Source organism: Acinetobacter sp. NIPH 1852 (assembly GCF_022549455.1).
Lineage (GTDB): Bacteria > Pseudomonadota > Gammaproteobacteria > Pseudomonadales > Moraxellaceae > Acinetobacter.
This window is the reverse complement of sequence record NZ_JAKZGG010000006.1, coordinates 1-115,343: the sequence shown is the minus strand read 5'-3', so window position 1 is coordinate 115,343 and position 115,343 is coordinate 1. Positions and strand designations below refer to the sequence as shown.

The 115,343-nt window shown below is 40.4% G+C and carries 114 protein-coding genes and 2 pseudogenes (1 of these 116 running past the window's edge); 29 read left to right on the top strand and 87 right to left on the bottom strand.

Annotated features, from left to right (window positions below; all coding sequences use genetic code 11):
* The 3 genes in view from MMO38_RS06840 to MMO38_RS06830 are tightly spaced (each overlapping or abutting the next) and all read left to right on the top strand, a layout consistent with a single transcriptional unit that may run on beyond the window.
* Window positions 1-67, top strand: the end of a protein-coding gene (locus tag MMO38_RS06840) for an RNA polymerase sigma factor (RefSeq protein ID WP_241323082.1). The gene continues 545 nt to the left of window position 1, outside the view; the window shows 67 of its 612 coding nt (coding positions 546-612); its start codon lies beyond the left edge, outside the window; the stop codon is at window positions 65-67.
* The gene (locus MMO38_RS06835; protein WP_241323041.1) at window positions 60-386 is read left to right on the top strand and encodes a hypothetical protein; all 327 of its coding nucleotides are present in this window, start codon (window positions 60-62) and stop codon (window positions 384-386) included. Before MMO38_RS06840 ends, MMO38_RS06835 begins: the two co-directional genes overlap by 8 nt.
* On the top strand, window positions 376-765 hold the full coding sequence (locus MMO38_RS06830; protein WP_241323040.1) for a DUF3106 domain-containing protein: 390 nt from the start codon (window positions 376-378) through the stop codon (window positions 763-765). The genes MMO38_RS06835 and MMO38_RS06830 overlap by 11 nt, the downstream gene beginning before the upstream one ends.
* An 81-nt stretch (window positions 766-846) precedes the next feature.
* On the opposite strand, the gene MMO38_RS06825 is transcribed toward MMO38_RS06830, so the two are convergent.
* The 4 genes from MMO38_RS06825 to cxpE form a co-directional block, all read right to left on the bottom strand.
* Window positions 847-3,357: a CSLREA domain-containing protein gene (locus MMO38_RS06825; RefSeq protein ID WP_241323039.1), complete on the bottom strand. Its 2,511-nt coding sequence runs from the start codon at window positions 3,355-3,357 to the stop codon at window positions 847-849.
* A gap of 14 nt (window positions 3,358-3,371) precedes the next feature.
* Complete coding sequence (gene rbtA / locus MMO38_RS06820) at window positions 3,372-5,252, bottom strand: rhombotarget A (RefSeq protein ID WP_241323038.1); 1,881 nt, start codon at window positions 5,250-5,252, stop codon at window positions 3,372-3,374.
* Between the two features lie 112 nt (window positions 5,253-5,364).
* A complete protein-coding gene (locus tag MMO38_RS06815) occupies window positions 5,365-6,063 on the bottom strand; it encodes a DnaA/Hda family protein (RefSeq protein ID WP_005195758.1) in 699 nt (232 codons plus the stop codon).
* 20 nt (window positions 6,064-6,083) lie between these two features.
* Window positions 6,084-7,280: a chloramphenicol efflux transporter CxpE gene (gene cxpE, locus MMO38_RS06810; protein ID WP_241323037.1), complete on the bottom strand. Its 1,197-nt coding sequence runs from the start codon at window positions 7,278-7,280 to the stop codon at window positions 6,084-6,086.
* 133 nt (window positions 7,281-7,413) lie between these two features.
* On the opposite strand from cxpE, the gene purM reads away from it, so the two are divergent.
* Both purM and purN read left to right on the top strand, forming a co-directional pair.
* A complete protein-coding gene (gene purM / locus MMO38_RS06805) occupies window positions 7,414-8,484 on the top strand; it encodes a phosphoribosylformylglycinamidine cyclo-ligase (RefSeq protein ID WP_241323036.1) in 1,071 nt (356 codons plus the stop codon).
* On the top strand, window positions 8,481-9,122 hold the full coding sequence (gene purN / locus MMO38_RS06800; protein WP_241323081.1) for a phosphoribosylglycinamide formyltransferase: 642 nt from the start codon (window positions 8,481-8,483) through the stop codon (window positions 9,120-9,122). The genes purM and purN overlap by 4 nt, the downstream gene beginning before the upstream one ends.
* Before the next feature lie 63 nt (window positions 9,123-9,185).
* On the opposite strand, the gene MMO38_RS06795 is transcribed toward purN, so the two are convergent.
* The gene (locus MMO38_RS06795) at window positions 9,186-9,974 is read right to left on the bottom strand and encodes an alpha/beta hydrolase (RefSeq protein WP_241323035.1); all 789 of its coding nucleotides are present in this window, start codon (window positions 9,972-9,974) and stop codon (window positions 9,186-9,188) included.
* A gap of 146 nt (window positions 9,975-10,120) precedes the next feature.
* Window positions 10,121-11,158 carry a signal peptide peptidase SppA gene (sppA, locus tag MMO38_RS06790; RefSeq protein ID WP_241323034.1) on the bottom strand — a complete coding sequence of 346 codons (1,038 nt, stop codon included), beginning with the start codon at window positions 11,156-11,158 and terminating at the stop codon, window positions 10,121-10,123.
* Between the two features lie 136 nt (window positions 11,159-11,294).
* Between sppA and MMO38_RS06785 the strand changes: the two genes are divergently transcribed.
* Complete coding sequence (locus MMO38_RS06785; protein WP_241323033.1) at window positions 11,295-12,248, top strand: lysophospholipid acyltransferase family protein; 954 nt, start codon at window positions 11,295-11,297, stop codon at window positions 12,246-12,248.
* 1 nt (window position 12,249) lies between these two features.
* Here MMO38_RS06785 and MMO38_RS06780 read toward each other — a convergent pair whose 3' ends face one another.
* From MMO38_RS06780 to MMO38_RS06770, 3 genes are all read right to left on the bottom strand, one after another.
* Entirely contained in the window at window positions 12,250-14,676 is a 2,427-nt protein-coding gene (locus tag MMO38_RS06780) for a DNA internalization-related competence protein ComEC/Rec2 (protein ID WP_241323032.1), read from the bottom strand.
* An 85-nt stretch (window positions 14,677-14,761) separates the two neighbouring features.
* Window positions 14,762-15,448, bottom strand: a complete 687-nt coding sequence (gene lolD, locus MMO38_RS06775; RefSeq protein ID WP_241323031.1) for a lipoprotein-releasing ABC transporter ATP-binding protein LolD — start codon at window positions 15,446-15,448, stop codon at window positions 14,762-14,764.
* Window positions 15,441-16,676 (bottom strand): lipoprotein-releasing ABC transporter permease subunit, encoded by a 1,236-nt coding sequence (locus tag MMO38_RS06770; protein WP_241323030.1) that lies wholly within the window; start codon window positions 16,674-16,676, stop codon window positions 15,441-15,443. Before MMO38_RS06770 ends, lolD begins: the two co-directional genes overlap by 8 nt.
* Before the next feature lie 25 nt (window positions 16,677-16,701).
* Here MMO38_RS06770 and MMO38_RS06765 point away from each other — a divergent pair, with 25 nt between their 5' ends.
* Window positions 16,702-17,289, top strand: a complete 588-nt coding sequence (locus MMO38_RS06765) for a PilZ domain-containing protein (RefSeq protein ID WP_241323029.1) — start codon at window positions 16,702-16,704, stop codon at window positions 17,287-17,289.
* A gap of 19 nt (window positions 17,290-17,308) precedes the next feature.
* Here MMO38_RS06765 and MMO38_RS06760 read toward each other — a convergent pair whose 3' ends face one another.
* Window positions 17,309-18,202 carry an EamA family transporter gene (locus MMO38_RS06760; protein WP_241323028.1) on the bottom strand — a complete coding sequence of 298 codons (894 nt, stop codon included), beginning with the start codon at window positions 18,200-18,202 and terminating at the stop codon, window positions 17,309-17,311.
* A gap of 7 nt (window positions 18,203-18,209) precedes the next feature.
* Entirely contained in the window at window positions 18,210-18,680 is a 471-nt protein-coding gene (locus MMO38_RS06755; RefSeq protein WP_004668948.1) for a YaiI/YqxD family protein, read from the bottom strand.
* A gap of 240 nt (window positions 18,681-18,920) precedes the next feature.
* On the opposite strand from MMO38_RS06755, the gene MMO38_RS06750 reads away from it, so the two are divergent.
* Window positions 18,921-19,862 (top strand): hypothetical protein, encoded by a 942-nt coding sequence (locus MMO38_RS06750; protein ID WP_241323027.1) that lies wholly within the window; start codon window positions 18,921-18,923, stop codon window positions 19,860-19,862.
* 549 nt (window positions 19,863-20,411) lie between these two features.
* Here MMO38_RS06750 and MMO38_RS06740 read toward each other — a convergent pair.
* From MMO38_RS06740 to MMO38_RS06580, 33 genes are all read right to left on the bottom strand, one after another.
* On the bottom strand, window positions 20,412-21,002 hold the full coding sequence (locus MMO38_RS06740; RefSeq protein WP_241323025.1) for an N-acetylmuramidase family protein: 591 nt from the start codon (window positions 21,000-21,002) through the stop codon (window positions 20,412-20,414).
* A complete protein-coding gene (locus MMO38_RS06735) occupies window positions 20,999-21,280 on the bottom strand; it encodes a phage holin family protein (RefSeq protein ID WP_160132106.1) in 282 nt (93 codons plus the stop codon). The genes MMO38_RS06740 and MMO38_RS06735 overlap by 4 nt, the downstream gene beginning before the upstream one ends.
* 76 nt (window positions 21,281-21,356) lie before the next feature.
* Window positions 21,357-21,839: a hypothetical protein gene (locus tag MMO38_RS06730; RefSeq protein ID WP_241323024.1), complete on the bottom strand. Its 483-nt coding sequence runs from the start codon at window positions 21,837-21,839 to the stop codon at window positions 21,357-21,359.
* Window positions 21,840-21,970: 131 nt separating this feature from the next.
* Window positions 21,971-24,481: an SGNH/GDSL hydrolase family protein gene (locus MMO38_RS06725; RefSeq protein ID WP_241323023.1), complete on the bottom strand. Its 2,511-nt coding sequence runs from the start codon at window positions 24,479-24,481 to the stop codon at window positions 21,971-21,973.
* Window positions 24,482-24,490: 9 nt separating this feature from the next.
* Window positions 24,491-26,179 (bottom strand): phage terminase large subunit, encoded by a 1,689-nt coding sequence (gene terL, locus MMO38_RS06720; protein ID WP_241323022.1) that lies wholly within the window; start codon window positions 26,177-26,179, stop codon window positions 24,491-24,493.
* The gene (locus tag MMO38_RS06715; protein WP_241323021.1) at window positions 26,179-26,487 is read right to left on the bottom strand and encodes a hypothetical protein; all 309 of its coding nucleotides are present in this window, start codon (window positions 26,485-26,487) and stop codon (window positions 26,179-26,181) included. The genes terL and MMO38_RS06715 overlap by 1 nt, the downstream gene beginning before the upstream one ends.
* 69 nt (window positions 26,488-26,556) lie before the next feature.
* Window positions 26,557-26,823 carry a hypothetical protein gene (locus MMO38_RS06710; protein ID WP_241323020.1) on the bottom strand — a complete coding sequence of 89 codons (267 nt, stop codon included), beginning with the start codon at window positions 26,821-26,823 and terminating at the stop codon, window positions 26,557-26,559.
* Window positions 26,823-29,348: a hypothetical protein gene (locus MMO38_RS06705; RefSeq protein ID WP_241323019.1), complete on the bottom strand. Its 2,526-nt coding sequence runs from the start codon at window positions 29,346-29,348 to the stop codon at window positions 26,823-26,825. Before MMO38_RS06705 ends, MMO38_RS06710 begins: the two co-directional genes overlap by 1 nt.
* Before the next feature lie 3 nt (window positions 29,349-29,351).
* Window positions 29,352-32,210: a lytic transglycosylase domain-containing protein gene (locus MMO38_RS06700; RefSeq protein WP_241323018.1), complete on the bottom strand. Its 2,859-nt coding sequence runs from the start codon at window positions 32,208-32,210 to the stop codon at window positions 29,352-29,354.
* Entirely contained in the window at window positions 32,207-34,249 is a 2,043-nt protein-coding gene (locus tag MMO38_RS06695; RefSeq protein WP_241323017.1) for a methyl-coenzyme M reductase, read from the bottom strand. The genes MMO38_RS06700 and MMO38_RS06695 overlap by 4 nt, the downstream gene beginning before the upstream one ends.
* Window positions 34,249-34,647, bottom strand: a complete 399-nt coding sequence (locus MMO38_RS06690; protein WP_241323016.1) for a hypothetical protein — start codon at window positions 34,645-34,647, stop codon at window positions 34,249-34,251. The genes MMO38_RS06695 and MMO38_RS06690 overlap by 1 nt, the downstream gene beginning before the upstream one ends.
* Before the next feature lie 2 nt (window positions 34,648-34,649).
* Complete coding sequence (locus MMO38_RS06685; protein WP_241323015.1) at window positions 34,650-35,102, bottom strand: GNAT family N-acetyltransferase; 453 nt, start codon at window positions 35,100-35,102, stop codon at window positions 34,650-34,652.
* Window position 35,103: 1 nt separating this feature from the next.
* Window positions 35,104-37,182: a carbohydrate-binding protein gene (locus tag MMO38_RS06680; protein WP_241323014.1), complete on the bottom strand. Its 2,079-nt coding sequence runs from the start codon at window positions 37,180-37,182 to the stop codon at window positions 35,104-35,106.
* Window positions 37,182-37,742: a hypothetical protein gene (locus MMO38_RS06675; RefSeq protein WP_241323013.1), complete on the bottom strand. Its 561-nt coding sequence runs from the start codon at window positions 37,740-37,742 to the stop codon at window positions 37,182-37,184. The genes MMO38_RS06680 and MMO38_RS06675 overlap by 1 nt, the downstream gene beginning before the upstream one ends.
* 61 nt (window positions 37,743-37,803) lie before the next feature.
* The gene (locus MMO38_RS06670) at window positions 37,804-38,169 is read right to left on the bottom strand and encodes a Gp49 family protein (RefSeq protein ID WP_241323012.1); all 366 of its coding nucleotides are present in this window, start codon (window positions 38,167-38,169) and stop codon (window positions 37,804-37,806) included.
* A 66-nt stretch (window positions 38,170-38,235) separates the two neighbouring features.
* Complete coding sequence (locus tag MMO38_RS06665; protein WP_241323011.1) at window positions 38,236-39,135, bottom strand: phage capsid protein; 900 nt, start codon at window positions 39,133-39,135, stop codon at window positions 38,236-38,238.
* A 13-nt stretch (window positions 39,136-39,148) separates the two neighbouring features.
* Window positions 39,149-39,763: a hypothetical protein gene (locus tag MMO38_RS06660; protein ID WP_241323010.1), complete on the bottom strand. Its 615-nt coding sequence runs from the start codon at window positions 39,761-39,763 to the stop codon at window positions 39,149-39,151.
* Window positions 39,756-40,244 carry a hypothetical protein gene (locus MMO38_RS06655; RefSeq protein WP_241323009.1) on the bottom strand — a complete coding sequence of 163 codons (489 nt, stop codon included), beginning with the start codon at window positions 40,242-40,244 and terminating at the stop codon, window positions 39,756-39,758. The genes MMO38_RS06660 and MMO38_RS06655 overlap by 8 nt, the downstream gene beginning before the upstream one ends.
* A complete protein-coding gene (locus MMO38_RS06650; protein ID WP_241323008.1) occupies window positions 40,241-41,884 on the bottom strand; it encodes a portal protein in 1,644 nt (547 codons plus the stop codon). Before MMO38_RS06650 ends, MMO38_RS06655 begins: the two co-directional genes overlap by 4 nt.
* Before the next feature lies 1 nt (window position 41,885).
* Window positions 41,886-42,116 (bottom strand): hypothetical protein, encoded by a 231-nt coding sequence (locus MMO38_RS06645; RefSeq protein WP_241323007.1) that lies wholly within the window; start codon window positions 42,114-42,116, stop codon window positions 41,886-41,888.
* The gene (locus tag MMO38_RS06640; RefSeq protein ID WP_241323006.1) at window positions 42,116-42,433 is read right to left on the bottom strand and encodes a hypothetical protein; all 318 of its coding nucleotides are present in this window, start codon (window positions 42,431-42,433) and stop codon (window positions 42,116-42,118) included. Before MMO38_RS06640 ends, MMO38_RS06645 begins: the two co-directional genes overlap by 1 nt.
* An 89-nt stretch (window positions 42,434-42,522) precedes the next feature.
* Window positions 42,523-42,789: a hypothetical protein gene (locus tag MMO38_RS06635; protein WP_241323005.1), complete on the bottom strand. Its 267-nt coding sequence runs from the start codon at window positions 42,787-42,789 to the stop codon at window positions 42,523-42,525.
* Entirely contained in the window at window positions 42,786-43,064 is a 279-nt protein-coding gene (locus tag MMO38_RS06630) for a hypothetical protein (RefSeq protein WP_241323004.1), read from the bottom strand. Before MMO38_RS06630 ends, MMO38_RS06635 begins: the two co-directional genes overlap by 4 nt.
* Window positions 43,064-43,255, bottom strand: coding sequence for a hypothetical protein (locus tag MMO38_RS06625; RefSeq protein ID WP_241323003.1), 192 nt, complete (start codon window positions 43,253-43,255; stop codon window positions 43,064-43,066). Before MMO38_RS06625 ends, MMO38_RS06630 begins: the two co-directional genes overlap by 1 nt.
* 4 nt (window positions 43,256-43,259) lie before the next feature.
* A complete protein-coding gene (locus MMO38_RS06620; RefSeq protein ID WP_241323002.1) occupies window positions 43,260-43,553 on the bottom strand; it encodes a hypothetical protein in 294 nt (97 codons plus the stop codon).
* Window positions 43,546-44,016: a YuiA family protein gene (locus MMO38_RS06615; protein ID WP_241323001.1), complete on the bottom strand. Its 471-nt coding sequence runs from the start codon at window positions 44,014-44,016 to the stop codon at window positions 43,546-43,548. Before MMO38_RS06615 ends, MMO38_RS06620 begins: the two co-directional genes overlap by 8 nt.
* Before the next feature lie 166 nt (window positions 44,017-44,182).
* Window positions 44,183-44,629: a hypothetical protein gene (locus tag MMO38_RS06610; protein ID WP_241323000.1), complete on the bottom strand. Its 447-nt coding sequence runs from the start codon at window positions 44,627-44,629 to the stop codon at window positions 44,183-44,185.
* Window positions 44,630-44,641: 12 nt separating this feature from the next.
* The gene (locus MMO38_RS06605) at window positions 44,642-45,148 is read right to left on the bottom strand and encodes a RusA family crossover junction endodeoxyribonuclease (protein WP_241322999.1); all 507 of its coding nucleotides are present in this window, start codon (window positions 45,146-45,148) and stop codon (window positions 44,642-44,644) included.
* Between the two features lie 4 nt (window positions 45,149-45,152).
* Entirely contained in the window at window positions 45,153-45,332 is a 180-nt protein-coding gene (locus tag MMO38_RS06600) for a hypothetical protein (protein WP_241322998.1), read from the bottom strand.
* Complete coding sequence (locus MMO38_RS06595) at window positions 45,329-45,931, bottom strand: restriction endonuclease (RefSeq protein WP_241322997.1); 603 nt, start codon at window positions 45,929-45,931, stop codon at window positions 45,329-45,331. Before MMO38_RS06595 ends, MMO38_RS06600 begins: the two co-directional genes overlap by 4 nt.
* On the bottom strand, window positions 45,928-46,812 hold the full coding sequence (locus MMO38_RS06590; protein ID WP_241322996.1) for a helix-turn-helix domain-containing protein: 885 nt from the start codon (window positions 46,810-46,812) through the stop codon (window positions 45,928-45,930). Before MMO38_RS06590 ends, MMO38_RS06595 begins: the two co-directional genes overlap by 4 nt.
* Before the next feature lie 51 nt (window positions 46,813-46,863).
* On the bottom strand, window positions 46,864-47,181 hold the full coding sequence (locus MMO38_RS06585) for a hypothetical protein (RefSeq protein ID WP_241322995.1): 318 nt from the start codon (window positions 47,179-47,181) through the stop codon (window positions 46,864-46,866).
* 8 nt (window positions 47,182-47,189) lie between these two features.
* Window positions 47,190-47,375, bottom strand: a complete 186-nt coding sequence (locus tag MMO38_RS06580) for a hypothetical protein (protein ID WP_161421586.1) — start codon at window positions 47,373-47,375, stop codon at window positions 47,190-47,192.
* A 103-nt stretch (window positions 47,376-47,478) separates the two neighbouring features.
* Between MMO38_RS06580 and MMO38_RS06575 the strand changes: the two genes are divergently transcribed.
* The 8 genes from MMO38_RS06575 to MMO38_RS06540 all read left to right on the top strand — a co-directional run bounded on the left by MMO38_RS06575 (window position 47,479) and on the right by MMO38_RS06540 (window position 53,541).
* Entirely contained in the window at window positions 47,479-48,168 is a 690-nt protein-coding gene (locus tag MMO38_RS06575; RefSeq protein WP_241322994.1) for a helix-turn-helix transcriptional regulator, read from the top strand.
* 4 nt (window positions 48,169-48,172) lie between these two features.
* Window positions 48,173-48,508: a hypothetical protein gene (locus MMO38_RS06570; RefSeq protein ID WP_241322993.1), complete on the top strand. Its 336-nt coding sequence runs from the start codon at window positions 48,173-48,175 to the stop codon at window positions 48,506-48,508.
* Between the two features lie 407 nt (window positions 48,509-48,915).
* Window positions 48,916-49,878: a hypothetical protein gene (locus MMO38_RS06565; protein WP_241322992.1), complete on the top strand. Its 963-nt coding sequence runs from the start codon at window positions 48,916-48,918 to the stop codon at window positions 49,876-49,878.
* A gap of 5 nt (window positions 49,879-49,883) precedes the next feature.
* On the top strand, window positions 49,884-50,810 hold the full coding sequence (locus MMO38_RS06560; protein WP_241322991.1) for a PD-(D/E)XK nuclease-like domain-containing protein: 927 nt from the start codon (window positions 49,884-49,886) through the stop codon (window positions 50,808-50,810).
* 18 nt (window positions 50,811-50,828) lie between these two features.
* Window positions 50,829-52,403: a recombinase RecT gene (locus MMO38_RS06555; RefSeq protein ID WP_241322990.1), complete on the top strand. Its 1,575-nt coding sequence runs from the start codon at window positions 50,829-50,831 to the stop codon at window positions 52,401-52,403.
* A 61-nt stretch (window positions 52,404-52,464) separates the two neighbouring features.
* Window positions 52,465-52,686: a helix-turn-helix domain-containing protein gene (locus MMO38_RS06550; protein WP_241322989.1), complete on the top strand. Its 222-nt coding sequence runs from the start codon at window positions 52,465-52,467 to the stop codon at window positions 52,684-52,686.
* A 91-nt stretch (window positions 52,687-52,777) separates the two neighbouring features.
* On the top strand, window positions 52,778-53,326 hold the full coding sequence (locus MMO38_RS06545) for a hypothetical protein (protein WP_241322988.1): 549 nt from the start codon (window positions 52,778-52,780) through the stop codon (window positions 53,324-53,326).
* Window positions 53,327-53,334: 8 nt separating this feature from the next.
* Window positions 53,335-53,541, top strand: coding sequence for a hypothetical protein (locus MMO38_RS06540; RefSeq protein ID WP_241322987.1), 207 nt, complete (start codon window positions 53,335-53,337; stop codon window positions 53,539-53,541).
* 5 nt (window positions 53,542-53,546) lie between these two features.
* On the opposite strand, the gene MMO38_RS06535 is transcribed toward MMO38_RS06540, so the two are convergent.
* On the bottom strand, window positions 53,547-54,755 hold the full coding sequence (locus tag MMO38_RS06535; protein ID WP_241322986.1) for an integrase family protein: 1,209 nt from the start codon (window positions 54,753-54,755) through the stop codon (window positions 53,547-53,549).
* Between the two features lie 270 nt (window positions 54,756-55,025).
* On the opposite strand from MMO38_RS06535, the gene MMO38_RS06530 reads away from it, so the two are divergent.
* On the top strand, window positions 55,026-55,169 hold the full coding sequence (locus MMO38_RS06530) for a hypothetical protein (protein WP_004668950.1): 144 nt from the start codon (window positions 55,026-55,028) through the stop codon (window positions 55,167-55,169).
* Between the two features lie 79 nt (window positions 55,170-55,248).
* Here the strand turns inward: MMO38_RS06530 and serC are convergent, their stop codons facing one another.
* Complete coding sequence (serC, locus tag MMO38_RS06525; protein WP_241322985.1) at window positions 55,249-56,328, bottom strand: 3-phosphoserine/phosphohydroxythreonine transaminase; 1,080 nt, start codon at window positions 56,326-56,328, stop codon at window positions 55,249-55,251.
* 346 nt (window positions 56,329-56,674) lie between these two features.
* Between serC and MMO38_RS06520 the strand changes: the two genes are divergently transcribed.
* The 4 genes from MMO38_RS06520 to MMO38_RS06505 are packed head-to-tail and all read left to right on the top strand — an operon-like array spanning window position 56,675 to window position 61,587.
* Complete coding sequence (locus MMO38_RS06520) at window positions 56,675-58,171, top strand: TolC family protein (RefSeq protein ID WP_034595382.1); 1,497 nt, start codon at window positions 56,675-56,677, stop codon at window positions 58,169-58,171.
* Between the two features lie 12 nt (window positions 58,172-58,183).
* Window positions 58,184-59,344 (top strand): efflux RND transporter periplasmic adaptor subunit, encoded by a 1,161-nt coding sequence (locus MMO38_RS06515; protein ID WP_241322984.1) that lies wholly within the window; start codon window positions 58,184-58,186, stop codon window positions 59,342-59,344.
* A gap of 3 nt (window positions 59,345-59,347) precedes the next feature.
* Window positions 59,348-60,478: an ABC transporter permease gene (locus tag MMO38_RS06510; protein ID WP_241322983.1), complete on the top strand. Its 1,131-nt coding sequence runs from the start codon at window positions 59,348-59,350 to the stop codon at window positions 60,476-60,478.
* A complete protein-coding gene (locus MMO38_RS06505; RefSeq protein ID WP_241322982.1) occupies window positions 60,475-61,587 on the top strand; it encodes an ABC transporter permease in 1,113 nt (370 codons plus the stop codon). Before MMO38_RS06510 ends, MMO38_RS06505 begins: the two co-directional genes overlap by 4 nt.
* A gap of 73 nt (window positions 61,588-61,660) precedes the next feature.
* On the opposite strand, the gene gyrA is transcribed toward MMO38_RS06505, so the two are convergent.
* The 6 genes from gyrA to xerA form a co-directional block, all read right to left on the bottom strand.
* Window positions 61,661-64,399, bottom strand: a complete 2,739-nt coding sequence (gene gyrA, locus MMO38_RS06500) for a DNA gyrase subunit A (protein WP_241322981.1) — start codon at window positions 64,397-64,399, stop codon at window positions 61,661-61,663.
* Window positions 64,400-64,874: 475 nt separating this feature from the next.
* Window positions 64,875-65,519 carry a hypothetical protein gene (locus tag MMO38_RS06495; protein WP_241322980.1) on the bottom strand — a complete coding sequence of 215 codons (645 nt, stop codon included), beginning with the start codon at window positions 65,517-65,519 and terminating at the stop codon, window positions 64,875-64,877.
* Between the two features lie 165 nt (window positions 65,520-65,684).
* Window positions 65,685-66,620, bottom strand: coding sequence for an FAD-binding protein (locus MMO38_RS06490; RefSeq protein ID WP_004668958.1), 936 nt, complete (start codon window positions 66,618-66,620; stop codon window positions 65,685-65,687).
* A 17-nt stretch (window positions 66,621-66,637) separates the two neighbouring features.
* Window positions 66,638-67,387: an electron transfer flavoprotein subunit beta/FixA family protein gene (locus MMO38_RS06485; protein WP_004668959.1), complete on the bottom strand. Its 750-nt coding sequence runs from the start codon at window positions 67,385-67,387 to the stop codon at window positions 66,638-66,640.
* Window positions 67,388-67,853: 466 nt separating this feature from the next.
* Window positions 67,854-68,435, bottom strand: coding sequence for an HD domain-containing protein (locus tag MMO38_RS06480; protein ID WP_241322979.1), 582 nt, complete (start codon window positions 68,433-68,435; stop codon window positions 67,854-67,856).
* A complete protein-coding gene (gene xerA, locus MMO38_RS06475) occupies window positions 68,425-69,318 on the bottom strand; it encodes a site-specific tyrosine recombinase/integron integrase (RefSeq protein WP_241323080.1) in 894 nt (297 codons plus the stop codon). Before xerA ends, MMO38_RS06480 begins: the two co-directional genes overlap by 11 nt.
* A 378-nt stretch (window positions 69,319-69,696) precedes the next feature.
* Between xerA and MMO38_RS06470 the strand changes: the two genes are divergently transcribed.
* Window positions 69,697-70,308 (top strand): LysE family translocator, encoded by a 612-nt coding sequence (locus MMO38_RS06470; RefSeq protein WP_241322978.1) that lies wholly within the window; start codon window positions 69,697-69,699, stop codon window positions 70,306-70,308.
* 2 nt (window positions 70,309-70,310) lie between these two features.
* Here MMO38_RS06470 and MMO38_RS06465 read toward each other — a convergent pair whose 3' ends face one another.
* The 5 genes from MMO38_RS06465 to MMO38_RS06445 all read right to left on the bottom strand — a co-directional run bounded on the left by MMO38_RS06465 (window position 70,311) and on the right by MMO38_RS06445 (window position 74,986).
* Window positions 70,311-70,916, bottom strand: a complete 606-nt coding sequence (locus MMO38_RS06465) for an alpha/beta hydrolase (protein ID WP_241322977.1) — start codon at window positions 70,914-70,916, stop codon at window positions 70,311-70,313.
* 57 nt (window positions 70,917-70,973) lie between these two features.
* Window positions 70,974-71,828, bottom strand: a complete 855-nt coding sequence (gene dapF / locus MMO38_RS06460; RefSeq protein WP_241322976.1) for a diaminopimelate epimerase — start codon at window positions 71,826-71,828, stop codon at window positions 70,974-70,976.
* Window positions 71,829-71,834: 6 nt separating this feature from the next.
* Complete coding sequence (lysA, locus tag MMO38_RS06455) at window positions 71,835-73,085, bottom strand: diaminopimelate decarboxylase (protein WP_004668965.1); 1,251 nt, start codon at window positions 73,083-73,085, stop codon at window positions 71,835-71,837.
* Window positions 73,086-73,107: 22 nt separating this feature from the next.
* Window positions 73,108-73,347, bottom strand: coding sequence for a lipoprotein (locus MMO38_RS06450; protein WP_241322975.1), 240 nt, complete (start codon window positions 73,345-73,347; stop codon window positions 73,108-73,110).
* Between the two features lie 130 nt (window positions 73,348-73,477).
* The gene (locus MMO38_RS06445) at window positions 73,478-74,986 is read right to left on the bottom strand and encodes an alanine/glycine:cation symporter family protein (protein WP_241322974.1); all 1,509 of its coding nucleotides are present in this window, start codon (window positions 74,984-74,986) and stop codon (window positions 73,478-73,480) included.
* Window positions 74,987-75,340: 354 nt separating this feature from the next.
* Between MMO38_RS06445 and radA the strand changes: the two genes are divergently transcribed.
* Together radA and MMO38_RS06435 are read left to right on the top strand one after the other, a co-directional pair.
* Complete coding sequence (gene radA / locus MMO38_RS06440) at window positions 75,341-76,732, top strand: DNA repair protein RadA (RefSeq protein ID WP_241322973.1); 1,392 nt, start codon at window positions 75,341-75,343, stop codon at window positions 76,730-76,732.
* Between the two features lie 81 nt (window positions 76,733-76,813).
* A complete protein-coding gene (locus MMO38_RS06435; RefSeq protein ID WP_005195708.1) occupies window positions 76,814-77,818 on the top strand; it encodes a Tim44-like domain-containing protein in 1,005 nt (334 codons plus the stop codon).
* Between the two features lie 122 nt (window positions 77,819-77,940).
* On the opposite strand, the gene MMO38_RS06430 is transcribed toward MMO38_RS06435, so the two are convergent.
* Window positions 77,941-78,435 (bottom strand): hypothetical protein, encoded by a 495-nt coding sequence (locus tag MMO38_RS06430; protein WP_241322972.1) that lies wholly within the window; start codon window positions 78,433-78,435, stop codon window positions 77,941-77,943.
* 310 nt (window positions 78,436-78,745) lie between these two features.
* The gene (locus tag MMO38_RS06425; protein WP_005195704.1) at window positions 78,746-80,374 is read right to left on the bottom strand and encodes an inorganic phosphate transporter; all 1,629 of its coding nucleotides are present in this window, start codon (window positions 80,372-80,374) and stop codon (window positions 78,746-78,748) included.
* Between the two features lie 436 nt (window positions 80,375-80,810).
* Between MMO38_RS06425 and metH the strand changes: the two genes are divergently transcribed.
* Window positions 80,811-84,497 carry a methionine synthase gene (gene metH, locus MMO38_RS06420; RefSeq protein ID WP_241322971.1) on the top strand — a complete coding sequence of 1,229 codons (3,687 nt, stop codon included), beginning with the start codon at window positions 80,811-80,813 and terminating at the stop codon, window positions 84,495-84,497.
* A 216-nt stretch (window positions 84,498-84,713) separates the two neighbouring features.
* A complete protein-coding gene (locus MMO38_RS06415) occupies window positions 84,714-85,295 on the top strand; it encodes a hypothetical protein (RefSeq protein WP_241322970.1) in 582 nt (193 codons plus the stop codon).
* A gap of 90 nt (window positions 85,296-85,385) precedes the next feature.
* On the opposite strand, the gene MMO38_RS06410 is transcribed toward MMO38_RS06415, so the two are convergent.
* From MMO38_RS06410 to MMO38_RS06385, 6 genes and pseudogenes are all read right to left on the bottom strand, one after another.
* Window positions 85,386-85,754, bottom strand: coding sequence for a hypothetical protein (locus MMO38_RS06410; protein ID WP_241322969.1), 369 nt, complete (start codon window positions 85,752-85,754; stop codon window positions 85,386-85,388).
* Window positions 85,755-85,976: 222 nt separating this feature from the next.
* Window positions 85,977-86,204, bottom strand: a pseudogene (locus MMO38_RS06405) (DUF559 domain-containing protein); the annotation flags it as partial.
* 15 nt (window positions 86,205-86,219) lie between these two features.
* On the bottom strand, window positions 86,220-86,726 hold the full coding sequence (locus tag MMO38_RS06400; protein WP_004668976.1) for a hypothetical protein: 507 nt from the start codon (window positions 86,724-86,726) through the stop codon (window positions 86,220-86,222).
* 172 nt (window positions 86,727-86,898) lie between these two features.
* A complete protein-coding gene (gene def / locus MMO38_RS06395) occupies window positions 86,899-87,384 on the bottom strand; it encodes a peptide deformylase (RefSeq protein WP_241322968.1) in 486 nt (161 codons plus the stop codon).
* Between the two features lie 136 nt (window positions 87,385-87,520).
* Window positions 87,521-88,012 carry a DUF2505 family protein gene (locus tag MMO38_RS06390; RefSeq protein ID WP_241322967.1) on the bottom strand — a complete coding sequence of 164 codons (492 nt, stop codon included), beginning with the start codon at window positions 88,010-88,012 and terminating at the stop codon, window positions 87,521-87,523.
* A 107-nt stretch (window positions 88,013-88,119) separates the two neighbouring features.
* The gene (locus MMO38_RS06385) at window positions 88,120-88,410 is read right to left on the bottom strand and encodes a hypothetical protein (protein WP_241322966.1); all 291 of its coding nucleotides are present in this window, start codon (window positions 88,408-88,410) and stop codon (window positions 88,120-88,122) included.
* 106 nt (window positions 88,411-88,516) lie between these two features.
* Here MMO38_RS06385 and MMO38_RS06380 point away from each other — a divergent pair, with 106 nt between their 5' ends.
* On the top strand, window positions 88,517-88,957 hold the full coding sequence (locus tag MMO38_RS06380) for a universal stress protein (protein ID WP_004668980.1): 441 nt from the start codon (window positions 88,517-88,519) through the stop codon (window positions 88,955-88,957).
* Window positions 88,958-89,015: 58 nt separating this feature from the next.
* On the opposite strand, the gene MMO38_RS06375 is transcribed toward MMO38_RS06380, so the two are convergent.
* From MMO38_RS06375 to tauA, 7 genes are all read right to left on the bottom strand, one after another.
* Window positions 89,016-90,179 carry an alanine racemase gene (locus tag MMO38_RS06375; RefSeq protein ID WP_241322965.1) on the bottom strand — a complete coding sequence of 388 codons (1,164 nt, stop codon included), beginning with the start codon at window positions 90,177-90,179 and terminating at the stop codon, window positions 89,016-89,018.
* A 76-nt stretch (window positions 90,180-90,255) separates the two neighbouring features.
* Window positions 90,256-91,536: a D-arabinono-1,4-lactone oxidase gene (locus tag MMO38_RS06370; RefSeq protein WP_241322964.1), complete on the bottom strand. Its 1,281-nt coding sequence runs from the start codon at window positions 91,534-91,536 to the stop codon at window positions 90,256-90,258.
* Window positions 91,533-93,281 (bottom strand): neutral/alkaline non-lysosomal ceramidase N-terminal domain-containing protein, encoded by a 1,749-nt coding sequence (locus MMO38_RS06365; RefSeq protein WP_241322963.1) that lies wholly within the window; start codon window positions 93,279-93,281, stop codon window positions 91,533-91,535. The genes MMO38_RS06370 and MMO38_RS06365 overlap by 4 nt, the downstream gene beginning before the upstream one ends.
* Window positions 93,282-93,519: 238 nt before the next feature.
* Window positions 93,520-94,383 carry a taurine dioxygenase gene (tauD, locus tag MMO38_RS06360; RefSeq protein ID WP_241323079.1) on the bottom strand — a complete coding sequence of 288 codons (864 nt, stop codon included), beginning with the start codon at window positions 94,381-94,383 and terminating at the stop codon, window positions 93,520-93,522.
* Window positions 94,383-95,261 carry a taurine ABC transporter permease TauC gene (tauC, locus tag MMO38_RS06355; RefSeq protein ID WP_241322962.1) on the bottom strand — a complete coding sequence of 293 codons (879 nt, stop codon included), beginning with the start codon at window positions 95,259-95,261 and terminating at the stop codon, window positions 94,383-94,385. The genes tauD and tauC overlap by 1 nt, the downstream gene beginning before the upstream one ends.
* Window positions 95,258-96,049 carry an ATP-binding cassette domain-containing protein gene (locus tag MMO38_RS06350; RefSeq protein ID WP_241322961.1) on the bottom strand — a complete coding sequence of 264 codons (792 nt, stop codon included), beginning with the start codon at window positions 96,047-96,049 and terminating at the stop codon, window positions 95,258-95,260. Before MMO38_RS06350 ends, tauC begins: the two co-directional genes overlap by 4 nt.
* 10 nt (window positions 96,050-96,059) lie before the next feature.
* Window positions 96,060-97,100: a taurine ABC transporter substrate-binding protein gene (gene tauA, locus MMO38_RS06345; protein ID WP_241322960.1), complete on the bottom strand. Its 1,041-nt coding sequence runs from the start codon at window positions 97,098-97,100 to the stop codon at window positions 96,060-96,062.
* A gap of 268 nt (window positions 97,101-97,368) precedes the next feature.
* On the opposite strand from tauA, the gene chrA reads away from it, so the two are divergent.
* Window positions 97,369-98,709: a chromate efflux transporter gene (gene chrA / locus MMO38_RS06340; protein ID WP_241322959.1), complete on the top strand. Its 1,341-nt coding sequence runs from the start codon at window positions 97,369-97,371 to the stop codon at window positions 98,707-98,709.
* Here chrA and MMO38_RS06335 read toward each other — a convergent pair.
* From MMO38_RS06335 to MMO38_RS06265, 15 genes and pseudogenes are all read right to left on the bottom strand, one after another.
* Window positions 98,704-99,324, bottom strand: a complete 621-nt coding sequence (locus tag MMO38_RS06335) for an ATP-binding cassette domain-containing protein (protein ID WP_241322958.1) — start codon at window positions 99,322-99,324, stop codon at window positions 98,704-98,706. The two genes, chrA and MMO38_RS06335, sit on opposite strands and share 6 nt — an antisense overlap.
* A complete protein-coding gene (gene modB, locus MMO38_RS06330; RefSeq protein ID WP_241322957.1) occupies window positions 99,321-100,010 on the bottom strand; it encodes a molybdate ABC transporter permease subunit in 690 nt (229 codons plus the stop codon). The genes MMO38_RS06335 and modB overlap by 4 nt, the downstream gene beginning before the upstream one ends.
* Window positions 100,007-100,774, bottom strand: a complete 768-nt coding sequence (modA, locus tag MMO38_RS06325; RefSeq protein WP_241322956.1) for a molybdate ABC transporter substrate-binding protein — start codon at window positions 100,772-100,774, stop codon at window positions 100,007-100,009. Before modA ends, modB begins: the two co-directional genes overlap by 4 nt.
* 128 nt (window positions 100,775-100,902) lie before the next feature.
* A complete protein-coding gene (locus MMO38_RS06320; protein ID WP_005195670.1) occupies window positions 100,903-101,166 on the bottom strand; it encodes a PAAR domain-containing protein in 264 nt (87 codons plus the stop codon).
* A gap of 33 nt (window positions 101,167-101,199) precedes the next feature.
* Entirely contained in the window at window positions 101,200-101,967 is a 768-nt protein-coding gene (locus MMO38_RS06315; RefSeq protein WP_241322955.1) for an OmpA family protein, read from the bottom strand.
* A gap of 2 nt (window positions 101,968-101,969) precedes the next feature.
* Window positions 101,970-102,929: a type VI secretion system-associated protein TagF gene (tagF, locus tag MMO38_RS06310; protein WP_005195668.1), complete on the bottom strand. Its 960-nt coding sequence runs from the start codon at window positions 102,927-102,929 to the stop codon at window positions 101,970-101,972.
* A gap of 37 nt (window positions 102,930-102,966) precedes the next feature.
* Window positions 102,967-106,782, bottom strand: a complete 3,816-nt coding sequence (gene tssM / locus MMO38_RS06305) for a type VI secretion system membrane subunit TssM (RefSeq protein ID WP_241322954.1) — start codon at window positions 106,780-106,782, stop codon at window positions 102,967-102,969.
* 27 nt (window positions 106,783-106,809) lie between these two features.
* A complete protein-coding gene (locus MMO38_RS06300) occupies window positions 106,810-108,231 on the bottom strand; it encodes a hypothetical protein (protein WP_241322953.1) in 1,422 nt (473 codons plus the stop codon).
* Complete coding sequence (gene tssG, locus MMO38_RS06295) at window positions 108,231-109,226, bottom strand: type VI secretion system baseplate subunit TssG (RefSeq protein WP_241322952.1); 996 nt, start codon at window positions 109,224-109,226, stop codon at window positions 108,231-108,233. Before tssG ends, MMO38_RS06300 begins: the two co-directional genes overlap by 1 nt.
* Complete coding sequence (gene tssF / locus MMO38_RS06290; protein ID WP_241322951.1) at window positions 109,190-111,001, bottom strand: type VI secretion system baseplate subunit TssF; 1,812 nt, start codon at window positions 110,999-111,001, stop codon at window positions 109,190-109,192. The genes tssG and tssF overlap by 37 nt, the downstream gene beginning before the upstream one ends.
* Window positions 111,002-111,013: 12 nt before the next feature.
* Entirely contained in the window at window positions 111,014-111,490 is a 477-nt protein-coding gene (gene tssE, locus MMO38_RS06285) for a type VI secretion system baseplate subunit TssE (RefSeq protein ID WP_005195659.1), read from the bottom strand.
* A 74-nt stretch (window positions 111,491-111,564) separates the two neighbouring features.
* A complete protein-coding gene (locus tag MMO38_RS06280; RefSeq protein WP_005195657.1) occupies window positions 111,565-112,068 on the bottom strand; it encodes a type VI secretion system tube protein Hcp in 504 nt (167 codons plus the stop codon).
* Window positions 112,069-112,205: 137 nt separating this feature from the next.
* On the bottom strand, window positions 112,206-113,687 hold the full coding sequence (gene tssC / locus MMO38_RS06275) for a type VI secretion system contractile sheath large subunit (RefSeq protein WP_005195655.1): 1,482 nt from the start codon (window positions 113,685-113,687) through the stop codon (window positions 112,206-112,208).
* Window positions 113,680-114,183, bottom strand: a complete 504-nt coding sequence (gene tssB, locus MMO38_RS06270; RefSeq protein WP_005195653.1) for a type VI secretion system contractile sheath small subunit — start codon at window positions 114,181-114,183, stop codon at window positions 113,680-113,682. Before tssB ends, tssC begins: the two co-directional genes overlap by 8 nt.
* 16 nt (window positions 114,184-114,199) lie before the next feature.
* Window positions 114,200-114,775: pseudogene (locus MMO38_RS06265) on the bottom strand (hypothetical protein); the annotation flags it as partial.
* A gap of 58 nt (window positions 114,776-114,833) precedes the next feature.
* Between MMO38_RS06265 and MMO38_RS06260 the strand changes: the two are divergent.
* Window positions 114,834-115,343, top strand: a 510-nt coding sequence (locus tag MMO38_RS06260; protein ID WP_241322950.1) for an IS5 family transposase, incomplete at its 3' end; no start/stop codon positions are given.

Sequence of the window (115,343 nt, the reverse complement as noted above, 5' to 3'; positions counted from 1 at the left end):
GATTCAAGGGCTTAAAGTTACGTTAGCGCATTTAAATCCACACACGGGAGGATCATCAGATGAATAATAAAGATGAGTTCACCAAACAAGTGACTTCCAAACTTGATCAGCTTGAGAAAGCACAACATCACAATAAAATATTAGTGATGAATCAGGTTTTGGATAAGGTTCAAAAAAAATCAACGTCCTACTATAGTATTTGGAAAATGGGTGGCTTTGCATTAGCCGCAGCCATTACGGGAATAGTGGTTTTACCTAACTCATTGCAATTGACAGACAAACCACAAAATCAAGTTGTTATCAATCCAAAACTTTCACCACAAATGGTAGAAGACATGGAAATGTTAATGGTCTTGGGTGAGGATAAGGTCAGACATGGCAGCTAAACGATTAGCACTTGTTGTGTGTACATTAAGTTTATTACAAACCAGTTTTGCTGGTTCGGAACGTTTTTGGCCATTTTCAAAGCCAATCAAAGCAACGACTGAAGAAGCGTGGGATGATTTATCCCCAGAAGAACAAAGAGTTCTTATTCAGCGCTATCAAACCTTAAAAGAAATTCCAACCGATCAAAGTTCGCAACTGCAACAACGGATGGAATGGTTTACACAATTGCCTGATGACGAAAAACAAAAAATGCGTGATGTATGGCAAAAGATGAGTACACAAGAGCGTAGTACATTACGTAAACGTATGCAAAACGCCAGCTTAGAAGAACGTGTTAACATCAGAGAAGAATATCTAGCCAAATACGCTGAATATTAATGAATATAGTGCCAATCAACAGAATATAAAATCAATTCCAAAAAATAGCGCCATCGATAGGCGCTATTTTTTGGTCTTAATTTATTTTCTTAAACGACGATAAGTGAGTAAACCCAACAAACCAAATAAAGAAAGGATACCTGTACTACCGCCTCCGCCATGACTAGCTTTACGCGAGTCATCCGTGGTAGTCGCTGTACTGATGACGTTCACAGTTCCAATATTTGAAATTGCTGGCGTCTTATCAGCATCATAAACTTGATAGTTAAATGAGAAGTTAAATGGGTTAAACGTATTGGCTTCTTTGATATAAATATTTCCACCATAACATGTTTCTTGTTGATCTGGCTCAGGACATTTGCCTTGACGGTCAGCGGTAATGATCAGATTACTCGACACATTGGATAAACGAATTGGCAACTCAACCCCTTCAGCATTACGCCAAAAAGATGGTTTATTTGGCACCAATTCAGGACCAAAACCATTTTTACCTGTATCGCCATCATCATTTGCAAAATCAAGCAAATTTAGTGTAGCAGTTTCATTTTTCTTATATCTTAATGTTACCGATGTATTTTTTACTACGGGTGCAATATTATCAAATGCCGCTTGTAGCAAGCCTGTTGAGGTAATTCTATGATCAGCTTTAGATGTAATGGTATATTTACAATAATACTTATCACCTGCTTGAGTTATTTCATCATCAGTACGATAAATCATAATCTGTTCTAGATCAGCATTCCACTTACAGACAAATTTATCATCTTCTGGAATCTTATTCTCATCAATCACATCATCAATCTGCCCTTTCCCTAATGCCTTAACATCAATATCATAATGTTCAGTACTAAAGAATTGTAACGCACGTGTTTTTCCATCAGATGTAACAATCTCTTCAGGTAATGGCAACTTGTGGCTGCGTAGGTCCACATAAATTGCTCGATACTTAAGGGCATTTTTTCTTGTTTTATCATCTGAAAAAACATCCAATACCTTTTTGTATTGCGCCAAACGAAACTTATAATAGGTTAAAAATTCTGCATTATTTGGTTTTTTAACCAAATCTTCAAATAAATCATAACTCCCTTGATAGTTATTTATCATACTGCTGAGTGAACTATTCGACAGATCTTTGATGTCACCTGCTGTTAATCGCATTAACTCCACAGAACCGATATCACAGGTATTCCTAGCCGCTGGATCAAAATGTAAAGCACCATCTGTAACTCGAGTTAAACCACGCTGATCAATCGTACTACAATCTGTAACCCCAGTATCAATGAGATCCTTGATTCTAGTCTCATTTTCTGGTTTATTTCTATTGTTATCAACTGGATAGTACAGCGGTAGAAATGCAGTATATGCTGAAGCAGGTACCAATCCAATTAAGTATGTGGTTATCGGCTGTCCAGTGACATCAATATTCGTTTCATTCTTATCGAAAACTTCTTCTGGCAAATCACAATAGTTTGTACCTGTTTTTTCTCCAACAAAGGCGTTATATCCAAAAAGCAGCCCCACATTTTTTTGCTCTTTAGCATCACCCAACAAATAACGGCAAGCATAAGTGCCAGTACCACCATTATAAGCTAACACATTAAAGGTGATGCGTTTAAGTCCGATTTTATCGTATAAAAATGTCGTAAATGCACTATTTTCAACAATGGTATTATTTTCTAAAGTCAATCGACTCAAACTACTTAAAACACTAGAACTATTACTTCCGACCGTTCCAGCTTCAGTATCACCCGTAAATTTAATTAGATTGCCACGCGTTGAGTCAGCTTTATTTTTAGCAATGGTATTTGACTCTAATACAACAGTTGGCTCCCCAACAAATTCAAACATACTCTTGGAGGTGGTTGAGCCATTTTCAACAAGACTACTCGATTTAATCGTAATATCACGCTTGGTATAACCCAAATCATTCTTATCATGCATCGCCAGCACACTTCCGATCGGTGCCTGATTGCCTTGAATAAGACTTTTAGAGATCGTTAAACCACTGGTACTCCCTGCAAGGTAAATCGCTCCACCCGCGATATCAGCATGTGAATTTAAAACTTGAGTACTATTTAGAGAGACATTTTCACCAGCATAAATAGCCCCACCACGATCAGTAGTGCGCCCACCTGTTAAAATAACATTGTTGAGTACTAACCCCTGTTTACCCAGCGTGGTATTAAAAATACGTGAATTCTCAGCTTTTATGGTGGTTCTCAATGGGAGTTGAGCTGGATATTGGTTGATTACATCATTGAGTAAAATATTTTTCTCGTCCCAATCAACAGGACTTTCACCAAAAATAGCAACACTGACTTGCGGCGTAAGCTCACTTTTTAGGGTATAAACTCCAGCCTCTAACTGAATGGTCTTTTGCGTACTAGATGCAGTATCTGTGACCTTACAACCACCATAAGAGGTACGTCGCTTGGCTGTTTCCAAGGCCTCGCGGAGTGAACATGCCTTGAGATTCTCGCCATCTTCATCTACAAAAGTGGTGACTTTAATTGGTCCATCATTTGTTGCAGCGATCAACGGCATTGAAGCCAATATTACAGTCGCTAAAAACGCTTTGTTATAATTTTTCATCTCATCATCCTTGATTATGACTTAAAACGGCGTAATCCAATTAAACCAACCAGCATCAGAATTGCTCCAAATCCGATACCACCACCACTCACCTTTACGGTTTTACTTTTAAAATTATTTTTTGGATCTTGCACAATGGTGGTCGGAATTTCAATGTAATTACTTGTCACATCATTAAAACGCGTCGTTGTCGTCATAATTCGCAGCTTGAATATATCTGCACCATGCCAATTACTATGAGGCACATAAGTTACATTTCCATCTTGATCCAAAGTCAGTGTTCCCTTTGATGGCGTTTGATTTTGGATGATTTGCAAGCAACCATATTGCCAGGCTTGTCCATCTGAACGCTTACCTAGTACTTTCTCACAAGTTGCTGGATCAAGTAGCTCTCCATCCACTAAACTTTCAGAAATATTAAATTTTGCAATTTCGTTAAAGAAAATATCCTGCCCAGCAATTGGAATATTACTACGATCAACCACCAGTTCAATCGCACCTAAATCACACAACTCATTATAACCAGTACGGTTAATTCCACGTTGATCTGATCTCTCACAACTCGCTAAACTGAAACTTGTACCATCACTATAGATACGTCCTTTATTCACAATAATTGAATCAGACAATTGATTATAAGAAGCCAATAAGCGCGGTTTAAAGAAACCTAACATTTGATCCTTAGGGATCTTATATGGACACAGTAATCCATCGGCAGGCGGCGCATCACAAATACCTTCGTCATCTGCTCCCGCAATCAGCTTATTATCCTCGATCATGAAGTTAGGTAACCGATCTGCTGGATTTTGATCACATTCAACTGTTGTTAAATTACTTTGCACAACAGTGGTATCATCTGACTTAACCCTGCAGTTTTCACTGCCATTTGCAGCAATGATACTATTGGAAATATAAGCACTTGGATATTCATCAACCTTTTCTTTAGTTTCCCCATTCTCAGTAGTCGTCGTCGTTACTTTCCGATTTAATGATTGTAAATACAATCCTGCAGCATTCTTAATCATCGTTAAGTTATTTAAAAACATACCTTCACGGATATTGGCGACAAACCCACCTTTATTATGAAAAATTGTACTATTTCTTATACCTGAATCTCGATTACCCAACGAGTTACCAATTGTTTCATCGCTAAATCCTGTTTGAACATACAGTAACGCCCCATCCGTACCTGCAACCCCTTGATTGTCACGAATGACTGAATGAGAAATTAAATATCGTGGCATTTCACTATAAATTACAGCACCTTGATCTGCTTTATTATTTTTCAATATACTACTAAAAATCGTTACTTTACCCGCAGTTTTTTGTGTATCAGAGAATATGCCAGCATTATAAATCGCTCCACCTTTATTCGCATTTCCATCTGTTAAACGCGAGTACTCGATTCTTAAATCTTCTCGATTCAGAATCAAACCACCATTATTATTGAGTCGTGTAGGAGAACCCTTTAAATTAAGCTCTTTGAAGTGAACAATGATCAAGGTATCTTCAACACTACCGTCATCAATTAAAAATAAACGATCTTGTCCGTTGATGCTAATCGTAGCGTTATTCAAGCCCAGTTTTTGATCATTAAATATATCACTTGCTTCACTTTTTATTGTCATTGGCGCTTTGATGCTAAGCGCTGAATTCAGCTTATATTCTTGATCGCGTTTTAAAAGAATAGTTGAGCTAGAATCCTTATTGCCACATCCTTTGTAGCCATTTTCATATTCTGGTTTAGTTCGATTATTTAAAAAAAATACAGCTTCACGCAATGAGCAAACGGCATTATCCTTGTCTTCATCAACTAATGTTGTAACTTGAATATCTGCAGCATATACATGTCCAGTAATCGCAAATAAAGCACAGGCAAGCGTCCGCTTGAACATACCGTTCTCCTTCTATTTTTCATTTTTCTTGATATTGCAAAATCCAAATTTCGCAATCACATCCTTTGTGCGTACTTTGTCATAGCTCTCGTAATTACTCAAGTAGTTTATGCTATTGGCGATATTCGTCTATTAATGCGTAAATCTGCTTGATGGTGGTATTAGAGAGTTTGGTTCTTTCGCCTTTTAACATTTTTTCAAGCTGCGCGAGCGTCTGTAACAAGATCGAAGCTTGATGTGGCCCATTTTGCAATAAGTAATCCACAATTTGTTGATCAAAATGAATTCCTCGTCGCGTCATCACCGATTGCAACAATGCTTGTCGATCTATAAATGAACTTCCGCTTGGAACTTTAACGCTGACAGCTTGAGTCAATCTAGATTGCAAGTCAGGGAGTTCCAACCGCAATTCTATCGGGGCTGATCGTGAAGAAAATACCAGTTGCCCTTCATGGTTATTCATCAAATGAAACACAGCTTTTTGCCAATGAGGAACACCACTGATCGCCTCAATATCATCTAATGCAACCAAATCATAAAACTCTAATGAGGTAATTGCCTCAATCGGTGCATCCAATAATTCTAACAAAGAGACTTTGATGGCTGGGCGGCCCAATTCTAAGTAAGAATCACAAATTGCAGATAATAAATGGCTCTTGCCTGTACCTGCTCCACCGTAAACATAAAATCGGTTAACTAAACCTGCATGTAATTGCCGCACTGCATCAACCATAGGTCCCCAACCTGGTCCCGAAAAATCACTGATTCGGGCATCAAGTTGTGGTTCAATATCCAATTGCAGTTGACGCATAGATTTAATCTTTTCCCCGCTTATTTGGAGCCATCATTAGGGTTTGAAGTCTCTGTATCTTGAGAGTTTTTTATTTCAATATCAAGTGCGACCTGCTCAGTTTCCACACTAATATGTTGAGCTCCCCCGTCTATAGCTACTATTTCAGTTGGCAAACCATACAAGCGACTTTTTATATAGTTATCTCGTGCATGTCTTAACAAAACAACAATTACCGCAGCCACAGGTAACGCAATCAACATTCCAAGAAAGCCTGCAAGTTGTGCCCCTGCGAGAACTGCGAATACAACAGCGACTGGAGATAAACCAATTTTATCACCCAATAGAAAGGGTTGTAGTACGTATCCTTCCACCATTTGACCAAACAAGAATACGCCACCCACCAAAAGTAGATGCACCCAATCCAAACCGAATTGAAATAACGATGCAATAACTGCAGCGATAATACCAACAGCAAATCCTAAATAAGGAATAATACTGGCCAAACCCGCAATCATGCCAATAATTAGACCGACTTCTAAACCAATTAACTGTAATCCAACTGCATAAATAATCCCTAACAACAACATAACCAAAAATTGCCCTTTCACAAAAGCGCCTAATACGCTGTGGCATTCACGAATAATGGTTAAAGTTGATGCTTCATAAGGACGTGGAATCAGACGACGGAAGCTTTGCAGCATTCTGTTCCAATCCAGTAAGAAGTAGAAAGAAATGACTGGAATTAGGACAATAAGCCCGCCCAATTGAATAAAGTTCAAACCAGATTGAGCGAGACGTAACGCAAATGTTTGAACACTATCCGAACTATAATTGGTTTGAACATATTCCATAACGACTTTAGAGATTTGGTCGGTATCAAGTTCCATTGGCACCAAATCAAAAGTTTCAGAAAGCCAAGGTAAAAAGATTGCATTAATCCAATGAATTCCCGCAGGAATACTATCCCGCGCATACATCAATTGCTTCCAAACAAGTGGAACAAGAAACCATAACACGACGGTTAAAGTCACACCGATACCGATAAACACAATACTAATCGCAAGCCAACGCGGCAATTTAATCTTAACTAAAACATCAACCAGCGGGCTAAATAGATATGCAATAAAAAAAGCAGCGACGAAAGGAATGACAATCGGTTTGAGTAAATAAATCACCCAAATCAATAATGCGAGCCCAGCGAGGATAAAGATACGGCGGAGAACCAGATCTTGCATAAAATTTAACCTTTGTTCATGTAATCGTTATAAATGGAAATAATTTTTAATAAAGATAGCATTTTCGAGCATAAATAACATAAGAGTTTCGTATATTCAGGTTATAATCTGCCGCCAATGCGGAGACTTCATTATGAGCAACTCAACCTCTACCTTAAACACAAGCTTAAGCTACAAAGATGCAGGCGTCGATATTGAAGCGGGCGACGCATTGGTCGATCGTATCAAATCTGTCGCTAAACGCACCACTCGCCCGGAAGTCATGGGTGGTCTAGGTGGTTTTGGCGCACTTTGCAAAATTCCAAAAGGTTATGAAGAACCTGTATTGGTTTCAGGAACTGACGGTGTAGGTACAAAATTACGTTTAGCACTCAACCTCAATCGCCACGATACAATTGGTCAAGATCTTGTCGCAATGTGTGTCAATGATCTACTAGTGTGTGGCGCTGAACCATTATTCTTCCTTGATTACTATGCAACAGGTCATTTGAATGTCGACGTTGCAGCAGATGTAGTGACGGGTATTGGTAAGGGTTGTGAACTGGCTGGTTGTGCGCTGGTTGGCGGTGAAACTGCTGAAATGCCAGGTATGTATGAAGGCGAAGATTACGATCTCGCTGGTTTTGCAGTGGGTGTAGTTGAGCACAGCAAAATTATTGATGGCACTAAAGTCAAAGCTGGTGATGTACTAATCGGTGTTGCATCAAGCGGCGCTCACTCAAACGGCTACTCATTATTGCGTAAAATCTTAGACGTGAAGAACGTTGATTTAACCCAAATCGTTGATGGTCGTCCACTTGCAGATGTTGCGATGGAACCTACACGTATTTACGTTAAACCAGTACTCGAACTTTGCAAACAAGTTGACGTTCATGCAATGGCGCATATTACAGGCGGTGGTTTACCAGGTAACTTACCTCGCGTACTACCAAATGGCGCTCAAGCCGTGATTAATGAATCAAGCTGGGAATGGTCTGAGTTATTCCAATTGCTACAACGTGAAGGCAATGTAGAACGCTTTGAAATGTATCGTACCTTTAACTGTGGCGTAGGTATGGTAATTGCAGTTGATGCGAGCGAAGCAGAAAAAACAATTCAAATCTTAAATGCTCAAGGCGAAAAAGCTTGGAAAATTGGTCATATCCAAGAAAATGCTGAATCAGTTGAAGGCGCAGACGAAAAAATTCGCGTGATCTTTGCATAATGAGAATTGCGGTACTTGTCTCCGGTAACGGTAGCAACTTACAAGCCCTGATTGATGCCCAAACTGGGCATCAATTTTCAGGAAAAATCATTGGTGTTCTGTCCAACAAAGCGGATGCTTATGCACTACATCGTGCAAAAGATGCCAATATCGCAACTGCTGTCATTTCTCACAAAGACTTTCCAAATCGAGAAGGCTTTGATGAAGCCATGCATCAACAACTGCTTGCATGGCAGGTGGATTTGGTCATTCTTGCAGGCTTTATGCGTATTTTAACGCCTAATTTTGTCAGCAAATGGCAAGGCAAGATGTTAAATATCCACCCTTCTCTGCTTCCTTTTTATAAAGGAATTAACACACATCAACGTGTGTTAAATACAGGTGATCGCTTACATGGGTGTACAGTTCACTTTGTAACAGCGGAACTTGATGCTGGACAGAGCATTGCTCAATCCGTCATTCAAGTCGGTTTAAATGATACAACAGAACGCTTAGCGCAACGTGTACATGAACTTGAGCATTTCATCTATCCTCAAGTCGTACAATGGTTGTGTAATGGTCAGCTCTCTTGGGAAAACGGTCAAGCTTATTTCAATCAAAAACCTTTAAAACAGCCAATTCAATTTGCTCAGTTTTGATACTAAAAAAACACATCTTCGGATGTGTTTTTTATCTTTGCTTGATTCAGCTTAAACTCATAATTAAATCAGACTTTTAATCTTTTCGACCGTTTCCAATGGATGCTCCAATGGGAACATATGCCCGCCATCAACCACAGAAAAAGGAATGCCTAATTTCTTTTGAGCCACTTGCGGGAATTTCTCTTTTAAGAAAACGCTATCACTTCCAACCACCAAGTGCACAGGAACAGGCGGTTTTGGCATAGGCAACCACCACATTGATGGTGTGGTTCTAAACAATGCCACTTCATCCGCTTTTGGAATCGTTAAAGTCACTCCACCGCGCTGAGGATCATTGCTTAATGCATGATCAATATAGGCTTGGAAACAATCAGCATTAAAATGCTGATAAAAACCTCTCGATCCCAACAGCTCTGCCGCTTGCTCACGAGACTCCCAATGATCACGACGACGTACCGACAAACCCGCAGGTGTAATCCGATCCACCAATTTAGGTTTAAAGATTTTAGCAAGATGAAAAACAAATGAAGCTTTACCAATGATCAATGGTGGATCCAGCATAATCACTTGTGAGAATAACTCTGGACGACGGTAAGCAGCCATCAAAGTCAGGACTGAACCCAAAGAGTGTCCTAAACCAATCACTTTCCGCCCTTGAGCTTGTTGTACAATGCTATCAATCACTTGATCAACCAAATGTGTCCAACCATGCGTGATTGGATAACGCTTGTCTGTTCCAATTTCAGCGACATAGATAATGTCATATTGATCTTTCAATTGATCAAACAGCTTTTGATAAACTTTAGATGGAACACCATTGGCATGGGCAAAATGAATAATAGGTTTCATGACAGTCTTTTAAGTTTATTAATCGATAAATTATCTTCCTCTCAAACCGTGTCGCAATACAAGAAGAAGAACTGAGGAGTAATTTTATAAAAAACTCAGGACTATAAACCCTTACAGCCCTGAATTTAAAGATTTTATGTCGATTGTTATTGTATTTTTGCGTTTTGACTGGTTTGCAACTGATCCACAAGTGAACTACTGATTCCCTCACCGATCTTTGCGCCCATACGGCCTAAAATAGATTCGAAAGGATTACGCTGTACCGTATAATCAACTTTTTGCTCTACCTTAAGATCACGCATCAATGTGGTTAAACTACCACTACGATCTGCAACACCCAGAGTAATTGCTTGTTCACCCGTCCAGAATAAACCCGAGAAAATGGCAGGATCATTTGATTTCAAACGCTTACCACGCCCTTCTTTTACTGCATTAATAAAGTGTCCATGCACATTATCCAACACAGATTGCACATGTTGCTTTTGTGCAGGATCAAGCGGTTTGGTCATACTGAGAATATCTTTGTTGCTACCCGAGGTCATGGTGCGGTCTTCGATCCCCAGTTTTTGGGTCAAACCACTTAAACCGTAATTCGGCATAATCACGCCAATCGAACCAACTAAGCTTGATGGATTGACAATAATTTCGTCCGCTGCAGAAGCAATATAATAAGCACCTGAAGCACCCATATCACCAATCACCGCATAGACTTTTTTATCAGGATGTTGCTTTTTCAGATAGCGAATTTCTTGCCAAATTTCATCTGACTGTACTGGAGAACCACCTGGAGAGTTAATATTCAAAGCAACAGCTTTACTACCACTCGCCTCAAATGCACGCTTAAGCGCTTTATTGGTATCATCACTGTTTACTGTAGATGAACCACTAGAGGAGTCAATCGTACCGATGATATCGACAACAGCCAAATGATCACTACTGATATTGGTGGTTGATTTTGTTGTTGAGGTGGTACAACTCTTACTCATTGCAATCAAGACAATTAACAAATAAGCGAAACCTAAACATTTAAAGAAAATACTCCAACGGCGACTACGGCGTTGTTCTTCGACAGAAGCCAAAACAGCTTTTTCTAAAATCTGCCATTCTTTGCCTGTCACATTGTTACTATTTGGAGAATTACTATTTGTAGATTCGTTTTGTGGTTTTGGTGGCCAATCGGACATAAGACTCCAATCCAATAATTTTAAAGTGACTTTATTATATACGCTGATTTACACAAAACTGTTTAATTAACTTGTTTTAACTTATAATTATTTTTTACCTTATACTTTTATCTTGTAATTTTTGAATCTGTGATACATGACTCAACCCAATTCATCCCATTCTCGTTATTATTTGCTCAAGCTGATTAGTCGCCAACCGATTCAATTAGGGCGTTTTTTTGCACGTTTGGTGGCAATGTTGGTCAATACTTTCCAACTCTCTAAGATCTCAAAAATCATAGAACTAAACTTAAAAATCGCGTTTCCTGACCTACCAGACACAGAAAGACAACAGCTCACCAAGCAAGCCATTCGGAATGAGATCACCTCTTACTTTGAATTTATCAGTATTTGGGGAGCATCTAATGCTAAAAATATTCAGCGTATTCACAACATACACGGTGAACATTATTTTCATGAAGCTTTAGCAGAAAAAAAGGGACTGGTTTTAGTCATCCCCCACTTTGGCACATGGGAAGTGATGAATTCTTGGTTATCAAAATACACTCAGATGACGATTTTATATAAACCCGTCAAAAACCCTGATGCTGATCGTTTTGTACGGGATGCGCGCAGCCGTGAACAAGCCAATCTCGTACCTACCGATGAAAGTGGTGTTCGACAGGTCTTTAAAGCCTTAAAGCAAGGCGGAACAACCGCAATTTTGCCTGATCATACCCCTGATCATGGCGGTGAAATGGTCAATTATTTTGGTATTCCCTTAGCATCAAGTAGTCTCAGCGCCAAACTTATTCAGAAGACCAAAGCGAAAGCCCTCTTCATTTATGCTGTGCGTAATGATCAAGATGGTTTTAATATGTATATTGAACCCATCAACCCTCAGATTTATGCAGGTCATGCCGAAGATGGCACACTCATTATTCATCAAACTTTAGAACAATTAATTAAACGTCATCCTGCGCATTATCATTGGAGCTATAAGCGTTTTAGTGCCAATAAAGCCTTGAAAAAAATATACGATATTGATGAGACGGAAGCTTTAACACGCGTCGCAGAAGTCCGATTGCAAACATCGCAAGAAAATGCTTAGGCTATTCTCGCTCTAACCATTTTACTTGCTGGCGCTGTTGTTTCAGTTGCACCATTCCATTGTCAAAAACAAAGCTGAGCGTTCCTGCTTGCGCAGTATTAAGCAATGGAATATTTAAGGCATGTAAACGCTTTAATACTTCTTGACTCGGATGACCATAGCGATTGTTTAACCCTGCTGAAGCAATCGCCAATTTTGGTTGAATGTGCGCTAAAAAATCATAAGCTGAACTATGCTTACTGCCATGATGACCTAGGACTAAAACATCCACCTTTAAATCGGGATATTGTTGTAAGAGCTTATATTCGGTTTCCCAGCCTGCATCCCCCATAAACAGAAAATTTTGATACGGCTGCGCATGGAGAAACTGCAGGTAGATCACACAGGAATATTCATTTTTTTGATGCTTGGCATAAACCAATTCCTCAGCATGAGGAAATAAAACCTCGATATTCAGATTTGGATATGTCCATTTTTGACCTTGATGGCATAAAGAAAAATTGTCATTAAAAGGGAGTTTATCCCCACGTTCATTTGACTGAACCTGCCCGATGGGAAATGCTTTTTGAATCGAGCCAAATGCACCACTATGATCCTGATCGAGATGCGACAAAATCACTTGATCAAGGTGACGTATGCCCTGCTGACGTAAAAATGGAATCACAACCCGCTCGCCTAAGCTGAATTTAGTTTCATCAAACGAACCACCCGTATCAATCATTAAAGTGTGTTGCGGATGCTGTAATAAAACCGCTTGTCCCTGTCCGACATCCAATATATTCAACACAATCGGTTGAGCCTTTACGCCAAGTAATATCGGTAAGAAACATAACAATGCCCAAACTTTTGGAATCGTGCCTCTTGGTAAAAACAAAATGAAAATACCGAAGATCAGACTTACGATGGCCCAAGGGGTATAACTGACGCCATATAAATCTGGGGAAATATGCTGTAAAGTATTCAATATCGACATCAAAAGTGACAAAAATAGATCATTGAGCTGAAATAATAATCCCCCCAATATTGGGATCAGCAACCAAAGACAAGCGGCGATAATATCTAAGGGCACAATGATGCCACTCAATAATGGAATGGCGATCAAATTGGTTAGTGGTGCAAGCCATGACACTTGCTGAAAGAAAATTAACACCAAAGGCAGTAAAGCGACAAAGATTTTCCATTGTGATTCGATTAGGACCTTGCCTGCCATACGCATTTTCTGCGTGGGAGTCGCTACTTGGTCTTTGGGTAATTGCACGATGCTTTGATAAATCCTCAGCAGGATAAAGCAAGCGCCATAAGACAGCCAAAATGCAGCAGAAAGAATACTAAATGGATCATAAATCAATAATAAACTGGCGCTATAAACCAATATCGCAAAGGGTTGAATCGATTGCCTGAATATAAGAAAAATACTGGCAATCGTCACCGTTAATAGTGTTCTCATGGCTGGTATTTCAAAACCAACAAAAGCCACATACAACAGAACACTCGACACAAAGGGCAACAGCAACAACAATTGCCGAGGCTGTTTGAGATATAAGTGTGGATAATAACGTTGCACTATTTTCCGTAACAACCAAGTCAACATCAGAGCAAAAATCAAAACATGCGGCCCTGAAATCGCCAATAAATGGGAAATTCCCAGTTGTTGAAACTGTTGTTTTAATGCATTTGATAAAAGACTTTCATCGCCAGTAAGTAAAGCCAAGAGCAAACCTTTGTGCTGTAAGTTCGAAGCTTGTAACATCTGCCGAAATGCTAGACGTTTCATTTCCACACGGAGTAAAAAGCGAGCTTGAATACCTTGTTGTTGCTTCAAATGTTGTGGGTAGCCTAAACGATAAACTTCATCCGTTGTAATCGGCTGAATCTGCTTGACTGAAAATGCAGACATCACATTTTGTTGTAAGAACCATTTTTCTTGATCAAATGCCCCTGCAACGGCATAACTATGGGCAGGTCGAATTTCGCCATATACGCGATAATAGTGTCCAAGTCTCAGCTCAGACTCAGCGTTGGGTGAGTCTTTATATTTCTTTAAGTAAAAGAACCAATCAACAGGCTGAGGATGCCGATTGAGCACTTCAGCAATTTGTTTCTGCCCATCATCACTCAGTTCATCAATCTTTTTAATATAAACAATCGCCTCAAATGACTGTTTTTCAAGTTCTCGAAACTTAAGTCGCTGCTCCAAAGCGGAATCAGCAAAATAGCCACCTGTACAAAATAATGCCCATGTCGCACTGATTAAAACCAAAGTCTTGTACAGTGGACGATGAAAATAGAGGTGTTTTTTATAAAAAACTAAGCTCAAAAAACTGAACGCAACGAGACACCAAATCCACCATATCGCAGTAATAAAAGGGAATGTTTTCCCCATGAATGCAATACCAGCAATCCACCCCAATAAAATAATTTTTAACATCAGTTTTTAATTAAGTTTTTGATTTTTCTAGAGGCAAAATTAAAGCCCTTTTTCAGGGCTTTAACAAGAGATTTAATAAAATAATTTACTGTTGCTCGATCCACAACCCATCTTGCATATGCAAAATACAATCCGCAGATTGTGCCAATTGCTCATCATGGGTCACGATCAGCATCGCCATATTCAGTTCTTTTTTCAAGTCAGTCAGCAACTCAAAAACACTCAGAGCAGTTTTACGGTCTAAGTTACCCGTAGGCTCATCTGCCAGCACCACAGCAGGTTTAGTGACGAGTGAGCGTGCCAATGCCACGCGTTGGCGTTCACCACCCGATAACTCACCTGGTTGATGGTCCATACGATGAGATAAACCCACTCGATCAAGTAAATATTCGGCCTGAGCTTTTGCTGATTTATATTGAACGTCTGAACGCAACATTAACGGCATTGCCACATTCTCTAAAGCAGAGAACTCAGGTAACAAATGATGGAACTGATAAACAAAACCCAAATACTGATTTCGTTTAAAACCACGCTCTGCTTCGCCCAAGTTATCAAAACGCTGTCCTTGTAAAAAAACTTGGCCTTGTGTCGGTTGTTCCAAACCACCTAACACATGCAACAGCGTACTTTTACCGGAACCACTCGAACCAACAATAGAGACGAACTCACCCGCCTTCACTTGTAACGACAAGCCCTTAATCACTTCGACTTTGCTTTTTCCATCATCAAAATGCTTATAAATATCGTTGGCTTCTAAGACAATCTTACTCATAACGTAACGCCTCAGCAGGTTGAACTTTAGCTGCACGTAATGCAGGGTAAATCGTTGCTAAGAAACTCAAGACCAATGACACAGTAACAATCACAGCCACATCTTGCCATCTGAGATAAGAAGGAAGGTAATGTACAAAATAGGCATCAAATAAGTTCAGACCGAGAACTATATTCAACCAAGAAATGATGTCACTAATGGTCAATGCTAAAGTCACACCTAAAATCGTACCTGCAATCGTTCCAATCACACCAATCACCGTCCCTTGCACCATAAAAATTTTGGTGATCATGGAAGGTGAAGCACCTAATGTTCGCAAAATCGCAATATCTGATTTCTTATCGGTAACCACCATGACTAACGATGACACAATGTTAAATGCAGCCACCACAATAATCAGAAATAGTAATAAGCCAACCAGCGTTTTTTCCATTTGAATGGCATTAAATAAATTGCCATGGGTATAGGTCCAGTTTGATGCATAAAAATTGCTTGGTAATTCACTCACAATTTCATCGGCCACTTTTGGTGCTGCAAAAATATTATCTAACTTTAAGCGAACACCCTGTGCCCCATCTGGCAAACGCAATAAAGTTGAAGCATCATTCAATGCGATATAACCGACCATTGAATCAACTTCTGCCCCAATACTAAAAATACCCACAATCTTAAATCGTTTAAAACGAGGTACAACCCCCGCAGGTGATGGCGTTGCTTCAGGTAAAACCAAGGTTACACTGTCATTTAAGCCTAGACCAAGCGCATCAGTCATGTCCTTACCTAGAACGATACCGAACTCACCCTTTTGTAAAGCGTTTAAATCCCCAGTGACCATATGATCTTGGATGATTGAAACCTTTTTCTCATATTCAGGTTCAATCCCCGTGACCATGATGCCTGCGACCTGCCCATGAGCAGTCAACATTCCCTGTAATTGGGTAAATGGTGCGACGCCTGTAACCTGTGGATGAGTCTCAACTTTTTTTACAAGCTCAGGCCAATCTGTTAAAATTTGAGTAGAAGAAACAGTGGCTTGTGGTACCATTCCAAGAACACGCGTTTTTAATTCGCGATCAAAACCATTCATCACAGACAACACTGTAATGAGGACAGCCACGCCTAGGGTTAAACCAATCATGGAAACCAAGGCAATAAAAGAAATAAAATGATTACTTCGCCGAGCGCGAGTGTATCTCAACCCTATATACAGCGAAATTGGCTTAAACATACCATTTAGTCCGAGGTGATTTATTATGGAAAATTCACAACATCATCTTATTGACGACAACGCAGAACGCCGCGTGATGTCTCGTATTGATGCCGTGTTGAGAATCAACTATCAAATCATTCCAGATGATGTCGCCCTGAATGACCCTTATGATTCTCATTTTGTACTGCCACGCTATTTTCTACTACTTGCTGAATTAGATCAATTTGATCATGCACTTCGCTACGAATTAGAACAATTAAATGAAAAAGATCAACAAATTGCTCGCATCTTATCCCTTTTTAATCAGAAATTAAATCTGATTACGGGATCTTTCTACGACAATATCGTGCAATCTCAGCTCCCTGTACCAGAACAAGTGAACTTTTCAGAGAATGGCTTGAGCTTCTTTAGCACCCAAGATATCAACGAAGGGACGTATATTCATATCACCTTAAGCCACCCTGAAAACTTCTTCCATATCGCTGCAACGGCTCAGGTTGCCTACAGTACAGCAGAAGAACAAGGTAAATTTCGTATCGGCGCTTACTTTATTACGCTGAACCCACAAGATCGAGCCAAACTCACAGCCAGTGTAAAACAAGCACAAAAACTGGAAGTCAATGAACGCTAAAACGAAGCAAAGATAAAATTTATATTTTTAAACGGCGATAGGCTTGTAGATCTTTAAAGAAATAAAGGAATAATCCAAATAAAATAATCGTTGCACCGGCAAATACCTGTACCGACAATTGTTCATTATTAAAATATGCACCGATCAAGATTGCTAACATCGGTGTCATCACCGTGGTCAATGACAATGTTGTCGCCTTTAAGTTTTGAACCAATTTAAAATAACAAAACATCGCAATTAACGATGCCACAACTACAGTGTAAGCCAGTGCCAATAATGATTTTGCCGAAGGAATTTGTGTCGGTGCGTACTGCCAAATCCAAGGTAACAGCAACAATGCACATAAAGTCGAAATGAGAATCGAACCAGTGGCTTGCGCCATCGGTTGTAGATCTGCATTGATCTTCTTTACCCAGAAAATTGACAATGAATAAGAAAACACGCTCAATAACATCAAGACAATACCGATCGGCTGCACATGTTTTTGATTGCCACTGAGACAAATCATGGCCAGTCCAACAATTGAGATTGCCATTCCCAACCATTGCCATGCAGCAAGTTTCTGTTGAAAAGCAAATCGTCCAATTAAACCCGCCATAATCGGGGCTAAACCAAACATCAATGCAATCAAACCAGAGCTTAAATAAGCTGTTGAAGCATAAGTAAAAATTTGTGAGCCAATCAGACTCAAAGCACCAGCGATATAACTCAATAGCGCAATTTTATCGGTTGGAAATTTAACTTTTAAAAATACTAAAACCGATATTGCTAACGGTAACGCGATTAAAAAACGTAATAGTAATGCCCACATTGGGTGTAAATCAGAAACACTCCAAACAATTGCTAAAGGCGTTGATGCCCAAATAAAGATCAGCAAACCGTAAGTAAGCATTAAATTAATACGTGAGGGCATATTCTGCTCAAGAAGTTGTTTTACGTTTTTGCTTGAAAATCGTTTGGTCTAATGCGCTAGAAAATTCTCGCTTATCTCTTTCCGAAATAGGTGGTGGTCCGCCCGTCTGAACTCCAGCACCACGTAAAGTGTCCATGAAATCACGTAAATGTAGCCGCGCTTTGACGTTGGCCGTGGTATAAACTTCGCCACGAGGATGGATTGCAATCCCTCCTTTTTCAATGACTTGTGCTGCAAGCGGAATGTCTTGTGTAATGACAATGTCATTTTCCCGCATTCGATCTACAATTTCTTGATCAGCTTGATCCGCCCCACTCATCACTTGAATCGAATTAATACGCATGGAGGGCGTAATTCCTACATTTTGGTTCGCAACAAAGGTCACCTCTAATTGATAGCGGTCCGATGCACGCAAAATAACTTCACGTAAAATTTTAGGTAAAGCATCTGCATCTACCCATAATTTAAATGGCAGCACGTTAGCGAAAGCTCATATAAATAAAAATATAGTGTAGCAGATTGGCTTAACGATAGAGTTAGCGGAAATAAACTTAAACCAGATCAATAGCCCCTAATTGATATTTAAAAATCGAGCCTATCATTTGCGCTTTACATCAAGAAAGTAAATTAAATTTATAGAATTACATATCCAGACTTGAAATATGACAGTTACCCTCGATTTAATAGAATAAGTTCAATCTTTTTGCATCGCGCTTTTATGAAAAATCAAAACAGTCCAGAAACGATTACAATTCAAGATCAAAATTTCGGCAACCATGTTGAACACTGGAACTTGTTGACCGACACACCTGAAACCGATGTTCCCAAGTGGTTAGGGCTGGCACTGGATGCACCTGTGATGCCAATGGGTCTCTGTGAAGATGAACAGGAGATGGATCAATCATTTTGGCTCATTCAAGGACCAAGTGGTGAAGCCGTTTCAATAAATCAAATTATTGCAGTTGAAGATCAAAAACCACGTGCTTTAAAAACGGCTTTTCCAAGTTTTGAAAGTCCATATAAATATGATGCAAAAATCGAGCGAATTACTCGTTGTGATTCTGCAACTCAAGCAGTATTACGTTTAAGTTTAAATACAAATACCGTTATTTATGCCTTTGATAATTTATTCAGTGTAAATCACTGCAAATATGATAAGAACCAAACTTATCAAGTCCAATTTAATGCTTGGGCTTATGAATTAGAAATCGTTGCTGATGGTGAGAAAATCATTGTTGATGACCCTGCTTCAATTAAACATCATCGTGCATTAAATGCGATTTTGACCGAACATAATGGAATTGCACCAGAAAACTTACAAGAACTTATTAATGACTGGCAACCAAAAACCCCTGAAGATCAAGAACCTGTAACTGTCGACTTTTCTAAAATGGTGGCCTATTTATTCGGGGAAACATTAGGCCAAGAAGATGAAGCTTGGTTCCAAGGAAATATCGTGGGTAAAACCACAATGCAGTTTATGCAAGATGAATATACGCTGTATGACGTGACTTTAGTTTTAGAAGATGATCTCCCTGCAATCGTCATTCGTATTGCAACTAAAAATGTTTTGTATAAAAACTTTAACATTGGCCAATATATTCGTGGCAATCTATGGATTCAGGCCAATATTTATGCTAAAAACACAAGTGTTAAGTAGTTTTATTATTTAATATCAGTAATTTAAACATATTAAATATGCATACAAATCCGAATATGTACACACTTATGTACACAGTAGATTAAAGCCCTGTCGGGCTTCTACTTTTTTGGAGTATATGAAATGCACCCATACTACATAAAGAAGAACGGACTTTACTTACACGTACAAACGACTGAGCATGAAGATTATCAAGACTCGTCAGATATTAATGCTATGTACACAATGCAGTATGTTTTTAAGAAAGAAAAAGACGGTGCAAAGACTTTCTATGATTCCACTGAAGCGAATGCTTATATAACTAAGCGAAGAATAAAAGGCGTGGAAGTTGTGAGGGATTGAGGTTTAGTTGACAAAACTCAATTTTAGCCATAAATCTTGGTTGACAAATCTTAGTTTTAGCCATAACTCCAATAATTCACCCCTGCACACACTGCAAGCAAACACTGATATTGACGTTTGTTTTAATTGAGTGAGCTGTGCAGCTTGATAGAAGCAAGCACAGCACTGTTATTAATGTTGCTAGTTTAGAGTGTTTGCAATGATAAATTACTTTTTTGATAAAATTTCCTTGTATGCATTACCAAGCTTTATGTCATAACTATTTTTTGCATACGCTGGACCGTTATACCGCAATGCAAAGTTCTTCCAGTCTTGGTTTCGTAAATGTTTATCATGACCATTTACTTTGATGAATCGGCACATTGCATCAAGCTGTGAAGCTTCATCCCGATACATTGCATTGATAAAAGCCTGTAATGTTACATAACCTAAGCTTTTCCAATGATAACCCATGACTTGCCCAATGCCCCACGATGCTGATTCTAATGCGGATGTGCGGTCATATTGTGCGGCTACTGTTAAACGCCCATGCTGTGCAGAATAAAGCCCATAACCTCCACTAGTACTATTGCAAATATCTGGGCGTTCACGCATGGCTTTATGTGCAATATCTAATTTTCCATTAGCAATCAAACGCTGGCGAAAAACATGACGCTCAAACAAGATTACAGGTGTATTATCTGTATTAAATCCATTGCCTTTACATTCAACTTGGATGACTGCACGTAAAGCTGCAACAGGTACATTGATTGATTTTGCTGCGTTTGTGATTTGTTCTAATGTTAGTTTTTTATTCACATCCCACCCCACTTATTCACGTTTTTCTTTAAATATTCTTCAATGAACGTACTACCCAAAATGCCCAGTGCACATGCGATTGCTACAAGTGCAACAGGGCTTAAATCAGGAAATTGAATTAATACGATGCCTGCGATTGTTGATGTTGCTGAACCAAGAATTGTGCGACCGATGATTAATCGAGCTGACAAGGGTTCGCTTGAAACTAGTAGCCTACTCATACCGATTAGCGCTCCTATAACAACTAAAGTGAAAAGTGTTTTTTCATGCTCTTGCATGATGCTCCCCTTAATTTTTGATAATAAAAAAGCCCTAGCTCATTTAATGCTAAGGCTTATGTGTTTTGGTTGGGTGTTAAATAGAAATATTCTTGAACTGCATGCGAATTTGAGACCGCTTATAAATATCTTCAAGTTCTGAAAGTGTTTTAGTACCAGTGAAAATCATGAACTCTGCACAATCAAACTGCATTTTTACTGTTGTGCCATTCGCTTGATTAAAGTAACCATTGCCCAGCCCAATTAAGCGATTAGAACCCAAGGCATTAGTACTAGTTTTTTGAACAGTTTGAATTCCGTTTTTAGCATCTGCAACCAAAGTATTTACTACAGACAGAGCATCAGCGGAGAATGAACACGCAATAAACTGCCAATCATCTAAATTGTTTAGTAATCTTGGTGCGGTACCAAATCCACCACCAGTCACATAAGGACCAACGCCTTTTGCATTTGTATGATCAAAGCCAACCATAGACGCACCTCTTGCTGACCCATCAACTGCACCCGCTAATTGAGTAATTGATGTTCCTGTGTACCCGTTTTTAAGCTTCGCAACCATACACATTGTATATGCTGCACCATGACATTACTGCTGCTTTCTGATCGGACATGCCGCCACCATTATTTTTGACATTAAAAAACCCTGATCTAATTAAAGATCAGGGTTAAAAAAGGTTTGCTGGGTGTTATTTATGAGTTAAGGATTCTACGACCAATAAAGTTGCCCAAAACCTTATTGCCGGTAGCGTTCATATGCGTTAAATCATATGAATAATTCGACCAGAATTTATGCGTAATCCCACTTTCATGAGTTGCATTAATAAACGGCAAAGAATAGTGCTTCGCAATTTCTTTAACAGCATTCACTACAGAATCCATTTCAGCAAAGTTACTGCCTTTCCGTGGACCTGAGATTAGGTAAATCTCGCATAACGGATTCTTCCAGCGAATCCATTCAATTACTAAAGCTAGATTTCCATAATATGTATTCGGGAATAAATCAAAATAGCCTGTAACCTCAGACCCAACATGATCAAAAACCGAATCAGTAGGAATGTCAGCAAGTGATCCTGTGATTCCTGATGTGCTGTCATTGGTTCCAATCATGATTGAAACACCAGCAAATTGCATGTAATCAATCTCTGGATAAGCAACTTTCGTGTTTGGATCACGAAATGCCGAGAGTCTGGTTGCAATATCTACCACCCGATAAACCCTTGCACCACTTGAGCCTTTGTTGGTGATTTCACAGCGCAGCACACCTTCTACATATTTGACGTAACCACCTTCCGTACCTTGGGTAATCGAATCCCCAAAGCAAAGAAATTTTTTGTTTGCAAAGCGTGATGTGACCGCAGACTGATCAATTGCATCAATGACTGTTCTGGCTGTTTCATCAATTAATGTTTTACCTTTAATTTTTGAAATACTTTCTTTCGCAACAAAATCTGTATTTCTCCAGCGGTGAATAACAAGTGAATTCTCAACATCAAATGCACCGGTTTTCAGCGTCAGGAATACAAATTTAATTCCAAGCCCCTTAGGAACTGTGAATTTTTTGATTGTATCTACAGAGGTTTGTTTGTATTCAATGATTGGTGGTAAGGCGCTTGAAAATAGCTCACTTGTTGCAAATACCGAACGCATTGATCCATTGAAAGAGCCTACCGTGTCAGTGATGTAGTAAGTTGCACCCTCAACAACTGGAAATAAAAGTGTCTTGAATCCAGCACCTGATATAACTGCGCCCCGGGAATTCACATAAGTATTTTGCAGGACGGATTTCGGCTGATTAAGGTTGCCTTCATTTTTAATAGTGGTATCCACATCAAGATCAAATACAATTTTATCATTTAAAGAAATTAGTGATTTTTTCCCTGCTTTATTTAAATCTAGGTAAGCACCTTTTTGAATGTTCCAGATAATATCCGTTGTAGACTTACTGTTTACAATTAAATATTTTGCACCAACGGGGACAGCACTGACCACATAAGTGGATTGATCATTAGTGCGGTTGATCACAGTAAAGTTTGCAATCTTATTCTCGGCCGTGGGTGGTAATGCACTGTGATATACGCCAATAGCCCCACCGGTATATGCCCCGCGGTCATTCAATAAACTGATAATAGAATTTTCAGTCACAGCAATAGCGATGGAGTTGAGGTTACTAGATGTTTGAAAAACACCTGTACTACCAAGGCCTTGGCCCGTGTAAGTGGCGACAGGATTAAGAGCTAAGTTTCCGGAAGAAACATCAGTTGTTCTCACTTGAGAATCAGTATAACTTTTTGCGGCATTTAAAGGATCGTAAGGTGATTTGGTTAAAGAGGTTGCATCTGCACTAGCCTTGTAATAACTTCCGCCATCTGTAGTGCTCAGCACGTCGACTTTCGTATTTAAAGCAATATTTGCAATGTCAGCATTTGCCAAGGCTAATGTTGGATATGCTTTAAAAGCACCACCTTGAAAACTAGCAAGAGCACTATCCACATAGCTTAAATTGGCTTTTTCTTGCTGCAGTAATGTGGTTGTTGTCTTGTCTGCCTTTGTATCTATTTGCTGTTGTTTCAATTGCAACTGTTCATTAACGTAGATTTGATCAGCTTTTAAATCAATATTTTCGCTATTACTCCCTAAGCTCAAAAGAATATCTTCAATATGTGTCTGAATGCTTTTGCCATCACTCGCAAAAACCACGCCAGCCACTACACCCTGAAATACACCTGGATTGGTTGATGCTAGCAATGTGTCTGTATAGCCTTTTAAAGCATCAAATAACTGCTTCTCACGGACTTGTGCCAGTTCGTCATAATTAAAATCATGAGTGCGTCGCCATTCGATTTCTTCTTTAAGTCGAGCAAGCAGTTTAGCATCTATCAAGTTTTGTTCTTGTAGAACATGCCAAATCTTATCAAAGTCATAATTTACGGCTTCTGGACGAAACGAATTATCATAACTTTGATAATTAGTGTCACGATCAAGAACCGTATCTCTTGCTAAAGTTACCTCATCCCCTTGGTTTGGCGGAGTTGAGAAAACAACCTCACCATTGGCAACTGTATAGCTACCAAAAGGCGGAACTTCCTTATTGACCGTAACAATCAAATAACGATCATCGTGAAGATCAAAAGTTATTGTAAAGTTTGTTGTTGTGCCGTTCGCAATATATGACACAATCGGCATCTGCTCTGGTACTGCCATTTCATCACCCTAATATTCAAAATCCAAAGCAGCATCAGTAACGCCGCCATCCGTCCTCCAATTAGGGCTTTCATTCGGCTCGTTTTGGTTGTGTATTTTTCCTACTCGTTCAGGCTGGTCTACTATTGCACCTGCTGCCGAGTCAAGATAATCATCGGGCTGATTACTAATGGCTGGGTTCCACTCCCTCATTTGTTTTGCGGCTGGCGCATCTTCTTCTGCTCCACTTTGATTGGTTTTCACAAGCACGGAAATATGCGCCCACAACAGCCCAGACATTAATGGTCCTTCTAAGCTCTCTAAAATACGTTTATTCTTGTTTTGAATGGAATGGCGCTCCTCTACACCACATCTTATTTTACGTTTCTTCAGTGCAGCTTTTAAGGACGATCCAGCAAACCCACCGATACCGTTAGTCTCAATAACCATTTTTGGGATGTGGAACTTTTCAATCAGGTCGCAGAGCTGCCAAACTTGCCCGCCTATTATCGCTCCACTATCATCAGTCACAATATCAGGACCAGTAAGAGCAATCGATCTATGCCAATATTTATTGCCTAGATCGTCATGAAAAATCAAGGCTACGGATGAAATATCAGATTTAAGTTTTCCTGAGGATGGATCCCATTTTGCTGACATACCCACAATACGGCGCTCACCGAGCAACAAGATATGTTGCCCATTGGCACGTTTAAGCACTGGTTCACAGTCATAGGCAAGAATTTTGTCAGGATCAAGGCGCACATCACCAATAGGTTTAGCGTGCATCTGATATTGAGAGTCCCACTCGTTGAGTGTTTTACATTCTTCTCGGCGGAACTCCATTTCTTCAGGTGTGAATCGTTCTTCCCATATCCCTTTAGAATAAAAATCTACGATATAGTTAGATTCCAAAAATGTAATTTGCCATACATTTTTTAGCCTTTCACATTTGTAATGCTCGCCTTTTCTTAAATATTTTGCACCTACTCCGATGCCTGAAAATGCATGTATTGGTTCAAAGTCCAGTAAAACTTTCTGACCTTCTTTCGTGTCTTCAAAACGCTTTTCATGCTCAAACATTTTGAGAATTAATTTATCTACTTTTCTTTGTTTCTTAATTTTTTCATATAAAGAATCATGGGTGTGAGGCGTACCAATCCATAATTTTTTAGAACCCGGTATAGCGATATGTGTTTGTTCAGATAGCTTTTTAGGTAGCTTCTCTCGCTGCTCAGGATTAGCAGTTGTTTGTGGTGTTTCTACGTCATCATTTTGAATAAAGTGAGCACGATGACCAGTAACACCAGACAAGATACCTTTTGCAAGCATAGTGCCGTAACGAACATCGGGCGTACCATTTACGAACCACCGCTCAACCTCGCCTTGTCTAATTTTTACAGAGACATTGCCAACACATAGAGGATGTCTCTCTAATACATCCCTTGTCCCTTTTGAACACTTGTACGCATCCGCGTCTGTTGTACCTTGATGTAATATCTGAGTGCTGGGCCAGCAGTAAATTACCCATGCATTAAACACGTCTAAAATGCTGGATTTCGAGTGCCCACGCGGAAGCATGAGCAAGCCTGTGCGCCCAGTAAGATAAAATTTCTCAAGGAATAAGCACACCGCTACATGGAATAGCGGTACTTTCCAGCCTTGAAGCTCAGCCCAAAGCAGAAAGAAAGCTAAAAATGATATTTTTGGCTTGGTCATCAGCTTAGGCGTTGTTTAAGTTTTTCGGCTTCTTTCTCTGCTTTCTCTATTAATTGCTGCTCATATTTTTCCTGTGTTGCAGCAGTAGCACTTATGGGCGGTATCTTTCCATTTTTAAAAGCTAAAACACGTTCAATTGTTGCCAAGACCCCTGCGGAATCTTTGGCTATTTTATAAAGAAAACCTTTGTCACCCCTCCCTTGTTTATCTGCAATAGAGGTATTTATGGCTGCGCAAGTTGTAATGATAAAATCATCGGCAACCTCTTCAGCCAGTTTTTCCATTTTTTCAACTTGTTCATCACGCATAAAAAATCCCTCGTATTTATGTTGTTATACGAGGGATTGACGTTGTTTCTGTTGGGTGAGTTATTGAATCTATTTTTTTGAAAATAAATAAACTATTCCGAAGATTATGAAAGGCCATAGATACAAGCACAGAGCTGGAATAAGCCCCCATCCCCAACCTTGTGTAGCGCCTAAAACTCCAAAAATTGTACCCAAGATTGGTATGCCGCCTAAAATTAAAGCAATGATTACTGAAACAAATCCGTTCCAGTCCTGAACATTGCTAAAATATGTATATATCCCAAGAAACTGGGTTATAGCTAAAACCCAGTAGGCTATAAATCCTAATGCTTTCATTATTGAACTACCTTATCAAAATTAGGCGTTTGCACATCACCAAGATCATCGCCCCACCAGCGTGTGCGGTCATGCTGACGCTCTGCTTTACGTAAAAGTTTTTCTCGATATCCTGGTGCAACAATATCTTGTATTTCGTCAAATACTAAGCGATTTGTTGCAGCTTTGGTATACCACAGGTTTTGCGCAGGCAATTTATTTTTAACCAAACGAAATGCTTCATTCCCAGCATTGGTATCGCGCCCTTCGTTAAACTGAGTGATATTACCGATAGTGACACCTAGAACATTTTTTACATCACTACCAAATGGCCCAACCATAAAATCAGAGGTACTTCTTCCACTTGTGTCAGTACCAGCAACCAATATATCTCCAAGAATTGACAATCCACCACCCTGAACGGCTGATCTAGTCCAGAAATCTTTTGTTTTTTGTGGATCTTCACTATCCCACATGGTCGAAGGATCATTACCGTTTGCAAGCTCTTTAAGCTGAACGACCAACGCCCCTAATATTGTAGTCATCGCAAATAATGAAGCACCGTATGCAGCTTTAGACGTTCCTTTTTCCATGCTCATCGCACGTGAACCATGACGCATCAGGAATGCAGCAGGGAATGACTTAAACTGAAGCATAGATTTAAATATTTCGCCTGTAGCTGTTCCTTTCTTCTGCCCTGCACTCATCCATGTTCGCTCACGCAAACCTGCCTCAACCACTGCCATGCCTTGCTCATCAAGCAAATGCGCTTGAAATTGAGTTGCTATTTCATCACGTACTTTTTGTGGACTTCCAAACTGTTTTAATTTCTCATCAGGAATTTCATAGATTGATCGCGCAGACATAAGTTGATTGCCTTTACGGTCCACAACTGGATCGGCTAAACGCATCACTTCCCATGCGCGTTCGCTCAATCCTGTTTTCTGCATAAGCTCACGATCCATTTCGCCTAAATCTTGCCAAGACTTTGACCGACTTAAACGCCCATATTTTTCCATTAGCATTTTAGAGAAACCAACTTTAGAAGCTGCGGTAAGTGCATTTAGCCCAGAGATACGCATCACTTGAGTGGCTAGTCCACTTGATACCTTGGCTAGTTTTTCAGATTTACCTTGCACGGAGGTTAAACCATCATCAGCCCAACGGTTGATAGAGCCTAGCATTTCTTCAGTTGCTAAACCCAAGCTATGTGCAAGCTCTCGATCTTCTTTATTTTTTGGATTTAACTGTGTCAGTAATTCGCCAAAGGTATTACGGAAAGCGATATTGTGAATAGATGCGGTCTTGGCAATCATGGCTTGATCGGTGATAGATGATAGCGTGGTACCGCCAAGCATTGAAGCAACGTTCATAGATCGATATGCTAAGCCTAAATTCGCCAATACTTCTGATTGTGGGGTGTTTTGCCCTGTGAACTCATCAAACATCGTCTGAGCACGTTTACGCGAACTGTTAGTCTTCTTTGCTTCAACCCCTTTCAACCAATCCTTTTGCTCTGCTGCATCCATTAAAATACGCATAGCGTTTTTGGGATTGCTTCCAAGGCTTTCTACAAGTGCAATATCTTTGGATAAGCCATTAATATGAGCCTCTACAAGGTCAACAAAAGGCATACCACCAAAATCAGCTTGATAATCCATCCATGCATCCGCATCTTTAAAATGCAGCACACGGCTTTCAGAATGACGGCTAGTTACTTTTGAATTGCCACCAAAGCTTTGACGGCCTATTTCAGTTTTATTCGCGCCGTTACTGGCGAGCGTATCAAACGAGTATTCGAGCAATTCACGTATTTCTTGCTGTGAATAAAATGTACCATCTTCATGCACATATTTTGATGTATCGATAAGCTGTTCTGACTTATCAACCCATGCTTGTTTTCCAGCTATAGCGATTTTTTCAAGACTATGTGTTTGTGGTAATCCCCAATCATCAAGCTTTCCAATATCACCGCCTGATCGATTGAAGCGTTCACGCATGGTTTCAAATGTCTCACCCATTTTATCGCTGATTTTCTTGGCTAGTGGATCTCCTGTGCTGTCTCCAAAACGTTCACGTACAATTTTCTGAACTAATTCAGCATCAGTGAATACGCCCAAGCCGCCCTTAATGTTGGTGTAGAAGTCAACCAAGTCGCCACGATACAACCCTGCTATCGCACGTGCTTTGGAATCCAGTGATTGAACCCCCGACATATCACCATGCGGCGCAACCATACGATCGACAACTTCACTGGCGGTTAATGTTGGATGATCAAGCTGGGTAAGGTTTTTTGATTGAGTCAGAATGTCTTGAGCAGCTATTTTATGCTTCCGTTTAAGCTGTTCTTGGATGTCCTGAGCGACAAACTTACCAGCCTCAGTAAGCTTGTCTGAATCAGATAAATTGCGCCAATTCTGTAAATCTTTTTTAGCTAAAGATTTCATCGCATCTTTGATTCGATTTTCAATATCTGTTGCTTCTTGTTGATTTAGAGATTGCTTGCCTAGTGCTTTTGCTACGGCTTGTTTGCATTGTTCTTTCACTGGTTATACTCCAAATTGCAAAGCGCAACTAATTGCTGTTTGTGCTGCTAAAGTATCTTCTTGCGCCTGTCGTGCTTCCGCTTCTAGTTCATTCAATCGTTCACGCAAAGTCATCGTAATTTCTTCCATCTCACCATCAGGACGCATACGACTAACCGAAATCTGTTGATCAGGGTTTTGCATGATGATGTCTAATGCTGCTGATTCTTCTGGACCATCACCAAACAAGTTACCTTGTCTCGGATCGCCCATGGCTTCAACTTCATCAATTTTGGATTGAATATTTTCACTTATCGCTTTTGCACTTCGCTTATTGCTATCAAAGACATTCAAAAAATCACGTGCACCCGAAGATAATCCGTCATCGATCAATTGACCTTGATTTAGATAATCATCTACACGTAGTCCACTCGCTTTTAAATCACTGAGCTTTTGTGCTGCCTGTGCTAAGTCTTGTGCAAGTGTATTGTCATAACGTCCGCCCTGTTTGACCAGATCAGCTAATTGCGCTAACTGAGGTGCAGAACGTAACATCGAGTTTAAAACGGTTTTACTGTCATCATCCAAGTTTTCAGATAGTCTCGCTACAAGACTAGAATCACCATAAGCGCGTTGTACTAAAGCTGTTTCCATACGGCGCTTACCATCTTGGGTTAAACGACCATCCGCCGTGATCATGGTTGCACGTTCTGATTGCGGCAATTGATTCACAAAGCCACGAACAAAATCCATGCTTTGCTCGAGGTTGATATTTCCATCAGAATTGATCTTGATAAGTGATGCATCGGGCAATCGATCCACATCACTTAATGCCCTCTCAGATGCGCTGAATTGCGCTACATCGCTTTCATTTGCAAGCCTTGCAAACTGCACACGATCTGTATCTGTTAAGCGTGTACGCACTAAAACAGGGTTGTTAATACCTGAAATATCAAAACCTCGAGTATTTGCAAAATCATTTACAAACTGCTGATACGCATCGGCTTTGCCTTCTGAGTAGGCTTTTCCTATCGCTAAGGTACGACCATTGCCCGATTCCACTACATTATCCATGCCGATAATCGGTGCGCCGTTCGACAACATATTTGACTCGCCCAAGAGTTCAGGACGTAAATCATTTGCCATGTTCTCGATCTGCTGACGTGATGCTTCACGTGTACGGTCACGTGGTTGTAGTTCTGCTGGATATAACGGATTGACACCATAAGCAGCATCATTTGATGCAATCAACTCATCAAGTGATTTAACCTCATAAGCGACATCATAGCTTGTACCGTCCATCCCAATCGCCGTGCTGGTACCATTGCCGCCGTATCTCGCGCTCAATTTATTCCACTTGTTTCGCCACTTCCCAATTGCTTGCTCTACGGTCATTCCTGTCATGCCGTTGTTTTTCACAATGTCATCGGCATTTTTCTTATCGTATGTTTTTACAATATCAATAAGCTTGGCGTTAGGATCAGCTTTGAGGATTCGACTTGCACCTGCTGGGCCCAAAAGATGCCCTAGATAATGTTCATGCGGTTGTAGTTCACGCCCCAAACTTTTACGCATTGCTGCATTGGCTTGCTTGATGTGCTTAAAACCCATGCGGATTTGTTCATCAATGTTATTCCTATCTTTTCCGCCTTGATTCTTCCATGTCTTATCGATGACTTGATATAAGCCATGTGCGCTAGACGTTGGATTCTTTGCCGTATGGCTAAACGTTCCACCTGTTTCAATATGTGAGATGGTCAGCGCCACACTTGGGTCTATTCCTTCCTGTGTTGCTCTACGTGCGATTGTTTTAGCGTTGTTGGGTAATGACATTGATTCATAGTCAATTGAACGCTGTTTCTCCTCTCCTTGCACGGCGTGAGTCACATTGACTGGGCGACCTGTTTTAATTTGCTCTGTCGCATCACTTAAATTCATTAAGTGATTATTTTGCTGTATTGGGTTATTAGGTCTGACTGGTGCAGTTGCATCATCAAACTGCATTTTATTTACTTCTAAAACACTTTCAACTTGAGTTGCTTTTGCATCGACATCGTTATTTAAAGCGTCTAACTCTGCTTTGACTTGTTTCTCTACATGATGAGAATATCCACGCGCCGCACCGAACAATAAAGCATTCAGCGCTAAGTCTGTTGCAACGCTCTGATAAGTAACTTCGTATTCTTTGGCTTGCTTCTCATAGCCTGCTGAATCAAGTACCTCACCACTCAAAGCCTGTCCGCCAGTCGATAGAAGTGTTGCACCACCCACGGATAACGCAGCATCTTTAATCACACCACCAGTGCCCTTAAAACCATACGACAAAGGCAAAGCTGTAGATGCAGCCGCCACAGCACCATCTATTACCGCAACTTTTAAGGCTGTATCACTCTCAACGCCTTTATCAGTAAGGTCTTTATATTTGTAATTGGTTTCTGATGTGCCTGTTACTGTGACCGCACCAGTTACTCCGCCGATCAAGCTACCAGTAATCGCACGTGTTGCATAATCACCTAGCGCAAAACCAATATTACCAACTACGCCTGTATTTTGTTTATCTTCTAATGCGCCAATCCCTTCCAGCACAAGGCTATCACGTGCCTTTTCTTTATTCGACTTATACTCTGAATATGGCTCGATAAATTCATTGGTTGAAACGTCTTTAAAGCTATACCCAACGCGATCAACTACTGCATCAATCGGTGCTGTAACAGTATCAGCAACCTTTGCAAAGCCTGCTGCCGCACCTCGAAATGGTGCAGAAGCCGCACCATCAAATAATCCAACTTCTTTAGTTGTCGTTGGCTTTCCTGTTATGCCTTGTTGCTGTAATTTTTCTACAGATTGTTGATCATCATCTGCAAATGTATTGAACCAAGTCATTTGACAACTCCATTCATTTTAATGCGCCAAATAGCCCCATCAACAACTAATGGCTGACCACGCTCATTGATTAGGTCGTACTGGATATCACCCGATTGTGCTGGCTTTCCTTGACGTAAGCGCAATTGTTTAAGGTCTGAAGAATTTATACCTGTTTGCTTTGAAATGGTTGAATAACCCTTATCTAAACGGTTTTCAAATTCATCATCTTTCATTGCATAAGGCTTGGTTACTTTCCAATCTTTGCCCTTTTCGCCCATGTAATTTCTATATGAGCTAGGCTGCGTGTATACGCCACCTGTCGACATGCTTAGAGCGGTGTGTAATACGCCTTTGTTTGGTGAATCATCTTTTGCTGAATGACTAAAACCTCGTGCATTCATCGTGTCCGCATAAACGGCTTTAAATACCTCATAAGCGTTGTTTGCAGATGTGCCAGTGAGTGTTTGACCAACATAATCGTTAAACGCCAAGCGCAAATCATCCTCTTTCGGCATGATCATTTGCTTGTTTTTGAGTAGTTGAGTGCCTGAAATAATTGATGTTGCTAAGTCTCTGCCCTCTGTAGAACTAAACTTGTTTGCTTTGGCAACGCCTGCCATCACATAATTCATGTCTCCGCCGCCCAATTGCCCTAGTGTTGCGCCCCAAATCTTGTTTCCGTCTGGAATGCCTTTAGACTGGTCAATCATATTGCCAATGAAAGTAAGTTTTTCGTTTACCCCCATGTCATCAAATGCCTTTTTAGCCTCAGGTAAATCTTCTGCTGAAATTGGTTTGACAGTGATATTCGGGTCTTTAAGTGCGATTTGATTAACGCCGTTTTCAATTGCTTTTGCTGCAAATGATTTAGGGTTCGCACTTAGTTCTAGTGCGCTCAACGTCTGAGTTTCTATGCCTGCTTCACGTACAGCTTGGTTTGGATTGTTTTTTAGAGTGTCTACTTTTTCTTTATAGATTGACTCATATACGTTTAAGATTTTGTCTTCGTTTACTGCATCTGTAGTGCTGCTATTTTTCATCTTTGCTTTTTGAGCATTGATTAAAGCAAGCTGTTCACTTGTAGTTTTGCGCCCAAAATTTTGAAAGTTGCTTGATTGCTGGCTATAAAAATTATATTCAGCCTCATATTCCGTACCTTTTACAGCCTCGCCAACATTGGACAAATAGCTTTCATCTAAAGCACGACCTGTCAAAACCTGTGACTTAAAATCATTTAAAACCTTGCCTGCGGATGTCACGCGCTTATTTTCTTCGACTTCAATTTGCTTATTGATAGCATCGATTCGACTTAATGCTTGGGCTTTCTTCTGCTGTGCTGCCTTTCCGTCTGTATAGCCGTATTTACCTGAATCTAAGTCAGATACTAGGGCTTTCAGGTCGGCTGTATCTTTGTTTGAAACAGCATTGGTGATACGACCATCTATATCCATCGAATCACGCATCGACTCATAGCTATAGATTCGAGCTTGCTTATCTGCTTCTGGTAGGTTTAATTCTTGTAAGTTGGAATTTAAATATTCACGACCTTGAGCACGATCATAGCGTGTAGCTATTTCTGTCATTCGATCAGCCAATACAGCGCCTTTTTGCACGTCCGCACGGAGTTGAAGTGGCAAAAATCCTGTTGTCTGACGGCTAATATTTGAATCCCAGTATTGTTTAAGGTCCTGTTTAGCATGATCAGGTAATTCAGTTTCAAGCTGTTCATATCGAGTCTTTGACCACTCTTGAAGATTTGCATTTGCATCTTGGGCTTTCATCGCACCATTTGACACATCGTTTTTAAGCAAAGTTACTCGTTCGCTCATTTCTGTTGTAAGCGTATCGTCAAGCTTAACTTTTGCCTCTTTCTCAGCCATTTGATTATTAAATAGCTCTAATCGCTTGGCTGTTACTTCTGCTTCTCTTTGCTGATTGTCTCTTTCTTGAACCGCCCCACCAATTGAACGACCAATGTCACTAAGCCCTGTATTCGGCGTAAATGACTGCATTTGTGCTTGAGGTTCTACACGTCCACGTGAAACTGGAATTTTCATTATTTCCACCCACCATACGCTTGAGTTGCTGTGTTGATAACGTCACTTGCAGCCTTATAGCCATAGTTATTACGCTGCATTTTTCCTTGACGGCGCACATCATCCGCTTGAAAGTTTGCTTGTAATTGGTTCATCAGCGCGTTATATGAAGCATCCGAAATAATTTCATCTTCTATAACTGTTGGCGCACCAACATTCACGTCTAAGCCATTCTCTGCCGCTGCTGCACGTGCGCTTGATGCATCACGCTTGCCTTGATCTTTGATTTTCTGACTTTGTAGTTTTGCAGCAGAACGAATAGATTTTGCATTGCCCTTTGACGTTGCATCCGCCATCACAGCATTAGACATATTGCCAATCGCATCTAGTCCTGAAGAAATAGCACCACCTTTACACATGATTACGCCTCCATCTCTAAAACATAGCCGACCAATGAGAAGCCTAGACCTTCATATAGACTGACAACTTTATCCGCATGAATTCCTGTCATCGTACCAAGTTGAATACGATCCGCATTTTTCAGCTTAGCCCACTCGACAAAGGTATTAATTAAGGCTTTAGCAGTATCTGAACGGCGATATTCAGGTAGAACATAGACACCTTGCTCAAAAGCCAATTTGTGACCAGTGCGCCAGTCTTTGTCAATCACACCTATGATTGTTCCTATAGAATTGTCATATTGATCCAACGCGATAAAAATAGACTCATGCTTGTTAATCAAATACGCGAATAAATCAGCCGCGCTTTTTTCATCAAATCCTTGTTTTGAAAATACTGGAGATTCTTGAGTAAGACGCTTGCCGAAATCAACAAGCGTGTCCACGTCATCAAGTGTTGCTTTTCGTACTTGCATATCATTTCTCATTAATAGACACCAACATAGAAATAGATTGCATGTGAAAAGGCAGGGGTTTGTTGTGTGTTATCTTGACCTCTAATTCATGCAAGGTTTGCCAACCCACAAAAGAATCAAGAACATAACCAGTGTACGGAAGGTTTAAGAAGGCTGATTGGTCGTAATACTTGGTTGATAACTCTTGACCATTGATAAATCCACCCACTGAACCATTAAGAAATATAGCCATCTCATGCACCTGAATTTTATGGAACATGGCTGATGTAGGTGCTTGGCTAAAATCAGGCGGCAATAAGTCAATTTCTGTTAGATATGGTTGCCCTAAATAGACTGTTTGACTTAAATCAGATACAGGTAAATTTATGTCAGTACCAGCAGTCGTATAGCTAGAATAAAAATAACCATCTTGGTTGTTGTAGCTCACCATTGGAGAATTGAGAACCTGAATATCTAAGTTAAGAATCGATCCAGTACCATTAGCCACCTGAATATCAAACTCACAGTCACTCAATGCTGTTTCGCTAAATTCTTCCAGTACCGTATATCCATTGCGCTGTGTCAGCATGAAGCACTGATCTTCACCTAATCCCGTTGGCAATGCACATATCGACAACACTGAACATCCAAAGTCATGCTGCGCCCATGCATTCATCTCTTGATCACGATTCAGCGTGATACTTGCCACGCTACCATCACTCATCACGATCCAAACAATAGAGCTAGGCGTTTGCTGATATGTAATTTCCTTTACACCGCCGTGGCTTTCAGTAATATGGGGCGCTATTGCAGATAATTCAGGGGATACCAGCCCATCGACTTCATATCGGTACGACATAGCACGTAAACGCTCACCACCACGTTGTACAAACAACAGTTCATTACCCACACGGCAAGGCTTTACGTTTGCCTGTACGCCGTAAGATGTATGCTCATCAATCTGTGCCGTACTTGGTGTTAATGGTCCTTGTGAGTTGATTAGAAACTCTGCCCCACCTGTAAGCGAAACAACGCCACCACGCTGTGCAAGGTGTAAAATATTGTCAGACTGTGCTGAACTAGAGGCTATGCTAAAAGCATCTGCATCCTCAGTGGTTTCCAAAAAGTTGCCATCATCATTGATTCGACTAAACCACATTTGATTCGGACTTGTTTTGGTGTTGGCAAACACTAAGCGCTGTTTAAAGAAACAAACTGCTTTTGGATAGCCAGCCGCAACACTAAATGCAATGCTTTTCAAAACCCAAGACTTAGCGATAGCCTGAACAGTTGAGGTTAATTTAACCAAAACTTCACCATTCACCTTTGATGAATTAATGTATTGAGTGATTTTGACTTGACCGCCGTTGATCTCGACAATTGAACCAACGCTAGAAGCTGTAAAAACGTTTGCTGCCTCATTGGTGACTTCTTCCCATTCTGTATTTATGCCGTCAGGTTCTTTGTCTTTATTATCGATTGTGGCTAACCAAGTTTTACTTGCATAAATGACTCGATCACCTGCTAGATAGGTTTCTGTATTTACCCAGTTTGGGAAAGATGCAGCCGTTAAAGAAATAATCTTCCCAACGTCTGTGCCTGAAGGTGTAAGCGCAACGTTCGGCGTAGTTCCTAATTCATCGTTTGGATTCACACCAAAGGTAAACGGCGACAATTGCCAATTTGTGAAGTCAGCAGAACATAGCAGCCGATGTACAGGTGTATCACCCTGAACCAAATACATACGATACTTGGTGTGCGCATACTGTAACTCACGTACTTTCTTTTCAGTGTTATACGGCGTTGCAATGTCATAAACAACTTCATACGTTCGTGGGTTATAAACTTTCAGAAATGACGCGCCTAGAATCAGCAAATAGGTGTTTTCAGAATTGGCAATGAATGGAATTAAGCGCAATGCACCAGCAAAAATAGATTTAAATTTTGTGCCCGGTCTTTTCTTTGCCCCACCCTCAACCAAAGGCAAAGCGTTGAATAGTTTTTTAGAACCATTTGCATACTGTTGAATATCCGTGCGTGTCCAAAGTAACGGACTTAGTTCACCTGAGCTGAGATTGTTTTTTAATATCCACTGCTTCATTAGAAACGCCCCGAATAATAGCTAGATTCAGCGAATTGCACATCTTGGCTTGGTCGCTCTTGTCCATTGATTGTTCTTGCTTGACGTATCAATAATTGAAATTGTGCATCTGCCGACTGACCAGCCGCATCACTGCCAGTAACAGGTTTACAAAGCTTTGCTGCCATTTTTAGCGTCATGGCTTCGACAAGCATGGCATCCCAAGTCTGCTCGTTATCATTGTTAAAAACATATTCAAGATTGATGCGCTCTTGATTTGCCAAGATATAGCGATTCTCTACTTCGTATTGCTCTGTGTTGGCTGAAATGATCAGCACATAGTCCGCAGGCAATGGGAACGCATGGCTATAACCAAAGCTTGGATATGTTGAGACAGGTGATAAGATTTGTCGTTTCTTAGCACATGACCACGGATGAGAACGCAATATTGCAAGGCGTGTTGTGTCATAGATATTTCGACATAACTGAGCAAGTTTCGATTCTTCTTCAAAGCTTGCAATTTGTTGCCCACCGATCATGCTAAGTGCGTTATTGCAGATAGTTACTTTAGATACAGACATAATAAAAACCCCGATAACTTTTACTCAGTGTTATCGGGGTTTAGGTTGATTTTGTTGGGTGTTAAAACTGTTTATCTAACTCGGCTTGATAAAGCTTTTCTTTTAAGAGATATCCTTCCATCTGCCAAATTTTTTCTCGTGCATTTTGATAGGCAATTTTCTGCCCAATAATGCGATCGAAGTTTTCAGGGCTGGCACATGCAGACTCACCCGTAACTGTGAATCCATTTTCGAGTGATAAAATGCAGATTGTTAATTGTGGTGATCCACATGTTTTATAATCATCTGCGCAGTAAGCTAGGTCAAACTTATCGCCCGTAATATAGCGAATAGCTTTAATTTTAGAATCAACATAATCAGGAGTTAATCGTGGAGCATCTAAACCTTTGTCTTGGATTTCTTGCTCTATCTCTTTTTCGTTTGTCATGATTTTTACCTTAATAAGAATTAAAAAAGCACCTTACCGCTTGCCCAAACGGTAAGGTGAACGAGGTTAAACTACGTAGTCGATAGCAACCACTTTGACTTCATTTGCACGACCAGCAGCCATAGAATGCACACCACCAACTTGGCTGATGTTCTTCTTATCTGGACGTTTTGAGATGTCAAAGCCTGTGATATTTGCATCACCAAAGTGAGCCGCTGTACCTGCATACATAACAGTACGGCGTTCTGTTGCACCACCAGCACCATTATTCAATTTTTCGTATGGAATCCATTCAACCCCAAGCCAGTTTGTTGTGACTTGACCCTCTTGAAGCATTTGAATTTTTAAATGATCAGCGCTAGTAAGCTCTGAATCATTTAAGAATTCTTCCATCATGTCTGAGGTATAAATAATGTATAACTTCTCATCATTTTTCTCATCACATTCATTCTTACGAAACAGAGATTTCGCTCTGATGATTTTCTCTTTCAACGTGCCATATGAAGACAAGACGATCTGACCTGCTGGCAGGTTTACTGTGGCTGTGGTTTTATCACCTGCATCATCTACAGTAGTGCGTGTAATACCACCTACCAACGCTTGATAAATAATGTCGTCAATCTTACGATTACGTGCATTTACAAGGTTTTTCATGTACTTGTCATTAGGAATTGCCTTTAATTTTGGCAAGTCACGTGAATCAATTGGAATAAACAAATCAAAGTCAGCCATTAATGCGGTACGTACACCAGCATCAGGAATGGTCCAAGTAGTATCCCCGAAGCGGTTGCCCGAAGGTGACATTTCCACTTGGCCCATATCATTGATTGTGAATGACTCACCTGTGATTTTTCCACGATTCACAACTGTTTTAAGCAGTCGTGACTCGTTTTGCATTGCTGCGACTTCGTATGTATCGTGATATTGCTGTACAAACGCCGCCGTAATTTTATTTTCATTCGCCATGTGGATACACCCCTTAGCCGTTTAATTTTGAGTAATGACTCTGAACTTGGGCATAAACACGTTTGTGGTCAGGATGACTTTCATTCATGTACGCCTCTGATGCTATTAATTCTGAGATAGCTTCACTCGCACTTTGTTGGGTATTTTGCGGTGGCATATCTTCTTGCAAAGCCTTTCCAAAGTAAGCCGCTAAGCGGATGCCAAAAGTTGGAGAATCAACATCACTTGTTTGCAGTCCAGCCGCTTGAATCGCTTGATTTGCAAAGCGCAAATTAGCCTCGTACTCACCACCCCAATCATCTTGTAACGCTTCAACTTGTACGGCGGTATGTTGATCAAATGCTTGCATCACTACAGACAATTGCTCATTGGTTAAGCCAGCTTGATGAGCGTTGTCTAAAAATGCTTTGTTCGACTCGTCAGCTTTGAATGCATCAAAATCGAACCCATCTAGTTCAACCTTGTATTCATCCGCAGTTTCGGGAATATCGGGCTTGGTTTCAGGTTCTTGTGCAGAAGGATCTTTTTCAGGTTCACTTGGCTCTGCAGGTGTTTCAATGTTTGTTGGATCTGTCGGTGTTGGATTGCCTTCATCTACTGGCTGTTCTTGATTCTCTAAATCACTCATCGTTTTCTGCCTCGCTGTAATCAGGATCGTTTGCTAAATTGATTTGTTGTAAGATGAAATTAACTGGCTCACTCTGACCAAGACGGCGACACGTTTCACGCTCTCCGCCGTGTGCGTCAGTTACGTATGCGCTTCTGTTAAATCGCTTTGTGAGGTCTTCTAAGATGCGTTGACCTTTTACATCCATATCAAATACGACACGGTATAAATCAGGTGTTGCAGGTCGTAACCTTCGTTGATGCACATAAACACCAACCTCTTGAGATTCTTCGTTCTCGGTCTTTCTAAGAGATTCTTCAAAAAGCTCAAGCTTGTTGGTCAGTTCGTTAATTTCTTCATGGGCTGCATCTAGTTGGGCTTGGGTTTCTGCATGTACACGCACTTCATCCCAATGCTTTTCGCACCATTCATCATGCTTAACTTTTTGATAAATCGCATAAATTAGGATGACAGTTGCAAAAATAAAACCTAGATAGATCATTGTCGTGTCTCGCTTGTAAGTTCTGCTTCAAGCCCTTTTCCAACGGCATTCGCCAATGGTTGTGCCATCGCTTGCTCTTGCTCTTGTGCTGCCGCTTGTTGTTGGGCTTTTTGGCGTTGTTCACGAATCTTCTTAATGTCATCTTTCGTGCGTAAAATTGACGTAGGAACGCCCAAGCCCATGCCTGTGACTTGAGCTACGGCATCCATATCGATGTTGTCTAAAATTGTTTGATCTATTTGAGCCACGTTAGACAATCCAGCAATCAAACGCTCAATTGCTGTTACATCTTCTAATTGCTGTGAACGCGCCAAAGCTGAGATAAATTTGAATGAGAGATTACGACCTTGCATGTCGTCAGGTGCTTGTCCAATCACACCTGCACGATAAGCGAGACCAAAAGTACGCTCTAAAAGCGGTGTTAATAGTTCAGCTTGCCAACGACCATAAAGCGGTCCTAGTTGCTGGCGAATTAAATCAACCCGAACATGCACCTCGGTTGCTGTCATTGCTGGACCATCCTTAGGTTGCAATTGATCAGCCATCATCTTTTTGCGGATGCCACCTTGTAACGCTGTTAAAAGGTCTATCCCGACCTCGTAACCTTTGCCATCATCAATGCGCTTCAATGACTCAACATTGTTTACAACGATGATTTTCCCTCCACCTAAGCGCACTGTACGAGGGTTAAATACGCCATCATCTACACCTGCATACATGCCAAGCGTTGAGATTTCAGCACTACGCAACGTATCACGCATAAGTGTATTCGCAGTCTTGGCATCAGGTAATGCAACCGATACTTGACCAGTTCCATATACTGAATTTGGTATTTTTCTAAAACGTGGAACAACAAAAGGAAATTCGTTGTATCCTGTTTCTTTTAGTATTATTTTTTCTTCCACTTCAATGTGATATGAAGCAAAAGGACGCTCTTTAGGCATTAACTGACGATCATCTTTGATAAAGCCAGTCTTGCGTGGCTCAACCACCCAAATCACTTTTACTTTTGAGTCAGGCTTAGACTTGTAAGTGTTACGCACTTTTTCGCTAACATTACCTTCACCATACTCATTGACTAATGCAGCCATCGTCATATCGTATTCACGGTAAAGTGTGTCAACCTTCTGATCTTGCCGTGTTGAAGCTAGATAGCATTGACTAATATTCCAAGTTTGGAAGACATAGCCACCACCAGCTTTACGATCAATATCCGCATGCATCACACCCCAACCAGCGACAACACAATCAAGTACCAAATCAAAGATTTCACTGTCATAGTTTGCGCCGTGGATATTGCGCCAAATGAATTGACATACTTCATCAAGCCATTTTTCGCCGTTTGTCAGTTCTGCTGGATCATCAACACCGTCAGGAACAGCTTTAAACCAAAGTGCATTGGCTGGTGTTGTGCCTGAAATGATGCTTGAGACTAAAAGTTGTGTTGCTTCCGCTAGAGTTGAGTCCAGTAGCTCGGCACGTTGTGTCTTTCGTGTGTCAGTTAAGTCATCACCAATAAAAGATTGCTGACGCTCAGGCGCGGCGAATCGATAGCATTCAGACCAGTGTGATTCTAAGCGCGTTCTTTCTGCTTTTAACTCACTTAACCGCTTACACAACCTTGCTACTGTTTCGCTCATATTATCCACCCAAGGTCGTTTTCTTTTGACCATCTGTAGCAGATGACAAAACAGTTGAAGCATTGCGCTTACGGCGCTCCGCTACTGCTGTATTCGCATCTAATTGCGCTTGATCACGTGCTTGCTTATCTGCCGCTGCTGCATCAAAGCCCTTTTCAGCCTTCTTTGTTTCAGTAAGACCGACTGCATCTGTCACAGAAGAAATGATTTTTCCTAAGCCTCCGCCACACATTAGTCAGCCTCCTTCGTAGTCCATCCTTTTTCTGTCAAAAATGGGATACGTTTTTTTGGCTTAACTGCATCAATTGAACCTGAACTTACGCGCTGTTCGATTTGCGTAGACTTCTTTAGCTCGTCCATTTGCGCTTGCATTTCTGCTAATTGGCGTTGAAGTTCTTCGTTTGTTGGTTCTGCAGCTTTAGCACCTGAATGCTGATCAGCATCAGCACCAATTTCCGCCAAAGCCTCATCAGCTTTTTCAGCAGTTGTTTTTGTTTCTTCAGGTGCAGCTTTAGCACCTGGTGTTTGTACTTGACGGCGAGCAGTCATAAAAAAAGCCTCAATCGTTAATGATTAAGGCTTAGTGTGTTTGGTTATTTATCGGGGTTTGTTGGGTGTTTGAGCCTCTTTGAATGTGGTCATTGGTCATTCACCTTGTGCAAAAATGAATAATCAATTTCAGGGAAGTTGATTGGTAAAATCCCAAATCTAATTAAGCCCTCAAGTTTTGCTGGGTTTCTAATCCACTTGTCATCTTTCCAAGAAAAAATCACATCACCATCAATTAAGTAATAACAAACCGTGCTTACACGCGGTAAAGCAAAGTGTGTGCAGCCCTGTGGCTTGTTGGTTTGAATGTATTTATTGGTTAGCCGCTTTGACTCTAAACAGATAAAATCTCTCATTCCCCACCACCCTTGAGCGCTTGCTCTAACTCATCAACCAAATCAAATAGGTCTATTTCACCGCTATGATATTTTTTGACTAAACTTGATCCAGCTTCCACCCGCTTTTGCAGCTCATCCACTTTCGATTGTTGGTGTTGCCATACTTTCCACATTGACTGATATTCACTAGCCTTAGCATCTGCAACGTATGGGCAATAATATTTATTTGATTTTTCATCAAACTCTATCCAATGTGCAGGAACACGAAATGTTTTCTCAAATTCACTTCTCATCACTTCACCTTTCTTCTTTCAGTTAAGTAATCAGGCTTTTGATTTTCAGCCAGTGTTTTTAACTCCGTCATAAGGCGAACCACCTGACCAATTGATTGTTCAGACATATTGTTTTCTTCGAGAATATCGACAACCTCATGCTTGATTAAATCAATCCTTTCGACCCTGATTCCGTTAATTTGATTACTCATCACTTCACCCCAACTGATTCAATTTCAAAGCCTCATTTACATGAGCTTCTGTGATTTTGCATTTCGGACTAATATGGTTTTCGGGATGGTCTAGCGTTTCGGTTTCGATGCGGTGACCTGCTGCGACCTCAAAACGATTGACTGAATATGTACTTTCTTCACCTGTGTAACCATCACGATTGACAATCAAATGAGTTCCGCCATAACAAACTTGAACAACTTTGTATGTTTCGCCATTCGCTAAGTGATTAGAATGCTTTGAATCAATGCAAATAACATCTTGTCCAACCTTAAACATGCTCACCTCCAACATAACGATCTCCTTTACAGTCAGGGCATGTAAAAGTTCCCTCGAACTGACAACCAACTTCGCCAAATCCATTGCAATAACTACACTTGTAAATCGCCTCATAGTCTGCGATGGCTTTAATCATCCGCGATGCAAAGCTTTGCACAGGAGGTTGACGTGTTGAAGTTCCTGCTGAAATAATGTCTTTACAGTTTTGAATACCTTTCCAACGATCAATAATATCTACCGATTCAACTAGGCGTTTGAGGTCATCTAACAAAATCAATTCAATCGCATAATCTTCTGACCATGAATTCGTTTCATTGTGATAGTAAGCAGTTGTATATTTTCTCTTAAAGATATAACTACCAGTTAGGGCACAGTAACCAAATACAGGGAAAGAAGGCGCACCGTCAACCACTTCCCTTGCCTTCTCAATGCCGTGCTTCTTTATAAAGGTGATCGCGTTCATTGGCTTTGCTCCTTCTTAGTTTTGGTTCTATACGTACATCCAAAGCATCCCAGCCAAGAACTTGTAGTAAGAAAAGGTGCACTGTTAGCTTCACACCATGGCTTATGGAGTGAGCGTTTATGCTTTAGGTCTGAACCATTGATCTTTGCCATTAGCATGTTTTTATTCATCGCCCTTCTCCGTCACGCCCAGTAATGCCTTGATCCAATTGATCTATAACGCCGTCTAACTCATCTAAAAACATGTCTATTTGCCCGAATTTATAACGATATGTAAGTTGCTCGCCCACACGTGGGAAGCGCTCAATACCTGTTTGATCTTGCCAAAGCATGATCAGTTGTTCGCCGTTCTCAAAAAACGGACGTGTACCTGTGGCCCATGCCGAAACTGTTGTCGAGCCGCTTACTTTTAAAAGCATCGCTATCTTCTCGTGTGAAAAATTTAAGTTGCGCAGGTCTAAGAGCATTCGCCCGAAATCAGGGGCTTTGTAGTTGTTACGCGCCTTAATGAATCTTTTGGCTTTTTTGTTAGCGTCAAAGAAACGCGCGCGCGCGCGAGGTGAGTCCTTGAAAACACTACTATCAACCGTCAAATCAAAACCTAAATTACTCATAGACCAGCCCTCTTATAGTTCTAATACTTTGATTTTTACTAAGCCGCCTCTCACTACATTTCCACGTCTTACGATGAGTTCATCAAACTGTTCGTCATCAACGCATAGACCACATTTCACAAGACTGTCGATGGTTGCTTTCAGGTAGTTGTCAATGTCTCGTGTTTGGTGGTTAGGAAAGTGAAAAGTGACATCAAGTTTTAATCTTGCTTCTGTCTGTTTCGGTGGTACCAGCACTCGAACTAAGGCATGAAATGTTTTTGCTTTATCGCTCAAATATCGACGCTTTCCTGAGACATCCCAGTAGTGATTTACAGACGGCGGACAAGTTGCAATTTCACAGCTTAAAATTAGTTTTCCCTCATTGTCGCTATTTAGCTCTGTATTGCGTTTTAAGACACTGCCTCTAGCTTTACGTACCTTTGCATCATTTTCCGCTTTTAATCGCTCCTTGCTCAAATCTGCCCTGTTTCTGTGAGCATTTAAATGAGCTTCTAGCTGTTCTTGACTCCAACGCATGTTTTTATGCTCCCAACTCGAATAATTTATTCAAAAAGCTGTGATTCACTTTTCCAACGTACGTCGCCCATTTTTTAAAATGTGGGTTGTAGTGATACCAAGCGCCGTTTAAGTTCATCCAAAATGTGCCGTCTTGCTCTGCGTGTGTTGCGCCTTGTGGTTTTATAAGTGATTGATTCGTCATATAGATTTACCCCCACTCTTGCAGATCAATTTGAGCTGTGCAGCAAGTTCGGCTGGAATCGGTGTGCGCTTATGATGGCTTTGGGTTTTCTCTGTTTGGCTCTGCTGTGGCTTGATCCACATGACTTGAACACGACCAGATTTTTTCGCTCTGTCGAGATAATCGTTGTAAATATCTCTGAATGCGAAATGAGCTGTTTTCTGCCCTTCTGTCTTCAAGATATGACGTACTTCGTCAAGTGCTTGCTTTGCTAAAGTCGTAATTTTCTGTGTTTTATCAGCATCAAAATTTAAAGCTTTCGCCCATGCTTGTTCTGCCGTCCACCAGTCACCGTCATGCACACACCACGATCTAAATTCAGGAAGTGAGGGGCACCATTTTTCTGCGTTCATGCGCTCTAATCCACGGCGTAGATCATTTGGGCTTAGTCCGTTCAACACGGTGCAAGCTGTGTGCTGTAGCTCATCTGCTGCGATTTCACCGTATTTTTTGTCGAATGCATCGCCGTACAGTTTTTGCATACGTGCCAAGACTTGATCAGCAACCTCAACTGGAAAATCGACCTCAAAAACTGATTGGAATTTAGAAATATTACTCATGGGTTAATTACTCCCTGACCGTAGCGATGAACTTTTTTCGCTGGTGGTTTTTGTGAGTCAGCTTTCGGTTTTTTCGTCTCGATGTTCTTGAGCCAGTTCAACCAAGTCGTCATCCATTTTTGTGATGTGCGTTTTTCAGCCGTGACTGACCACTGAGCGAGTCTTTTGATCTCGTCCTCGATTTGAGCGACTGTGAGTTTTGGAAAGCTGATTTGAGCTTGTGCAATAAAATCTGATCGAACTGGGTAAGTCTGGGTAAGTTCTCTCAAAGTGAAATCAGAAAAGTTGTCTGCGTGGTATTCGATGAATTGCAACATCGAATTGCTCTGAGGTTCGAATTTTTCTTGCGCGCTATTCTTCTTATTATCTATATAATTCTTATTATCTATTGTGAGTCCTGTTACAGGACTAGTTTCGGTCTTGTTAGTGAACCGATCTTGGTCTTGCTGTGAGACTAGTCCTGTTACGAGACTAGTCTTGTTAGTGAACCGATCTTTAATAGAAATATCGTTCAATTTGTATTTTTTTACTCCTTGCTTTCCTGACTCGGTGACTGAAATAACACCTAAATCTATAAGCTCTTGAAGGGCATTTGAAACGGTAGTACGACCCATTTTACGTGCCCCAACTAAATCCCCACCCTGTAACTGTGAATAACTAACAAAATCTGACTCTTTGTTATGACCGTTAATACGGTTTTCGAGTTCTGCATAAACATTACGTGCAGCATCGCTTAGGAACGGCCACACCTCCTTTCTGTACAATCGGCTAGACATCACATAGCCACTTTCAAACTTATCGCTATACATGCTCTTTCCAGCCTCTTGTTTCGGCTGCGGATCAGTTTGTTTTGGAAACTGGATTACTTTTGCTGTATTCATTTCTTCACAGCCTCCGCAATACGTGTTAAATTCTTCATCTACAAATCTCGTTTACATTTCGGTGTGAACGGCGAGAAAGTCCATCTGTTCGAGCAGTTGGGCTTTTTTTGTGCCTGTTAGTTTTGGGGTGACATCAATCACCTTATGGGGTTGTACCAACTCGAAATTTGAATCTCTCGTATCTGTGGTAAGACATGTGAAGCTTGATAGAGAATTGATGTACTCCCGAACTTCTGAGATTTTCTTACTCATGCACTCCCGACTTAACTTTGATATGTCTGTCTTTTCAGCACGTGCTATTGCTTCAAACTCTCGTTTTTCTTCATACGTGCATTTAAAAGTGATGCTTTCGATTAATTTTTCAGACATGAGAGCACCTACGCACTTAGATCTTTTATTTCAGCTTTCAACTTGCCTTTTGTTGAGACTTCAAAGACAGCTTGAGTGCTTATAGGCATACCTTTACGCCAATAATTGATTACAGACCTATCACGACCTAAAATTCGCGCTAGCTCTGCATCACTCTTGGCCCTATAAAAATTTCTTAAATCATCAACAGTCACGTTTATTTACCTAAACAAGTAAGTTTAGTTTATTGAACGATAAGTTTAGGAAGATGTCAATTTTTTTGTTTAGTATTTTAAACAAATCAAAGGTTTTATAATTATGCAAACTACATCAGATCGAATTGCTCAACGCATGAATGAACTAGGTCTGCAACATAAAGACTTGGTTGCTGCCACTGGGGCTAGCAAAGGAACAGTTACCAACTGGATAAGCGGAGTGAATAACCCTACAGGTAAAAGACTGATTCAATTAGCCCAAGCACTTAAAACCACTTCTAGTTGGCTTTTGACTGGAAATGCAGCCCCTGAATTCACACCAGTTGAACCATGGGATAGCAACACCCCTTTAGATGATGATGAAATTGAAATCCCTTTTTTCAAGGATTTTAGTTTTGCGTGTGGTTCAGGTTCTATGACTGAGGCTATCTCAAACGAAACTAGAAAATTAAGAATGTCAAAGGCGACGTTAAGAAACCTCTCTATTTCGAAAGAGAATGCTGTAGCTGCCACGGCTGTAGGCGACTCAATGAGTCCGACCATCAAAGATGGCGATACAATCCATGTGGATCTTGGCAGAAACAAAATTAAAGATGGGAAAATTTTTGCTATTTGTATCGGTGGATTATTTTATTGCAAACGCTTATATAACTTGCCTTTTGGTGGTGTTCGCATTGTTTCTGATAATTCTGCTGAATTCCCAGAAATCCACTTAAATTTGCAAGAGGCAATTGACCAACAATTAGAGATCATTGGTTGGGTTTGGCAAATATCTAGTTTAGAAAATTGGTAACTCCATGAAAATAATCAATGTATTAATCGCATACATCTTGTACTTTATTTCACCGAAAACACTACTTCGAAGATCATTTATTGGGACTTTATTAAATTTCAACATCAGGATTCCAAGTAAGGCTACTGATGAGATAGTGGACTACTTATATGATATTTATTTAAAAAATAAAAAAATTGATAAAGTCATGAACAGGGGTGGAGTAAACACCAACATGGAAAGAATGCTGGATCTAATCCAATATGAGGCATTTTTCATTAAAGATTATTTGGAAATTTCTTATACGTTTGAGTTTGGACATGAAGTAGTTTTAAGAATTCTGAAAAAATATAATTATTAGAATTGTTGCCGAATCAAAACCCCGTCCATTCGATGGGGTTTTATTTTGCCTTCAAGAATGCTGTTCATTAAAATAATAAAAAAGTTCATTTTGCTAAACAAAATTGTTGACTCAATATGTTTAGTTTACTAAACTAAACCTCGTACCCAATAAAAAAGCCCTCTCGACTCGACATCAAGGGCTTAATTACACTACGAGGCAATTATGAAGCATAAAACCATTCAGAGTCAAACGACTCGCCCCTGCTGCACTCAGCCGACCGCAAAGGATATGCAACTACCGTTGTGGGAACATTTCAAAGCAAACCTAATCGACACACTTAAGCTATTCGCATTTCTGGGCACAGGTCTAGTGCTTTGGTGTCTGCTTAATTTCTTTTTTCATTCATTATTTTGGGGTAACTGATCATGGCTAGACCTAAGAAAAACACTGCACTTGTTTTAAGAACTTGCAAATCAGATTTAACAAGCCGTGGCGGTTTCCAATGGGCTGATGTCGGCGGAACAACTGTCGCTGAGGATTGGCTAGAAAACACAGAATGCGGCCATGGATTGCATGGCTGGTTGTTTGGATCAGGTGATCATTCATGCTCTAACTATCTAGATGCTGATAGCAAATGGATGGTGTTAGAAGTCGATCTTAAAAGCATTGTTATGCTTGGTGAGAAATGCAAATTTCCTAAAGCTAAAACCTTATTTGTAGGTGATAAAAAGTCAGCTACAGACTATCTGATTGAGAATGAGACTAGAGCTAAAAACGTATCTGTTATTGGCGCTTCACTAGAAGTCGGTGATAACGGTTCAGTTTTGGTTGGTGCTTTAGGCACGGCAACGGCTGGCTATAAAGGCACGGCAACGGCTGGCAACTGGGGCACGGCAACGGCTGGCGAATCAGGCACGGCAACGGCTGGCGAATCAGGCACGGCAACGGCTGGCGAATCAGGCACGGCAACGGCTGGCGAATCAGGCACGGCAACGGCTGGCGAATCAGGCACGGCAACGGCTGGCAACTGGGGCACGGCAACGGCTGGCAACTGGGGCACGGCAACGGCTGGCGAATCAGGCACGGCAACGGCTGGCGAATCAGGCACGGCAACGGCTGGCTATAAAGGCACGGCAACGGCTGGCGAATCAGGCACGGCAACGGCTGGCAACTGGGGCACGGCAACGGCTGGCTATAAAGGCACGGCAACGGCTGGCGAATCAGGCACGGCAACGGCTGGCGAATCAGGTGAAATCCGCGTCCAATATTGGGATTCAAAAGCTGAACGCTATCGCACAGTTATTGGCTATGTTGGCGAGTATGGTCTAAAAGCTGATACAGCATATAAATTAGATGAAAATCATAAATTTGTTGAAGCGGAGGACTAATAAAAATGAACTCACTAGTAACCATCGCCCAAGAGAATCATTTAATTGCTGACATGAGCAATGATGAATATCACGCTCGCCCTGAATACAGCTCAAGCCAGTTAAAAGATATGTTGCGTAGTGCAGCACACTTCTACTCTTTCAATATCGCTAAAGAGCATGAGAAAGAAAAAAAGAAACACTTAGATTTTGGAACATTGGCGCATACGTTATTTTTAGAGCCTGAGAAGTTTGAGGCTGAGTTTGTTGTGTTGCCTGCTGATGCGCCAAAACCACCTACTGACGTTATGCGTAACGCTAAGAATCCGTCTGCTGATTCACTGGCACGTGTTCAATGGTGGGATGCTTGGGAAGCTATAAACGGTCTGAAAATCACAATTTCAGAAGAACAATTAGCTGGTGCAAAACGCATCGTAGACAGTCTAAAAGCGTTAAGCATGTATGAAGTTATGAAAAACAATCCTGGTATGCCTGAGGCAAGTATTTTTTTTACTGATCCGATTTATGACTTGCAGCTACGTGTACGCCCTGACTATCACATTATTCCGTGTGATCGATTTCCAAACGGCTTAATTATTGACGTTAAAACGGCGAATGATGCACGTCCTATGGCTTTCTCAAAAGCATGTGCAAATTTCTCTTATGACCTTTCGGCGGCGATGTACCGCGAAGGCTTTCAAGAATATTACCAAACCGAAGAAAAGCCCGACTTTATCTATCTAGTTGGTGAGAGTGACGCGCCTTTTGTTGGTAAGCAATACAAAGCCGCAGACCTATTTCTAAGCGTAGGCGAAGTGCGTTATCGCAAAGCCAAAGAGCTACTTGCTGAATCCCAATTGATGGATGAATGGCGCGGATATTCACTCGAATTAGAAGACATTTTTCTGCCGTCATACATGACCAAACAAGCTTTAGATATCGATTTTAATTAATTTTTAGGAATATAAATTATGAACGCTCAAACAAACCAAATTGCTAATTCTTCTATTTCTGTTGGCCTGTTAAATCTCGAAGCTTTCGAGTTATCGCAACGTGTTGCAAAAATGCTTTCCAATTCAACACTTGTACCAGAACAGTATCGATCTGTTACTAAAGTTAAGGCTGGTAAAGACAGCAACGGTAATTGGCAGTACCGCGAAGAACCAAACCCAAGCGGATTATCAAACTGCATTATTGCTTTAAACATTGCAAATCGACTCGGCGCGAATGAATTAATGGTTATGCAAAACCTTTACATCATTGAAGGTCGTCCAGCTTGGTCCTCTCAATTCATTATGGCTGCAATCAATACATGTGGTCGATTCTCATCTTTGCGTTTCGAGCTTAAGGATTTAGGCGAAAAAGAAGTTGAATATCAAGAAACTCAGTGGAACAACGGACGTAAAAACAATGTTACCAAAACAATCAAAATTCAAAACATGTCTTGTTATGCATGGGTTGAAGAAAAAGGTTCAATCGATGAAAACGGCAAGCCTATTATCTTAAAGTCTTCAACCATCTCTGTCGAAATGGCAGTGAAAGAAGGCTGGTACCAAAAAAACGGTAGTAAATGGCAAACCATGCCTGAACAAATGCTTCGCTATCGTGCTGCATCGTTCTTTGGTCGTGTATATGCACCTGAGTTGCTGATGGGTCTCCGCTCTGCTGAAGAAGAACAAGACATGATTGATGTGACACCTGAACCAACACAAAAAAATACGGCTGGTCAAGTACGCGCACTCAAGCAAAAAATTCTTGCTGCAAAAACCATGGGTGATCTTGATAAGTTGGAAGGCGAAATTGCTGAGTTATCGGAATCAGACTGGCCTGAAATCAACAAAATCTTTAATGCTCAAAAAGACAAGTTGACTGGTGAAGTTGTTGAGGCTGAATTGGTTGAAGAAGAAGCACCAAAAACCGAAACTGTAGTTGAACAAAAATCCCCTGCACGTAAACAAACCGCTGCAGTAGAGAAAAAACCAAGTTCTATCGATATTCGCAGAGAATATCTATTGCGATTGAATAAAGCTGAAAGCTTGGATGAATTGAACGAAATCAGTGAAGAATTCTTAGTAAATGATGGTCTAACCGTTGCACATCTATCTTATTTAAAAGAGTCACTTGAGCAAGTCAAAGAGAAGTTGCAGCCAAAAACTCAAGTCAATGTAGCTGCTGAACCCGATCAGATTAAGAGTAATTCAACTCGTGCTGGCTTAGAACGCATGATCGCCGATGCAAATGATGTTTTATCACTTGAAGCAGATGTGGCAAGAGCAATAAAAGGTAGCGAATCAAAGCTTACTAAATCTGACAATCAAGCGGTATTGACGGCGTATGCACATCGTAAAGAAGTTCTTTCACAGCAAGATATTTTTGAAAGTGGTCCAAGTCTTGTCGATCTAACGATTCAAAAAATCAAGGCTGCAGCATCTCAAGATGACATCAATACAATCTTTGCCGATCCAGCTTTAGAGCAACTATCAGAAGAAGATAAAGCGATCATCAACCAAGCCGCAGACATGCGTGAATCAGAATTGCAGGGTTAATAGATACGCCCCTGCTTAATGGTGGGGGCACTACTTAAATACGAATATTAGGATTTAAATTATGAACAATTCAACGGTAGTTACATTAGATCAAATCAGACAAGTGCTGGAAACACAGAATAATAACGTTCATTCGCAAGTTATGGCGTTGTTAGAAAAGCCACTTTTCGAGCAAACATTAATTAAAACACGTGGTAATCAAACCAAAGCTGCTGAAATTCTTGGGTTAAATCGTGGCACGTTCCGTAAACGTTTAAAAAATCATAATTTGATTAAGTCGTGAGGTACGCCATGAAAGAGCGGATTTTAGGATTGGTTTTCTTATTGGATTTGGCGGTTGGGATTTTATTAATTGCAGTGTTGGGAGTGTGGTGATGGAATTTTTAAAACAAGTTACTGTTAAATATAGTCACTTACAAGCTGCTCTACCCTTTGCAGCCAAAAATGATGTGCGCTTTTATTTAACTGGTGTTCTGGTTAAAGACGGAATGATAGCGGCTACAAATGGCCACTGTGCACTTATCTGCAGTGCTGATGATGTACGTGATATGGAAGTCATCATTCCACGCATGGCTATCGAGTCCTTAATCAAAAAATTAGGTAAATCACCAAGACATGACGAAATCACGATTAGCCAGATAGATAAAGAATTTTGGTTGATGGACTACAAAAATGATTTTTATGAAATGTTCAAGCCGATTGATGGGAAATTTCCAGATATTGCTCGCGTAGACATTGAGAAACCAGCGGAAGCACCAAATGAATTTGTTCACTGGAATCTTGAATACATTCATATCTTTATGAAATGCGCAAAAACATTAAAGGTTTATTGTCCAAAATTCTTTCCAACTGCACACAATCAGCCTACCTACGTTGAGCTAAATGATGAAGTGCATGGAATTTTAATGCCGATAAGAGAATAGGAGGGGTGATGGCTAAATATATTACTTCTGACAAAGTGTGTGAAATGTTTGGTATTACCAAGGTCACACTTTGGCGTTGGGAAATAAAGACTCAATGGGGCGTGCCTTTCCCTGCCCCTGTATTTCCATCTGTTGGTGGTGCTCCAAAGCGCTATTTGCAATCGGATGTAGATAAATGGGTAAAAAAATGTACAGTCAAGAAAGCGGTCGCATGACCGCTTTAACCTTTTAGAATTATCAATTTCTCAATCCATTTTTCATAGACTTCTGTTTGCTCAAGAACATAACTATGCAAGTCGTAAACTTCTTGATTGTTCGGCAAAACATGACCCAACATAATTTCGTGAATATCCCTGTTTTTTGAGAATGAACTAAAGTTAGTTCGTGCGGTTCGGCGTAGATCGTGAAGCGACCAGTGCTCCATAGTTTCTTTTTTAAATCGTTTGACCCAGCCAATCACGCTATTAGGCAAAGCGGTAGACGCACCATCCGTTAAATATTCAGATTCATTATTACCGTTACTGAATAAATACTTACCTCCGCTTAGCTCCATGGCTTCTTTTATCAAAACTTCCATATATGGCAATATTGGTCTAATCAGTGTCTTATCGTTCTTATATCCTGTTTTGTGGTTTGTTGGCGGCACTATCCATATCCTACGCTTAAAATCAAAGTGTTTCTTTTCAGCTCTGCGAAGCTCACCATTTCGACATGCATAGATTAAGCACAGCTCAAGAAATATTTTATTCTTCTCAGTCAGTCGTGACCATTTTAAGCATTCATAGAAAACTATAATTTCTTCATCAGTTAATACGCGCTTAGTCGGCTTAGAAACAATATTTAAATCCGCTTTAGGGTAAATATCAGCAAGCACATTAGTTTGAACATATTTGCGTTTTGCAGCCCACTTCAACATCTGCTTAGTATTAGATAATAAGTTTTTTGCAGTACCAGGTATGCGCCCCGCCAATTCTTCAAATATCCTCAGCCAGTCTGTTATATCTATTCGATCAATTGGGAGATTACCAAGTTTATCGAATAGATGATTCTCAAACATTCTCTTTATATCAACATGCTCTTTTTTATTCTTTGAGCAATATGATTCATACCACATTAAAAAGACTTCATTAAAAGTCACTGGATTTATATTCTTTTCTTTTTCGACCAATAATTCTAATTTTGGATTTTTGTTTTGATCGAGAAGGCTTCTAAGTCTTGTTGCTTCAAGACGCGCATCTTTGAGACTCATGTGTGGATATGTGCCCAGATCAACACGCTCTTGCTTGTTGTTGAACCTGTAGCGCAACTGGAAGACAATCTTTCCCTTTGGTGATATTCTAACGCTCATAGAGTCACGATCTGCTACAACCTCAATAGCATCTCGTTCTTTTCCATTATTTGCTTTAAGCCAAGCTTCAGATAATGCCATTTCAAACTCTAGTATTAATATGTACACGAAAACGATTCAAAAATCGTATATCACCAATATGTACACGGATATGTACACAAATGGCATGAAATAGAGTGTTGTATTATGAAATGGTTGTTAATGGATAAACAAGCCTGTAATTGATGAATATAGGTTTTTTGTGAAATGGTATGTAATAAAGTTAAATTGATCTTTATTCATACTTATATTTATGCTAAAACTGCTTTAAAGTGACAAAAAATCACATAAAGGGCATTTTTAGGCGTTCTAATGAAAATTATACCGGAACAAACGACCACCAGTCTTATTCATTCGAGTGATCAAGGTCTTAAACTTGATGTTGGTGCTTATTGCTTTTTTTTACTTGGTATGTTTTTAGCAGCACTTATTTTTCATCAAATTGGCTTGTTCTAATTTTTTAACCATTACCCTATTTATAAATAAAAGCCCTCATTTTGATTTGAGGGCTTTTTATTTGTCTGGTTGCTATAAACTAACCATGACGTTTGGCAAACTCATCCATAAAGTTCACCAATGCTTGAACGCCTTCTAACGGAACAGCATTATAAATACTGGCGCGCATGCCACCTACTGAACGATGCCCGGCCAAGTTAAGCAAATGACTTTGCTCTGCTTCTTTTAAGAAAGTCTTTTCCAGTGCTTCATCCGCCAGTGTAAATGGCACATTCATCATTGAACGATTTGGCAGTGCAATTGGGTTGTTATAAAAATCACTAGAATCAATATAACCATAGAGTAAATTGGCTTTCTCTTGGTTAACTTTATACATTGCGTCCACACCGCCCTGCTCAAGTAACCACTCAAAGACGAGACCCGATAAATACCACGCATAGGTTGCTGGTGTATTGACCATTGAGCCATTTTTAGCTTGGTCTGCATACTTTAAAATACTTGGAATATCCGCTTTTGCTTGATCAAGTAAATCATCACGAACAATCACAATCGTTAAACCCGCTGGCCCGATATTCTTTTGTGCGCCTGCATAAATTAAACCGAATTTGCTTACATCTAATGGTGCAGACAAAATACTTGATGAATAATCACAAACTAAAGGTGCATTTACTTCAGGAATACCTGCAAATTGTAAACCACCAATGGTTTCGTTATCCGCATAATGCACATAGGCAGCATCTTGAGAAAGATTCCAAGTACTTTGCTCAGTGATTGCATGTTTACCATCAATTAAAGTACCAGCCTCAACAACATTGATGTCGCCATAACGCTTCGCTTCTTTTAATGCTTTTTCAGACCAAATCCCAGTATGAATATAGTCAGCCTTATTATTTTTTCCTAACAAGTTTAGTGGAATCGCTGAAAACTGTAAGGATGCACCACCTTGTAAGAACAAAACTTTATAGTTCTCTGGAATGTTCATGAGCTTTCGCAAATCAGCTTCAGCTTTTTCTGCTACAGCAACATAGTCATTGCTACGATGACTCATTTCCATGATCGACAAACCTTTACCTTGCCAATCCAACATCTCTTGTTGAGCTTTTTCTAAAACGGCAGTGGGTAATGCAGCAGGACCAGCGCAGAAATTATAAGCACGCATGAATTTTCCTTTGTCAAAGTGGAACAAATTGAGATAGGAATTTAAGCACAGATTGACGCAGCTTGCAGCAGCTTATCGAGTAAATATTTCAATCTAATCATCTAAATCTTATTAATTTTTCAATCATGTTTATCCTTTTAAATTTATTTTAATCATCATTTGAATGCATATTTATAAGCTTCAAAAACGAGATTTATCTTGTTTTCACTAGACTAAAAACTCTATTTTTTACAAATTGAATACACCAATCGGAGCGATATAACTATTTAATTAAAAACATAATATTTAAATTTTATAAAAACAATTTAGACTAACTCAGGATAATATTAAATTGCGACATACCATAATGTTGAAACGACATGATCGACCAAGTTTTAAGGTCAAACGGCTGCCTAAACAACTGAGCTTGAGTATTCACTTGATTAGCTGTGCTCTATTCTCGACTTCGCTATTTGCCCAGACGTTGAGTTATAACCAAGCCGAACAATATGTTGTCGAAAATGCTTATGCTTCACAAGCACAACAAGCTTTGCAACAAGCCTCACAACTTGAAATGGAAGCAGTCAAACATTTAGGTCTTCCACGCATTGATTTAAATGCACGTGCTTACTCTTTTCATAGTGAAACCAGCGTACCGTTAGAGTCAAGTAAACGCAGACTCGAAAACTCCCTGACACGTGGTTTTGATGACAAATTATCACAGTGGGAAAATGTACTTTCGCCCGAAGCGATTGATCAAGTCAGTCAAGGTTTCGATCAAACCGTAAACGATGGTCTCAATAAAGTTCCAAATAATCTAGATGTCACCATTAAAGATCATGATGTCCGCACCTCAGTCTCGATGGTCATGCCACTTTACACAGGTGGGAAAATCAATAGTGCCAAACAAATTGCCAATATTCAGGCACAGCGCTCAAATATAAGTGTGAAACAACAACAAGATTCACAGCGTTTTGAAATGATTCAATCTTATTTCAATGTGCAATTACAACAGCAATTGCTCAACGCGAGTCTGTTTAATTTGAATGCCATGCAAGAACACTATAACAATGCCCTGAAATTGGAGCAGCAAGGCTTTATTAATAAAGGGCAACGCATGCAATTTGAAGTAGCACGCAATAATGCTGAACGTACTTATCAAAATGCACAGTCGAATTTGCGTGCCAGTCAGTTTAGTCTTCAAAATTTATTACAGACTAAAGAAGGCTTAAATCTCAGCACCCCCCTCTTTGTAAATACCGCAGAAAACCATTCTCTGGATAAATTGCTTGCCAGCTATGACCAAAATTCGAGCTTGGTCAAAAAGTTGCAGATGGATACTCAACTCGCCAATGAAAATGTAAGAATCCAACAAGCAGCCAAAAGACCCAGCCTTTTTGCTTTTGGTGAATATGGTCTAGATGACAAAGAAAACTGGATCGTCGGTGTTATGGCAAAATACAATTTATTTTCAGGAGTAGATAAAAATAAAAATGTGCATGCCGCCGAATTAAAACGTTATGCAGCCGAACTCATGACCGAACGAACCAAGCAAGAAATTGAAAATGTTTTATATAAATCTTATAGCGAATTAAATGCGTCCCAGACCAGCCATCAATTACTCACTCAGAACACCAAAGCTGCACAAGAGAACCTACGTATTCAACAGCTCTCTTTTAAAGAAGGCATGGGCACAGCAACCCAAGTCATTGATGCTCAAAACGCATTAAGCGGGTTAAGAAGTGAAATGGCAGTGAACGCTTACAAATACATTTTATCTTTAGCGACTTTATTACAAAGCTACGGTTCAATTGATGAATTCAAGCTTTATGTGAACCAACCACGTACTGACTATATCCGTTAATTGGAGAATCTTATGAGCCAGAATCAATCCCCATCCAATTCAGAACGCGATACGAATGACGTGGAAAAAGCGACCGAAGCCGAAACACCAAAAAGCGTAAATGAACCAAGCTCTACGACAGAACAAGTAGACTCTGCTGATAATGCAGTTACATCTAATCCACCAAACTCGCCGACTGAGCCGCCTCAAAAATCTAAAGCCAAAATCATTGGCTTAATTATCTTGATCTTAATTCTAGGTATCATCGCGTTTGGTCTGTGGAAAGCTTATCAACCCAAAACCATTGAATTACAAGGTCGTGTAGAAGCAGAAACCGTGCATATCAGCACTAAAGTGCCGAGTCGTATTGAAGAGTTTTATGTGTCTGAAGGACAAATCATAAAAAAAGGACAACCATTAATTCGTTTTGTTAGCCCTGAATTAGAAGCCAAGAGAGAGCAAGCGCAAGCAGCATTGCAAAGTGCGACAGCCTTTCATTCCACTGTCTATCGCGGCGCCCAACAGGAAAATATCGAAACCCTATATGCCAATTGGCAAGCGATGAAAACGCAAGCAGATTTAGCGGCAACCACTTATAAACGTGGAGAAACGCTATTCCAACAAGGCGTTATTTCTCGTCAACGTCGGGATGAAATGTTAGCAACTCAAATTTCGGCTCGTGAAACTGCGGAAGCCTCTTATCAACAGTATGCTCGTGCGAAACGAGGCAGTACTGAGCAACAAAAATCAACAGCCGATGCACAAGTTGCCATGGCACAAGCAGCAGTGAAAGAAGCCAATGCACTGACCGAAGAAACCAAACTCTACTCGCCAATTGACGGTACTGTTTCCAAAACCTATGGCAAACCAACAGAATTGGTCGCAATGGGTGTACCTGTGGTTAGCATCATTGAAGATCATGAATTGTGGGTGAGTTTAAATGTTCGTGAAGACATGTATAACAGTGTTTATAAAAGCAAAACACTTGAAGGCTTTATTCCTGCCCTCGATCAGAACGTCACTTTTAAAGTGAAAAACATTGATGTTGAAGGTGACTTTGCCACCATTAAAACCACACGTCAAACAGGCGGTTATGATATCCGTAGCTTTAAATTTCATTTAGTACCAGAACAATCCATTCCTGATCTCAAAGTTGGAATGAGCGTACTATTTAAAATTAAAGAGGCAAAGTAACCGATGTTTGCTGTCATGCTTCGGGAGCTGCGTTATTTAAAACGCCATAAAGTAGATGCTTTTATGGCTATTATTATGCCGCTACTGGTGATTGTCTTTTTTGTCAGCATGCTTTCCGCCGGCAAAGCTGAACATTTACCAATCGCCATTATTGATCAAGATCAAAGCCAGTTAAGCCAAAAAATCATCCATAACCTGAGTATTAATCCCAGTCTGAAAGTGAAGACCATCAGCGCCAGCCAAGATGAAGTTGAACGGATGATTAATAATACTCAAGTTTGGGGTTTTGTTTTTATTCCAGAAGGCGCTGAACAACGACTGGTACAGGCAAAAAATGCTCAAATCAGCATCGCCTATAACCAATCTTTTTTTAGTATTGGCAATACTATTGCCTCTGCGATGCAAAGTAGTACCTTAAATGCAATTGGTGATTACTTAGGTAATAGCTATTTAGCTAACAAGATTCCCTATGCTGAGTTTCCAACACCGCATGTCAAAGTTTCTATGCTGTATAACCCGAGCATGAGCTATGAGCTATTTTTAGAACCCTTTATCGTGCCTGCGGTACTGCATTTATTATTGTGTTGTTGCATTGCATTTGCCATCGGGCAGGAATTTAAACGACATACCTTTGCGGAATGGATGGGTTCAACGCATATCGTGTCTCGATTCTTTGCCAAGATTCTACTCTATGTCTTCATTTTCTGTTTTTGGACATGGTGCTGGATGTTCTGGCTAACGCAGATCAAAGGCTATTTTATCGCAGGGTCACTCAGCTTTCTGTTGATCGCTCAATTTGTGTTTTACTTTGCCTATGCCATGATTAGCAGCAGCGTTATTTTAGCGACAAAAGACCTGCCTAAAACCTTTGGTTTTATTGCATTGTACGGGGGGTCATCGATGAGTTTTGCTGGCGTGACGCTTCCTTTAAATAACGCACCGATATTTACTCAGTTCTGGTCAATGATTATTCCATTTACGCCATATGCTAAGTTACAAACTGAACAATGGGTTATCGGAAGTGATATCGTGGTTTCAATTGCACCATTCGTAATTTTACTTGTTTTTGCGGTGCTATTTACTGCGTTAAGTCTTCGCTTATTAAAGAAAAATGTTCAGGAGATTCACTCATGAAGTCATTTTTCTTCTATTACAAGCAGACTTTTAAAAATATTGTGAAAAACAATTCAGTGTTTACCACACTGATTGTCTCAATCATCATGTACAGCTTTTTCTACCCGACTGCCTACAAAGCACAGGTTGCGGAACATATTCCGATCGTCATTGTCGATGAAGAACAAAGTGTTTTAACCTCTAAAATTATTAGTCAAACTGCAAACAGCCCACATATCCATATTCAAGCGGTCACGAGTGATTTTCTTGAAGCGGAGCAAATGGTCAAAAATCAAAAGGCTGAAGCCATTCTATTACTACCTGAAAATCTAAGTCAAAGTCTCATGCGTGGCGAAATGGGTGGTATCGGACTCTATCTCAGTACTGCGTATTTTCTGCAAACCAAAGAAGCAGGTACAGGTCTTGCCACCTCTATCGAATATGCACTGAAAGATTATATGGAGAAATTTGGTGATGCTTCACAGTTTGAAATCGAAATGCCGATTCACGAAATCCCGCTGTTTAACACCTTATCGGGTTATGGCAGCTATATCTTTCCTGCAGTTGCCAGTCTAATTATTCATCAAACCATTTTGCTCGGCTTAGCAATGCTCATCGCCAGTTATCGTGAACAAGGCTGGTCAGCGCAACCTACCGAATTCTGGGCCATTTTTGCGACCATCTTTACGATTAGCGGCTTAGGAAGCCTCTATTTATATGGTTTTACCTTTTGGCTCTATGAATACCCACATGGTGGAAACTTCTGGGGAATGCTCCTCGCTGTACCGATCTATGTGAGCTGTGTCATTGGTCTTGGTCTGTTACTTGGTTCGCTTGTGGATATGCCTGAACGTGTCGGGCATTTAGTCGTAGTGACGTCCATTCCCCTGTTTTTACTAACAGGTGCAGCTTGGCCACACGCTGCTATGCCTGAATGGATGCAAGCACTCGCATGGATACTACCATCTACTCATGGGGTACAAATGTTTGTACAACTTAATCAAATGGGTGTACCAACAGCGATTGTCGCGCCAAAGTTAATTTATTTGGCTACTGTAAGTGCAGTCCTATTGACGCTTTCCTACTATCGCTTAGTCATTATGAAACCCATCAATAAGGAAGCTCAGTAGCTGCATTTCTTTTTAAAGTAACACCCATAAAAAAACCCAAAGATAACTTTGGGTTTTTCTGTTAAGAGATTAATTATTCTTCAATCGCATCATCTTTAGATTCAGATGAGATTTCGTCAGAAGTCGTGGTATCAGGAGAAGTATTTACAGCGTCTTCTAAAACATCCAACACTTCATCATCGTCCACTTCAACAGCTTCAATCGAAACAACACCAACCAATGTTTCAGCTTCGCTTAAGCGAATTAAACGAACACCTTGTGCATTTCGACCTGTAGTAGCAACCTCTGATGCACGAGTACGAACTAAAGTACCACCATCAGAAATCAACATCAGCTCTTTGCTCTCATCAATCGAAACAGCACCTACTAGCTCGCCATTACGATCAGAAGTTTTGATCGCGATTACACCCTTACCACCACGTTTCTTGGTTGGGAAATCACCCACTGGGGTACGCTTACCATAACCATTGGCACACGCACAGAGCACTTCACCTGTTTCTGGAACAACCACAAGCGACACAATACGACTGATGACGTTTAATTCAGCTACATCATCGCCATCATCTGATTCATCATTTTCAATGATGTCTGTCTCTTCGACTTCCAGCACACTACTTGCAAAGCTGACGCGCATACCACGGACACCTTTCGCAGTACGACCCATCGCACGAACATCGGTTTCAGCAAAACGAATTGCTTTACCTTCATTCGAGAACAACATGATTTGCTGCTTGCCATCAGTGATTGCAACACCGATTAAGGTATCTTCTTCATTGAGTTCAATGGCACGTAAACCATTTGAACGGACATTGCTAAACTGTACTAGCTCGACACGTTTTACCGTACCCGATGCTGTTGCCATAAAGACATAATGATTTTCAGGGAAATCTTTGAGTGGCAAAATTGCAGTTACTGTTTCATTTGCATCAAGTGGCAGCAAATTCACAATTGGACGACCTTTAGCACCACGCGATGCCTGAGGTACTTCAAACACTCTTAAGCGATAAACTTTACCAACGTTGGTGAAACACAATACCGTGGCATGGTTTGAAGCAACAATTAAATGTTGAATGATGTCATCATCTTTCATTGACGTCGCAGACTTACCACGACCACCACGACGCTGTGCTTGATAATCAGAAAGTGGTTGAGTTTTCGCATAGCCTGTTTGAGAAACAGTAAGAACAACTTGTTCTTCTGGAATCAAATCTTCACGGCAGAAATCAACACCAGACTCAATAATCTCTGTGCGGCGTGCATCACCATACTGTTGGATGATTAAAGCAAGCTCTTCACGAATCAAATTCATCAACAAGTTGAAGTCATTGAGAATTGCTGTTAATTCAGCAATTTGCCCTAAGATTTCAGTATATTCTGCATGTAGCTTGTCTTGCTCTAAACCCGTTAAGCGATGTAGGCGTAACTCTAAAATTGCAGAAACTTGTGTTGGTGATAAACGATAAATCTCACCAGACAAACCAAATGGACGAGCAGGATCTTCACCCTCAATCTCATCTGGACGAACAGAAATTGCGCCAGCTTTTTCCAATAAAGCAATGACACCACCACCTGCCCACTCACCGGTTTGTAAACGCTCACGCGCTTCGGCTGGGTTTGCAGAAGTTTTAATGGTTTCGATAATCTTATCGATATTTGCTAATGCAACCGCTAAACCTTCTAAGATATGCCCGCGCTCACGTGCTTTACGCAATTCGAACATGGTACGACGAGTCACCACTTCTTGACGGTGACGAATAAACGCCGCAATAATCTGTTTTAGGTTCATCAATTTTGGTTGACCATTATCTAGACAAACCATATTGATGCTGAACGAGTTTTGAAGCTGGGTATGCAGAAATAAATTATTTACAACAATTTCTGCATTTTCACCGCGCTTCAAATCAATCGCGATACGCATACCATCTTTATCAGACTCGTCACGAAGCTCAGAAATACCTTCTAATTTCTTCTCTTTAACCAACTCAGCAATACGTTCAATCGTTCTTGCTTTATTGACTTGATAAGGAATTTCAGTAAAGACAATCGTCGTTCGACCTGATTTTTGATCTTCTTCGAAGTGATATTTACCACGAATATGTAAACGACCTTTACCCGTACGATAAGCATCAACGATGCCTGCTTTACCGTAAATAATACCGCCTGTAGGGAAATCTGGACCAGTAATATGCTCCATCAATCCTTCTACAGAGATATTTGGATTATTTGCATAGGCCAAACAAGCATTGACCACTTCAGTCATGTTGTGTGGCGCCATATTGGTCGCCATACCCACCGCAATACCCGTGGTTCCATTGATCAGAAGATTTGGAATACGCGTTGGCATGACTTGAGGAATACGCTCAGAGCCGTCGTAGTTGTCTTCCCAGTCGACCGTATCTTTTTCTAAATCAGCCAAAATTTCATGGGTCAACTTCTGCATACGAACTTCGGTATAACGCATTGCTGCCGCGCTATCCCCATCAACTGAACCGAAGTTACCTTGACCATCAACCAACATGTAACGCAAGCTAAAGTCCTGTGCCATACGAACAATTGTTTCGTATACAGCACTGTCACCGTGGGGGTGATATTTACCGATCACGTCCCCGACAACACGAGCAGACTTTTTGTATGATTTGTTATAATCATTGCCCAATTCATGCATTGCAAACAACACACGACGATGAACAGGTTTAAGACCGTCTCTTACATCTGGTAATGCACGAGATACAATTACGCTCATCGCGTAATCTAGATATGAATGCTTGAGTTCGTCCTCAATGGCAATCGGTCTGATTTCCGATACGCTCATGCATACTCCTTGTTTACAAGTAGATGGATCTACCTGTTTTTATGTCTTCAATCTTGCAAAATTTAGCCCAAAAACTTGAGCTAAAAATAAAAAAATACAGCGAAAAATTATAGCATAAAGCACAAGCTAACTGGGAGTTTAGAGATCTGAAAATAGCATTTTTTTACAATAAAAAAATCATTAGAATTAACAAGTTAAAAACACTAAGTGATTAACTGTCAGATAAAGCGCAATCTACTTTTTTTTTGAACAAAAGATCACCGATTTATTTTGTATTGGTATCGCATTTAATATTATAAAATTGGTGATACTGCACATATTCGCCCCAGAAAAATTAGAAATTCGCACTAATGTTTTTATTATATTTGGCATCGAATCCAAGCGACCGCGTCACTCAGATTCTCAATATCAAGTTTATGGCAATAAAACACCCCGATTTTAACAACTGCCGCTCACCAATGCCGCACCAGAACAATCACTTTACTTCGATCTGTTCTACATGAATCATTGATGTTTCATTGACGATTATTTTGTCCCACTGCATAAAATAAAAGGCTGCACAGAATAATGCTAAAATAAAGGGTACCTCATACAGCTCCTCTACCACATCAGGCTGAATGGTGTTACTCAACAACCATGTATCAATAAATCGATGGTGCTCAACGCTATCAGCAAAAAATAAAGAGACACACGCAATCAACAAGTACCAGAATGGGAATGGAACAGAATTGAATTTATATTTAATTTCTTCACGCAACTTTGAAAGAAAAGGCATGAGCACAACAGGTGCAATCACAAAAATAGAAATGATTCGAAAATAAAGATGTGGAATATCAGGAAAATAATCACGTCCCCAGCTAATACTACGGCCAAAAAACATAAACCACCATGCAATCGCCCAAAGCCAAAATAGTTTTTTTGATTCTGTTAAGTGTTTCGGCTTCATATAGAACCACGTAAATGCCACACATGCCAATAACACCAAGGCTTGCGCATCTTCGATCAGATGAACTTTCCAAGTCATTAAGAAATGTGAATCAACATTTGTCAAAAACAAGATCACCAACAACAGTGTCAGTAAAGCCACGGTCGTGTAATTAAAACGTAAATCAAACTTCATGGGAGAAAAAATATCCAAAATGGATCAAAGTGTATATTTTAGCAAAAGTGTACCAACAAGTACACTTAACCTCACTTCTAATAAAAAACGCTCCTGAGCAAAGCAGTAAAGCATCGCTTTAACTGCTTGCGCAAGAGCGCTTTTTTACCTTAATTCAAAAAAGAATTAAAGTTTAGATACCAATTCAGGTACAACAGTGTTCAAGTCACCCACTAACCAGTAGTCAGCAACGCTGTTGATTGGCGCTTCTTCGTCTTTGTTGATCGCAACAATAACTTTAGAGTCTTTCATACCCGCCAAATGCTGAATCGCACCTGAAATACCGATTGCCATATAAAGATCAGGCGCAACGATTTTACCAGTTTGACCTACTTGGAAGTCGTTTGGTACGAAACCAGCATCAACCGCAGCACGAGACGCACCTTGAGCAGCGCCAAGTTTGTCAGCCAATGGATCAAGTACTTTGTGGTAGTTCTCACCAGAACCAACACCACGACCACCAGAAACTACGATACGTGCAGCAGTTAATTCTGGACGATCAAGTTTCACGATTTCTTCGTTTACGAACTTAGAAATACCCGCATCATTTGCTTCCGCAACTGTTTCAACAGCAGCAGAACCGCCTTCAGCAGCAACCGCATCAAATGCAGTACCACGAACTGTACCAACGATGATTGCTTCATCAGATTGAACAGTTGCGATTGCATTACCCGCATAGATTGGGCGCTTGAATGTATTTGCAGAATCAACAGCAATGATATCTGTGATCATGCTTACATCAAGAAGTGCAGCAACACGTGGGAGTAAGTTTTTACCCGTCGTAGTAGAAGCAGCAAGTACGTATTTGTAACCGCCTTTCGCGATGTCAGCAACTAAGCCAGCAACGTTTTCAGCCAATTGGTTTGCATAAGCAGCATTGTCAGCAAGCAATACTTTGCTCACACCAGCAACTTTAGCAGCAGCATCAGCAGCAGCTTGAGCGCCTGAACCTGCTACTAATACAGTAATATCACCACCGATTTTTTGAGCTGCCGCAACAACGTTTAAAGTTGCACCGTTAAGTGTCTGGTTGTTGTGATCAGCGATAACTAAAATACTCATGATTTTATCCTTCTGTATTAGATCACTTTCGCTTCATTTTTCAATTTTTCTACAAGCTCGTCTACAGACTTCACTTGCACGCCAGCTTTACGTTCAGCAGGTGCTTCAACTTTAATTGTTTTAAGCTTAGTACCAGTTGAAACGCCATAATCAGCAGGTGATTTAACATCAAGCGGCTTTTTACGAGCTTTCATAATGTTTGGAAGCGCAGCATAACGTGGCTCATTCAAACGCAAGTCAGTTGTGATGATTGCAGGAAGACCAAGCTCAACAGTTTGTAAACCACCGTCGATTTCACGCGTTACTTGAACCTTTCCACCATCAACTTTAACTTCAGATGCGAAAGTACCTTGACCAGCACCAAGTAAAGCGCCAAGCATTTGACCTACTTGGTTAGAGTCATCATCAATCGCTTGTTTACCTAGAAGGATAAGTTCTGGTTTTTCAGCATCAACAACGCCTTTTAAGATTTTAGCAACTTCTAAAGCGCCGACTTCATCAGCAGTTTCAACTAAAATACCGCGGTCAGCACCTAAAGCCATTGCAGAACGAATTTGTTCTTGAGCGTCTTTAGAACCCACTGAAACAACAACGATTTCTGAAACCGTTCCTTTTTCTTTTAAGCGAACCGCTTCTTCCACTGCGATTTCACAGAATGGGTTAATTGACATCTTAACGTTGGTAAGGTCAACCCCACTATTGTCCGGTTTAACACGAACTTTAACGTTGGCATCAACCACACGTTTTACAGCAACAAGAGCCTTCATGTAATCCTCGGCTGTTCTAAACAAGTAAATGTAGTAAAGAGCATTCTAACTCTTCGATCGAAACTTTTTAGGTGCCCTATCTTGCAATGTATTTGGCATTTTGGTCAAGTCACAATTTCCGCTACGACCAGAAAAAAGATGAAATGCCCAGTTCACAAATTTAAAACACCTATTCAGCATATAAAGCTGGGGTTTGATTAACATTAATATTACACTTTGATTTTTCTTATAATTTATAAATTCAACGACCTCGAATCGATATATTTTATCGAATAAACACGATCCGCAAGCGATCATAGCCAGTGAGTTTAGCGATTGCATCTATTTTGCAAAAACTTGGCAATAAAGTAAGAATACCAATTAAACAAATTTTCATGACAAAGTTGAAAATAGTCGGCTATTAAACACTCAATTTTGCAACATAATATATCGCTTCAGCCTAATTGCTTGGTGTTAACAAATCAAATTACCATTTAAACATCGGTAACGGGCTCCACGGTTTTTGCAATAAACGCTTCATACCCAAACAAATCAAAGTCTTGTGAAACCCAGAGTTTGGAAACTGTTTGGTTAATTTTTTAAACTCGCGCATTGGAATATTTGAACGTAATAAACCTAATGAAAAATCTGCATAATCGGCCTGTCTAAAATATTCAACCAGTGGATATTCGGAAGATTCTGTTTTGGTTAACTTATGATGTTCGGTAATCATCAAGCCGATTTCTTTTTCCCAATCTAACAAATCATTTGCAACAAGGTATTGATGCATTTGTTCTACTGATGGGGAGAGATAATCAATGGTTTTCGCAGTCCAAATACCAATATCGTGAAAAGCAGCAGCGATCGCTATTTTATAAATTGTCTCGCTTCCGTTATCTTGGCATAAGGTCAAACAACATGCTGCAACACGCTTACAATGATTGAGATAACCCTGATAATCTAACTGAATAACAGTCTTGTATTCCTGCAAGATCGTTTCAATCCAAGTGCTACATTGTATAAATGCATCATCATCTAGAGATAATGAAAATTGTTGTTTAATACTCATTTTTCTGCGCTCTTGGGTGGGCTTGGTCATATACTTTTGCGAGTTGATCAAAGTCCACATGCGTATAGATTTGGGTGGTTGAAAGATTACTATGCCCTAACATCTCTTGTACTGAACGTAAATCCCCACTGGCGGAAAGCATATGGCTGGCAAAACAATGTCTTAATAAATGCGGATGTAAATCGACATCGACTCCAGCTCTTTGCGCTTGCAGCTTTACTCTGTTTTCAATTTGCCGTGGTTTTAATATTTGACCTCGCTGGGTAATAAATACCGCTGAATCTGCAGTAAATTGCCCCGCCCAAATCCGATAGACTTTAAGCCATTCAATCAAACTTTCCTTAGCTTTAGCCCCAAAAGGAACAATACGTGTTTTATTACCTTTACCTGTAATTCTTAGTAACTGTCGATTGAAATCAATATCTTTAATGGTCAAGCCTTGCAACTCAGCCAAACGCAAACCACTAGAATAGAGCAGTTCCAATATTGCTTTATCCCGCAACCACAATTGTTGATCAATCGGTTTTTCAGGCGCTGTTTGGTCTAAGATTTGATTGACAGTTTCAATATCAATCAGACCAGGTAAAGGTCGAGATTGGCGTTTTAATTTAAAATCTTCTGCTGGATTTTGTGCTAAATATTGCCCCTGTTCCGCCCATTTCATAAATTGGCGAATTGAAGTCAAATGCCGTTGCAAACTACTTGCACCAAGTTGATCTCGTTCAACTCGCTCAGCCAAATACTGTCTTAGGTCAGAAGCCTCAACATCTTGCAACTGGAGTTGTTTATATTCACAAAATTGAAAAAAATCGGTTAAATCACGCCGATAAGCCGTAATGGTATGCTCTGACTGATTTTGAATCATCCGTTCTTTTAGCCACATAGAAAGCAGTTTTGCAGGGGTTTCCAAATAGCTCTCCATGTTATTGAATTCATCACGCCTACAGTCTAACAATTTTTTTATGCTGATGTATTAGGGTCTGTTGACATTTCACCTTACGAGCTATAGCTCTCATTGCGACATGAGCCATTTTTGGCGCAAGATTTTTTAGATGGTACAAGGCATGTTTTTCGAAATTTAGTCATTTTAAATGATGAGAAACACTGTTTCGCAAGATAACGTAGTATGAGGAACAACGTTCCGCAAGTAAAATGTCCCTGTCCTCGAACTTCGCCTTGCGCTGCGATCAAAGCAGTGCTTTGCTCTTGTTCAGGGTTGTAATACAATAAATTTCAAGTTTTAGATTTTAAGCTTAGCATAATGACAACAATTCTAATCCCTTATCTGATCGCTATTACATTACTCACCATTACTCCGGGTCTTGATACGACCTTGATTATTCGTACAGCAACACTCGAAGGTAAAGCAAAAGCATTTCAAGCTGCTTTAGGGATTAATTTGGGTTGTATTGCTTGGGGTGTAATCGTCGCTTGTGGTTTAGGGGCTTTGTTGATGACCTCCGATCTAGCCTTTGATGTTTTAAAATGGATCGGTGCCGCTTATCTCGCATGGCTTGGACTCAATATGATCTTCAAACCTAGAGCAGAACTTGCAAGTACAGCGAATTCTGGATCGAATCAAAATTGGTTTATCAAAGGATTTTTTGGAAATTTGCTTAATCCCAAAGTCGGTATTTTTTATATTTCATTTCTCCCTCAATTTATTCCACACTCTGCCTCACCGATTGCATGGACGATGGGACTGGTCATGATTCATGTGTTCATCGGATTTATCTGGTCTATGTTTCTAATTTCTGCCATGCAATCCGTATCACATTACTTAAAACAGCCAAAATTTATTCGCTACATGGATCGAATCACAGGCAGTATTTTTATTCTATTTGCACTGAAACTTGCATTCAGCAAACGTTAAAACTATAAAATGCTGTTCAAATAATGATTTATATGCTCAGCAACAATCTGTGCATGTGTATGCGCAAACTGGTGATCACCGCCCTGAATGACATGTAATTCAGCATGTGAAAAACACTGACTTAGATATTCTCCGACAGTAGGTGGACTCAAAGGATCTTGGTCTCCCCACAACAACAATACGTCGTTTTTGATTAAACCCAATTCAGCTTCAAAATTGATATTGGTTGTCACAAACCAATCTGGATATTGTAAATAATGCTGACGATATCCTTCTCTCCAATCTTGTACATCAAAAGGTTCCAGTGAAATTCCACCAGATGTCGCAACCAAAACCAATCCTTTTACCAGTTCAGGTTTGGTTAATGCCGCAGCCACAGCAAAAATACCACCCATTGATTGAGCAACGATGATACATTCTTGTTGTATTTGACCAACGACATAATCAATCAGTTCATCAAAACTTGTTAAGTCATGATTCGCTTCAACACTGCCAAATCCTGGATAACCGATAATTTCTTTAGTATAAGTGCTTGGCAATAAGTCACTGACAGGCTGCCAAAAGCTCAGATCACCTGAAGCACCGGGTAAAAAGATAATTTTATTCATAAGCAACTTTGTATGAGCCTAAAACAAAAAAGCACCATCATCTGGTGCTCTTTTTGGTTAACCTTGAAAATATCTTAAATCTAACCGTGCGTCATAGACATGTGTGGTTGGACCTGTCATCCAAACCACATCTCCTTCACGCCACGCGATATGTAACTTCCCACCCGCAAGCTGAACCTCAACTTCACTGGCAAGTAGACCACGGCGCATACCACTCACCGCTGCTGCACACGCCCCTGTTCCACAGGCTAAAGTTTCACCAACACCACGCTCGAACACACGTAAACGTACATGTTTTTCATCTAGGATTTGCATAAACCCAGCATTGACACGTTGCGGAAAGCGAACATGAGATTCGACTTGAGGCCCCATCCCTGCAACATCAGCAGTCAGCACATCAGGAACAATGGTAACGGCATGCGGATTGCCCATATTCACCACATCAATGTTGATACTTTTATCGTTGGCTAAACCAAGTGCATAAAGACCTTCAGCATCTTCATGTGCATCGGTTAAAAATGGGATCTCTTGTGGTAGAAACTTCGGATAGCCCATATTCACACGAACCAAACCATTTGCACCCAGCTCAGGCTCAACAATACCCGCTTTGGTCTGCACACGAATTTTGGTTTTCGTGGTTAAACGACGTTCATGTACAAATCGTGCGAAACAACGCACACCATTACCACACTGCTCTACTTCAGAACCATCCGCATTAAAAATACGATATTTAAAATCCACATCTGGAAAATCAGGTGGTTCAACAATCAAAAGTTGATCAAAACCCACACCAAAATGGCGATCTGCTAAACGCTGAATCGTCACGGTATCTAAATAAGCGCGCTGGGTAATCAAGTCAACAACCATAAAGTCATTGCCTAGACCATGCATTTTGGTAAATTCTAAATACATCCCCATTTACTCCTCAGGTAACAAATGCTCTCTTTCCCAGAGTGATTCTATTGTTTCACGTTCACGAATTAAATAGGCTTGATCACCATTGACCATAACTTCAGCAGCACGACCGCGGGTATTGTAGTTTGAGCTCATTACAAAACCGTATGCGCCAGCACCTAATACCGCTAATACATCATTTTCCTGCAATGCCAAATCACGCGCTTTACCTAGAAAATCACCTGTTTCACAAATGGCACCAACTAAATCCCAAGTTTTAGTTTCAACATCGGCATTCGGGTTTACGGACTGAATGTCCATCCATGCTTCATACAAAGCTGGGCGAATTAAATCATTCATTGCCGCATCAATAATGGCGAAATTACGATGATTGGTTGGTTTGAGTAAATCAACTTTAGTCAGTAATGCACCCGCATTGGCAGAAATACTACGACCCGGCTCCATATATACTTTTAAACCTAACTGTTCTAAAGCAGGTCGCAGTGCATTGGCATATTCTGCAACAGTAGGCGGTATTTCATCTTTATAACAAACACCCAAACCACCACCAATATCAATATGTTTTAGGGTGATACCTAGGCTTTTCAACTGCTCGATCATCAACATCACACGATCAAGTGCATCCACAAAAGGCTTGGTCTCAGTCAATTGAGAACCGATATGACAATCAATCCCGACGATCTCTAAGTTCGGAAGTGACGCTGCATATTGATAAGTTTCATTTACGGTATCGCTCGGAATACCAAACTTATTTTCTTTCAAACCCGTTGAAATATAAGGATGGGTTTTAGCATCGACATCAGGATTGACACGCAAAGAAATCGGGGCTTTTTTCCCTAATTTAGCCGCAACTTTTTGAATCCGATCAAGTTCGGCATAAGATTCAACATTGAAGCACGCAATACCGACATTTAAAGCTTTTTCAATATCTGCTTCAGATTTACCCAAACCAGAGAATACGATTTTTGATGGCTCACCGCCTGCTGCAAGCACACGCGCCAACTCACCGCCCGTGACAATATCAAAACCAGCGCCGAGTTTCGCCAAGACATTCAGAACAGCGATATTTGAGTTTGATTTCACCGCAAAACAGATTTGATGATCAATAAAATCAAAAGCACGATGCATATCCAAATAATGCTTCTCCAAAGTCGCTTTTGAATAAACATATAAAGGTGTACCGAATTGCTGTGCGAGCTGATCTAATGAACATTGCTCAGCATGCAATACTCCATTAATGCGCGTGAAACTCATGAAAATGTCCTTGTTTACAAACTTAAGGTGACGTTGGTTGTGATTCAGTCGTTGATAATGTTGCTTGGCTTTCCGCTTTCACTTCATCCTTATTTAGATCAGATGATACTTTGGCTGTAGATGCTTCATTTTTATAAAGCAGGTATTTTGCACGCTTATCATGGTTTGGATCAGAAGGAAGTTGCAATGCACCCGACTGACCACATGCGCTTAATACAACACAACTCAACAACACACTGATAGAACAAATGACTGGACGCATCTGAGCACCTAACTTTTACAATTCGCAGCAGTATAGCGTGATCAATCGATAGGCTAAAGTCTAAACATAAAAAAACAGCCACAAGGGCTGTTTTTTTATGTTGGGCGATACTTAACTAGAGAAAACTAGATCATTTTTTTTGTTCTTGTTCTTTTTCTTTCTTCAAACGATCTTCCCAGAATGTTGCATTACGGATTCCGAGTTTGACTGGATCAAAAGTAAACTTCGTCACGCCTGCTTTTTGTTGTTGCTCGTAATCGTTGAGTGCCTTGATGGTTGGTTTCCAAATGAAATAGGTCATGATAATACCAATGATATTAATCCATGCCATTAGACCAACACCGATATCACCGATCCCCCAAATATAACCCGTCGCACTAATCACACCATAAATAACGGCTGAAAGAATGAAGCATTTAGTCAGGAACATTAATGAAGGTGTTTTGGTGATATAGCTGAGATAAGTAATATTGGTTTCAGCAATATAGTAGTAGGCAATAATTGTCGTGAAAGCAAAGAAGAAAACTGCGAGTGCGACAAAGATTTGACCAAAACCACCAAAGACCGTACTTACAGCCATTTGAGTGAATGCTGGTGAACCAATTTCAACAGAAGCACCGACATTTTGCACAATAAATTGACCTGCTTCTAAAGTACCTTGAACGTTATACATCCCCGTAATCAAGATCATGAACGCGGTCGCTGAACAAACAAATAAAGTATCAACATAGACAGAGAAAGACTGTACTAAACCTTGCTGTGCTGGATGTTGAACTTCAGCCGCTGCTGCTGCATGAGGGCCTGTACCTTGACCTGCTTCATTTGAGTAAACACCACGTTTTACTCCCCAACCAATCGCAGCACCGATACCCGCCATTGGTGAAAAAGCATCAGCAAAAATCATTTTAACCACACCCGGAAGTTCCTGAATGTTCATAAAAATGATCACCAGCGCCATGATAATGTAGCCCAGTGCCATAAATGGTACAACAAACTGAGCAAATCGAGCGATACGCTTAATACCACCGAAAATAATGACCGATAATAACGTGACAATGATAACAAGTGCCAACAACTTATAAGCACCGACATTGCCAAAAACAATGGCACCGTCACCTGTAATTTGCGTAAATGCATTTCCGACTGCATTCGCTTGAATGCCCGGCAAGAACAAACCACAGGAAATAATTGCAGCAATCGCAAATAGAATACCTAACCAGCGCTGCCCTAGACCTTTATCAAAATAAAAAGCGGGACCACCACGATACTGTCCTTGATATTCAACTTTATAAATTTGACCTAAAGTCGATTCGACATAAGCGGTACTTGCACCTAAAAATGCAACCACCCACATCCAAAATACAGCACCCGGACCACCAAAACCAATCGCTGCGGCAACCCCAGCAATGTTACCTACACCAACACGACCAGAAAGTGAAACGGATAACGCCTGAAATGATGAAATACCCTGTGAAGAGGATGTTCCTTTAATTAATAGCCTTCCCATCTCCTTAAGCTGTCGTACTTGGACAAAACGCGTAAGAATAGAGAAAAATAAACCTGCACCTAAACATAAATAGATTAGCGCGGGGCTCCAGATAATGCCATTTACCCAATTAACAATTTCTGCTGCACTCATATATATCAACCTTTTTTATTAAAATTGGAAATATAACAACCGTTATATTTCCATTTGCTTGAGCATCAGCAATATCTATGCCAATCAACCGGAGTATCATGCCAAGAATTGAACAAATGCTCAAAACCGTCCATGGAAAAAGTGAACTGAACAAGTATATTAACTCAAAAACACACTGTATCTTACTTGTAAAAGTCTTATATCATGTTATTTTGCTGAGCACTTCCCTTTAACCAGTGAGTTACGAAAATCGCCCTTTTCTCTTCATCCTTATTAAGAGAAATACGATTGGCGCAATGTTTTCGTAATTACTTTACTTTTTAACTAATTTACAGAAAATTTTCAATTTTAAATATGGCAAAAATTAAAACTATTTACCGTTGTGAACAATGTGGCGCAGATCATCCGAAATGGGCTGGGCAATGTACCGAATGCGGTGAATGGAATTGTCTCACTGAAATCCGTATAGAACCGAGCGTCACTCATCGTAGTCAACCCAAAATGGGCGGTGGATATGCAGGTCAAGCAGCAAGTATTACCACCTTAAATCAAGTCTCCGTTTCCAATGAAACTCGCTTAGCCACAGGGGTGAGTGAGTTTGACCGTGTTTTAGGTGGTGGCTTAGTCACAGGATCAGTGGTCTTGATTGGTGGTGATCCGGGGATTGGTAAGTCTACCATCTTGCTGCAAACCGCCACCCACATGGCCAGCAAAAAAAGCTCAGCACTCTATATCACTGGCGAAGAATCACTTTCTCAAGTTGCATTGCGGGCACAACGTTTAGATTTGCCTACCGATCAACTCAAAGTCATGGCTGAAACTTGTGTTGAACGTATCTGTGATGTTTTAGCACAAGTGCGCCCTGCTGTTGCCATTTTGGACTCCATTCAAACCTTATATACCGAAACCTTACAATCGGCACCCGGTGGCGTCTCTCAAATTCGAGAATCAGCTGCATTACTCACCCGTTACGCCAAAAATAGCGGCACAGCTTTGTTTCTCGTAGGTCATGTCACCAAAGAAGGTGCACTGGCTGGCCCTCGTGTTTTGGAACACATGGTCGATTGCGTGCTCTATTTTGAAGGTCAATCTGACTCACGTTATCGCATGATTCGTGCAGTGAAGAACCGTTTTGGTGCAGTCAACGAACTTGGGGTCTTTGCTATGACCGATAAAGGTCTACGTGAAGTCGCCAATCCATCCGCAATTTTCCTGAGCCGTTATGATGAAGCCATCCCGGGTTCAATTGTAATGATCAGCCGTGAAGGTACTCGCCCACTCCTAGTTGAAGTTCAAGCCTTAGTCGATGATGCACATGGTCAACCTCGTCGTGTCGCACTAGGTTTAGAACAAAACCGTTTAAATATGTTGCTTGCAGTCATGCATCGACACGGCGGGGTTCAAACTGCTGGTCAAGACGTTTACATCAATGTGGTCGGTGGCTTAAAAATCACCGAGACAGGTTCTGACCTTGCGGTTCTACTTGCCTGCGCATCCAGCTTACGTGGCAAAGCCTTACCTCAACAATTGGCTGTTTTTGGCGAAGTTGGGCTATCAGGTGAAATCCGCCCAGTGCCAAATGGTCAGGAACGTTTAAAAGAAGCCGCTAAACATGGTTTTAAATATGTGATTTTACCTCGAGGCAACGCACCACAAAAACCAATTGAAGGTATCCAAGTGATTGCAGTTGCACGATTACATGAAGCCTTGACTGAAGCGATGCAACTTAGTGATGAATTGTCATAAAAAAAATGCTTTTCTAGTTGAAATTCAGTGCAAATGCCTGCATAAATACACTTACTAATTGGAACTAAATAGGGATTTTCGATGCAAGTACACCAGCGTGGCTTGATGGCCGCTTTATTAATGGCAACCTTGGTTGCTGCACCACTCGCAGAAGCGAAACGTGCAGGCGGCGGAAAGAGTCATGGTATGAGCAGATCTAACTCATCTAGCCAGTCTTATCAACAACCTCGCCAAGCGACTCCACCAGCACAACAACAAGCCGCTCCGACTGCTGCACCTCAAAAAGCAGGTCCTGGTGTCGGTGGTATGGTTGCCGCAGGTGTCGCTGGCGCAGCATTAGGTGCCGTTGCAGCAAACGCAATGGCAGATGATAAAGATCCAGCTCAAACAGAACAACAAGCTGTTGCAGCCGAGGAGGAGAAACAAGGGCTTCCTAGTTGGATTTGGGTTCTACTTGCAGCCGCCGCCGCCTTCTTTGTGTTCCGCAGATTAGGCGCAAAAAAAAAATTAGCAGCAGATAATCCGTACGCTCCGAACAATAGCGGTCGAAATAATTTTAGCCGTCAAACAACATCACAACCAACTGCTCGCCAAACAGGTGACAACACCAATATCTTTGGTCAATCAGTTGGTGGTGGTGCTGCGACTCAAGCACCGTTCGGCAATGCTCCAACTCAAGCACCATTTGGTAGTGCTTCGACCAGCAATGGCAATCAACTGCCAGATGGTACTGAACCAGCGGCATTCTTGCGTACTGCACGTCAACGCTTTAACCACATCCAATCAGTGAACAACGCAAATAATATCGAAGAAATTCGTCGTTATTTATCACCAGAGCTTTACAACTCGATGTATAGCGACATTATGGCCAACCAAGATCAAGATGTGGCTGAATTTAGCAACCTCAATGCAATGGTGGTCGAAAGTTCAACTGAAAATGGTCAATACGTTGTCAGCGTTCGTTTTACAGGTACTGTGAGCGAAGATCTGAATAGCTTGCCACAGCCATTTACTGAAATTTGGCACTTTGTTAAACCTGCTGGCTCACAACAAGATTGGGTTGTTGCAGGCATTCAACAAGCTTAAAATCTAATAAATAAAAAATGGCTACTTTAGAGTAGCCATTTTTTGCCCATTTTAATCTAAAAGAAGATAGAACATACTAAGCCAAAAACAACGTATTCCTTTCTATACAAGTATCTTGCTTCTTATCTCAATTGTTTTGAAATTTGCTTAAAACGATCACTATCCACTTGGTAATACACGGTTTCACAAATTTCTTGATTACCAAAACGACTCCCCACAGCCATGACCAAACGACTGTCTTTTTGGTAAACAATATCATTTTGGGTAAAGCCTTTCTGTTCACTATAACAATCAGCAAAGGTATCAGGCAAAATAAAGCTCTGCCCTGTTTTGGCATTATAGGCTAAAGCAAAGCTGCATCCCCCACCGCAACCAACCGTTTCCATAACATAGTGCCCTGCAAAATTTGGTTTTTGTTTGGACATCTCTTTAAATAAAGTGCGGTATTTCTGGCTATATGGATTGAGTTTTAAGGGGTAATTTTTTCCTGTGTACTTTTTCGCAGGATAATCCTGAAACGTGGGTGTTTTGGCATAGAGTGATGATGAGCCCAAAACCAATAGGATCGTATAAAAAACAGCGCGTAATTCAGCCCAGATTCTAGATAAAAAATACATTTCCATTCCCCCTTATACGCCATATGCTTGTCAACTTTAAAACGCTTTACTGCGCTGAAGAACTATTTCAAAGTGGTTCTCTCACTTACTGTTTGGCTCAGCATAGCATTGAGCCTCATCGTTATATTTGCTGATTAACCAAAACTTCATCATAGAAAAATGATGAACAGTACAAGCGTTACAAGCTTATTCATTTATAAATTATAGGCTTGAATATGCCGTTAAGAACAGATTTACGCAAGAGAGCCAATTAAAAACAAAAAAGCCTTGCCGAAGCAAAGCCTTTAACATCTAAAATCGAATCGTTAAATCAAGAAACAAACTGTAGGAATAACCAGTATAGGCCACCTGATAAACAGATCGTTGCTGGTAAAGTAAATACCCATGCAGACAGAATTGTTCTTACCGTAGCGAAGTTCAAGCCTGACTTATTCGCAACCATGGTACCCGCAACCGCACTGTTTAAGACATGCGTCGTTGAAACTGGCATGCCGAAACCATCAGCCGCCGCAATGGTACTCATCGCAACAAGCTCAGCAGACATCCCTTGACCATAGGTCATGTGATTCTTACCAATACGCTCACCCACAGTCACTACAATACGTTTCCAGCCCACCATCGTGCCGAGACCAAGCGCAAGAGCGACTGCTACTTTTACCCAAGTCGGGATGTACTGTAAAAATGAATCCATATTGCTGCGATACTCTTTCACCACTTTCTTTTGTTCATCATTCATCACTGGCAATGCTTCAGCTTTGTCTAGACGTTTAAAAGCAGTCGTACTCAAGTACATGTCATTACGTAACTCTGCCACACCTTCTTCAGGGATGCTTTTGAGGTCACCATAAGCTGCAACTTTCTCGCCTAAATGATTGGTCATACTTGCCAATGCAGGTATAACTTCTGGCGTTTGTTCTTTGGTTTGAATATAGGTGGTCAGCACTTCACGCGCTTTTTCATCAGAATAATCTTGTCGATCAACATTTAAAACCAAAGCCGTTTGAGAAGACAATTGTTCAAATGACTGTAGATGTTTTTCATCTAAATTTTTATTTAATGAATATGCTAATGGAACCAAGCCAATCAAGATCAACATGATTAAGCCCATGCCCTTTTGACCATCATTTGAACCGTGAGCAAAACTGACCCCAGTACAAGTGAAAATCAAGATACCACGAATTAACGGTGGTGGTGGCTTATTGCCAACAGGCGGTTGGAACAACTCCATTTGGTTTTTAAATATTTTCTTAACCAACAAGAATAGAACCGCAGCGAAAGCGAAACCAATCATTGGCGAGAACAGTAAAGCCTTACCAACTTTAAGCACCTGATCCATGTCAATGCCACTGGTCGCGCCAGTCGAAGCATTGAGCAAGTGGTTCATAATCCCCACACCCAAAATTGAGCCAATCAATGTATGTGAGCTAGAAGCAGGAATACCGAGGAACCATGTTCCCAAATTCCACACAATCGCTGCAATCAGCAATGCAAAGACCATCGCAAAGCCTGCACCACTGCCTACATTCATAATCATTTCAACAGGGAGCAATGCAATAATACCGTATGCAACTGCACCACTGGCAACCATAACCCCTAAGAAGTTACAGAAGCCCGCCCACATCACCGCTACAGGTGCAGGAAGCGCATTGGTATAAATGACCGTCGCTACCGCATTGGCAGTATCATGGAAACCATTTACAAACTCGAATGCCAAAGCAATAAAAAGAGCCGTTGATAATAAAATGACAGAATATAAACTTAAAGCAGGAACATGTGCTAAGTCAGCACTGACCTGAAAACCGATATAAATAAGTGTTGCAACAATAATCGTCAAAAACACCGGCATAAAAAATTTCGGTGTTGGTACATGTACATTCGTTGATTTTGCCGCTGGGTTGGCAAGTGGTGAATCCGAAGCAGGGGGAAGATTAGAATTCATGTAGACGGACAGAGGATGATGAAATCCCCCGTATTGTTTAATTAAATTATGACAATTATATGACAAAGGAATGCCATATGAAGCCAAAATTTCATACTTTTACATCAATTTTTCATGTTTTTTGGCGATAAATCCACCTTATTAATTTATTAAAACCAATAAAAACAAACAATTAATAAAACAAAAACACCTTAAAAACTGTTTGTCTGATTTTGCAACAAATGCTACGAAAGATGACATGTTATTGTCATATTTCAGGGCACTGTTTTATTTTTAAACATTATTACTTTTAATTATTGCAGTTTAATGAAACGTTGAAGACATTTTTAATGTGAACTGACAGATCATCACTCTACTGTACTGAAAATATACGCATTGATACGGCTTCTGTTACAATGCCCCTGCTTTTTATCTTCATCATATACTGGGGTTCCTTATGTCCACACTTGCCACCCTAAAATCACTTCTCGCCCAGCGCATCCTGATCATTGATGGTGCGATGGGAACTATGATTCAACGCCATAAATTAGAAGAAGAAGATTATCGTGGGGAACGTTTTGCAGACTGGGCATCGGACCTTAAAGGTAATAACGATTTATTGGTTCTAACACAACCACAAATTATTCAAAGCATTCATGAAGCGTATTTGGATGCTGGTGCAGATATTATCGAAACTAACAGCTTCAATGGTACTCGCGTCTCAATGTCCGATTACCACATGGAAGATTTGGTTCCTGAGATCAACCGTGAAGCTGCGCGTTTGGCGAGAGCTGCCTGTGATAAATACTCAACGCCAGAGAAACCACGCTTTGTGGCTGGTGTATTGGGTCCAACATCACGCACCTGTTCAATTTCGCCAAATGTAAATGATCCTGCATTTCGTAACATTACTTTCGATGAACTTAAAGAAAACTATATAGAAGCAACCCATGCTTTGATCGAAGGTGGTTCGGACATCCTCCTGATCGAAACCGTTTTTGATACCTTAAACTGTAAGGCTGCGATCTTCGCGGTCAAAGAGGTCTTCAAGCAAATCGGTCGTGAACTGCCATTGATGATTTCAGGCACGATTACCGATGCATCTGGTCGTACCTTAACAGGTCAAACTGCCGAAGCATTCTGGAACTCTGTCCGTCACGGCGATTTACTTTCTATCGGCTTTAACTGTGCTTTGGGTGCAGATGCGATGCGTCCGCACGTTAAAACCATTGCCGATATTGCTGATACCTTTGTTTCAGCGCATCCAAATGCAGGATTGCCAAACGCGTTTGGTGAATATGATGAAACACCTGAACAAACGGCTGAGTTCATCAAAGAATTTGCTGAAAGTGGTTTAATCAATATCACAGGCGGATGCTGTGGTACTACACCAGATCATATTCGCGCCATTTATAATGCCGTAAAAGATATTAAACCACGACAAATACCTGAAACCGTTCCTGCCTGTCGTTTAAGTGGTTTAGAGCCATTTAACATTTATGATGATTCGCTCTTTGTGAATGTCGGTGAGCGTACCAACGTTACAGGTTCAAAAAAATTCCTGCGTTTAATCCGTGAAGAAAACTTTGCAGAAGCCTTAGAAGTTGCTCAGCAACAAGTGGTGGCAGGTGCACAGATCATCGATATTAATATGGATGAAGGGATGCTCGATTCGCAAACTGCGATGGTCCATTTCCTGAATCTTGTGGCATCTGAGCCTGATATTTCTCGTGTACCGATCATGATTGACTCATCAAAATGGGAAATCATTGAAGCAGGTTTAAAATGCGTGCAAGGTAAACCCGTCGTCAACTCGATTTCCTTAAAAGAAGGTTATGACGAGTTTGTCGAGAAAGCACGCTTATGCCGCCAGTATGGTGCTGCTGTGATTGTTATGGCATTTGACGAAGCTGGTCAGGCGGATACCGCTGCGCGTAAACGTGAAATCTGTAAACGCTCTTATGACATTTTGGTCAATGAAATCGGCTACCCTGCTGAAGATATTATTTTTGACCCGAACGTCTTTGCCATTGCAACGGGTATTGAAGAACACAACAACTATGCTGTGGACTTTATTGAAGCGACAGGTTGGATCAAACAGAACTTACCTCATGCGATGATTTCAGGTGGTGTCTCTAACGTCTCATTCTCGTTCCGCGGAAATGAGCCTGTCCGTGAAGCGATTCACTCAGTGTTCCTCTACTATGCCATCAAACAAGGCATGACCATGGGAATCGTCAATGCTGGGCAAATGGCCATTTATGATGATATTGACCCTGACCTCAAAGCAGCGGTTGAAGATGTGGTTCTCAATCAAAACCAAGGTGAGTCGGGTCAAATCGCCACTGAAAAGCTGCTTGAAGTTGCTGAAAAATACCGTGGTCAAGGCGGTGCACAACGTGAAGCGGAAAACCTTGAGTGGCGTAATCAATCTGTAGAAAAGCGTCTTGAATATGCCCTTGTTAAAGGCATCACCACCTATATTGATGAAGATACAGAAGAAGCGCGTTTAAAAGCAAAACGTCCACTTGATGTGATTGAAGGCGCATTGATGGATGGTATGAACGTCGTCGGCGACCTATTCGGTTCGGGCAAAATGTTCTTACCACAAGTGGTCAAATCTGCGCGCGTGATGAAACAAGCGGTGGCATGGCTGAATCCGTATATCGAGGCGGCAAAAACAAATAGCAAGCCTAAAGGTAAAGTCCTGATGGCAACCGTCAAAGGCGACGTTCATGATATTGGTAAAAATATCGTGGGTGTGGTACTTGGTTGTAATGGCTACGACATCGTTGACCTTGGAGTCATGGTTCCTTGTGAAAAAATCTTGCAAACTGCAATTGATGAAAAGTGTGACATCATCGGTTTGTCGGGTTTGATTACTCCTTCACTCGATGAAATGGTCTTTGTTGCCAAAGAAATGCAACGCAAAGGCTTTAATATTCCGCTATTGATTGGTGGTGCGACCACATCGAAAGCACATACCGCAGTAAAAATTGATCCACAATATTCAAATGATGCGGTGATTTATGTTGCCGATGCATCGCGGGCAGTGGGTGTTGCAACTACCCTACTTTCACCTGAAATGCGTGGTAGTTTTATCGCAGAACAACGTGCTGAATATGCCAAAATTCGTGAGCGCTTAGCCAATAAGCAACCAAAAGCGGCAAAACTGAGCTACCCAGAATCTGTTAAAAATGGCTTTAAGGTCGATAAAGACTATGTGCCGCCGATTCCAAATACATTGGGCACACACGTTCTCACCAACTACCCACTTGCAACCTTGGTGGAGTATTTTGACTGGACACCATTCTTTATTTCTTGGAGTTTGGCAGGAAAATTCCCGAAAATTTTACAAGATGAAGTTGTGGGTGAAGCAGCAACAGATTTATATAACCAAGCTCAAGCGATGTTAAAAGATGTGATCGACAACAAACTGTTCGATGCTCGTGCCGTGTTTGGTTTATACCCTGCGCAACGTACTGGTGCGGATACGGTCAGTGTATTTGATGAAACGGCTCAACAGCTCACGCATACTTTTGAACATGTACGCCAGCAATCTGACAAAGTCACAGGTAAACCAAATCTGTCTTTAGCTGACTTTATTAAACAATCTGAGCAGCCAGAAGATTATTTAGGTGGTTTTACCGTGTCGATCTTCGGTGCGGAAGAATTGGCAAATGAATATAAAGCCAAAGGTGATGACTATTCTGCAATTTTAATTCAGTCTTTGGCAGATCGTTTTGCTGAAGCATTTGCCGAGCATTTACATCAGCGTGTCCGTAAAGAGTTTTGGGGTTATAAAGCGGATGAGACTTTGGGCAATGAAGAATTGATCAAAGAGAAATACGTCGGGATTCGTCCTGCACCGGGTTACCCTGCTTGTCCAGAGCACTCTGAGAAAGCAGTGCTATTTGACTGGTTAGGTTCGGAAGAAAAGATTGGTACGAAACTGACTGAACACTTTGCGATGATGCCACCTTCTTCTGTCAGTGGTTTCTATTATTCGCACCCTGAAAGTGAATACTTTAACGTAGGCAAGATTTCTCAAGATCAGCTTGAGGATTATGCAAAACGTAAAGGTTGGACACTGGATGAAGCGAAGCGTTGGTTAGCACCAAATTTAGATGATTCGATTGGTTGATCCTTGTTAAGCAATGCTTCTCACTTCCTTAAAAAGAGGGAGATGTCATGTGATTAAATGAATTACGTGACAGCTCCTCCCTTTTTTAAAGGGAGGTTGGGAGGGATTTTTTACAAGTTCAAATAATTTATTCTATATATTAAGTTTGACCAAACTTCCAAAAATACACGTATAATCTATATACTGACAAATAACATTAGTTCTTCAAAAATAGAAATGAATCTTGGCTTTAAACTAAACAATCATCAAAAAAGCAATCTAGCACAAATTATAGCTTTAATATTAACTACAATCATACTTTTTACAATTACGCTAGGTATCTATAAAATATTAAATCCTCAGAAAATAGTTAAGGTAATTCCACACCTACATCTTAAAACTAATGATTCTATGATTTATGAGTTTAGTATTAAAAGGTTCAATAAAGCTGACACCATATTCATCACTCAAAATAAAAACCGTTTTTTTCTCATTGGCTGTTCAAGCTACTCTGAAACCATTTGTAATAAGCAACAAGTAGAAGAACAGAACTATATAATACAAGAATTAGATATTGTAAGATTGGGAGACAAATTTTTTATCAAAAATATCAGTTGGATTAATTCTTTAACACAAGAGAAAACTCAGCACACTTTGAATAATCAACAACTCATTGATTTTCACAAAGTAAAAAGTGAAATCTCAAAATTATCTATTGCTGTTTTTTTACTTTTCACTTGTGGGGCATTTTTTTTAATAATTTTTGGTGGTATTTATAAAATACTTCTAAGCAAGCTAAGCATTCGTCCAACCCATTGATGCTATATTACAAAATAATAAAGGCAACTTCAACAATAAAGTATCAAACCACTATTTTCTATACAAAAAATATTTAATCTAAGCTACAACTTAAAGTAAATCACTTAAATGACAACTTTTTCTTTCTGTAATATCACTAATCGAATCAACTAAAAGTATATTCTTATTTCCATCACCTCTATAAGCTCCAACAACCTCAGCATATACAGTTTTTATCATATCTTTTTCCTTAGATAAAAAGTTTGATACTGCTTTTTCATCACTCCATTCAGCATCTTTTAGTTCATATATATTTCTACCAATATCACAACGCGTCAAAATCACTTTCTTGTTTTTAACATCCAACGTCCCAATAAAAATATCCATCACCTCATTTGATTCAATAGACTCAGCAAAAGCAGCCAAAGGATTCAGCAACATATACACAATTAAAGCTAATATGAGGTAAGTTTTTCTCATTGAAACGTTCCTAGCGTATGACATCAAAAAATATATTCGTCTGATGATTCATTCAATTTTAGTCATTAAGTTTAATATGCTTTTTACTAAACTACTTTCATAAATTTAAGGATATAAATAATTATAATCCTCCCCAACCCTCCTTTACAAAGGAGGGAGTGCCGCGAAATCTAAGACCTACATTCAACTCACGGCAAGTCCTCCTTTGCCAAAAGTGAGAATCTAAGTTTCGCAAGAGGGAGATTCCAATCTCTGCTGAACCCCCCAATAAACCTGCTCCACCACAGCCTCAGTTTCAGTCAAAATCTGATGATTAGAAAACCTGAGAACCAAAAGTCCTAACTCACTTAAAGTTTGATCTCGATTCTGATCCGCTTCCAAACCATCTTCTGTATAATACTGACCACCATCACATTCAACGACCAAGTTTACTGATGGACAATAGAAATCCCTTAATTTTAGGGATTAAACCAGTGAACCTCCATTATCAAGTAGCAGTTGCACGAGTTCATCCTGTTTATCCTCTTCAACTGGAATGAGATAAACTTTATTATTAATCTTGATGCCTACACAATTAAAATATTCTTTTTTAAAACCATTCCAATGTCCAATACGATGTTTAGCAATGATAATACCAAAATTTTTAGACTGAATATTTTTAAACCAACAAATATTAAAAACTATAGAGCTGTCTTTAGAACAGAAATTAAAAATGGTGTGACGATAGAATTTAAAAAAATTTCTAAACAAATAGGTCAGCCCTAAAAATCCAACAAAAACAGGATAAAAATAATACAAAGACACATGGTAATCAAAAAAATTTATTACCCATCGATCTGAGTCAAATACGGCTGGTACTAAGCCCCCCAAACAAACTATAAGAAATATAACTCCCAAAAATTCTCCCTGTATTAATTTAATACAATCAGTGTTTATAAAAGAGTTATATTTACTTAACTTGAGTACGCTCATTAGTTTTTCCTATATCAACTCAAGCAAGAACTGATATTTCTACACTTTTAGTTTATCTATTGGGTTAAATTCAATTACTATTAAAGCAATTACTCAGCATCAGTCATATTGCTTCGTAAATCCTGTGCTGGCTGTTTTATATTTTATTATAAGGCTTCATTAATCTCCACTTTTAAGCAGACATCCGCTCCACAAACAACACACCATCCAAATGATCAACTTCATGTTGAACGATCCGCGCAGGAAAACCCTCATAAGTGGTTTCAACCACCTCACCTTGCAAAGTGTAATAACGTACTTTAATCGCTTGTGCTCGCTCCACTACACCGCGCTGATCAGGAACACTCAAACACCCCTCTTCACCCAAACAAGTCGCTTGAGAAAAGGCTAGAATCTCAGGATTCACCATCACTACCGCATCCATTTCAGGCGCATCCGGATAGCGTATATTTGGACGAGAAGCGACAATAATAATTCGTTTTGAAATATAAACCTGCGGTGCAGCAATCCCAACACCATTACGATCAAGCATGGTCGCATGCATCGCTGAAGCAAGTTGCATCAACCATTCACTATTAAACTCTCCATCCCCAACGGTTGCAGCTTTAAGGGTTAAAATATCTTCACCACGCTGTGCTACAGCTAAAACCACACTCATAACAATGACCTTATTCTTGATCAAATAGTAAATAACATAGTATTGGATATTTCATGTGGCTTCTATCATTTTCACGCTAAAATAAAAAAACGCTTCGTATTGATGATACGAAGCGTTTTTTCTAATCTAAGTTAAATTAAAGATTTTTCTTTAATTCATCAGCAACAATTTCAATTTCGAGTTGGCTAAATTTACGAATTTCACCTTCAGCATGTCTTTCTAGCATACCGCCGATCAAAGGCACTTTCACTTTTACAGTCCAAGTCAAAGAGATATTTACTTTCTCATTGTCACCCGTAACACTACGCTCACCTTTTGCTTCTAAAGGTAAATTTGCACCCAACTCTACTGTTGAGGTTAAATTTTTCAAATGGGTAATATCAGAGCGTTTTAAGCGGAATGCATTTTTTAATAGCTTTTTCGCAACATCTGGAATATTTACATCAAGATTATATTCACGGCGAAGCGTGTAAATATCACCATTTATTGCAGACTCAATAATTTCTAAGTTTTCCCCAGGAATACGTTTACACACTGCTTCATGCAATGCAGTATTTGCAACCAGTCTTGAAAAGTCTTCAATTGAAACACCATGAATTGTTTCATTTACCGTAAATTGATGTGCCATTTTTAAATTTCCATTTCGTTTTATTTAGGATTTCATCACCGTCCGAAGTATATCATTCTCATCAGAATCACAAAGTCTGAACCAGCAAAAATTGGTGACTGCTCCGATTAGTTATTCTTATTGTGATTTTCTCGTGTGCCTAATTTTACAGCAATTGAGGTTGTACGACTGATCGATAAATATTGATAGCCATATTCAATCACAGCATAGAAATGTTCTGCACCATCGTCTAAGCCTGTTGCCGACCATGTCGTACCTTGAGGAAACTCATCTAACCACGTCGCCTTATAAAAATCTGAAACCGAATCAAAACATAAATATGTTTCAGGATCGGCGATTATTTTAGTTGCTATCTGGTCGAATTTTTGCTGTTTAAAAGCATCTAAGCTGAGTAACACAAAGGTTCCTATTTTTATTTGCTAGAGGCGGCTCAAGTATGTTATCAACATATTAGGGTGTTCAACAAACCCAAATGATCACAACGATAAATTATAAGGAGTAACCATGTCTTATCAAAATATTTTAGTCCCTGTGGACGACTCTCCAATTTCTTATGCGGCGGTTGAACATGCACTGTCTTTGGCGAAATTATCCGGTGCAAAAGTCACAGTGCTGAGTGTGGTTGCAGTTGATCCTTATGTGGGCGTGGACTTTTACCAAGTTGCACCTGCAATAACTGAGCATTTTATGCAAGCTGAAGCACATGCAAAAACGCAGTTACAGGACATTGCTCAATCATTTAGTCAAAATGATATCAATGTTGCCACTAAAATTTATCATGGCTCGGCCAGTGAAGGCATTCTTTTTGTTGCTGATGAAATTGGAGCAGATTTGATTATTATGGGTTCGCATGGTCGTACTGGGGTAAAACGTTTATTGCTCGGTAGTGTTGCTCGTACCGTCCTGACTGAATCACACATTCCAGTTCTGGTCATAAAGCAATAAAATATCTTTTGATTCAAAAACCTTGTGCTAAATCACAAGGTTTTTTATTGCATTACCGCTATTCTCGAAAAGTATCCCAGCTTTCAAAAGCATGCTGCTTATATATCTTTAATTCAGAAAACTGAGGGATAATTGCCTCACTTTGTGTCGGTCTTAAAAATACAAAATCATCTACTTGAATCTCACAATCCTTCGGGACATTAACCAACTCTTGATTGCTACTGCGCCCATACAAAACATGTGGATGTGCTTGTTTCGGATAGACATAATTTGCTAGCCAATATCCTCCATAAATAAACAACGCCTTAGATTTATGTGGCAATTTATCGAGTAAAGACATAGACGGAAGCTGAGTAAAAGGCAGTACTTTTAATACAGGCGCAGCGATCCATAACGCAGGCTGCAAAGCTTTTAAAAAATCACTGTCAAAATCACTCGGTTTTAATAACATCGAACCAAAAGATAAGTCATTACAAACACTTTCAGTAGTATGAAAACTAAAAGTTGGACTACCACCACCATTAAAACAAAGTCCATCATTCCATAGCGTTGGGAACTGTTTTTGAATGAGATTTTGATAATTGGAATAGATCTGTTGTGATTCTATATAAGCAAGTTCAGGCTTTTTAATGATGGCTGGAATTTTGGTGACATGTGCGTCGTAGCCCATTAAACCTGATAGCTTTAAATGCTGTGGATATTGCTGAATCAGTTTCAATATTTCAGCCAGTTGCTGGGTGGACTGCACTCCACCACGATGTAAGCCGATATCAATTTCAATATTCACGTTTAAGCAAATTGAATATGCCTGAGCAATTTCCAAATACTGCTGTAGGCGTTGTTTGGTATCAATCAACCACTGAATTTTGGCGTGTGACCATTCCGAATGCTTTTCATAAAAAAAACGTGCAGCTTGGGCTGGCATGGGCTTGCCTAATAAAATATCAGCTTCAGCAAAGTTTTCTAAGATTGAAATAATATGTGGTTGGTGAAACACCATAAAGCGTTGCGTATTGATCTGTTCAGACAACATTTTTAATAAATCTAGACAGGCAAGCGATTTCACCACCAAACGTGCTTTCAAGTGCTGAGCATGTGACAAACGCACTTGTACATGTTGGATATTTTGTTTTAAAGCGGCCGCATCTACGATGAGTTGTGGTGTCGCAACCCCCTGTTTTTTTAGATCGAAATTGAGTTGTTTAAAATAATGATCCAACATTTTCATATCCTTTTCTTTATCGTGATTCTAAATACAGTCTGATACGAAGACTCTTCCAACTCATAAAAAATTCTATTTAACCCCAAAACAACTTTTCTAAATATGGATTTAAAAACTTGCCTTGCGGATCAAGTCGCTGACGCACGGCCATAAAATCATCCCACTTTGGATATAAAGCACGAAGCTGCGTGGTGGTTATATTATGCATTTTCCCCCAATGTGGACGACCTTTATATTTTTGGAAAATCGGTTCAACCACATCAAAAATCAAACGTGGATCTTGTTTGTGATATTGATGAACCGAGATCGAAATCGAGTCTTGCTGATAAAAAGGACTCAGCCAAATATCATCACCTTTGACAAAGCGAAATTCGAGAGGGAAAAAAGTTGAGACTTTATAATTTCTTAAGGTATGTAAAACCTCATCTAAGCATTCAATACCTTGCTCAACAGGAATCTGATATTCCATTTCATTGAATTTGGTATTTCGCGGTGTTGGAAATATCTTACTTGACCAATCCACGTAAGTTATTGGTTTAACCAGTACGCCCAATAGCTTCTGCAAATAGGGATTGATTGGTGGGAAAAATCGGGTGAGCTCAGAGCACATAGTCAGCAAAGTATCATCCGATGGGAAGTTTTCTTTACGTGGCATGATCTCCTCATCAGTTTCATTTAAGGTTTTTAACATCACCTGTTTTTCATAGGAAAATACAAAACACTCAATGTGCCGATGCTGATGCTTCCATTGCTGAATATGTTGCATCATATCTTCGAGGGGGCAAAGTTCGATATGCTCTTTCAGCTTATATCGTGGACGATTTTGCATGGTGATCTTGGTCAAAATCCCTAAACTGCCTAAGGAAACACGTCCTGCGGCAAAAATTTCAGGATGTTCTGTTCGGCTACATTTTAGGATTTCACCTGAAGCCGTCAGCAACTCAAAGGCTTCAACATAAGCTGAAATACAATGCAAGTCTGCGCCTGTGCCATGCGTTCCTGTTGAAACTGCACCTGCCAGACTCTGCTGATCAATATCGCCCTGATTCATCAAGGCTTGATTGATCGGGTTTAAGTGTTGGTCTAAATTGTATAACCGTGTCCCTGCATAAATCGTACTCTGGCAGCGGTCAACATCTGAAGACTCCACACCTGCGATACGATCTAAAGACAATAACAAAGCATCGGTACAGACCAAAGGCGTAAATGAATGTCCAGCACCAGCCACCCGTATTTTTGGATAATCTTGCACAATTCGCTGTAACTCTAAAATATTGGTCGGTTGTAAAATCTGCTCAGGATAAGCTTTTTGAAAACCTGACCAGTTCGACCAAGTTGCCTGACTAAATTCATTCATACTGCCTCTCCTTGGCGTACGGCAGTTTTTAAATTACCGTGATTGCTTCGCTTTGCGAGTTCTTGTTCTGGAATCGGCTTTGGTCGCGTCGTTTGATCATAACCTTGACCATCATTACGTTTATTCTTATCTCGCAATAATTGTTCTGCTAAATGTTTGAATTTGCTTTGACAAGCGGCAAGTGTCCATTGCCCAAATAAGGTATGCCCACCTTCATAAGCTTGTTCTTGGTATTCCTCATAAGTGGTGACATACCCCATATAATCATTGCAATAAGAACTTAACCAAACTTGGTCTATATCAGGCTGATCAGCCAAAACTTGCTTTACAGTATGAATAACGCGTTGTCCTGCAATGGTCGTAAACTCACCCGGACAGCACACAAGTGCTAACTGACCTAATCGAATGATTTGTAATGGCACTACACTCGGCACTAAAGGACTTTGCTGTATTGCCCCTACTTTGACTTGTCGATTCATTTCTGCAATCAACGGATCAAGCATACTCGGCGGAAAACCAATAGGCTGCCCTAAAATCTTTTTTGCGCCTGCTTCTAGTAAAATTTGCTTAGGTCCTTGTGAAGCATATAGTTGTTGATAGGCAGTAAAATCAGACGCTAAAGGATGCTTGGTTTTTTGTTTTCGAAATTGATTGGCTAAAAACCGCATCGCTTTGATTAAAGGCTTTGGCGCACCGAGTCCATCGACAGGCGTTCCTGCAAAAAAAGCAACGCCATGACACGGTTGACTGGTTTTTGCACCGACTTGCCCAGCAGCAAACTCAGGCGGAATTTCAATATTGCTTAAATCCACATAAGACAATACTGCATCAATTTCCCCCTTTATCTGTTGCAAAGGATGCTGAAATGCTATTAAAGCCAAGTCACTTTGATAACGTCCATTTTGCTGTGCATATTGGTACTCTTGTTCGCCTTTAATTTTGTTACGAATCTTGAGTTGGTTTTTGCCATGAAAATGCGGTGAAACATCGCCTGCCGTTGCTTGCGCAAAAATCGTGACAGGATTTTGAATCCCTTGATCAATCAAAGCCTGCTCTGAAAATGCAGCGGCATAGCCCTTATTATCGCCATCATGTGCCTTTAGCTTATTTCCAAGACAGGTGGCATGCACCCCAAACAAAGAAATAAAGGATTGTAATTTTTGCTCCCGATAAAATCCGATCAACTGCATTTCACGGTTTAAAGCTAAATTTGTTTCAGTTTCTGAATATTGGATGACATCAGGATTACGGTTATAAGCGTTGATTGAACGATTCCATGCCACAGGTATATTTTCTGCAAAATTCTGTGTGGTGAGAAAAATCTCAGTCTCTTGTTCTTGCTCTAAGGCAGTCAGAATACTCAGAATAATCGCATCGACAATCGCACTTAAATGTTCGGGCACAAAACCCGGCGTTGGCATGTTATACAAGGCTTCATGTGCACAGCCGCCTGGCCCTGAATGGGTATGGGTTGCGGTCAAGACCAATTGATTTTCATTAAACGCTGAACCAAAGCTTTGCTGAAGTCTCGTCACCGTTTGACTACGCATCGCATGGGTAATACAGCCTAAATCGAGACAGCAAAAAATAAGCCGATTTTGCTGCTGATCGACAATGCTAAAACTGCGTGCATATAAAGCCGTTCGCTTTTCATAAGCTCGATGTGACCATTGACCATAGCCAAACATGGCATAGCCTTTCGGCGCTATTTTGATTTCCTGCTTATCCCAACCAACCTGATACATTGGTACGTTCCCTTATTAAATTCTTTTTCTAACTGTCTGTTATAAAGCATGTTTAAAGTTAAACAAAATTATGTGGTAGCCAAAAGCGTTAAAGAGAACTTATTTTTTTATAAAAAGGGATTTCTGTCTAAAAAAATGTATTTTTTGTCAAATGTTCAACAGATTATCATTTAAACATAAAAAAGCTTAGGACTCATTACGATCCTAAGCTTGCTTTAAATAACCAAAAAATAGAGACTTAACTTGCAGCTTTATAAAACGGCACATCACCGTTAATAGTGGCTCGATGCATAATCCGATGCGCATCACCATAATCAAATAAAGCCTTATGCTGCGTGCAACGATTATCCCAAATTGCCACGTCACCCGCTTGCCACTGCCAACGTAAATGGAACTGCTCACTGGTCGCATGCGCAAATAGATACTGTAACAACTCAGTACTTTCGGCTTTATCTAATTCATTAATACGCGTGGTAAAACCTTCACTCACGAATAAAATCGGCTGACCTGTGACAGGATGCGTTCTCACCACTGGATGAATGACTGGAGGATTACGTTTAAAGGTTTGTTCCAGTTTTTGACGCTCAACTTCATTATGTGCAAAACGTTCAATCGGGAAAGACTGACGAATATCATGCGTAGCCGTTAAGCCTTGTAACTTTTGCTGTAAGTCTTGATCCAGTGCAGCAAATGCAGCCGCGCCGCTTGACCACAGCGTGTCGCCACCCACTGGTGGAATCTTGATGGCTTGCAATACACAACCCAACGGTGGTTTTTGGCTAAACGTGACATCGGTATGCCATAACTCATTGTCACGTAAGTCTTGTCTCCAACTATCCAATACAATGATTTCAGGTACATTTTCTACTGTTGGAAAAATCGGATGAATATGCAAAGAACCAAAACCACGTGCCAAATCAGCTTGGGCTTGCGGTGCCAACTGCTGATGACGGAAGAAAATCACATGATGATCAAGCAACGCCTGTTGAATGTGTTGGGTGGTCTTTGCATCAACCATGTTTAGATCTACATCGTGAATAATTGCACCAATGCTTGGTTTAATGATTTCAATATTTAACGTCATTTTTACATCCACACTTATCACTGTTGACCATACCAAGGCGAAAGTTGCTGTTGTAACCAACGCAAAAACAATTCAAAACTGACGGCGACAATGGCAATCACAATGATGCCGAGTACTACTGTATCGGTAATCAGGAACTGCGCAGCTGACTGCACCATAAAACCAATACCACGATCTGCTGCTACCAATTCCGACGCCACTAAGGTTGACCAGCCCACACCTAAACCAATACGAATTCCTGTTAAAATATGAGGTAAAGCCGTTGGTAAAATCACATGCCAAAACACTTGTGACTGGCTCGCGCCTAAAGATAAAGCAGCACGCTCACGATTAAGTTGATGGCTCAACACGCCATGGGTACTGCTGATAATCACGGGTGCAAGGATCGAAAAGAAAATCAAAAGCACTTTGGTGGTTTCACCAATGCCGAACCAGATCACCAATAAGGGCAAATAGGCCAAAGGAGGAATCGGACGCAATAATTCAACCAAAGGATCAAATACCGCACGTACCCATTTATTCTGCCCCATCCACAACCCTAGGGGCACACCAATCGCAATTGCTGCAACAAGCGCCAATAAGACCCGTGAAATACTCGCAGCCAAATGTTGCCATAAGGTGGCTTGCATAAAGCCTTGTTGGCTGACTTCAAGGAACTTCTGCCATACCGCCTGTGGACTTGGTAAAAATAGGCTTGGGACAATCTTTAATGCGGTGATCAGATACCAAATCGCCAATACACTCAAAACACTCAACAAACTAAGAATCAAACTACGGCGGCGAGCTACAAACCCTCCTAATGCATTCAGAACGAAACGTGATTGCTTGGGCTCGGATGGATGCAGCTCAGTCGTCTTCGTAACTTCATAGACGGTATTTTTTGCTTGACCCGTCATACAGTCACCTCATTTACTGCTTGTTTCTGTACACGTAACCGTTCAAACAATTGCTCGCGTAATTGAATAAACTTGGAATCGGATTTAATCGCGCGAATGGATTCTCCCCGTTTATAACGATCAGCAAAATCTAATTTTAAAGTTTCCACGATCTTGCCGGGACGAGACGTCATTAACACCAGTTGATTGCTCAGTAACAAGGCTTCTTCAATATCATGTGTGATCAGAAAGAAGGACTTATTTTGTTCAATCCATAAATCTAAAACCAACTGCTGCATGGTTTCACGGGTAAACGCATCGAGGGCAGCAAAAGGCTCATCCAATAAAATAAAAGCTGCATGGCTAATCAAAGCACGTGCAATACCAACACGTTGCTTCATGCCCCCTGACAGTTCCCAAATATTAGCTTTGGCAACATGGCTCAAGCCAACAATTTTCAGAATAGTATCAACTTGCTGTTGTATTTCATGTGCTTTTAAACCTTTGAGCTGCAAAGCAAAACCAATATTTTCAGAGACATTTAACCAAGGCAGCAAAGCATGATCTTGGAACACCACGGCACGCCGCGCATCAGGTGCTGTAAGCACTTCATGATCCAGTTTAATTTGCCCTGAACTTGGCTTTTGAAAACCTGCCAAAATATTCAACAATGTTGTTTTACCACAGCCTGACTCTCCCAAAACTACAGTTAACGTGCCTTCTTCAATCTTGAGATTAATATCTAGAAGTACAGGTACATGCTGCTTTGGAAAAGTTAAATGAAGATGCTCGGCAGCTAATATGCTCATTTTAGATCTCCTATGGCTGTAAGAAACGGGTGGTGACATTGCCTTGATAATCAGCCTTGACTTGATCGACTTTGCCCTGACTATTTAAGAAAGTTGCTGTATCAAAAATATTTTTGGCAAACTCACCCGCTAAAGTGGCTTGTTGTTGCTGACGATCTAGATAAATATTTCCTGAAAGCAGTAATGGAATATCTTTGCTATCCGACCCCGTCAGTTGCGCAATTTTCTGGATATTGTCCGTATTTTGTTGAAAGGCTTTGGGATCTTGGTTATAGGCTTCGATCTGCTTCAAGCTAGTTTTTACGAAGGCTTTGAGGAACTCAGGATTTTTCTCAGCAAAATCTTTGCGTACCACCCAAAGATCATAGGTTGGTGCGCCCCACTCACCGACTTGCTTTGAATCGGTAAGCACCTGTCCGCTGGCTTTGATTTTGCTTAATGCAGGTTCCCAGACATAAGCGGCATCAACATCCCCGCGTTCCCAAGCCGCAGTAATTTCAGGTGGACGTAAATTAATGATTTTGATTTGGTTCTCTGAAATATCCCAATGCTTTAACGCAGACAATAAGCTGTAGTGTGTGGTTGAAACAAAGGGAACCGCAATGGTCTTACCCACTAAATCTTGTGGTGTTTTAATCCCCGATTTATGACTCACCACCAAGGCCTCAGAACCACCTAACTTTGAAGTCACTAAAAAGACTTCGATGGGTAAATCACGACTCGCGGCGGCGGCAAATGGACTTGAACCAATATTGCCGATCACCACATCACCTGATGCCAGTGCATTGATCACATCTGAACCTGCATCAAATTTACGCCATTGAATAGCTTGCTGACTGTCACGCTCATAGTCTCCATTGACCTGAGCTACCTTGGTCGGATCAATGCCTGTCTGATAGGCGATCACAACAGGCTTGTTGTTTTTAGAATGAATAGGCACAGCATCTTTTTGATTTTGATAGATAATAAAAGCAACAATCGCCACAAGGACGATTGCTGTAACAACAAGTGGCTTGGAGTTCTTAATGCCCATAATCAGATGATCTTTCAACAATATCTGATTATGGTATGCGCCATGCTTTATGATTAAAAATAAGAAAAAGTGCGTTGTTTATTCATTTAAAATCTATCAACTTATGAAGCACATCCAAATAGACTGTAATAGACTCCTTTGATAAATCCCTGAAGGCGACTTAATAAATTCATCATTTTGAATCATTAAACGCATAAAGTAAGTAATACTGCGCTTCGATAAGTACGGTTGATGTAATATCGTGATCTTATTCTGAAGAAAAATCCAACGCTTGCTGAGACCAATCATGCAACAACCCGATGTCGTACCAGAAACTCCAACCATCCCCTTTTGGCAAGCTTTTTTATTTTGGCTCAAATTAGGTTTTATTAGTTTTGGTGGGCCGGCAGGTCAAATTGCAGTCATGCATCAAGAACTGGTTGAGCAAAAACGTTGGATTTCAGAAAAGCGGTTTTTGCATGCACTGAATTACTGTATGTTGCTTCCTGGTCCAGAAGCACAACAATTGGCCACCTATATTGGTTGGCTCATGCATCGAACGATCGGTGGTTTGGTTGCAGGCATTTTGTTTTTTCTGCCCTCATTATTTATTCTGATCCTACTTTCTTGGGTTTATATCCAGTTTGGTGATGTCCCAATTATTGCAGGACTTTTTTACGGCATAAAACCGGCTGTCACCGCAATCGTATTCCATGCAACTTATAAAATCGGTCATCGTACCCTAAAAAATAAGTTTTTATGGTTTATTGCCAGCGCAGCATTTATCGCTATATTTTTCTTTAATATTCCCTTTCCAATCATCATCCTCAGTGCGGCAATATTGGGCTATCTGACCAGTAAAAAATATCCGCGCTTATTTGCTCAACAAACTACGCATACAAATAGCGCAAAAAGTTATGGTACAGCGGTAATTGATGATGATACTCCTCCACCCAATCATGCTATTTTTCGTTGGGCGAATCTACTCAAGATTTTAATCATTGCAGGATTATTATGGTGTGTGCCGATATTAATGTTGTCCTTAACATTGGGATGGCAGCATACTTATACCCAAATGGCATGGTTTTTCACTAAAGCGGCTTTACTGACCTTTGGTGGCGCTTATGCAGTTCTGCCTTATGTCTATCAAGGCGCAATCGAAAATTATGGCTGGCTCAGCCCAACGCAAATGATCGATGGCCTTGCATTAGGTGAAAGTACCCCTGGCCCACTGATTATGGTGGTGGCTTTTGTCGGTTTTCTTGGCGCTTTCAATGCTGCCTTATTGGGAACTGAACATTTATTTCTTGCGGGTGCAATTGGAGCGGTGATCGTGACTTGGTTTACCTTTCTCTTTTCTTTTGTCTTTATTTTGGCGGGTGCGCCCGTGATCGAATCCACCCATAACCAACTTAAATTTACAGCACCACTTACTGCGATCACTGCCGCCGTGGTTGGGGTAATTTTAAATCTCGCACTGTTCTTTGGCTACCATGTAATGTGGCCTAATGGTTTTGAGCAAGGATTTAATTTTGAAGCTGCACTGATGACTCTTGCTGCTTTAATTGCATTATTTAAATTCCAGATCAATGTGCTGTATGTGATTTTTGCATCTGCGCTGTGTGGATTAATGCTATATCTCTTATAAATACCACATCACATCTGTGAGCTGCTCGATCTCTGCTTTATCATGGCTGACATACAGCATCGGGATTTTGATATCCTGTATTACCTGCTGAAAAAAAGGAATAATCTCAGCCTTATGCGCTGCATCCAAGGCTGATAAAGGTTCATCTAATAACAATAAATGTGGTGAATAAAGTAACGCTCGACCTAAGGCAACGCGCTGCTTCTCGCCACCTGAAAGCTTAATCGGCATCCGCTCGACTAAATGGCCTAACTTTAATAACTCAATAATATAGTACACATCAAACTGCCGTTGCTGCGGCTGAATATGCTTAAACCCAAAACGTAAATTTTGCATCACATTTTTATGTGGAAACAGTTGTGCATCTTGAAAGACCAAACCGACACGGCGTTGTTGCGTCGTTAAATTAATCTTTTGAGCATGATCAAACCAAGTCTGATCCTGAACCTTGATCCAGCCTGATTGTGGCGTGATTAAACCAGCGATACTGTGCAAAATTGTAGTTTTGCCTGAACCCGATGCACCAAATAAACCAATAACTGTATGATCGGACTGGAAGTGCTGATCAAGACAAAATTGACCTTGCTGTAAACGAATATGACAATCGATCATCACGCATAACCACGCTTATTTTTCTGATAGCGATTGAACCACTGCGCAAACCATAAGGCAAAAAAGGCAACCGTCAATGACAAAATAATCAAGCGCCAAACCGCTGCTTCAGTATCAGGTTGTTGCATCAAACTATACATGGCTAAAGGTAGCGTTCGCGTTTCACTGGCAATGTTACCAACAAAGGTTATGGTCGCACCAAACTCCCCTAAACTTCGACAGAAACATAAAATACTACCGACTAAAATCCCACTACTGGCCAATGGCAAAGTCACCTGCATAAATGCACCAAATGAAGAAGCACCCAAACTCTTTGCCGCAATTTCTAAACGCTGATCGACCAGTTCAATTGCGAGTCGTATCGATTGTACCAATAACGGAAAACCCATCACTGCCGATGCAAGCACCGCTCCTTTCCAGTTAAACGCAAACTCTATTCCGAATGGTGCAAGATATTTTCCTAAAAACCCATTATTTCCAAAAACTTGCAATAATAAATAACCAGGTACTACTGGTGGCAACACCAACGGTAAAAACACCAGCGTCTCTAATAGTGATTTTCCCCAAAACTCTTTTCGCGCCAATATCCAAGCAATCAAGGTGGCAGGAATTAAACTAAAAATGAGACAAGTTGCTGCCACTTTACATGACAGCTTCAGGACTTCGATCTCTTCAGGTGTGAGCATCATTGCGGCAGTACACTAAAGCCATGTTTTTTAAATATAGAAGTTGCCTCTCGGCTTTGCAGAAACTGATAGAACTTTAAGGACTCTGTATTGTTCCTAACTAATCCAACTGGATAAATAATCGGTTTATGGGTATTCTCAGGAAATACGGCGGCGATCTGCACATTCTTTGTCACCGCGGCGTCAGTGGCATAAACAATGCCTGCTTGACATTCACCACGCGCCACAAAGTTTAAAGCAGCACGAACATCTTCTGTTGCAACGAGACGAGACTCGACACGCCCCCACCAATCCAGCGAGATTAAAGCTTGCTTTGCATATTTTCCAACAGGCACACTTTTGGTATCGCCTGTACAAATTCGACCTCGAATCACACTGAGTGGATCAACGTTATTTTGCATTTTAATATTGATTGGGCGATCTTTCGGACTAATCAATACCAAACGATTTGCGAGTAAATTAACCCGATGATTTGCTGTGACTCGTTTTTTTGTTTGCAAATAATTCATCCAGTCCACATCCGCAGATATGAATACGTCAGCTGGCGCACCTGCTTCAATCTGTTTGGCTAATGTTGCAGAACCTGCATAAGAAGTTTTTATTTTGACTTTATTTTTATGTTGATAATATTGGGTTAATTCATTAATTGCATCCGTCAGACTCGCAGCAGCATATACCGTCACCGTATTGCTCGCCGATACATTAGCACTAAACAATAAATTCCCTACGAACAGTATTGTTGCAAAGCACGCTGCTTTAATCTTCATAGATGTTTAATCTTCCTCGGATTTCGCTATGTTTCCACAAACATAGCGCCTAATAAAGATACACGAAAAACCACAATTAGCCAGTGCTTTGCTTTTAGATCATTTGCGGAAGATCAAACTAAATAGAATTAGCCTTTCACAACCAGACTCTGCTTCGGCAACAATTTACAACCACAAGACAGAGGATCATTGACCCGTGCAGCCATTTTACCCATCACCTGCATATTTGGATCGCCTGCAATAATCGTCGAAACCGTTTGATGCTTTGGACAAGTTGCTTTATCACCGACACATGCAATGGGGATACCTTCAATCAAGAAGCTACTATTTCCAGAAATGACCTTCCCACCACCAGTTGTTGGACAACCAATCACAATATAGGGTGTTGCCATAATCACATCCCTCTCATCTTTGATGCTATAAAATTAAAGTACTTCGAACTCAATTCGACGATTTTTACGGCGACCATCTGCTGTTGTATTATCAGCGATCGGTTGACTAGAACCCTTACCTTCCGTACTTAAACGATCTGTTGCAATATTCTTAGCCACTAAATAATCTTGTACAGCGACAGCACGTTCCTTACTCAGAAGCGTATTTTTATTGGCATCGCCCGAACTATCGGTATGCCCAATGATTCGGACTTGCTTACCGCCTACCTTATTTAAAGCAACGGCCATTTCATCCAAAATTCGTTTACCTGCGTCAGTTAAAATCGCACTACCTGATTCAAACTCAATGATGCGATCTTTTAAAGCATCATCAATGACTTTCTGCTCAGCTAGATTTACAGACAGTTGGGCATTAAACCGATAGGGCTGTTGCACTAAAGACTGAAAATTTGATGCTGTGGGTTGGATTTCATTTGGATTTGTCATTTTCCCAGTCAGTTCAATCTGAGTCCCTTGTACCCGCAGTTGCCCCTGCTTCACTTTCTTGAGATCTGGTGTAATGACACGTGTCACCGAATCACTCCAACCGTTTGGCGCTGAAACAGGACGAACCTGAATCTTGTCGACCACTTGATCTGCCCCATAAACCGACTGCATTTTAACCAAAATCGCCTGTTTACTTGCTTCATTCGGAACAACGCCTTCAACCACAATCGGTGCTGCCATTGTCAAAGGACTCAGCGCTAAACCCAATAAGGCAACGGCCCAACCACCCAATATAAACTTCGTATTATTTGTCATATTTATTCATCTAAAAAAGTTTGTCGAAATAGCTTTAAACCTTGGTTAAGGCTTAACTGACGTTGACACAATGATTGCTCTAAAGTGGCGAGACCTGCATTCTGTTCAAGATAAGCATCAATCCATTCTGCTTGAATCAAAGATACCCAATGATCACTCTGCATATTCTGAGTAAACAAATCACTTAAAGCCATGATATCTGCCCCTTGAAAACCGATGAATAAAATCGGTTCTTCCCGATGCAAGATACCAATCAATATTTCGGTATTACTTTTCTCTAAAAAGCGTCCAATCATGCCTACCCAAAAAGCAGCAATTTCATAGCAATACATATGATTATTGATCGGCAAAATTAGCACTTTATTTAGACGACTGGTGCCATTTTTCAGGATGGGTTGAAGCAAAAGCCCCAATCCAATCATACTTTGTACAAGTTGATAAACATTGATTTTCATCAATTGGGCAAATGAGTGCAAAGTATGATTTTCATAAAAACTATTGCATTCTGATGCGGTAAAAACCTGCACTAAATTGGGTAAATTGTTTAACTTATCCAACATCACATCCGTATCGCGGATACTGCGTAATACTCGATTTCGTTGAAATAAATCCACCAACACCGACTTATAAAAATAAGGTGCAAGCAACAGATTCTGATAAGGCTGTTCAATCTCTAGTAATTGACTCAACACCATCGGGAACGCTCGTCCTGAACTATCTTGGCTGGCAATCAAGTTTGCGACCAAGAACATCGATTCTGAAGGATTTGCAATAAAGAAATCGAGTGCAGGCAATGCCTCATAGCGCTGCTTAAACTCAGGTGCTTGCATTGCATGTTCAAGTGCTTCAGTGATCCACTGATCAAGCACTTGAATTAACGCATATTGACCTTTGGATTTAATAAAATCCCCACGAGCAGGCGTTTTTCCATAATATAACGGCGTGGTTTTTACTGCTTGCATACGCCCTCCCCACGGTACTGCGTGATCATCCTAATCATTACGGTGTTGCTCCTTGAGATGGCGAAACAGTAGAAGATTGTGATGCTGCTGCAACACTATTGTTTGGAGTCATTTGAGCAGAGACAACGCGAACTGCTTTCTCAGTCACCACTTTATCCACAAGTTTTAAACCTGTATAACCACGGCTCGATCCAACATTGCCTGAGCTATTGCCACTGATTAATCGGAAGTTTACTTTCAATGATAATGCTGGATTTGCCTTGCTCTTCCAAACCATCTCAAAGCTACCATTTTGCTCTTTACGTTGTGCACTATCAATCAAACGATTAATCCCGTACTCACCAGGTTCATCAAAGATAGTATGCGTTTGTCCTTCTAGATCGATCGCAGTGATACGCGCACCAGGAATCGCGCCTTTATTTGGCCAAACAAAATTCACCCATTGTTGAATGCCATTTTCATAGACCATACGTTGACCATCAATATCAATGGTATAAGACAAGAATTGTGGGTTCTGTAATGGATAAAACTGGAAGTTAGATTGGTTCGATGCTGGCGCAGCCGCAGGCTGATCTAAACTACCTGTTGCCATACCATTGATCGGTGCAACATATTGTTGGAAAGCCATCACAAATTGTGGATTCAGGCTGATGCCTAAATCTTTCCACGTCTTAGAAGTCAACACATAACCACGGCGAATCACAAATGGATCTAAAGCCTCTTTCACAAAGCGAGAAATACTGCCTGTTTCACCAAAGATCTGACCGATTTCATTACTGGTGGCTTGTAACGTTACACTCGAATTGAATGGATACTTCTGACTAAGATTGGTTTGGAACGGTTGATATGCTTGTATCCCCCAAAGTTTATTTAACTCATCCTGAGTTGGCAGGATCAAACTTGAAAATGCCTGCGTCAACGGACTCATCAATAATTTCTGTGCCACTTGCTGATCGGCTTCTTTCATACCCACCATCATTTTCTCATCAACATACTTCTGGGTAGTGTTAAAGACAGAAGTTTGATCAGTAATGGTCTGTTTCACCAATGCCATTGCACTTGGTCCAATCTCACCTGCTGTTTTGAGGTCATTGAACTTACTACGCACCTGCGCGAGATGATTCATATACTCATCAAATAATGATTTGTCTTGTAGATCATCACGCTTACGTACCAATTGATAGAACATTTGGTACTCTTGCGAAATTGCACCCTGTGCTTTATTCATGGCTTGAATAGTACGTTGATCATCAGAGCTTTTTAAGACTTTTCGCTTGAACCACGCAACAAAGCCTTTTTCAGGGATCGCCAGTTCTGCTTGCACAATTGGATTATCCCAATTGGTTTCAATGGCAATACGTTGTAATAGCACACGAATTGGTGAGTTTTGTGGTTCACCTAGAACATCAATACTTTTGACCTGTTGGCTAAACTGATCCGCTTTTGCATAATAAATACCATTCAGGAACTTCTTCCATTCTGCTACATATTCTTGCTTATACAACGCCACCAATTGTTTACGAATCTGCTCAGGGCTACCAGAGAACGTGAGATCGTCCGATTGACGGCTATTCAACACCCAATCTTTGCTATCTGTTGGTTTGTTTGCTGCATCATCGATGGCGGTTTCCACATATTCATCCCATGCTTTCTGAGTGAAAACACCTGGCAATGCATAACTACCTAACACGATACCTCGATTTTGCTCCCCAACAATTTGACCAACGGTCACCGCTGGAAAACGCACTGCAGCACGCATTTTAATTTCATTATAAACACGATCACGTGCTGGCATACCTTGTACGACAGACAACAATACTTGACGCGTTTGATCAACCACTTGTGCATCTGTTTCCAAGATAGGGAAACCACTTTGATTGGCCAAGGTCATCGCATAAGAAAGAATCTTTTCCGCATCCTGAATCATCTCGCCACGTGGCATTTGTCCACGGTTACTGTCTAACCAAGAACGCCAAAAACGAGAGACTTGATCACTCAAATGACTACTGTCCATGTATTCAGGATTGCTCATCATCAGATAAGCTTTAAGCGCGTTATAAGCATCTTGCGGGTTGCTATCAGACGGCTCTAAATACTGTTGGGTTTTAGCAACCTGCTTGATTTCGACATTGACATGATTTTCTTTCAACGTTGTTTCATTATTTTTAACACGTTGTAAATATTGCGCGATATTTTGCTGAGTTGGCGTCAACACGATCTGCTTGATACCTTTCAAGTATTCAGCTTTTAAACTTTCACGTAATTGATTGCCTTGATACAAACCGAAACTAAATTTGAGCGGGCGATTGTTATCGAACTCATCCAGTTGTTGTAGACGCTCTTGTAAGATTAACAAAGCTTCAAGTTGCGTTGAGAGTTGTCCACCAGATGACTTTTCCAAATGCACAACTTTATCTAAATCTGCCTGTACGTCGCTGATCAATTGTTGGTTATTGCGATATGACCAGACCCATACTCCCAATATCAGTGAAACGCCCACCAATGCGCCAATAAATGCGATATAGCGTTGACGTTTTTTAGCAGGGTTAATGTGCTGTTTTACTAAATCCTTATCTCGCAAAATGACATTCGAGAACAATCCATGTAAGAAATAACCATGATTCGGCGCAACTGATGGTGTGATGCCTTCTTGGGTACTGCTTTGGATATGCTCAAGCTGAAACTCTTGTGCAATGTTCTCTGTCATTGGGCTTTCAATAACGCCCTCTTGCAAAGCACTGGTAAAATAGAAACCACGGAATACCGGTTGGAACTGATATGGATTATCTTCAAACAACGTCCCAATAAAGCTCTTAAGTGCAGGCTTTAATGTTTTGAACTCCAGTGGGAATGTCATGACACTTGGTGAGATATTTTGCGAATGACGACGACTTAAATGCGTCGTGCTGACGCTTTTCAAACCGTCATAAAGCAAGCTGTAATGTTTATCAAATAATTCGACGGCATTTTGTGAGGAGTTCTGTTCATACGGCAAAGTCGCTCCCCAAGCTTGGTTGTATTCTTGCGATTCATAACAGTCGAAGAACTCCGTAAATCCAGCAATCAAATCCATTTTAGAGAAAATCAAATAGACAGGAACCACAACTTCTAATTTCTCGGTCAAATCTTGAATACGAGCGCGTAAGTTTTTGGCCAATTTCAATGAGCTTTCAGGACTCTGACTGACCAATTCAGCAATACTCACAATCACAATCAAGCCATTTACAGGGGCTTTAGAGCGATTTTTCTTTAAAATATTCAGGAAGCCTAACCATTCAGAATGATCTTCTGAATAGACCGAATAACGTCCTGCGGTATCCAGTAAAATTCCCTCTGTAGAGAAAAACCAATCACAATTACGTGTCCCACTCAGACCAGCAGACACCATTTTTTGATGCGTTTCTTCAAAAGGAAACTTTAACCCAGAGTTATAAATTGCAGAACTCTTTCCTGCCGCGGGGTTACCAATCACCATATACCAAGGCAATTCATAAAGCGCAGCATTGCCTTTTTTATCGCCTAATTTTGATTTGCGAATCAACTGAATCGACTCTTTCATCTGCTGATGGATTAACTGTAATTCAGCCTTATCTTTTTGTTGACCATGTTCAGCACTACTTTCTTGCTCAATCGCGTTGGCTAACTCTTCACCCTGTGCAGCATGGCGTTTTCTTTGGATCAACCAATAGATGCCATAGCCGATTAAACCCAGTACATAGGTTGCAGCCAAAGCCAGAAAAATATGACGTGGAATAACCGAATAGGAAGAAACAAGTGCCACAAATAAAGACAAGGCAATAATTGCTTTCGGATTAGTGATGTACTGCCACAGATAACCTAAAATGATGTACATTGAGTTCTCGAATTCTTAAAAAGTTAATCAATCAGCAATCGCAACGCTTTCCTGATCTTGCTTAATCTCAGAAAAAGTTTGAATAAATGCTTTTAAATCTTGGCTATACACAAAAGCAACCTGTGGATCTGGAAGCTGTGCTCCCAACATCAATCCAAAAACTTTTGCGACGTTTTGAGTGTGCCCAGCCATCGGTTGGCAATAAAGATAGTGATGCGGTTCAATTGGACTCTCTGCAAAAAACTGCGTTAGTTTTTTAACAACTTTGACATCGGAACCATCTTCAATCACCAAGACAAAAGGCACCTCATCCTCATATTGTGGTAAATCATGAATATCTAGCTCATCAAAAATTTGCTTTAAATTATTTTGATTTGATACAAGCTTTAAGGTTTTTAAAGGTTGTAACTGTTCTATCTCAACCACCGCAGGTGCAACACAAAAACTGCTGACATATTCAGCAGGTATGTAGGCTTTTTTGCCCCACATTTTTTCATCGATAATTTCTTGATCAAGTTCAGAATCAGCTGCAATGATCAAGGAAATGTCGTGTGGCTGTTTTTGGATTCGATCAAACAACTCAACCACATACTGATCCACAGATGATCGACTGACAAAATGATATTCGATATGAAACTTCTGTGGAATGATCCCTAAATCATAGAAAATGGTCTGAATACCTTCATTACTGCTTTGATCATTCCAAGTGTGAATCACATCCTCAGAAAGTATAATATGCAGGTTGAGCTTCTCTAACCGATAGACCTGCTCAATCTGTTTTAATTCAGTTTCCTCATCACTCGACACGGTTGGATCTATCCAAGCAGGATGCATACGGTACTCATGCAAATTCTGGCTTTCATAAAACAAACTAGAACGTTGTAAATGATCTGAGATAGCACTCAACATTTCATTATGCTGTTGAATTTGATGATGAATAAGTAACGTGATTCGCTGCTGTCGCATGCTGACAAATTGCATATCTAAAGCTGTATCTTCACTGAGCAACTGATCCAATGCCTCAATACGATAAGACAAAACTGGCGATCCATGCGCATCCGATAAATTACTATCCAACAACGGCCCCGCAAGCGTCTTGATGCCCTCAAGCGTTGAATCATTTTCACCTAAAGCACTGTATGCTCCTGCCGCATAAATGTTCAGTTCTAACCAAGTGCTTTTTTGGACTTCTTTTTGCTCAGTAGCTTCAATATTTTGACTTTGCTCAGTGGCTAAGGCTTGTTGCTTTTTATCTTTATACTTTTGAAAAGCCAGATATATCAACCACGGTAAAATCAAAACTGAGGTGATGATTAAAGGTAATATAAAGAAATAATGGATGAGATCGCCTGATTCTGGTTGATATTGGGTATCACGCCAAAAATAAATCACAACCAACCCGACCAAGATGAAACAAGTGATAAATATTGCGATAATCTTCTTGATCATTATGCCGCCCCTAACAGTGCATAACGCGTTTCGATGTTATGTTGTAATTGTGTGGATGGCATTAAAAACGCCCCTTGCCCTAAACCAATATTATGGGTCGAATTTAAACCCATTGGGCCAATTTCACTTTTATCCAAGATCAGTCGAACATCGATAAACAACGTTGGGCTACACCACGTTTGGATCAAATGCTTCAATTTTTTATTTAATGGTTGTTCGGGTAAAAAAGCCAAATACTGCTCTCGTTTTAATGGGCCAATTTGTATTTCAATCTTGCCATCGATTTGTTGTACCGTATCCCCACAAAAGGTATTCACCCCCAACAAGCTTGGATTTTTCCCACCCAAGCTGGTCTTCTGTTCGTCACCTAACTGGAATTTTTCTTTCACAAATTCCTGAATACAAACCTGCTCATTAAACACACAAGTTAATACCGTTTTTAATGCATGAGCAGTATTGTTCTGTCCTTGCATCAAGCCTGCAAATTCCGCAAAATATTCGTCTAAATTCTGCTGCTCATGTTGGGAACTAATATAACCATTTAAGGCATGCAGAATATCGAGGTAATGATTATCCTGTTCGATTTCATAACGGATCGGTAAATTGTAAGTCAGGCTTGCATCAACATACTTCGCGGTCAAAGTATGATTAAACAATCCCAAAAACTCTTTCGCTTCGAGTCTTTGCTGTCTCGAACTTTGTTTTAATTTATTGGTATAGGTATAAGGCAGCGTACCTTGTGTGCCTGTTAAACCCACAACAAGATTTGTCAAATAAATACGTTCATCTTGATAGCGTAACTCTTCAATTTCAGTGGCAGGAAAACTTAAACTAAATGATGTTTCAAACTTAAAATCTTCTGACCAATTTCGAGACACAGGTGCATGAGGCACATGCCGCAATAGCCGAGCTGACTGAATAAACTCAAAAGTGCCCGCCTTTTTAAAGAGCTGATCAACTACAGAAGCGTCTTGCCACCAACGTTCTGAACGCATTGGTATATCTCCTGTTGGTTAAGACTATCTTTAACAACCACATCAACAAAACTATTGATCTGCACTTTAAGATTAAAGATATGGCTGAGTAACTGGCTAAAAATATATAAGCTATGCCCTCTAAAGACGCTTCGATTCACACCTAACTCTACTTTCACTCCCCGAATAAACATCGGAAATGGTTTGGCATTGACCAATTTATTGGTCGTCGAAAAACTTAATGTTTTCAATGCGTCAATCAATAAAATATTTTCTTTTGAATGTGGCAAATTATATAAAGCTAACAATTCTTTGAGGTGGCTCAGCGCATCCCCTTTCATCAATGCCAAAGTATTCAATGACAAATGCGAAATAATTCGCCACTGTTCATTTTTATTTTTATCAAACTCAAAAGGAGACGTTGGACGTTTGAGAATCAAAGCACGTCGAGCCAAACTGCTATCATTTAGATTTAAAATATTGTTGCTTTGACCCAAAGCCTCATGCGCTAAATCACCATTTGAGCACAACAATTTAGTGCTAATAAAATCTGATTTTATTTCATACGGTTTTAAATGCTTCGAAACAATTGAATATCCCATCTGCATGGTTTTGTTGGACGATGGAAAGTAATTCAATGCATAAAAAAACTGTACTTTATCGTTATGGTAATGGCTCATAGCGAAGAAAGGGAGCACAGGTAAATAGGTTTGTTCCTGATTGGTTTTTTCCCGCACCATATTCATCTCAATCACTGAATACACTTGATATAGCTCAGGATGATGCGCATCTGTTACCAATGGATATTGCAATTGGGTATGGGCTATTTTTTGTGGCTCAGCCTGTTTCTCAAACAGATTAATTGCGGGTGTGGTAAATAATTTGAAATTTGCGATATTCAATTCTGAGTAATTACGTACCACAGCCTGATCATTTAGATTCAATTTAAGATGAATCAAAATTTCAAAACTCGAATGTTGTTGTTGCAGGATGCCTTTTAACTGACTTAAGTCGAGATTGAGATAGTTAAATTTTTCAGGAAAACAAAAATATTCCATCAACAACCGATAAGCATGATGCGTATGTTGATCAACAGGAAGTAAACTTTCTTGCTCAGTGAAACCCATCACCAAAAATGGATTGGAAATCTCGACAATACGTGATCCAATCCGTACTGAAAAAGCTGTTTCTTTCTGAAAAATACTATCCAAGACTTGTAATGGAAAATTTGAGATCGCATCTAAATAAATTGGCAATTTTTCATCAAGCACACAAGACTGAGCGTCATTAAATACTTCAAATTTCAAACTCAAAGTTGCATTCTGATTCAGATGCATATGGGTACTGGGTGAAGTCTGAAAATCCAAATCCGTTAATGCGATAGGTAATAAACGAACTTCATTGCTGGTATTAAACTCACATTGCACGCCTTTAAAACTACGTGATCTTAATGCCGTTTTTTGAGGAATAATATGTGGTGATGTGAGTTGTTTAATTTTATTAATATCTTCAAAACTGACCACAGTACAGGCTGGAAAATGACGTAAATATTGAGGAAACATCACCTCAAATAACGAATAAGTAAATACGTCATAGCTGTCTGCTAACTTTTTATCGATTCGTGCCGCAATCAATGAAAAAGCCTGAATTAACCGCTCAATATGAGGGTCATCAATTTGTTCTTGGTTCAGTGATAATCGTTGAGCAATCTTTGGATACTTCTGCGCAAACTCTCTAGATTGTTGACCGAACTCTTGTAATTGTTTTTCATAATACGGTAAAAGTTGTTCTATCACAGTTCTCTCGCGCTAAGCTCTTGCAGAAATAACATATTGTTGTGTCGTCGGTTTTAATAAAGCATCAAAAAAAACGGGTTCATATAACGGATGGATATTTAAGTAGGCCTGAATGCTTAAACACAATGCTCCCATATTATGCCCATCTAACAACATCTCGACTTTAATCTGCCGCAACCTTGGCTCATGTGCCGCAATAGACTGCTCAATAGACTGACAAATCTTATCTCGATCCAACGGGTTCGCGGTTGAAAGTCCAACGAAATCAATGATCCCAAACTGCAAAATAGACTTTTTTGCGAGTGGATATTCATCCATATCAGTATCAAACTGCGCAATTCTAGTATTGAGTAGATCCTCCAAATCACGAGCAACCGACTCCCGTAATTGTTGAATCGACAATCCCCTTAAATAATCTTCATGCTCAGGCAATAAGCGATCAAACAATGTTGACCTAAACCCATATGGATATAAATGATCTAAATTCATTTTTGATAAAACAGAAAGATAAGGGAAATAGAGGTTAATGAATCATTAACCTCTATGAAAAATCACGATTCTAATTATGCAGCGTAAGATGCTGTATTGTTAGAAAGTGACCATTTCTTAGTTACAGCACCTTTCGCAGTACCGTTAATATCTTGTTGGTTATATGTCCACTCAACAGCAGCATATTTCAAACCGAACTGTTCAGTTGGAACGCCTTCTTCATTTACAATCGGGGTTACACTTGAAACTAAAACGTGCTTCAATTTGATTTGTAAGTACTTGATACGCTTATCACCGTTTGCACGATAAAAATCAATCTGTACTTCATCAAAAGTATAACCAGCAGAACATGCTTCCCAAAGTTTAGGACTAGTTGCATCCAAATCTTTAAGGAAAATCATATCTTCGTGCTCAACACGCTCAGCAGTATGCCCCCCAACACTACTTGAAGTCGCAGACTTAGGCTGACGGATTTTGTGAGACCAAGAGTTAACTTCTAGCCAACCTTTGTGCTCTGAATCACGAGATTCTCCATCAACCTTGTATTTGCCACGAAACTCAACGTATATATCTTTCATTTAAAAATTACCTCTGTTTATTTAAAGTTATTTTAGGGTCTGTTGACACCTCAGCTATGTCTTGAATCGTCTAAAAAACATCTTTAGTCGCAAACATTTGTGAAGTACCAACCTCCCCTTTTGGCTGATCTCATTTTTTAATTTGAGGACTGCGGTAGTTCAGTCACGAGTCGCAAAGAAACAGACAACTCATCCAGCTGGAAATGTGGTCTTAAAAAGACCACAGATTTGTAGTGACCTGGCTGTGCAGGATCTTCTACAACTTTTACTGATGCCTCACGAAGCGGATATTGTGCTTTCGCCTCTTGTGATGCACCATCATCAAGCAAAACATATTGTGAGAGCCATTCGTTCAAAAAGGCTTCAACATTGCCTGCTGATGCAAAGCTGCCCACTTTGTCACGCATCATTGCTTTTAAATAATGTGCGATACGTGAGACAGCCATGATGTACTGGATCTGACTTGAAAGTGCAGAGTTTGCGTTGGCAGTATCACTGTCATATTTCTTCGGTTTTTGTGCCGATTGCGCGCCAAAGAAAGCGGCATAGTCTGTATTTTTGCAATGAACCAGTGGAATGAAACCGAGGTCACTGAGTTCTTTTTCTCGACGATCAGTAATCGCGATCTCTGTTGGACACTTAAATACAACTTCACCATCGGAGGTTTTAAAAGTATGCACTGGCAAACCTTCAACTAAACCACCACCTTCTACACCACGAATCGCAGCACACCAACCATGTGCATCGAAAGCATTGGTTAAACGTGTACCAAAGGCATAAGCGGCATTCATCCACAAGTAATCATTATGGTCTTCACCCGTTACCGCTTCGATGAAGTTAAAACCTTCCGTTGCGGTGCCTTCTTTCGGATGATAAGGCAAGCGCCCTAAAACATGCGGCATGGTGAGGGCAACATAACGTGAATCTTCGCTCTCACGGAAAGAGCGCCATTGCACATATTCTGCGGTTTCAAAGATTTTTGAAACATCGCGTGGACGATCGATATCAGTGAATGATTCAAGACCTAAAATATTTGGGCTCGCAGCAGAGATAAATGGCGCGTGGGCAGCCGCTGCAACATGCGAAACTTGCTCCAATAAATACATATCAGAAGGCGTGCGATCAAATTCAAAATCACCGATTAACGCAGCGTATGGTGCACCACCAAATGAGCCATATTCTTCTTCATAAATCTTTTTAAACAAAGTACTTTGATCAAAGTCTGTTGCACCTTGGAAGTCCTTCACTAACTCTTTTTTGGTCGTATTTAACATACGAATTTTAATCATTGAGTGCGAAGGTGTTTCTTGACAGAAATAGTAAAGTCCACGCCATGTCGATTCAATTTTCTGAAATTGTTCATGGTGCATGATTTCACTAAGCTGCTTTGAAATTAAAGCATCAATTTCGGCAATACGCTTATCAATCGATAAGGTCATATTTTCTGAAACTGTGATCGTCCCTGCCATCACTTCTTTGGCTAACTCACCAATCAAACTTTTAGCGCGGACATGCTCGTCATCATTACGGGCAATACGACTTTGCTCTACGATCGAATCAAGCAAATTTGCTGATTCAGCTTCTACATTTGATGCAGTTGCAGCTTGTAAATTACTCATTTTCCGCCTCCGCGCTCAGTTGGCGTACTTGATCTGTATTTTTTAGCACGTCATCCAATAAATCTTCTAAACGTTCACTATTCGAAATCTTATTTCGAAGATCAGTTAAACGTTCACGTGCTGCAACCAATTTACGTAAAGGATCAACCTGTTGTACAACTTGCTCAGGTCTAAAATCTTCCATTGAATTAAAAGTTAAGTCGACAGACATACGTCCGCCCTCTTCAGTCAATGTATTCTCAACTTGAAATGCCGCTCTCGGTGCTAAAGACTCCATCACTTCATCAATATTGTCCAAATCAACATTGATGAATTTCTTGTCTTTTAATTTGGTCTTTTCAAGCTCTGAAGCAGCAGAAAAGTCGCCCATCACCCCAACGACAAAAGGCAATTCTTTAGACTCTCTACCATCACCCACTTCGACATCGTAAGTGAGCTGCACACGAGGAGGACGAATACGTTGCAATTTTTTCTGTACGCTTTCTCTTTTTGCCATAACTCTATACCCTTGATTATTTTTTCAACGAAGCGAATGGATTCGTACCTGTCGGTCGAACAGCACTTGGTGTTGTGGTTGTCGGACGACTTGCTGGTGCAGCAGTCTGTGTGGTGTTACGCGGTGCAGAAGTGGTTCGTGCTTTAGGTTGACTTACTACACGTCGATTCGCGGTGCTCGTACTTCGAGCTTCTTTTTTAGGTGCTTCCTCTACAACCTTGGTCGTAATCACAGGCGCAGGTAATGCGGTACGAATATTCTCGCTAAGCTGTTTAGCAGGTGGATAAGTTAAATCTGTACTGAGATAACGCATTTCATCGGTTCGCATGTGTTGTAATGCATTATTTGCAATATCAACACTCGCTAGGAAAGTGACATCAGTCAACGTCGCGCCTTGAATATTTTTTTGTTGCAATTCATTTGCCAACGTCAAAGCATTCATGGGTTGTTTCAGCTCATACATTCGCATCGCTGCTTGAGCCAATAAATCATTGACTTGACTAGCATTCGATTTATCACAAACCTGCTGATAAATTTTCAATAGTGCTTGATCGGTTTGACCCGCGACCAACGGGTTTTGTTTAATACATTTTCTTGGCTTTGTTGCACAAACCTATCTGTAAAGGCTTTTTCAGCGATATAATTTTCAAATGAAGAAGCCTACACACAAAATCTACCGCACAACCAATTGGCCCGCATATAACCGAGCACTCATTAATCGCGGAAATATTGCCCTTTGGTTTGATCCTGCTACGCAATGGTATGCTCCATCAAAAGGCAAACAAGGGCGAAATCAAACCTACTCCGACGCAGCCATCCAATGCTGCTTAATGATTAAATCCTTATTCCGTCTATCTTTACGTATGGTCACTGGCTTTGTGCAAAGTCTGATTAAACTTTGCGGATTAAATTGGACCGCACCAGATTACAGTACGCTTTGTAGAAGACAAAAGCATATTGATATTGTAATCAGCTACCAAAAAAGTAGCGATGGGCTGCATCTACTCATGGACTCTACAGGCATGAAGTTTCTAGGTGAGGGCGAATGGAAACGCAAGAAACATAGACCTGAATATCGTCGCCAATGGCGTAAACTTCATATTGGTATAGATGCTAAAACCCTACAAATACGAGCAGTTCAGCTTACAACCAATAATGTC

Coding starts and splice junctions, on each gene's coding strand:
- MMO38_RS06835 (WP_241323041.1), top strand. CDS start 60: ATGAATAATAAAGATGAGTTCACCAAACAAGTGACTTCCAAACTTGAT.
- MMO38_RS06830 (WP_241323040.1), top strand. CDS start 376: ATGGCAGCTAAACGATTAGCACTTGTTGTGTGTACATTAAGTTTATTA.
- MMO38_RS06825 (WP_241323039.1), bottom strand. CDS start 3,357: ATGAAAAATTATAACAAAGCGTTTTTAGCGACTGTAATATTGGCTTCA.
- rbtA (WP_241323038.1), bottom strand. CDS start 5,252: ATGTTCAAGCGGACGCTTGCCTGTGCTTTATTTGCGATTACTGGACAT.
- MMO38_RS06815 (WP_005195758.1), bottom strand. CDS start 6,063: ATGCGTCAACTGCAATTGGATATTGAACCACAACTTGATGCCCGAATC.
- cxpE (WP_241323037.1), bottom strand. CDS start 7,280: ATGCAAGATCTGGTTCTCCGCCGTATCTTTATCCTCGCTGGGCTCGCA.
- purM (WP_241323036.1), top strand. CDS start 7,414: ATGAGCAACTCAACCTCTACCTTAAACACAAGCTTAAGCTACAAAGAT.
- MMO38_RS06795 (WP_241323035.1), bottom strand. CDS start 9,974: ATGAAACCTATTATTCATTTTGCCCATGCCAATGGTGTTCCATCTAAA.
- sppA (WP_241323034.1), bottom strand. CDS start 11,158: ATGTCCGATTGGCCACCAAAACCACAAAACGAATCTACAAATAGTAAT.
- MMO38_RS06785 (WP_241323033.1), top strand. CDS start 11,295: ATGACTCAACCCAATTCATCCCATTCTCGTTATTATTTGCTCAAGCTG.
- MMO38_RS06780 (WP_241323032.1), bottom strand. CDS start 14,676: ATGTTAAAAATTATTTTATTGGGGTGGATTGCTGGTATTGCATTCATG.
- lolD (WP_241323031.1), bottom strand. CDS start 15,448: ATGAGTAAGATTGTCTTAGAAGCCAACGATATTTATAAGCATTTTGAT.
- MMO38_RS06770 (WP_241323030.1), bottom strand. CDS start 16,676: ATGTTTAAGCCAATTTCGCTGTATATAGGGTTGAGATACACTCGCGCT.
- MMO38_RS06765 (WP_241323029.1), top strand. CDS start 16,702: ATGGAAAATTCACAACATCATCTTATTGACGACAACGCAGAACGCCGC.
- MMO38_RS06760 (WP_241323028.1), bottom strand. CDS start 18,202: ATGCCCTCACGTATTAATTTAATGCTTACTTACGGTTTGCTGATCTTT.
- MMO38_RS06750 (WP_241323027.1), top strand. CDS start 18,921: ATGAAAAATCAAAACAGTCCAGAAACGATTACAATTCAAGATCAAAAT.
- MMO38_RS06735 (WP_160132106.1), bottom strand. CDS start 21,280: ATGCAAGAGCATGAAAAAACACTTTTCACTTTAGTTGTTATAGGAGCG.
- MMO38_RS06730 (WP_241323024.1), bottom strand. CDS start 21,839: ATGGTTGCGAAGCTTAAAAACGGGTACACAGGAACATCAATTACTCAA.
- MMO38_RS06725 (WP_241323023.1), bottom strand. CDS start 24,481: ATGGCAGTACCAGAGCAGATGCCGATTGTGTCATATATTGCGAACGGC.
- terL (WP_241323022.1), bottom strand. CDS start 26,179: ATGACCAAGCCAAAAATATCATTTTTAGCTTTCTTTCTGCTTTGGGCT.
- MMO38_RS06715 (WP_241323021.1), bottom strand. CDS start 26,487: ATGCGTGATGAACAAGTTGAAAAAATGGAAAAACTGGCTGAAGAGGTT.
- MMO38_RS06710 (WP_241323020.1), bottom strand. CDS start 26,823: ATGAAAGCATTAGGATTTATAGCCTACTGGGTTTTAGCTATAACCCAG.
- MMO38_RS06700 (WP_241323018.1), bottom strand. CDS start 32,210: ATGACTTGGTTCAATACATTTGCAGATGATGATCAACAATCTGTAGAA.
- MMO38_RS06695 (WP_241323017.1), bottom strand. CDS start 34,249: ATGAAAATTCCAGTTTCACGTGGACGTGTAGAACCTCAAGCACAAATG.
- MMO38_RS06690 (WP_241323016.1), bottom strand. CDS start 34,647: ATGTGTAAAGGTGGTGCTATTTCTTCAGGACTAGATGCGATTGGCAAT.
- MMO38_RS06685 (WP_241323015.1), bottom strand. CDS start 35,102: ATGCAAGTACGAAAAGCAACACTTGATGACGTGGACACGCTTGTTGAT.
- MMO38_RS06680 (WP_241323014.1), bottom strand. CDS start 37,182: ATGAAGCAGTGGATATTAAAAAACAATCTCAGCTCAGGTGAACTAAGT.
- MMO38_RS06675 (WP_241323013.1), bottom strand. CDS start 37,742: ATGTCTGTATCTAAAGTAACTATCTGCAATAACGCACTTAGCATGATC.
- MMO38_RS06670 (WP_241323012.1), bottom strand. CDS start 38,169: ATGACAAACGAAAAAGAGATAGAGCAAGAAATCCAAGACAAAGGTTTA.
- MMO38_RS06665 (WP_241323011.1), bottom strand. CDS start 39,135: ATGGCGAATGAAAATAAAATTACGGCGGCGTTTGTACAGCAATATCAC.
- MMO38_RS06660 (WP_241323010.1), bottom strand. CDS start 39,763: ATGAGTGATTTAGAGAATCAAGAACAGCCAGTAGATGAAGGCAATCCA.
- MMO38_RS06655 (WP_241323009.1), bottom strand. CDS start 40,244: ATGATCTATCTAGGTTTTATTTTTGCAACTGTCATCCTAATTTATGCG.
- MMO38_RS06650 (WP_241323008.1), bottom strand. CDS start 41,884: ATGAGCGAAACAGTAGCAAGGTTGTGTAAGCGGTTAAGTGAGTTAAAA.
- MMO38_RS06645 (WP_241323007.1), bottom strand. CDS start 42,116: ATGTGTGGCGGAGGCTTAGGAAAAATCATTTCTTCTGTGACAGATGCA.
- MMO38_RS06640 (WP_241323006.1), bottom strand. CDS start 42,433: ATGACTGCTCGCCGTCAAGTACAAACACCAGGTGCTAAAGCTGCACCT.
- MMO38_RS06635 (WP_241323005.1), bottom strand. CDS start 42,789: ATGAGAGATTTTATCTGTTTAGAGTCAAAGCGGCTAACCAATAAATAC.
- MMO38_RS06630 (WP_241323004.1), bottom strand. CDS start 43,064: ATGAGAAGTGAATTTGAGAAAACATTTCGTGTTCCTGCACATTGGATA.
- MMO38_RS06625 (WP_241323003.1), bottom strand. CDS start 43,255: ATGAGTAATCAAATTAACGGAATCAGGGTCGAAAGGATTGATTTAATC.
- MMO38_RS06620 (WP_241323002.1), bottom strand. CDS start 43,553: ATGTTTAAGGTTGGACAAGATGTTATTTGCATTGATTCAAAGCATTCT.
- MMO38_RS06615 (WP_241323001.1), bottom strand. CDS start 44,016: ATGAACGCGATCACCTTTATAAAGAAGCACGGCATTGAGAAGGCAAGG.
- MMO38_RS06610 (WP_241323000.1), bottom strand. CDS start 44,629: ATGAGTAATTTAGGTTTTGATTTGACGGTTGATAGTAGTGTTTTCAAG.
- MMO38_RS06605 (WP_241322999.1), bottom strand. CDS start 45,148: ATGCGTTGGAGTCAAGAACAGCTAGAAGCTCATTTAAATGCTCACAGA.
- MMO38_RS06600 (WP_241322998.1), bottom strand. CDS start 45,332: ATGACGAATCAATCACTTATAAAACCACAAGGCGCAACACACGCAGAG.
- MMO38_RS06595 (WP_241322997.1), bottom strand. CDS start 45,931: ATGAGTAATATTTCTAAATTCCAATCAGTTTTTGAGGTCGATTTTCCA.
- MMO38_RS06590 (WP_241322996.1), bottom strand. CDS start 46,812: ATGAATACAGCAAAAGTAATCCAGTTTCCAAAACAAACTGATCCGCAG.
- MMO38_RS06585 (WP_241322995.1), bottom strand. CDS start 47,181: ATGTCTGAAAAATTAATCGAAAGCATCACTTTTAAATGCACGTATGAA.
- MMO38_RS06575 (WP_241322994.1), top strand. CDS start 47,479: ATGCAAACTACATCAGATCGAATTGCTCAACGCATGAATGAACTAGGT.
- MMO38_RS06570 (WP_241322993.1), top strand. CDS start 48,173: ATGAAAATAATCAATGTATTAATCGCATACATCTTGTACTTTATTTCA.
- MMO38_RS06565 (WP_241322992.1), top strand. CDS start 48,916: ATGGCTAGACCTAAGAAAAACACTGCACTTGTTTTAAGAACTTGCAAA.
- MMO38_RS06560 (WP_241322991.1), top strand. CDS start 49,884: ATGAACTCACTAGTAACCATCGCCCAAGAGAATCATTTAATTGCTGAC.
- MMO38_RS06555 (WP_241322990.1), top strand. CDS start 50,829: ATGAACGCTCAAACAAACCAAATTGCTAATTCTTCTATTTCTGTTGGC.
- MMO38_RS06550 (WP_241322989.1), top strand. CDS start 52,465: ATGAACAATTCAACGGTAGTTACATTAGATCAAATCAGACAAGTGCTG.
- MMO38_RS06545 (WP_241322988.1), top strand. CDS start 52,778: ATGGAATTTTTAAAACAAGTTACTGTTAAATATAGTCACTTACAAGCT.
- MMO38_RS06540 (WP_241322987.1), top strand. CDS start 53,335: ATGGCTAAATATATTACTTCTGACAAAGTGTGTGAAATGTTTGGTATT.
- MMO38_RS06535 (WP_241322986.1), bottom strand. CDS start 54,755: ATGGCATTATCTGAAGCTTGGCTTAAAGCAAATAATGGAAAAGAACGA.
- MMO38_RS06530 (WP_004668950.1), top strand. CDS start 55,026: ATGAAAATTATACCGGAACAAACGACCACCAGTCTTATTCATTCGAGT.
- serC (WP_241322985.1), bottom strand. CDS start 56,328: ATGCGTGCTTATAATTTCTGCGCTGGTCCTGCTGCATTACCCACTGCC.
- MMO38_RS06520 (WP_034595382.1), top strand. CDS start 56,675: ATGTTGAAACGACATGATCGACCAAGTTTTAAGGTCAAACGGCTGCCT.
- MMO38_RS06515 (WP_241322984.1), top strand. CDS start 58,184: ATGAGCCAGAATCAATCCCCATCCAATTCAGAACGCGATACGAATGAC.
- MMO38_RS06510 (WP_241322983.1), top strand. CDS start 59,348: ATGTTTGCTGTCATGCTTCGGGAGCTGCGTTATTTAAAACGCCATAAA.
- MMO38_RS06505 (WP_241322982.1), top strand. CDS start 60,475: ATGAAGTCATTTTTCTTCTATTACAAGCAGACTTTTAAAAATATTGTG.
- gyrA (WP_241322981.1), bottom strand. CDS start 64,399: ATGAGCGTATCGGAAATCAGACCGATTGCCATTGAGGACGAACTCAAG.
- MMO38_RS06495 (WP_241322980.1), bottom strand. CDS start 65,519: ATGAAGTTTGATTTACGTTTTAATTACACGACCGTGGCTTTACTGACA.
- MMO38_RS06490 (WP_004668958.1), bottom strand. CDS start 66,620: ATGAGTATTTTAGTTATCGCTGATCACAACAACCAGACACTTAACGGT.
- MMO38_RS06485 (WP_004668959.1), bottom strand. CDS start 67,387: ATGAAGGCTCTTGTTGCTGTAAAACGTGTGGTTGATGCCAACGTTAAA.
- MMO38_RS06480 (WP_241322979.1), bottom strand. CDS start 68,435: ATGAGTATTAAACAACAATTTTCATTATCTCTAGATGATGATGCATTT.
- xerA (WP_241323080.1), bottom strand. CDS start 69,318: ATGTGGCTAAAAGAACGGATGATTCAAAATCAGTCAGAGCATACCATT.
- MMO38_RS06470 (WP_241322978.1), top strand. CDS start 69,697: ATGACAACAATTCTAATCCCTTATCTGATCGCTATTACATTACTCACC.
- MMO38_RS06465 (WP_241322977.1), bottom strand. CDS start 70,916: ATGAATAAAATTATCTTTTTACCCGGTGCTTCAGGTGATCTGAGCTTT.
- dapF (WP_241322976.1), bottom strand. CDS start 71,828: ATGTATTTAGAATTTACCAAAATGCATGGTCTAGGCAATGACTTTATG.
- lysA (WP_004668965.1), bottom strand. CDS start 73,085: ATGAGTTTCACGCGCATTAATGGAGTATTGCATGCTGAGCAATGTTCA.
- MMO38_RS06450 (WP_241322975.1), bottom strand. CDS start 73,347: ATGCGTCCAGTCATTTGTTCTATCAGTGTGTTGTTGAGTTGTGTTGTA.
- MMO38_RS06445 (WP_241322974.1), bottom strand. CDS start 74,986: ATGAGTGCAGCAGAAATTGTTAATTGGGTAAATGGCATTATCTGGAGC.
- radA (WP_241322973.1), top strand. CDS start 75,341: ATGGCAAAAATTAAAACTATTTACCGTTGTGAACAATGTGGCGCAGAT.
- MMO38_RS06435 (WP_005195708.1), top strand. CDS start 76,814: ATGCAAGTACACCAGCGTGGCTTGATGGCCGCTTTATTAATGGCAACC.
- MMO38_RS06430 (WP_241322972.1), bottom strand. CDS start 78,435: ATGTATTTTTTATCTAGAATCTGGGCTGAATTACGCGCTGTTTTTTAT.
- MMO38_RS06425 (WP_005195704.1), bottom strand. CDS start 80,374: ATGAATTCTAATCTTCCCCCTGCTTCGGATTCACCACTTGCCAACCCA.
- metH (WP_241322971.1), top strand. CDS start 80,811: ATGTCCACACTTGCCACCCTAAAATCACTTCTCGCCCAGCGCATCCTG.
- MMO38_RS06415 (WP_241322970.1), top strand. CDS start 84,714: ATGAATCTTGGCTTTAAACTAAACAATCATCAAAAAAGCAATCTAGCA.
- MMO38_RS06410 (WP_241322969.1), bottom strand. CDS start 85,754: ATGAGAAAAACTTACCTCATATTAGCTTTAATTGTGTATATGTTGCTG.
- MMO38_RS06400 (WP_004668976.1), bottom strand. CDS start 86,726: ATGAGCGTACTCAAGTTAAGTAAATATAACTCTTTTATAAACACTGAT.
- def (WP_241322968.1), bottom strand. CDS start 87,384: ATGAGTGTGGTTTTAGCTGTAGCACAGCGTGGTGAAGATATTTTAACC.
- MMO38_RS06390 (WP_241322967.1), bottom strand. CDS start 88,012: ATGGCACATCAATTTACGGTAAATGAAACAATTCATGGTGTTTCAATT.
- MMO38_RS06380 (WP_004668980.1), top strand. CDS start 88,517: ATGTCTTATCAAAATATTTTAGTCCCTGTGGACGACTCTCCAATTTCT.
- MMO38_RS06375 (WP_241322965.1), bottom strand. CDS start 90,179: ATGTTGGATCATTATTTTAAACAACTCAATTTCGATCTAAAAAAACAG.
- MMO38_RS06370 (WP_241322964.1), bottom strand. CDS start 91,536: ATGAATGAATTTAGTCAGGCAACTTGGTCGAACTGGTCAGGTTTTCAA.
- MMO38_RS06365 (WP_241322963.1), bottom strand. CDS start 93,281: ATGTATCAGGTTGGTTGGGATAAGCAGGAAATCAAAATAGCGCCGAAA.
- tauC (WP_241322962.1), bottom strand. CDS start 95,261: ATGACGGGTCAAGCAAAAAATACCGTCTATGAAGTTACGAAGACGACT.
- MMO38_RS06350 (WP_241322961.1), bottom strand. CDS start 96,049: ATGAGCATATTAGCTGCCGAGCATCTTCATTTAACTTTTCCAAAGCAG.
- chrA (WP_241322959.1), top strand. CDS start 97,369: ATGCAACAACCCGATGTCGTACCAGAAACTCCAACCATCCCCTTTTGG.
- modB (WP_241322957.1), bottom strand. CDS start 100,010: ATGATGCTCACACCTGAAGAGATCGAAGTCCTGAAGCTGTCATGTAAA.
- modA (WP_241322956.1), bottom strand. CDS start 100,774: ATGAAGATTAAAGCAGCGTGCTTTGCAACAATACTGTTCGTAGGGAAT.
- MMO38_RS06320 (WP_005195670.1), bottom strand. CDS start 101,166: ATGGCAACACCCTATATTGTGATTGGTTGTCCAACAACTGGTGGTGGG.
- MMO38_RS06315 (WP_241322955.1), bottom strand. CDS start 101,967: ATGACAAATAATACGAAGTTTATATTGGGTGGTTGGGCCGTTGCCTTA.
- tagF (WP_005195668.1), bottom strand. CDS start 102,929: ATGCAAGCAGTAAAAACCACGCCGTTATATTATGGAAAAACGCCTGCT.
- tssM (WP_241322954.1), bottom strand. CDS start 106,782: ATGTACATCATTTTAGGTTATCTGTGGCAGTACATCACTAATCCGAAA.
- MMO38_RS06300 (WP_241322953.1), bottom strand. CDS start 108,231: ATGATCAAGAAGATTATCGCAATATTTATCACTTGTTTCATCTTGGTC.
- tssG (WP_241322952.1), bottom strand. CDS start 109,226: ATGCGTTCAGAACGTTGGTGGCAAGACGCTTCTGTAGTTGATCAGCTC.
- tssE (WP_005195659.1), bottom strand. CDS start 111,490: ATGAATTTAGATCATTTATATCCATATGGGTTTAGGTCAACATTGTTT.
- MMO38_RS06280 (WP_005195657.1), bottom strand. CDS start 112,068: ATGAAAGATATATACGTTGAGTTTCGTGGCAAATACAAGGTTGATGGA.
- tssC (WP_005195655.1), bottom strand. CDS start 113,687: ATGAGTAATTTACAAGCTGCAACTGCATCAAATGTAGAAGCTGAATCA.
- tssB (WP_005195653.1), bottom strand. CDS start 114,183: ATGGCAAAAAGAGAAAGCGTACAGAAAAAATTGCAACGTATTCGTCCT.